This window comes from Nocardia sp. NPDC050435, from assembly GCF_040655395.1.
In the GTDB taxonomy this organism is placed as follows: Bacteria; Actinomycetota; Actinomycetes; order Mycobacteriales; family Mycobacteriaceae; genus Nocardia.
The window spans coordinates 706,193-818,487 of the sequence record NZ_JBFAJW010000002.1; the positions used below are offsets into that span (position 1 = coordinate 706,193).

The 112,295-nt window shown below is 68.7% G+C and carries 110 protein-coding genes (2 of these 110 running past the window's edge); 63 read left to right on the forward strand and 47 right to left on the reverse strand.

All coding sequences use genetic code 11. The annotated features are described in order from the left end of the window. The 4 genes from AB0I43_RS07620 to AB0I43_RS07635 form a co-directional block, all read right to left on the reverse strand. Positions 1–301 carry the beginning of a CHAT domain-containing protein gene (locus tag AB0I43_RS07620; protein ID WP_357431553.1) on the reverse strand. 962 nt of this gene lie to the left of the window's left edge, so 301 of the gene's 1,263 nt are visible here — the first part of the coding sequence; the start codon lies at positions 299–301; the stop codon falls past the left edge of the window. After that, a complete protein-coding gene (locus AB0I43_RS07625) occupies positions 298–2,304 on the reverse strand; it encodes a tetratricopeptide repeat protein (protein WP_357431555.1) in 2,007 nt (668 codons plus the stop codon). The genes AB0I43_RS07620 and AB0I43_RS07625 overlap by 4 nt, the downstream gene beginning before the upstream one ends. A 1,003-nt stretch (positions 2,305–3,307) precedes the next feature. Continuing rightward, positions 3,308–4,309 (reverse strand): hypothetical protein, encoded by a 1,002-nt coding sequence (locus AB0I43_RS07630; RefSeq protein ID WP_357431557.1) that lies wholly within the window; start codon positions 4,307–4,309, stop codon positions 3,308–3,310. Then, entirely contained in the window at positions 4,309–5,646 is a 1,338-nt protein-coding gene (locus AB0I43_RS07635) for a hypothetical protein (protein ID WP_356972267.1), read from the reverse strand. Before AB0I43_RS07635 ends, AB0I43_RS07630 begins: the two co-directional genes overlap by 1 nt. 150 nt (positions 5,647–5,796) lie before the next feature. Here AB0I43_RS07635 and AB0I43_RS07640 point away from each other — a divergent pair, with 150 nt between their 5' ends. The 3 genes from AB0I43_RS07640 to AB0I43_RS07650 all read left to right on the forward strand — a co-directional run bounded on the left by AB0I43_RS07640 (position 5,797) and on the right by AB0I43_RS07650 (position 9,479). After that, on the forward strand, positions 5,797–6,324 hold the full coding sequence (locus tag AB0I43_RS07640; RefSeq protein WP_356972067.1) for a lipoprotein LpqH: 528 nt from the start codon (positions 5,797–5,799) through the stop codon (positions 6,322–6,324). Positions 6,325–6,402: 78 nt separating this feature from the next. After that, positions 6,403–7,197 (forward strand): hypothetical protein, encoded by a 795-nt coding sequence (locus tag AB0I43_RS07645; RefSeq protein WP_356972068.1) that lies wholly within the window; start codon positions 6,403–6,405, stop codon positions 7,195–7,197. 230 nt (positions 7,198–7,427) lie between these two features. Beyond that, a complete protein-coding gene (locus tag AB0I43_RS07650) occupies positions 7,428–9,479 on the forward strand; it encodes a PhoX family phosphatase (RefSeq protein WP_357431559.1) in 2,052 nt (683 codons plus the stop codon). A gap of 3 nt (positions 9,480–9,482) precedes the next feature. On the opposite strand, the gene AB0I43_RS07655 is transcribed toward AB0I43_RS07650, so the two are convergent. Genes AB0I43_RS07655 through AB0I43_RS07665 form a run of 3 tightly spaced genes read right to left on the reverse strand, consistent with a single transcriptional unit; the run spans position 9,483 to position 12,426 of the window. Then, positions 9,483–10,163 (reverse strand): glycoside hydrolase family 25 protein, encoded by a 681-nt coding sequence (locus AB0I43_RS07655; protein ID WP_356972268.1) that lies wholly within the window; start codon positions 10,161–10,163, stop codon positions 9,483–9,485. A 48-nt stretch (positions 10,164–10,211) separates the two neighbouring features. After that, positions 10,212–11,042: a G1 family glutamic endopeptidase gene (locus AB0I43_RS07660; RefSeq protein WP_356972070.1), complete on the reverse strand. Its 831-nt coding sequence runs from the start codon at positions 11,040–11,042 to the stop codon at positions 10,212–10,214. A gap of 46 nt (positions 11,043–11,088) precedes the next feature. Beyond that, complete coding sequence (locus AB0I43_RS07665; protein WP_356972071.1) at positions 11,089–12,426, reverse strand: glycogen debranching protein; 1,338 nt, start codon at positions 12,424–12,426, stop codon at positions 11,089–11,091. Positions 12,427–12,593: 167 nt separating this feature from the next. Between AB0I43_RS07665 and AB0I43_RS07670 the strand changes: the two genes are divergently transcribed. Further along, positions 12,594–13,292, forward strand: a complete 699-nt coding sequence (locus tag AB0I43_RS07670; RefSeq protein ID WP_356972072.1) for an SDR family oxidoreductase — start codon at positions 12,594–12,596, stop codon at positions 13,290–13,292. 105 nt (positions 13,293–13,397) lie between these two features. After that, positions 13,398–14,210 carry a polysaccharide deacetylase family protein gene (locus tag AB0I43_RS07675; RefSeq protein WP_356972073.1) on the forward strand — a complete coding sequence of 271 codons (813 nt, stop codon included), beginning with the start codon at positions 13,398–13,400 and terminating at the stop codon, positions 14,208–14,210. A gap of 96 nt (positions 14,211–14,306) precedes the next feature. On the opposite strand, the gene leuS is transcribed toward AB0I43_RS07675, so the two are convergent. Next, a complete protein-coding gene (gene leuS, locus AB0I43_RS07680; protein WP_357431561.1) occupies positions 14,307–17,135 on the reverse strand; it encodes a leucine--tRNA ligase in 2,829 nt (942 codons plus the stop codon). A 116-nt stretch (positions 17,136–17,251) separates the two neighbouring features. Here leuS and AB0I43_RS07685 point away from each other — a divergent pair, with 116 nt between their 5' ends. From AB0I43_RS07685 to AB0I43_RS07715, 7 genes are all read left to right on the forward strand, one after another. Then, the gene (locus AB0I43_RS07685) at positions 17,252–17,653 is read left to right on the forward strand and encodes an SdpI family protein (protein ID WP_356972075.1); all 402 of its coding nucleotides are present in this window, start codon (positions 17,252–17,254) and stop codon (positions 17,651–17,653) included. A 91-nt stretch (positions 17,654–17,744) separates the two neighbouring features. Then, positions 17,745–18,050, forward strand: a complete 306-nt coding sequence (locus AB0I43_RS07690; protein WP_357431563.1) for a hypothetical protein — start codon at positions 17,745–17,747, stop codon at positions 18,048–18,050. Between the two features lie 72 nt (positions 18,051–18,122). Then, positions 18,123–18,419, forward strand: a complete 297-nt coding sequence (locus AB0I43_RS07695) for a hypothetical protein (protein WP_357431565.1) — start codon at positions 18,123–18,125, stop codon at positions 18,417–18,419. Between the two features lie 53 nt (positions 18,420–18,472). Continuing rightward, positions 18,473–18,790: a hypothetical protein gene (locus AB0I43_RS07700; RefSeq protein ID WP_357431569.1), complete on the forward strand. Its 318-nt coding sequence runs from the start codon at positions 18,473–18,475 to the stop codon at positions 18,788–18,790. Between the two features lie 80 nt (positions 18,791–18,870). Beyond that, entirely contained in the window at positions 18,871–19,392 is a 522-nt protein-coding gene (locus AB0I43_RS07705) for an EXLDI protein (RefSeq protein WP_356972078.1), read from the forward strand. Positions 19,393–19,502: 110 nt separating this feature from the next. Next, positions 19,503–20,474, forward strand: coding sequence for an ATP-binding cassette domain-containing protein (locus AB0I43_RS07710; RefSeq protein WP_357431571.1), 972 nt, complete (start codon positions 19,503–19,505; stop codon positions 20,472–20,474). Then, positions 20,471–21,265, forward strand: coding sequence for an ABC transporter permease (locus AB0I43_RS07715; protein ID WP_356972080.1), 795 nt, complete (start codon positions 20,471–20,473; stop codon positions 21,263–21,265). The genes AB0I43_RS07710 and AB0I43_RS07715 overlap by 4 nt, the downstream gene beginning before the upstream one ends. Positions 21,266–21,312: 47 nt before the next feature. On the opposite strand, the gene AB0I43_RS07720 is transcribed toward AB0I43_RS07715, so the two are convergent. Continuing rightward, on the reverse strand, positions 21,313–21,957 hold the full coding sequence (locus AB0I43_RS07720; RefSeq protein ID WP_356972081.1) for a YqgE/AlgH family protein: 645 nt from the start codon (positions 21,955–21,957) through the stop codon (positions 21,313–21,315). A 121-nt stretch (positions 21,958–22,078) separates the two neighbouring features. On the opposite strand from AB0I43_RS07720, the gene AB0I43_RS07725 reads away from it, so the two are divergent. After that, positions 22,079–22,840, forward strand: a complete 762-nt coding sequence (locus AB0I43_RS07725; protein WP_357431573.1) for a 1-acyl-sn-glycerol-3-phosphate acyltransferase — start codon at positions 22,079–22,081, stop codon at positions 22,838–22,840. Here the strand turns inward: AB0I43_RS07725 and AB0I43_RS07730 are convergent. Further along, positions 22,834–23,196 carry a GNAT family N-acetyltransferase gene (locus tag AB0I43_RS07730; protein ID WP_356972083.1) on the reverse strand — a complete coding sequence of 121 codons (363 nt, stop codon included), beginning with the start codon at positions 23,194–23,196 and terminating at the stop codon, positions 22,834–22,836. The genes AB0I43_RS07725 and AB0I43_RS07730 overlap by 7 nt on opposite strands. Positions 23,197–23,367: 171 nt before the next feature. On the opposite strand from AB0I43_RS07730, the gene AB0I43_RS07735 reads away from it, so the two are divergent. Together AB0I43_RS07735 and AB0I43_RS07740 are read left to right on the forward strand one after the other, a co-directional pair. After that, positions 23,368–24,963 carry an alpha/beta fold hydrolase gene (locus AB0I43_RS07735; RefSeq protein WP_356972084.1) on the forward strand — a complete coding sequence of 532 codons (1,596 nt, stop codon included), beginning with the start codon at positions 23,368–23,370 and terminating at the stop codon, positions 24,961–24,963. A gap of 81 nt (positions 24,964–25,044) precedes the next feature. Beyond that, complete coding sequence (locus tag AB0I43_RS07740; RefSeq protein WP_356972085.1) at positions 25,045–26,172, forward strand: glycerate kinase; 1,128 nt, start codon at positions 25,045–25,047, stop codon at positions 26,170–26,172. Here the strand turns inward: AB0I43_RS07740 and AB0I43_RS07745 are convergent. Together AB0I43_RS07745 and AB0I43_RS07750 are read right to left on the reverse strand one after the other, a co-directional pair. Then, entirely contained in the window at positions 26,169–26,546 is a 378-nt protein-coding gene (locus AB0I43_RS07745) for a VOC family protein (protein WP_357431575.1), read from the reverse strand. The genes AB0I43_RS07740 and AB0I43_RS07745 overlap by 4 nt on opposite strands. A 46-nt stretch (positions 26,547–26,592) precedes the next feature. Beyond that, a complete protein-coding gene (locus tag AB0I43_RS07750) occupies positions 26,593–26,943 on the reverse strand; it encodes a helix-turn-helix domain-containing protein (RefSeq protein ID WP_356972270.1) in 351 nt (116 codons plus the stop codon). Between the two features lie 135 nt (positions 26,944–27,078). Here AB0I43_RS07750 and AB0I43_RS07755 point away from each other — a divergent pair, with 135 nt between their 5' ends. Beyond that, complete coding sequence (locus AB0I43_RS07755; protein WP_356972087.1) at positions 27,079–27,960, forward strand: NAD(P)-binding domain-containing protein; 882 nt, start codon at positions 27,079–27,081, stop codon at positions 27,958–27,960. Positions 27,961–27,966: 6 nt separating this feature from the next. Here the strand turns inward: AB0I43_RS07755 and AB0I43_RS07760 are convergent, their stop codons facing one another. Next, positions 27,967–28,209: a helix-turn-helix transcriptional regulator gene (locus AB0I43_RS07760; protein WP_356972088.1), complete on the reverse strand. Its 243-nt coding sequence runs from the start codon at positions 28,207–28,209 to the stop codon at positions 27,967–27,969. Between the two features lie 200 nt (positions 28,210–28,409). Between AB0I43_RS07760 and AB0I43_RS07765 the strand changes: the two genes are divergently transcribed. Beyond that, positions 28,410–28,856 carry a nitroreductase/quinone reductase family protein gene (locus AB0I43_RS07765; RefSeq protein WP_356972089.1) on the forward strand — a complete coding sequence of 149 codons (447 nt, stop codon included), beginning with the start codon at positions 28,410–28,412 and terminating at the stop codon, positions 28,854–28,856. Here the strand turns inward: AB0I43_RS07765 and aroQ are convergent, their stop codons facing one another. Beyond that, on the reverse strand, positions 28,857–29,297 hold the full coding sequence (gene aroQ / locus AB0I43_RS07770; RefSeq protein WP_356972090.1) for a type II 3-dehydroquinate dehydratase: 441 nt from the start codon (positions 29,295–29,297) through the stop codon (positions 28,857–28,859). 14 nt (positions 29,298–29,311) lie between these two features. Continuing rightward, positions 29,312–29,929 (reverse strand): hypothetical protein, encoded by a 618-nt coding sequence (locus tag AB0I43_RS07775; protein ID WP_356972091.1) that lies wholly within the window; start codon positions 29,927–29,929, stop codon positions 29,312–29,314. 384 nt (positions 29,930–30,313) lie between these two features. On the opposite strand from AB0I43_RS07775, the gene AB0I43_RS07780 reads away from it, so the two are divergent. Beyond that, complete coding sequence (locus tag AB0I43_RS07780; RefSeq protein ID WP_356972092.1) at positions 30,314–31,993, forward strand: NTF2-like N-terminal transpeptidase domain-containing protein; 1,680 nt, start codon at positions 30,314–30,316, stop codon at positions 31,991–31,993. Position 31,994: 1 nt separating this feature from the next. Here the strand turns inward: AB0I43_RS07780 and AB0I43_RS07785 are convergent, their stop codons facing one another. The 3 genes from AB0I43_RS07785 to AB0I43_RS07795 are packed head-to-tail and all read right to left on the reverse strand — an operon-like array spanning position 31,995 to position 34,979. Continuing rightward, positions 31,995–32,363 (reverse strand): DUF3054 domain-containing protein, encoded by a 369-nt coding sequence (locus tag AB0I43_RS07785; protein ID WP_356972093.1) that lies wholly within the window; start codon positions 32,361–32,363, stop codon positions 31,995–31,997. A 41-nt stretch (positions 32,364–32,404) separates the two neighbouring features. Further along, the gene (locus tag AB0I43_RS07790) at positions 32,405–33,454 is read right to left on the reverse strand and encodes a YbhN family protein (RefSeq protein WP_356972094.1); all 1,050 of its coding nucleotides are present in this window, start codon (positions 33,452–33,454) and stop codon (positions 32,405–32,407) included. A gap of 4 nt (positions 33,455–33,458) precedes the next feature. Continuing rightward, positions 33,459–34,979, reverse strand: coding sequence for an adenylate/guanylate cyclase domain-containing protein (locus AB0I43_RS07795; protein WP_356972271.1), 1,521 nt, complete (start codon positions 34,977–34,979; stop codon positions 33,459–33,461). Between the two features lie 102 nt (positions 34,980–35,081). On the opposite strand from AB0I43_RS07795, the gene AB0I43_RS07800 reads away from it, so the two are divergent. Genes AB0I43_RS07800 through AB0I43_RS07815 form a run of 4 tightly spaced genes read left to right on the forward strand, consistent with a single transcriptional unit; the run spans position 35,082 to position 38,901 of the window. Continuing rightward, positions 35,082–36,338, forward strand: a complete 1,257-nt coding sequence (locus AB0I43_RS07800) for an AI-2E family transporter (protein WP_356972095.1) — start codon at positions 35,082–35,084, stop codon at positions 36,336–36,338. Then, the gene (locus AB0I43_RS07805) at positions 36,316–37,515 is read left to right on the forward strand and encodes a DUF5931 domain-containing protein (RefSeq protein ID WP_356972096.1); all 1,200 of its coding nucleotides are present in this window, start codon (positions 36,316–36,318) and stop codon (positions 37,513–37,515) included. Before AB0I43_RS07800 ends, AB0I43_RS07805 begins: the two co-directional genes overlap by 23 nt. Continuing rightward, positions 37,512–38,171 (forward strand): response regulator transcription factor, encoded by a 660-nt coding sequence (locus AB0I43_RS07810; RefSeq protein ID WP_356972097.1) that lies wholly within the window; start codon positions 37,512–37,514, stop codon positions 38,169–38,171. The genes AB0I43_RS07805 and AB0I43_RS07810 overlap by 4 nt, the downstream gene beginning before the upstream one ends. Before the next feature lie 55 nt (positions 38,172–38,226). Next, positions 38,227–38,901, forward strand: coding sequence for a DUF1707 domain-containing protein (locus AB0I43_RS07815; protein ID WP_356972098.1), 675 nt, complete (start codon positions 38,227–38,229; stop codon positions 38,899–38,901). Between the two features lie 3 nt (positions 38,902–38,904). Here AB0I43_RS07815 and AB0I43_RS07820 read toward each other — a convergent pair whose 3' ends face one another. Further along, complete coding sequence (locus AB0I43_RS07820) at positions 38,905–40,095, reverse strand: helix-turn-helix transcriptional regulator (protein WP_356972099.1); 1,191 nt, start codon at positions 40,093–40,095, stop codon at positions 38,905–38,907. A gap of 286 nt (positions 40,096–40,381) precedes the next feature. On the opposite strand from AB0I43_RS07820, the gene AB0I43_RS07825 reads away from it, so the two are divergent. Both AB0I43_RS07825 and AB0I43_RS07830 read left to right on the forward strand, forming a co-directional pair. Continuing rightward, complete coding sequence (locus tag AB0I43_RS07825; RefSeq protein ID WP_356972100.1) at positions 40,382–40,840, forward strand: hypothetical protein; 459 nt, start codon at positions 40,382–40,384, stop codon at positions 40,838–40,840. A 1,148-nt stretch (positions 40,841–41,988) separates the two neighbouring features. After that, a complete protein-coding gene (locus tag AB0I43_RS07830) occupies positions 41,989–43,551 on the forward strand; it encodes a DUF2339 domain-containing protein (protein ID WP_356972101.1) in 1,563 nt (520 codons plus the stop codon). A gap of 620 nt (positions 43,552–44,171) precedes the next feature. Here AB0I43_RS07830 and AB0I43_RS07835 read toward each other — a convergent pair. The 4 genes from AB0I43_RS07835 to AB0I43_RS07850 are packed head-to-tail and all read right to left on the reverse strand — an operon-like array spanning position 44,172 to position 50,607. After that, positions 44,172–47,525 carry an MMPL family transporter gene (locus AB0I43_RS07835; RefSeq protein WP_356972102.1) on the reverse strand — a complete coding sequence of 1,118 codons (3,354 nt, stop codon included), beginning with the start codon at positions 47,523–47,525 and terminating at the stop codon, positions 44,172–44,174. Continuing rightward, the gene (locus AB0I43_RS07840; protein ID WP_356972103.1) at positions 47,525–48,247 is read right to left on the reverse strand and encodes an NYN domain-containing protein; all 723 of its coding nucleotides are present in this window, start codon (positions 48,245–48,247) and stop codon (positions 47,525–47,527) included. Before AB0I43_RS07840 ends, AB0I43_RS07835 begins: the two co-directional genes overlap by 1 nt. Then, positions 48,247–49,095: a tRNA (guanosine(46)-N7)-methyltransferase TrmB gene (gene trmB, locus AB0I43_RS07845; protein WP_356972104.1), complete on the reverse strand. Its 849-nt coding sequence runs from the start codon at positions 49,093–49,095 to the stop codon at positions 48,247–48,249. Before trmB ends, AB0I43_RS07840 begins: the two co-directional genes overlap by 1 nt. Before the next feature lie 51 nt (positions 49,096–49,146). After that, entirely contained in the window at positions 49,147–50,607 is a 1,461-nt protein-coding gene (locus AB0I43_RS07850) for a lipase family protein (RefSeq protein WP_357431577.1), read from the reverse strand. 211 nt (positions 50,608–50,818) lie between these two features. On the opposite strand from AB0I43_RS07850, the gene AB0I43_RS07855 reads away from it, so the two are divergent. The 5 genes from AB0I43_RS07855 to AB0I43_RS07875 all read left to right on the forward strand — a co-directional run bounded on the left by AB0I43_RS07855 (position 50,819) and on the right by AB0I43_RS07875 (position 56,824). Next, on the forward strand, positions 50,819–51,601 hold the full coding sequence (locus AB0I43_RS07855; RefSeq protein ID WP_356972106.1) for an SDR family oxidoreductase: 783 nt from the start codon (positions 50,819–50,821) through the stop codon (positions 51,599–51,601). Positions 51,602–51,721: 120 nt separating this feature from the next. After that, entirely contained in the window at positions 51,722–52,813 is a 1,092-nt protein-coding gene (locus tag AB0I43_RS07860; protein WP_357431579.1) for a hypothetical protein, read from the forward strand. Beyond that, positions 52,800–54,332 carry a hypothetical protein gene (locus AB0I43_RS07865; RefSeq protein WP_356972108.1) on the forward strand — a complete coding sequence of 511 codons (1,533 nt, stop codon included), beginning with the start codon at positions 52,800–52,802 and terminating at the stop codon, positions 54,330–54,332. The genes AB0I43_RS07860 and AB0I43_RS07865 overlap by 14 nt, the downstream gene beginning before the upstream one ends. A 235-nt stretch (positions 54,333–54,567) precedes the next feature. After that, positions 54,568–56,394: a phosphoenolpyruvate carboxykinase (GTP) gene (locus tag AB0I43_RS07870; RefSeq protein ID WP_356972109.1), complete on the forward strand. Its 1,827-nt coding sequence runs from the start codon at positions 54,568–54,570 to the stop codon at positions 56,392–56,394. 238 nt (positions 56,395–56,632) lie between these two features. Then, on the forward strand, positions 56,633–56,824 hold the full coding sequence (locus AB0I43_RS07875; RefSeq protein ID WP_356972110.1) for a hypothetical protein: 192 nt from the start codon (positions 56,633–56,635) through the stop codon (positions 56,822–56,824). Here AB0I43_RS07875 and AB0I43_RS07880 read toward each other — a convergent pair whose 3' ends face one another. Continuing rightward, the gene (locus tag AB0I43_RS07880; protein WP_356972111.1) at positions 56,825–58,270 is read right to left on the reverse strand and encodes an aldehyde dehydrogenase; all 1,446 of its coding nucleotides are present in this window, start codon (positions 58,268–58,270) and stop codon (positions 56,825–56,827) included. A 239-nt stretch (positions 58,271–58,509) separates the two neighbouring features. Here AB0I43_RS07880 and AB0I43_RS07885 point away from each other — a divergent pair, with 239 nt between their 5' ends. Beyond that, entirely contained in the window at positions 58,510–58,815 is a 306-nt protein-coding gene (locus tag AB0I43_RS07885) for a hypothetical protein (protein ID WP_356972112.1), read from the forward strand. A gap of 4 nt (positions 58,816–58,819) precedes the next feature. Here AB0I43_RS07885 and AB0I43_RS07890 read toward each other — a convergent pair whose 3' ends face one another. After that, positions 58,820–59,584 carry a class I SAM-dependent methyltransferase gene (locus tag AB0I43_RS07890; protein ID WP_356972272.1) on the reverse strand — a complete coding sequence of 255 codons (765 nt, stop codon included), beginning with the start codon at positions 59,582–59,584 and terminating at the stop codon, positions 58,820–58,822. Positions 59,585–59,718: 134 nt separating this feature from the next. Beyond that, positions 59,719–59,865, reverse strand: coding sequence for a hypothetical protein (locus AB0I43_RS07895; protein ID WP_356972113.1), 147 nt, complete (start codon positions 59,863–59,865; stop codon positions 59,719–59,721). A 265-nt stretch (positions 59,866–60,130) separates the two neighbouring features. Between AB0I43_RS07895 and AB0I43_RS07900 the strand changes: the two genes are divergently transcribed. Further along, positions 60,131–61,306 (forward strand): glycosyltransferase family 4 protein, encoded by a 1,176-nt coding sequence (locus AB0I43_RS07900; protein WP_356972114.1) that lies wholly within the window; start codon positions 60,131–60,133, stop codon positions 61,304–61,306. Between the two features lie 191 nt (positions 61,307–61,497). On the opposite strand, the gene AB0I43_RS07905 is transcribed toward AB0I43_RS07900, so the two are convergent. The 3 genes from AB0I43_RS07905 to AB0I43_RS07915 form a co-directional block, all read right to left on the reverse strand. Next, the gene (locus tag AB0I43_RS07905; protein ID WP_356972273.1) at positions 61,498–63,411 is read right to left on the reverse strand and encodes a hypothetical protein; all 1,914 of its coding nucleotides are present in this window, start codon (positions 63,409–63,411) and stop codon (positions 61,498–61,500) included. Between the two features lie 104 nt (positions 63,412–63,515). Further along, positions 63,516–64,058, reverse strand: a complete 543-nt coding sequence (locus AB0I43_RS07910) for a hypothetical protein (RefSeq protein ID WP_356972115.1) — start codon at positions 64,056–64,058, stop codon at positions 63,516–63,518. A 43-nt stretch (positions 64,059–64,101) separates the two neighbouring features. Beyond that, positions 64,102–64,653 (reverse strand): 1,4-alpha-glucan branching protein, encoded by a 552-nt coding sequence (locus AB0I43_RS07915; protein ID WP_356972116.1) that lies wholly within the window; start codon positions 64,651–64,653, stop codon positions 64,102–64,104. 147 nt (positions 64,654–64,800) lie between these two features. Between AB0I43_RS07915 and AB0I43_RS07920 the strand changes: the two genes are divergently transcribed. Beyond that, positions 64,801–66,264, forward strand: a complete 1,464-nt coding sequence (locus AB0I43_RS07920; protein ID WP_356972117.1) for a polysaccharide biosynthesis protein — start codon at positions 64,801–64,803, stop codon at positions 66,262–66,264. Between the two features lie 361 nt (positions 66,265–66,625). Here the strand turns inward: AB0I43_RS07920 and AB0I43_RS07925 are convergent, their stop codons facing one another. Together AB0I43_RS07925 and AB0I43_RS07930 are read right to left on the reverse strand one after the other, a co-directional pair. After that, positions 66,626–67,561: an FAD-dependent oxidoreductase gene (locus AB0I43_RS07925; protein ID WP_356972118.1), complete on the reverse strand. Its 936-nt coding sequence runs from the start codon at positions 67,559–67,561 to the stop codon at positions 66,626–66,628. A 97-nt stretch (positions 67,562–67,658) separates the two neighbouring features. Beyond that, positions 67,659–68,768, reverse strand: coding sequence for a DUF3068 domain-containing protein (locus AB0I43_RS07930; protein WP_356972119.1), 1,110 nt, complete (start codon positions 68,766–68,768; stop codon positions 67,659–67,661). A 204-nt stretch (positions 68,769–68,972) separates the two neighbouring features. Here AB0I43_RS07930 and AB0I43_RS07935 point away from each other — a divergent pair, with 204 nt between their 5' ends. Next, positions 68,973–70,151 carry an acyltransferase gene (locus tag AB0I43_RS07935; RefSeq protein WP_356972120.1) on the forward strand — a complete coding sequence of 393 codons (1,179 nt, stop codon included), beginning with the start codon at positions 68,973–68,975 and terminating at the stop codon, positions 70,149–70,151. 6 nt (positions 70,152–70,157) lie between these two features. On the opposite strand, the gene AB0I43_RS07940 is transcribed toward AB0I43_RS07935, so the two are convergent. The 3 genes from AB0I43_RS07940 to AB0I43_RS07950 form a co-directional block, all read right to left on the reverse strand. Then, a complete protein-coding gene (locus tag AB0I43_RS07940) occupies positions 70,158–74,372 on the reverse strand; it encodes an alpha-(1->3)-arabinofuranosyltransferase family protein (RefSeq protein ID WP_356972121.1) in 4,215 nt (1,404 codons plus the stop codon). 133 nt (positions 74,373–74,505) lie between these two features. Beyond that, a complete protein-coding gene (locus AB0I43_RS07945; protein ID WP_356972122.1) occupies positions 74,506–74,673 on the reverse strand; it encodes a DUF2613 domain-containing protein in 168 nt (55 codons plus the stop codon). 262 nt (positions 74,674–74,935) lie between these two features. Beyond that, a complete protein-coding gene (locus AB0I43_RS07950; RefSeq protein ID WP_356972123.1) occupies positions 74,936–76,030 on the reverse strand; it encodes an isochorismate synthase in 1,095 nt (364 codons plus the stop codon). Positions 76,031–76,138: 108 nt separating this feature from the next. Here AB0I43_RS07950 and AB0I43_RS07955 point away from each other — a divergent pair, with 108 nt between their 5' ends. Together AB0I43_RS07955 and AB0I43_RS07960 are read left to right on the forward strand one after the other, a co-directional pair. Continuing rightward, positions 76,139–76,993, forward strand: a complete 855-nt coding sequence (locus AB0I43_RS07955; RefSeq protein WP_356972124.1) for a LysR family transcriptional regulator — start codon at positions 76,139–76,141, stop codon at positions 76,991–76,993. A gap of 85 nt (positions 76,994–77,078) precedes the next feature. Continuing rightward, on the forward strand, positions 77,079–77,378 hold the full coding sequence (locus tag AB0I43_RS07960) for a DUF6506 family protein (RefSeq protein ID WP_356972125.1): 300 nt from the start codon (positions 77,079–77,081) through the stop codon (positions 77,376–77,378). Here AB0I43_RS07960 and AB0I43_RS07965 read toward each other — a convergent pair. Beyond that, the gene (locus AB0I43_RS07965; RefSeq protein WP_356972126.1) at positions 77,375–77,854 is read right to left on the reverse strand and encodes a universal stress protein; all 480 of its coding nucleotides are present in this window, start codon (positions 77,852–77,854) and stop codon (positions 77,375–77,377) included. The genes AB0I43_RS07960 and AB0I43_RS07965 overlap by 4 nt on opposite strands. 121 nt (positions 77,855–77,975) lie before the next feature. On the opposite strand from AB0I43_RS07965, the gene AB0I43_RS07970 reads away from it, so the two are divergent. From AB0I43_RS07970 to AB0I43_RS07980, 3 genes are all read left to right on the forward strand, one after another. Continuing rightward, positions 77,976–79,127, forward strand: coding sequence for a glycoside hydrolase family 3 N-terminal domain-containing protein (locus tag AB0I43_RS07970; protein WP_356972127.1), 1,152 nt, complete (start codon positions 77,976–77,978; stop codon positions 79,125–79,127). A gap of 145 nt (positions 79,128–79,272) precedes the next feature. Continuing rightward, positions 79,273–79,872: a TetR/AcrR family transcriptional regulator gene (locus AB0I43_RS07975; RefSeq protein WP_356972128.1), complete on the forward strand. Its 600-nt coding sequence runs from the start codon at positions 79,273–79,275 to the stop codon at positions 79,870–79,872. Between the two features lie 132 nt (positions 79,873–80,004). Further along, entirely contained in the window at positions 80,005–81,174 is a 1,170-nt protein-coding gene (locus tag AB0I43_RS07980) for a DUF5685 family protein (protein WP_356972129.1), read from the forward strand. Between the two features lie 54 nt (positions 81,175–81,228). Here AB0I43_RS07980 and AB0I43_RS07985 read toward each other — a convergent pair whose 3' ends face one another. Both AB0I43_RS07985 and AB0I43_RS07990 read right to left on the reverse strand, forming a co-directional pair. Then, positions 81,229–82,095: a MaoC/PaaZ C-terminal domain-containing protein gene (locus tag AB0I43_RS07985; RefSeq protein ID WP_356972274.1), complete on the reverse strand. Its 867-nt coding sequence runs from the start codon at positions 82,093–82,095 to the stop codon at positions 81,229–81,231. Next, positions 82,095–83,447, reverse strand: a complete 1,353-nt coding sequence (locus tag AB0I43_RS07990; RefSeq protein WP_356972130.1) for a 3-oxoacyl-ACP reductase — start codon at positions 83,445–83,447, stop codon at positions 82,095–82,097. The genes AB0I43_RS07985 and AB0I43_RS07990 overlap by 1 nt, the downstream gene beginning before the upstream one ends. Positions 83,448–83,901: 454 nt before the next feature. On the opposite strand from AB0I43_RS07990, the gene AB0I43_RS07995 reads away from it, so the two are divergent. Next, on the forward strand, positions 83,902–84,366 hold the full coding sequence (locus tag AB0I43_RS07995; RefSeq protein WP_356972131.1) for an NUDIX domain-containing protein: 465 nt from the start codon (positions 83,902–83,904) through the stop codon (positions 84,364–84,366). Between the two features lie 462 nt (positions 84,367–84,828). Here AB0I43_RS07995 and AB0I43_RS08000 read toward each other — a convergent pair whose 3' ends face one another. From AB0I43_RS08000 to AB0I43_RS08020, 5 genes are read right to left on the reverse strand one after another with little or no spacing between them, the layout of a single operon-like run. After that, positions 84,829–85,698 carry a hypothetical protein gene (locus tag AB0I43_RS08000; RefSeq protein ID WP_356972132.1) on the reverse strand — a complete coding sequence of 290 codons (870 nt, stop codon included), beginning with the start codon at positions 85,696–85,698 and terminating at the stop codon, positions 84,829–84,831. Then, positions 85,695–86,024, reverse strand: coding sequence for a hypothetical protein (locus AB0I43_RS08005; RefSeq protein WP_356972133.1), 330 nt, complete (start codon positions 86,022–86,024; stop codon positions 85,695–85,697). Before AB0I43_RS08005 ends, AB0I43_RS08000 begins: the two co-directional genes overlap by 4 nt. Before the next feature lie 40 nt (positions 86,025–86,064). Continuing rightward, positions 86,065–86,340: a hypothetical protein gene (locus tag AB0I43_RS08010; protein ID WP_356972134.1), complete on the reverse strand. Its 276-nt coding sequence runs from the start codon at positions 86,338–86,340 to the stop codon at positions 86,065–86,067. Then, entirely contained in the window at positions 86,337–86,528 is a 192-nt protein-coding gene (locus AB0I43_RS08015; RefSeq protein WP_356972135.1) for a hypothetical protein, read from the reverse strand. Before AB0I43_RS08015 ends, AB0I43_RS08010 begins: the two co-directional genes overlap by 4 nt. Beyond that, positions 86,525–87,004, reverse strand: a complete 480-nt coding sequence (locus AB0I43_RS08020; protein WP_356972136.1) for a DNA-directed RNA polymerase subunit beta — start codon at positions 87,002–87,004, stop codon at positions 86,525–86,527. Before AB0I43_RS08020 ends, AB0I43_RS08015 begins: the two co-directional genes overlap by 4 nt. A 242-nt stretch (positions 87,005–87,246) precedes the next feature. Between AB0I43_RS08020 and AB0I43_RS08025 the strand changes: the two genes are divergently transcribed. From AB0I43_RS08025 to AB0I43_RS08035, 3 genes are all read left to right on the forward strand, one after another. Further along, complete coding sequence (locus AB0I43_RS08025) at positions 87,247–88,137, forward strand: helix-turn-helix transcriptional regulator (RefSeq protein WP_356972137.1); 891 nt, start codon at positions 87,247–87,249, stop codon at positions 88,135–88,137. Further along, the gene (locus tag AB0I43_RS08030; RefSeq protein ID WP_356972138.1) at positions 88,134–88,346 is read left to right on the forward strand and encodes a DUF397 domain-containing protein; all 213 of its coding nucleotides are present in this window, start codon (positions 88,134–88,136) and stop codon (positions 88,344–88,346) included. Before AB0I43_RS08025 ends, AB0I43_RS08030 begins: the two co-directional genes overlap by 4 nt. A 593-nt stretch (positions 88,347–88,939) precedes the next feature. After that, positions 88,940–90,253 (forward strand): acetyl-CoA C-acetyltransferase, encoded by a 1,314-nt coding sequence (locus tag AB0I43_RS08035; RefSeq protein ID WP_356972139.1) that lies wholly within the window; start codon positions 88,940–88,942, stop codon positions 90,251–90,253. Positions 90,254–90,311: 58 nt separating this feature from the next. Here the strand turns inward: AB0I43_RS08035 and AB0I43_RS08040 are convergent, their stop codons facing one another. From AB0I43_RS08040 to gnd, 3 genes are all read right to left on the reverse strand, one after another. Beyond that, the gene (locus tag AB0I43_RS08040) at positions 90,312–90,512 is read right to left on the reverse strand and encodes a helix-turn-helix domain-containing protein (protein WP_356972140.1); all 201 of its coding nucleotides are present in this window, start codon (positions 90,510–90,512) and stop codon (positions 90,312–90,314) included. A 224-nt stretch (positions 90,513–90,736) separates the two neighbouring features. Continuing rightward, positions 90,737–92,491, reverse strand: coding sequence for an SDR family oxidoreductase (locus AB0I43_RS08045; RefSeq protein WP_356972141.1), 1,755 nt, complete (start codon positions 92,489–92,491; stop codon positions 90,737–90,739). 139 nt (positions 92,492–92,630) lie between these two features. Beyond that, the gene (gene gnd, locus AB0I43_RS08050) at positions 92,631–93,659 is read right to left on the reverse strand and encodes a phosphogluconate dehydrogenase (NAD(+)-dependent, decarboxylating) (protein ID WP_356972142.1); all 1,029 of its coding nucleotides are present in this window, start codon (positions 93,657–93,659) and stop codon (positions 92,631–92,633) included. A 297-nt stretch (positions 93,660–93,956) separates the two neighbouring features. Here gnd and AB0I43_RS08055 point away from each other — a divergent pair, with 297 nt between their 5' ends. Further along, the gene (locus AB0I43_RS08055) at positions 93,957–95,900 is read left to right on the forward strand and encodes a VanW family protein (RefSeq protein ID WP_356972143.1); all 1,944 of its coding nucleotides are present in this window, start codon (positions 93,957–93,959) and stop codon (positions 95,898–95,900) included. Positions 95,901–95,907: 7 nt separating this feature from the next. Here the strand turns inward: AB0I43_RS08055 and AB0I43_RS08060 are convergent, their stop codons facing one another. Continuing rightward, positions 95,908–96,270 carry a hypothetical protein gene (locus AB0I43_RS08060; RefSeq protein ID WP_356972144.1) on the reverse strand — a complete coding sequence of 121 codons (363 nt, stop codon included), beginning with the start codon at positions 96,268–96,270 and terminating at the stop codon, positions 95,908–95,910. Positions 96,271–96,521: 251 nt separating this feature from the next. On the opposite strand from AB0I43_RS08060, the gene AB0I43_RS08065 reads away from it, so the two are divergent. The 3 genes from AB0I43_RS08065 (at position 96,522) to AB0I43_RS08075 (ending at position 97,710) form a co-directional block, all read left to right on the forward strand. Beyond that, positions 96,522–96,833 carry a hypothetical protein gene (locus AB0I43_RS08065; protein ID WP_356972145.1) on the forward strand — a complete coding sequence of 104 codons (312 nt, stop codon included), beginning with the start codon at positions 96,522–96,524 and terminating at the stop codon, positions 96,831–96,833. A 52-nt stretch (positions 96,834–96,885) separates the two neighbouring features. After that, the gene (locus AB0I43_RS08070) at positions 96,886–97,269 is read left to right on the forward strand and encodes a DUF4234 domain-containing protein (RefSeq protein WP_356972146.1); all 384 of its coding nucleotides are present in this window, start codon (positions 96,886–96,888) and stop codon (positions 97,267–97,269) included. Between the two features lie 267 nt (positions 97,270–97,536). After that, positions 97,537–97,710 (forward strand): hypothetical protein, encoded by a 174-nt coding sequence (locus tag AB0I43_RS08075; RefSeq protein WP_356972147.1) that lies wholly within the window; start codon positions 97,537–97,539, stop codon positions 97,708–97,710. Positions 97,711–97,720: 10 nt separating this feature from the next. On the opposite strand, the gene AB0I43_RS08080 is transcribed toward AB0I43_RS08075, so the two are convergent. Then, on the reverse strand, positions 97,721–97,978 hold the full coding sequence (locus AB0I43_RS08080) for a helix-turn-helix transcriptional regulator (RefSeq protein WP_356972148.1): 258 nt from the start codon (positions 97,976–97,978) through the stop codon (positions 97,721–97,723). A 381-nt stretch (positions 97,979–98,359) separates the two neighbouring features. Between AB0I43_RS08080 and AB0I43_RS08085 the strand changes: the two genes are divergently transcribed. The 17 genes from AB0I43_RS08085 to AB0I43_RS08165 form a co-directional block, all read left to right on the forward strand. Further along, entirely contained in the window at positions 98,360–99,157 is a 798-nt protein-coding gene (locus tag AB0I43_RS08085) for a PE-PPE domain-containing protein (protein WP_356972149.1), read from the forward strand. Further along, on the forward strand, positions 99,154–99,831 hold the full coding sequence (locus AB0I43_RS08090) for a hypothetical protein (RefSeq protein WP_356972150.1): 678 nt from the start codon (positions 99,154–99,156) through the stop codon (positions 99,829–99,831). Before AB0I43_RS08085 ends, AB0I43_RS08090 begins: the two co-directional genes overlap by 4 nt. Before the next feature lie 471 nt (positions 99,832–100,302). Next, positions 100,303–100,500, forward strand: a complete 198-nt coding sequence (locus AB0I43_RS08095; protein WP_356972151.1) for a hypothetical protein — start codon at positions 100,303–100,305, stop codon at positions 100,498–100,500. A gap of 412 nt (positions 100,501–100,912) precedes the next feature. Further along, complete coding sequence (locus tag AB0I43_RS08100; RefSeq protein ID WP_356972152.1) at positions 100,913–101,074, forward strand: hypothetical protein; 162 nt, start codon at positions 100,913–100,915, stop codon at positions 101,072–101,074. A gap of 72 nt (positions 101,075–101,146) precedes the next feature. Continuing rightward, the gene (locus tag AB0I43_RS08105; protein WP_356972153.1) at positions 101,147–101,449 is read left to right on the forward strand and encodes a hypothetical protein; all 303 of its coding nucleotides are present in this window, start codon (positions 101,147–101,149) and stop codon (positions 101,447–101,449) included. Between the two features lie 37 nt (positions 101,450–101,486). Then, on the forward strand, positions 101,487–102,095 hold the full coding sequence (locus tag AB0I43_RS08110; RefSeq protein WP_356972154.1) for a hypothetical protein: 609 nt from the start codon (positions 101,487–101,489) through the stop codon (positions 102,093–102,095). A 5-nt stretch (positions 102,096–102,100) separates the two neighbouring features. Further along, positions 102,101–102,538 carry a hypothetical protein gene (locus AB0I43_RS08115; RefSeq protein ID WP_356972155.1) on the forward strand — a complete coding sequence of 146 codons (438 nt, stop codon included), beginning with the start codon at positions 102,101–102,103 and terminating at the stop codon, positions 102,536–102,538. A 156-nt stretch (positions 102,539–102,694) separates the two neighbouring features. Further along, the gene (locus AB0I43_RS08120; protein WP_356972156.1) at positions 102,695–104,644 is read left to right on the forward strand and encodes a hypothetical protein; all 1,950 of its coding nucleotides are present in this window, start codon (positions 102,695–102,697) and stop codon (positions 104,642–104,644) included. A 20-nt stretch (positions 104,645–104,664) separates the two neighbouring features. Then, positions 104,665–105,201 carry a hypothetical protein gene (locus tag AB0I43_RS08125; protein ID WP_356972157.1) on the forward strand — a complete coding sequence of 179 codons (537 nt, stop codon included), beginning with the start codon at positions 104,665–104,667 and terminating at the stop codon, positions 105,199–105,201. Between the two features lie 569 nt (positions 105,202–105,770). Next, the gene (locus tag AB0I43_RS08130; protein ID WP_356972158.1) at positions 105,771–107,537 is read left to right on the forward strand and encodes a hypothetical protein; all 1,767 of its coding nucleotides are present in this window, start codon (positions 105,771–105,773) and stop codon (positions 107,535–107,537) included. Positions 107,538–107,557: 20 nt separating this feature from the next. Then, complete coding sequence (locus tag AB0I43_RS08135) at positions 107,558–108,049, forward strand: hypothetical protein (protein ID WP_356972159.1); 492 nt, start codon at positions 107,558–107,560, stop codon at positions 108,047–108,049. Between the two features lie 103 nt (positions 108,050–108,152). After that, complete coding sequence (locus AB0I43_RS08140) at positions 108,153–108,740, forward strand: hypothetical protein (protein WP_356972160.1); 588 nt, start codon at positions 108,153–108,155, stop codon at positions 108,738–108,740. A gap of 98 nt (positions 108,741–108,838) precedes the next feature. Continuing rightward, positions 108,839–109,138, forward strand: coding sequence for a hypothetical protein (locus AB0I43_RS08145; RefSeq protein WP_356972161.1), 300 nt, complete (start codon positions 108,839–108,841; stop codon positions 109,136–109,138). A gap of 53 nt (positions 109,139–109,191) precedes the next feature. Continuing rightward, positions 109,192–109,515, forward strand: a complete 324-nt coding sequence (locus tag AB0I43_RS08150; RefSeq protein WP_356972275.1) for a DUF5361 domain-containing protein — start codon at positions 109,192–109,194, stop codon at positions 109,513–109,515. A 15-nt stretch (positions 109,516–109,530) separates the two neighbouring features. Next, positions 109,531–110,928: a hypothetical protein gene (locus AB0I43_RS08155; RefSeq protein WP_356972162.1), complete on the forward strand. Its 1,398-nt coding sequence runs from the start codon at positions 109,531–109,533 to the stop codon at positions 110,926–110,928. Beyond that, positions 110,925–111,818 carry a phage tail protein gene (locus AB0I43_RS08160; RefSeq protein ID WP_356972163.1) on the forward strand — a complete coding sequence of 298 codons (894 nt, stop codon included), beginning with the start codon at positions 110,925–110,927 and terminating at the stop codon, positions 111,816–111,818. The genes AB0I43_RS08155 and AB0I43_RS08160 overlap by 4 nt, the downstream gene beginning before the upstream one ends. Before the next feature lie 154 nt (positions 111,819–111,972). Continuing rightward, positions 111,973–112,295, forward strand: partial view of a phage tail protein gene (locus AB0I43_RS08165; RefSeq protein WP_356972164.1) — the start only. Its footprint extends 1,294 nt past the window's final position; 323 of the gene's 1,617 nt are visible here — the first part of the coding sequence; the start codon lies at positions 111,973–111,975; its stop codon lies beyond the right edge, outside the window.

A 112,295-nucleotide genomic window follows, 5' to 3' on the forward strand; every position in this document is an offset into this window, starting at 1 on the left:
GATGTGCCAGCTGCTCGGCCAACCCCGCGGGGAACAGTGCCCGCGAAAGATCCCGCGCCAGCACATATTCCGTCTCGAGCGTGGCGAAATCGCCGCTGGTCAACGCCCGCTCCAGCCCGCCGGCCGCCCCCGGTTCCGGCAGCGCCGCAGCCAGCCGTGCGACCACCTCATCGATCGCGGCACCGGGCAGCATGCTCACCCCACCCGGCCCGACATCCCCCTCCCACCGCCACGACATGTACAGATCACCCGCATCGGCCATCCGCACCACCACAACCGGTTGCGCCGCAGTCCGCGTCATGCCGTAACCACCCGATCGTCGCGCACCGGCCGGCCATACCGCTGCTCCGCGGCCGCGATGTAGTCGGCGAGCGCGATGCGGCCATCGGCCCGCACGAGTAGCCGAGGTGGTAGTGCGACCGGAAGGCCCTCGCCCGCAGCGACATCCGCCAGCGCCGAGGCCAGTCGGAGCGTGGCGACCGGTGCGCTCGGTCCGCCCGCGGCCAGCGGTCCCGCCTGCACTTTGGGGCCGTTCGAGACGGCCGTGAGTTCGCGATCGGATGCATCGTCTGCCGGCGGCAGTGCCGCGTCCGGCTCGATCTGCGGCTCACCGCTCGCGGAGTCCGACACAAGCTCCGCTGTGTCCGCACCCGGGTCGAAGGCATCCGCTGCCGCACTCGGTTCGCTCGCTGCAGCACTATTGGGCTCGGCCGCTGGAGGACTCGGCCTGTCTGTCGCAGGACTTGCTGCGCTCGCTGCGGGATTCGGTCCGTCTGGCGCATCCGCCGCAGCGCCCGGCTTGTCCGCCCCAGGAATCTGCGCGCCGGCTTCCGCGCCGAGCCCGTCCGCCACAGCGTCGAGTCCGGCCGCTGCTATGTCGAGCCTGTCCGACACTGTGCCGAGTCCGCCCGCCGCGAGTGGTTCCGTCTGCCCAACTGTTGTGGCGTCGGAGACGCTCTCGTCGATTGCCAGCGCGTCGGTTCCTGGGGTGGGTGGTGGTGGGGGATCGAGCATTTCGATCGGGAATTGCCTGGTACCAGTGGTGTCGGTGGGGTTGAGTTGCAAAGTCGCACCGGCGCACTGGGTTTCGATGAGGTCGGACAGTAGGCGGCCGTCGTTGGAGAGGTAGGCGAGGTGGAAGGCCAGGCGCATGGCGGGGTCGGCGATTTGGCTGTTCCACTGCTGACGCTGGTTGCCGTTGGGGAAGGTGTGGCGTACTGCGTCGATGGCGAGGGCGGAGGTGATGGCCAGGTCGGTGGCGGCGGTCAGGACCGAGGCCGGGTCGAGGGCGTACTCGCGGATCGATTCGAGTAGTTGGGCGTGCCAGTAATCGATTTGGGCGCAATGTAATCCGAGGCCACGTTCGGCGTAGGCGGTGTAGGCCTCGGCCAGGAGGGTTTCGCCCTCGTCGATCCGGCCGGTGGCGTAGGCGACGGTGGCCAGGCGGACCTGCACGTCGGCGGCGTCCAGGACGGCGCCGGAGTCGCGGAAGTGAGTCAGGGCGCGGCCGTAGAGATCCAGGGCCTGGGCCAGGTCGTCGCGGCCCTCGGCGAGGAAGCCCAGGGTTTTCCAGCCGATGCCCGCGCGATGGGCGAGGCCGGACTGCTCGAAATACTCCTGACTGGCGCGCAGTAGTCCCTCGGCCTCGTCCGGCTGGTTCAGGCGGATATACATCGTGGCCAGGTTCTGACGGGTTTCGGCGACGGCGTTGATGTCGCCCGCGGAATCGAACGCGGCCAGCGCCTGGCGGGCGAAATCGAGGGCGAGATCGCGGCGGCCGGTTTCGAAGTAGGCCCCGGCCAGGGTGGACATCGGGTGACCGGCCAGGTGCGGCGCGAAACCGACTGCCGTGTCCAGGGTTTCGGTGGCGATCTCGATGGTGCGGGTCCACTGGCCGCGATGGAAGGCGACCGCGCTCAGCGACAGCAGGCAGGCGACCCGCAGCATGCCGAGCTCCTCGCCGCTCCCGGCGAGCAACGTGCGCGCCTGCTCCAGCGCGTCTTGCGCCTGATCCAGCTCGCCGAGATGCTGCAGCGCCTGCGAGACGTTCACCAGTGCGCTGCAACGCTTTTCGATCGCATCGTCCGGGATCTCGGCCAGCGCCTCCCGGTACCAGCCGAGCGCGGTCGCGTGATCGCCGAGTTCGTCGGCCATGCTCGCGGCATTGATCAGCGCACTCACCCGCAGCGGCCCGGTGCTGGTGCGCACCGCCTCGGAGAAGATCCGCAGCGCCTCCGCCACCTCACCGCGCTGGTACGCCTCCGCCCCGGCCAGCAACACCGCGCGCCCGTCGTCCACCACCATCACACTCTCCCAACAAGATCCGGCACCGCCGCGCGCGAAACCCCGCGAAACACGGACGCACCGTGCTGCCGCGCGGCTTGCTGCGACCAGCGGCACTCAGCGTCCGAGCAGCATCCCGCGGCGATCCGCCGAGGCCGGCTTTCGACGGTTGCTGAATCACCTCGAGCGGCAAGCTGGGGACTCCTGTGAACAACTGCCGAATCGCACCGAGCTGCCCGCGAGCTGCTGCTGTGGACAGCCGCTGAATCGCCTCGAGCGGCGAGTGAGAGGTCGCTGCGAACGGTTGCCGAATTACCCTGAGCGGCAGGCTGGGGACCGCTGTGGATAGTTGCCGAGTCGCCCTGAGCGGCCCGCTGTGGAGTGCTGTGATCCGTCGCCGAATCGCCTCGAGCGGCTCCCGAGAGGCCGTCGCGAACGGTCGCCGAGTCACCTAGAGCGACCCGCTGGAAGCTGCTGCCGACAGTCGCTGAGACTCGCGGGAGGTCGCTGCGCACGGTTGCCGAATCACCCTGAGCGGCAAGCTGGGGACCGCTGTGGATACTTGCCGAGTCGCCCTGAGCGGCCCACCGGAGAGTGCTCTGAACCGTCGCCGAATCGGCTCGAGCAGCACGCAGGGGAACACCTCGAGCAGCACGCTGGGGAACACTGTGGACAGTTGCCGAATCGCACCGAGCGACCCGCGAGGTGCTGCTGTGGACGGTTGCTGAATAGCCTCGAGCGGCTTGCAAGAGATCGCCGCGAGCGGCTGCCGAGTCGCCCCGAGCGTCCGACGAGTCGCCGTAAGCAACCCACTGGGGAGTGCCGTGGTCCGTCGCAGAACCACCTCGAGCGGCCCGCGAGCGGTCGTCGCGGACAGCCGTCGAATCGCCCCGAGCGACTCGCGGGAGGCCCCTGTGGACAAGCGCAGAGCTCCGACCGAGCACCGACTGGGGATCGCTGTGGACAAACCGCGCGCCGATCCACACCAGCCCGGATCGAAAGACGGCGAGCCCGCGCGCTCTCATCAGAAGTCCGAGTCCTCGGCGGCCGCGGCGATCTCGGCGCGCAACGGCGCGTCGAACGCCCCGGTTTCGGGCTGTGCCGCGCGACGCAGCCGTTGCGCGGCGAATTCTCTGATCCGCGTGCGGATTTCCAGCCCGTTCCGTTCGTCACCGCCGGGTGTTGCGACGCCGGGCACATAGACCTCGACCGTGACGGACTCCTCGCCCGCGACCGGCGTCTGCCCGACCCAGGCGTCTCCGGTGAGCTCGAGTTCGATCTCCGCGGCCTCGGCGATCCGGGCTCGGGGGCGCAGGTGCGCGGGCACCGGGCCGGTCAGGCCGGGTGCGGCGACGACGGTGACCCGGGCGATCGTGAGCCCGGCGTCGCGGGCCAGCTCCCAGGTGACGGCGTGCTCGGAGGCGTCGAGCAGCCCGGGCGGGCAGTCGCGCCAATCCCAGCCCGCGACGCCGCGGTCCAGGGTGAGGACGGCGCCGCGCCCGTCCCCGCCGGCGGCGAGCGCGTAATCGGATTGCCGGACGGCGGTATTCGCGGTGCGCGGCGGCTCGAAGGGGTCGTCGGCTCCGTCGACGAGCATCTCGCACTGCTCGGTGAGTTCGGCGATGTCCTGCTCGAGTGCCGCACCGTCGAGCGCGGCGATCCCGTCGAGGGTGGAGGCGGGCCACCAGCGGGCCGCCCAGTGCGCGTACCCGAGCCGCCAGGCCTGGCCGATCAGGCGCGGCAGCTCCGGCCGCGCCGGGAGTTCGACCCGCCCGCCGCGATAGTCGGCCACCGCCAGCGCGACGGGTTCGCCGTAGATCGCCCAGATCCATTCCTGGGCGGCGTCGAGATCGTCGATGATCGCGGCCGGAATCGCCTGCCCGGACAGCACACTCCAACTCAGGTGCCCGCCGACGACCTCGAGCACCATGACGTCGTGTTCGGGTGCGTCGTCGAGCACGGTGGGCGCGCCCGGCGGCACGATGCCGAGCAGATCGTCGCTGCGGAACAGGGTGACCTCGGTCATCAGCTCACCCTCGATTCCACAGCGGCGGCGAAGCTATCCGCGCTGAGCGCCTTCTTGACCCGGGCGCGGTGATCCAGGATGACCGAACGGGCCACGCCGTCCAGCAGATCCCACAGCTCATCCGGATCGAAGATCGGGTATTCCCGCACATCCCGGCCGTGCAGCCGCACCCACAGCCGCCGCAGATACGGCTGCCAGGGCGTGCGGAGTTCGGCGGCGATGGCGGCCAGCGGGTTCGAGGCGGCCAGGTCGGCGGCCGGATCTATCACGAGGCGGCGGGCCTGTAATACATAGGACTCCCGCCGCCAGCGCCCGTTGATCAAGCGCAAGGGCGTCGACTCCGTCGTCTCCGGCGCGGTGCCCAATCGCCGCAGCGCTCCGCCGCCGGTGTGAATGGGCGAAAATCCCACGGCGAGAGCCGCTCCCGCCGCGGCCGTCACCCGCAGCGATTCGTCCAGCAGCGCCCACGGCGCACAGCTGCGCGTCACCTCGGAGGTGACCAGCTCGGGGATCTCGGGCAGCTCGGCCCGCTCGGTGGAGGCCTGCAACACGGTGAAGACGCGTTCGTAGATGGTCCGGTCCAGCGGCAGGCCGAGGGTGGCCTTCGACGCCGACGCGCCGATCGTGGGTGCGTGCGGCACCGCATGCGTGGTGAGTCCGTAGCGATGAGCCCGAGTTTCCCGGTGCCACAGCGTGATTCCGGAGTGTGCCCCGGCGTGCGCGGCGATCAGGCTGTCGAACAGATACTGCCCCTTGCCGTTTCCCGCGCCGACTCGCGCCGCGGCGGCCTCCTCGAGCAGCGCCTCGAACGAGCGCCCGTGGTCGACGGCGGGCGCGGCGCTCGAAGGTCTGCGCCCCCACGCGACCTCGACCAGCTGCGCCAGCTCGCTCGCCCGCGCCGGATCGCCGAGGTGGGCCTTCAGCGCCTGCGTCGTGCGCCCCGCCGTGAACTCGTGGATCTCGCGCAACGCGGCCTCGGCGATACCCCTGTCGCGCAGCGGATTCGGCGGGCCGGCGGTGGTCGCCAACTCGAAACACCGCTGGAAGTACAGGTCCTGGGGATGCCCCTCGGTGATCCGCATCGCCCGGCGCACCTGTTTGAGCACGGTGAACCAGGCCGCCGTGGCGCGCAGCACATCGGCGCTCGCGTGCACCCGGGTGGCCAGCAAGGTCGCGCCGTCGGCGGTGACCAGCGGCCCCGCGCAGCCCGGATGCTGCACCGGCCGGATCACCAGCGGATCCAGCAGCAGCTTCACGGTGCGCCGCAGCGGCCCACCCTGTGGCCCGCTGAGCGCTTCGACACCGTCGAGCTCGCGCCACACCTCGTCCAGCACCATGGCGCGCGGTCGTCGCATTCGACCAGGTTAACGGACTTTTCGGGAATCCGGACCGGCCAAACCTGGGATCGGTAGGGCGGGAATCGTTTCTACCTTTCTCTCAACGGCACCGACAAGGGCCGGACCACACGAAAGACAAAGGAAGACCTCATGAACATCAAGACCGCCGCCGCCGTCATCGCCGCCACCTCCGCCCTGGCCCTGGGCCTGACCGCCTGCGGGGACGACGCCAAGAGCAGCAACCCCGCCCCGGCCGACAAGCCCGCCACCTCCGCGGCCCCGGCACCCGCCGGCGGCAAGTCCTCGGCCTCGGTCGACGGCAAGGCGCTGGCCGCCACCTTCGACACCACCTGCGCCAAGCAGGGCGGCATCCTGGCCCTCGCGCTGACCGACAACAACAACGCCGCGCACGGCCAGCTCACCGTGAGCGCCACCATCAGCGGTGACACCGTGCAGGCCGTCGGCATCGCCGGCGCCAAGGGCGGCGCGAACGGCCTGCCCTACGCGGTCGGCTTCGGCAACGGCCAGCCGGGCGGCTCGGCGAAGCTGGTCAAGGACGGCAACACCTACAAGGTGACCGGTGAGGGCGTCGGCACGCCCGACATGACCAACCCGATGGCCGGTGCGCCCGCCGCGAAGTTCGACATCACCTTCGCGTGCACCGCCATCGTCGGCTGATCCCCACCCCCACCATCCCGAAACCCGCGCTCCCGCACCACCTGCGGGAGCGCGGGGTAACACCCCAAGGAGCCACCCATGCGCACCAAAGCCCGCACCGCCGCCCTCGTCTTCGGCGCTCTCGCCCTCGGCTACTACTTCTTCCACGGCCTCACCGCCGACACCTCCGACCCGTTCGCGATGCCGTGGATCGGGCCGCAGATGGCGCTGCCGATCATGGCCTTCGTCCTGATCACCGTGGTCTTCGCCTTCACCGGCGACGGCATCCTGCAGGCCCTGACCGGCAGCAACAGCTCCGAATTCCGCAACGGACTGATCGGCATCGGCACGGTGCGCTCGTTCCACCACACCGGCGTCACCCTCAACGATCAGCCGCAGGTGCGGATCGACTTCAGCGTGGAGGGCGCCGACGGCAAGGTCTTCCGCTCCACCGCCCGCATGGTGGTGCCGCTCACCGAGCTGGCGCTGCTGCGGCCGGGCGTCGTGCTGCCGGTGCGGTACCTGCCCGAGCGCACCGACAAGGTCGAGGTCGACATGTCCGGCAATACCGCCGCGGCGCAGCGGGCGATGAACGAGTCGATGATCCGCAAGGGCTTCACCACCCCGGCGAAACTGGACATCGCCGCGCGCGGCATCCAGGCCCAGGCCGTGGTGCAGTCGCTGTCGGTGCCGGGCGAGATCCGCGACGGCCACTCCCGCATCGACCTGGGACTGGTGGTCACCCGCCCCGACGGCAGCACCTTCGCCACGCACGCCGAGAAGTTCCTGCCGCCGGCGCTGGTCGGCGGCGTGCAGGTCGGCCGGATCGTCCAGGTGCACTATCTGCCCGGCAACGAGCGGGAGGTGGTGCTGTCGCTGCCGGTCAACGCGTGAGGACGGCATGCGAGCGCCGAATACTCCCCAGTTCTCCCCGATGATCCCGGCCCGCCCGCGCGGTGGCCGGGATTATTGCTGTGCGGTCGCGGATTCGCGGTGCGCCGGACGCCCAGCGAGGTTCCGGCAAACTGAGGGTTACCTAATTGGTTCGCCGTTAACCCAGGCGTTTCCCGTGGCTGGTTTCCGCGGTTTACCGTGCGCCCGACAGCCCGAGTTCAGGAGTTACCGTGAAACCGCTCGCCCTTTTCGTCAAGCACGACGGTCAGTCCTCGCGTGCCGCCGTGACCTGTGAATACAAGTGCGGCAACGCCTGCTTCCACGAGGTGCCCAATACCTCCGGCGGCGAATACTTCGGTGACATCGTCGCCGGCCTGAACCGGCGCGGCCTGATCAAGGGCGGCGCGGCCGCCGTCCTCGCCGTCGGCGCGGGTAGCGCCCTGGTCGCCTGCGGTGACGACAAGCCCGCCGACGCGCCCACCCCCGTCGCCAAGGCCGCGGGCACGCCCGGCACCGGCACCGCCTACACCGCCGTCGCCCCCAACAAGGAAGACGCGGTCGTCATCCCCGAGGGCTACGAGCAGGGCGTCGTGATCCGCTGGGGCGACCCGATCTTCGCCGACGCGCCCGCCTTCGACTTCGACAAGCAGACCGCCGCCGCGCAGGCCAAGCAGTTCGGCTACAACAACGATTTCGCCGCCCTGCTGCCGATCGAAGGCCAGGCCAACTCCTACCTGCTGGTGGTCAACCACGAGTACACCACCGGCCCGCACATGTTCCGCGGCTACAACAAGGACGCTCCGACCCCCGAGCAGATCGCCATCACGATGGCGGCGCACGGCCTGTCGGTCGTCGAGGTCAAGGGCGAATCCGGTTCCGGCAAGCTGACTCCGGTGTTCGGCAAGTACAACCGCCGCATCACCGCCACCACCGAATTCAAGCTGACCGGTCCCGCCGCGGGCAGCGCCTACGTCACCACCTCGGCCGACCCCACCGGCACCAAGATCCTGGGCACCTTCGCCAACTGCGCCGGCGGCGTGACCCCCTGGGGCACCGTGCTTTCCGGCGAGGAGAACTTCAACGGCTACTTCGCCAACGGCGACAAGATCGGCAACACCCGGACCAAGCGCTACGGCTTCGCCGCGGGCAAGACCGCCAACGGCTGGGAGGCCGCCGACAAGCGCTTCGACCTGGAGAAGGAGCCGTTCGAGGCGAACCGCTTCGGCTACGTCGTCGAGGTGGATCCGTGGGATCCGAACTCGGTGCCGGTCAAGCACTCCGCGCTGGGCCGCCTCAAGCACGAGGGCGCGACCATCTACGTCACCCCGAACGGCGACGTCGTCTCCTACACCGGCGACGACGAGAAGTTCGACTACATGTACAAGTTCATCTCCAAGCGCAAGATCCAGTCCGGCACCGGCGCGGCCAGCCGTCGCGAGAACATGAAGATCCTCACCGAGGGCACGCTCTACGTCGCCAAGCTCACCGGCGATCACGCCGACAAGGTCGACGGCAGCGGCACCGTGCCCTCCGCGCAGGGCTTCACCGGCAAGGGCACCTGGATCCCGCTGCTCGAGTCCACCGCGGACGGCAAGGGCAAGTCGCTGGTCGAGGGCATGTCGGCGGCCGAGGTCGCGGTGTTCACCCGCCTGGCCGCGGACAAGGTGGGCGCCACCAAGATGGACCGCCCCGAGGATTTCGAGGCCAATCCCTTCACCGGCAAGGTGTACGTCGCGCTGACCAACAACGACAACCGCGGCGCCGAGGGCAAAGCCGGTGTGGACGAGGCGAATCCGCGCAAGCTGAACAAGAACGGCCAGGTGCTCGAGATCGACGACAAGCACACCGGGACCGAGTTCACCTGGTCGCTGCTGCTGGTCTGCGGTGATCCGGCCGCCGCCGACACCTACTTCGCCGGTTTCGACAAGACCAAGGTCAGCCCGATCTCCTGCCCGGACAACCTGGCCTTCGACCCGTACGGCAACCTGTGGATCTCCACCGACGGCAACGCGCTCAAGTCCAACGACGGCTTGTTCTCGGTGGTGCTCGAGGGCCCGAATCGCGGTGAGACCAAACAGTTCCTGACGGTGCCGCGCGGCGGCGAGACCTGCGGGCCGATCGTCACCGAGCAGCGCGCGATGGTGTGCGTGCAGCATCCGGGCGAGGCCGACGACGCCACCCCGGACAACCCGCTCTCGCACTGGCCCGACGGCGGCACCGCCCAGCCGCGCGCGTCGGTGGTCGCGGTGTGGAAGAAGGGCGGCGGCCGGATCGGCGTCTAGGGCTCACATATTGGCGAACCGGGCGAAATCGCCCTGGGCCCCGCTGTAGACGTTGAGGTCGACCCGCGCCGGAATGCCGGGAATGGAGCCGCTGTCGGTGGTCTGCCAGAAGGTCCACGCAGGCCACCCGCCGGGCACCTCGGGCGCCGGGTTGCCGCGGTAGTCGGCGATCCACAGCGGGTACCGGGTGAACTGGTTCGTGTTCGCCATGGCCGTTTTCCAGAAGTTCGGATAGGTGTAGATGATCGGCACCCGGCCGGTCAGCGACTGCACCGTGTTCAGGTAGCGCTGGGTCCAGTCGATGAGCGCCTCGGGCGGCAGGCCGCCGGAGGTCTCGAGGTCGAGGACCGGCGGCAGGTCCAGCGCGCCGTTCTGGCCCAGCACCACCGTCGAATACAGCGCGGCCTGCGCCTCCGGCGCCAGCTCCGGGCGCGCGTAGTGGTAGGTGCCGCGCGCGACGCCGGCCATCCGCATGATCACGCTGTCGGTGACGTAGTGCGGATTGACGTAGTGCAGGCCCTCGGTCGCCTTGACCATCGCGAACTCGTAGCCCGCGTGCCGGACCGCGAACCAATCGATCAGCGCCTTGTCGGGATGCTGCCAGGACGACACGTCCGGCCCCTGCGGCTCCGCCGCGGCCGCGGGCGCGGTGAGCAGGCCCGCCGCCGCCATCATTACCACCATCCGCCTGGAGCGCTTGATACCCATGGCGCCCGATGATAGCGACTTGCTCTAATTTTCCTGGGGATGGGTGTGACTCAACACACCGTCGGGCTGGGTGATGGTGAACGATCCGTCATGCAGCGGGCTCGGGGCGATCGCGCCGCACGGGCGGACGCTCCAGCTGCGAACCTCGAACTCGCCGAACGGTTTACCGTCCGCGCTGACCTCGGTGAATTCCACCGGCGTGAAATCCGGCGCGTTGCACGGGATGGTCTCGCCGACGGCCAGCGCCAGTTTCGGCTCGATGCCGGGCAACTGCTTGGTGGTCTCGCGGGTCCAGCCCGCCGTGCTGTTGGTCAGGGCCAGGCGGAAGGTGTCGCCGTCCCAGCTGACGGTGGCCTGCATCGTGTCGCCCGGCTCCACCGGCGGGTCCACCCAGGCCTCCGGTGATTTCTGCTCGCGCAGCGACGGCACCTCGAAGAAGCCACCGTGTTCGACCGCGCCCAGCACGCAGACGGTGGAGGTGCCGGTCTGGATCAGCGTGGTGTCGTGGCCCGTGCCGCCGACCAGGCCCACCCAGAAACTCATGTGCGGCACGAACTGGGTGACCGCCAGGCCCAGCGGATTGGCCAGCATCCCCGGCGTCTTGATCAGGGCGGACCCGGTGCCGATGATGTTCCGCAGGCCGCCGCCGAGGCTGGTGACGGGGTTGCACGAGACCCGCGGCTCGGTCCAGCGGGCGGTGACCGAGCGGATCGGCGCGCCCTCGGCGCCGGTGGCCGAATAGCCGCTGTACACCTCGACGATCGCCGGATTCGCGGCGGCGGACGGTATCTGCAGCAGGCCGAGGGCCGCCACCAAGGGCACGGACAGGAAGAACCGTCTCGAGCGCTTGTCCATGGCGGCAGTGTATGACCGAAATGTCCGGTCGCCGGGGATTCGCCTGTCAGCCCAGCCAGTCCAGCACCGAGGCTGCCGTCCAGGACTGCTGCATGCTGCCCAGCGGTTCGCCGGTGAACGGCTCGTAGTACTCGGCGAAGCTGCCGTCGCTGGCCTGGCGCAACCCCTCCGCGCGCAGCATGAACGCGCGCTCGGCCCAGCCGCGGCGGGCGAAAGCCCAGGAGAACAGCCAGCTCATCACCGGCCACACCGGGCCGCGCCAGTACTCGCGCGGACGGAAATCCTTCGACACCGGCGAGGTCGAGGGCGGCAGCGCGTACCGCAGATCCGGGTGGCCGCAGTAACTCGGACCCTCGAACAGGCGCAGCAGCGCGCGCTCGGCGTCGCGCGGCAGGCCGCCGCTGAGCAGCGGCGCGAAGACCGCCAGCGTCTCGGTGTGGATCGGGCGGCGCAGGCGCACGTCGAAATCGTGGGCCGCCCCGGTCCGCGCGTCGGCGGTGGCCACCACGCCCGCGCGGAATCGGTCCGCCCAGCCGTGCAATTCGCGCACGTCGGCGTGGGGCTGCTTGTACTCCTCGCCGATATTGGCCAGCACCTCACAGGCCAGCGCGAAGATCGCGGTGACGAACACGTCCTGCACCGCGAAACTCATCGTCGAATCCAGCTGGAAATCGTCGTAGCCCGCGCGGCGCATCTGCTCGACCAGCCACAGATAGCGGTCGTACTCGCGATCGCTCGGGCGCTGGGTGGGATCGGCGACGATCGCGGTGTCGGCCCGCTGATACGGCGGCAGGTCGCCGGGAATCACGTTCGCGTAAGCGCGATCCCAGCGCGGCGAATTATCCATCCCGGATTCCCAGCCGTGATACAGCGTGATCCGGCCGCTCTCCTTGGGATCGCGGGCGTGCGCCAGCCAGCGATGCCAGCGCACCAGGTCCGGCCAGCGCCGATTCAGGAATTCCTCGGCTACCGCGCGGGTGCTGCGGCCGTGCCGGCGCGAATGATCCAGGATTCGCTGCACCGCGATGGCGTGCACGGGCGGCTGGGTGATGCCGGAGGTGTCCGGGCCGTCCGGTGCGTTCGCCGCGAGCTCGCGGCACTCCCACCGGGCCGGACCGGGGAAGTAGCCGTCGACGCCGTTGGCGAAGACGATGTGCGGGATCATGCCGTTCTTCCACTGCGCCGACAGCAGCGTATCCAGCTCGATCACCGCGCGCTCCACGCTCAACGGCGCCAACCCGACCGCGACGAAGGCGGCGTCCCAGCTCCACATGTGCGGATAGAGGCGGGGCGCGGCGCTGGTCATGGTGCCCAGATCATTGCCACGCAGCAGGTAGGCGGCGCGAGCCGCGAGCTGGGTGGGGGTGAAACCCGGGTGCGCCATCCCTCTATTCTGCGGTGCGACCCGCAGATACGCCCGGCCGGAGTTGGTCTTCGGGCCCCGAGCGGCCGGCACCTGTGCGGCTGATGTCACATGCGTGCATCGACGGCGGCGGCCCGAGTGCTACGGGTTACCACCCGGTTTGTGCACAGCCACTACGGTGGGGCCCCATGACCACTGCCGTGACCAGCCTTCCGAAGCCGTCCGCCTTGATCACCGGCGCCAGCCGCGGGCTCGGCGCCGCCATCGCCCGGGAACTCGCTCCCGGCTACGAACTGCTGCTCGGCGCGCGGACCGCCGAGGCGCTGCGGCCGATCCTGAGCGAATTGCCCGGCGCGCGCGGCTGGCCCGTCCAGCTCACCGACTACGACGCGGTGGCCGCGGCCGTCGCCGAGATCGACCGGCTCGATGTGCTTGTTCACAACGCGGGCGTCGCCGATCTCGGCACCGTCGCCGAGTCCTCGGTCGATCAGTGGCGGAATACGTTGGAAGCCAATGTGATTGCGGTCGCCGAATTGACCCGGCTGCTGTTGCCCGCGCTGCGGCGGGCGGAGGGCCATGTGGTGCTGATCAATTCGGGCGCCGGGCTGCGCGCCAACGCGGGCTGGGCGTCCTACGCGGCGAGCAAGTTCGCGCTCAAGGCCTTCGGCGACGCGCTGCGCCTCGAGGAGCCGAAGCTGCGCGTCACCTCGATCCATCCCGGGCGCATCGACACCGACATGCAGCGGGCGATCATCGCGGGCGAAGGCCGCGAGTACCGGCCCGAGGAATTCCTCACGCCGCAGACCGTCGCGTGGACGGTGCGCAACGCCGTCGACACCCCGCGCGACGCGCACCCCACCGAGATCATGCTGCGCCCCAACAGCTGATCACCGGACGTTCATCTCGGTTTGCGCACCGGGCCGCGTGGATCCATCCGCGCGACACCCGCCCTGACTACAGTGCCGACGATCGACGACGAGCCGAGGTGAAACGTGGACCGACGACAGTTGCTGGCCCTGCTCGCGGCGGGGACAGCGGTGGCGCTGACCGGCTGCACCCGGGCCGAGGGCGAAACCCTGGAGGCCGGATCGGGCGGTGGATCGCCGATCCAGACCCCGCCGCCGCCCCGGGCCGCCCCGCCGCTGCTGCCCCCGCCGCCCGGCGGGCCCAAGACCGCCATCCCGGCGCAGACCATCACGGCGCTGCCCGGAGCGGGGACCAGCCTGGCGCTCACCGTCGACGACGGCGCCAGCCCCGAAGTCGTCGGCGCCTACATCCAGTTCGCCAAGGACACCGGCGCCCGCTTCACCTTCTTCGTCACCGCCCACTACGACTCCTGGTCGATCCACCGGGACGCGCTGCGCCCCCTGGTCGAATCCGGCCAGATCCAGCTGGCCAACCACACCTGGAGCCACGCCGACCTCACCGCCGTCTCCGCCGGTACCGTCGCCGGTCAGCTCGACGACGCGAAAACCTTCCTGCGCAACACCTTCGGCACCGACGGCACCCCGTACTACCGTCCCCCCTTCGGCCGCCACAACGGCACCGTCGACCGGATCGCCGCCGATCTCGGCTACACCGTCCCCACAATGTGGTACGGCTCGCTCTCCGACTCCGGCGTGATCACCGAGCAGTACCTCATCGAATGCGCCCACAAATACTTCAACCCGCAAACCATCATCATCGGCCACGCCAACGCCCCCGCCGTCACCCACTGCTACGGCCAGCTCGTGGACATCATCCGCGCACGCAACCTCTCGATGGTCACCCTCGACGACGTCCTGCTCCCGCCGAACCAGATGTAGTCGATCCGCATACCGCGGGATTTCGGCGGGGCACGCTGATCGCCGCATACACGCAGCGCCCACGCCGTTCGGCGTGGGCGCTGAAGTTTTCCGAGCCTAGGCGACGATGTTGATCAGGCGGCCCGGGACGACGATCAGTTTGCGGGGGGCGGCACCGTTCAGGAGGGCGACGATCTTGTCGTCGGCCAGGGCCGCGGCCTCGATCGCGGCGTTGTCGGCGCCGGCCGGGACCTGGATCTTGCTGCGGACCTTGCCGTTCACCTGGATCGGGTACTCGACGGTGTCGTCGACCAGCATGGCCGGGTCGGCGACGGGGAAGGGGCCGTGGGCCAGGGATTCGGTGTGGCCCAGGCGTTCCCAGAGTTCCTCGGCGATGTGCGGGGACAGCGGAGCCAGCATCAGGACCAGCGACTCGACCACGTGGCGCGGGGCGCCGCCGGGGTAGTTCTTGGTCAGATGGTTGGTCAGCTCGATCAGCTTGGCGCCCGCGGTGTTGTCGCGCAGCGCCGCGTAATCCTCGTCCACGCCGGCGATGGTCTTGTGCAGCAGCCGGGCGGTCGCGTCGGACGGGTCGTCCTCGGTGACGCGGATCGCGCCGGACTCCTCGTCCACCACCAGCCGCCAGACCCGCTGCAGGAAGCGGTGCGCGCCGACGACGTCCTTGGTGGCCCAGGGCCGCGAGGTGTCCAGCGGGCCCATCGACATCTCGTAGAAGCGGAAGGTGTCGGCGCCGTACAGATCGCACATCTCGTCGGGGGAGATGGCGTTCTTCAGCGACTTGCCGATCTTGCCGTACTCCTGGAACACCTCGTCCGCGCCCAGGAAGAACTTGCCGTCCCGCTCGACCACGTCGGCGGCGGGCACGTACGCTCCGCGCGTGTCGGTGTAGGCGAAAGCCTGGATGTAGCCCTGATTGAACAGGCGGCGGTAGGGCTCGCGGCTGCTGACCTCACCCAGATCGAACAGCACCTTCTGCCAGAACCGCGCGTACAGCAGATGCAGCACCGCGTGCTCGACGCCGCCGACGTACAGGTCGACGCCGCCCGGATCGGTCGGGCCGTGCTCGGCCGGGCGCGGGCCCAGCCAGTAGGCCTCGTTCTCCTTGGCGCAGAACACTTCCGGGTTCGTCGGGTCGGTGTAGCGCAGCTGGTACCAGGAGCTGCCCGCCCAGTTCGGCATGACGTTGGTGTCGCGCCGGTACCGTTTGGGCCCGTCGCCCAGATCCAGTTCCACGTGCACCCAGTCGGTGGCCTTGGCCAGCGGCGGCGACGGCTCGGAGTTCGCGTCGTCGGCGTCGAAGGTGACCGGGGCGAAATCGTCCATCTCCGGCAGCTCGACGGGCAGCATGGATTCCGGCAGCGCGTGCGCGGCCCCGCTCTCGTCGTAGACGATCGGGAACGGCTCACCCCAGTAGCGCTGGCGGGCGAACAGCCAGTCGCGCAGCTTGTACTGCACGGTGCCCTGACCGTGGCCTTCGCTCTCCAGCCGGGCGATGATCGTGGCCTTGGCCTCCTCGACCGAAAGCCCGTCCAGATAGCCGGAATTCACCAGTTCGCCGGCCCCGGACCACGCCGCCTCGTGCACGTCGCCGCCGGAGATCACCTCGACGATCGGCAGGCCGAACGCCGTCGCGAAATCCCAGTCGCGCTGATCGTGGCCGGGCACCGCCATGATGGCGCCGGTGCCGTAGCCGCTCAGCACGTAGTCGGCGATGAATACCGGCACCTGGCGGCCGTCGGCCGGGTTGACCGCGTACGCGCCCAGGAAGACGCCGGTCTTCTCCTTGTTCTCCTGGCGCTCCAGATCCGACTTGGCGGCGATCGACTTCCGGTACGCCGCAACGGCGTCCGCGGGCGTCGCGCTCGCGTTGGTCCAGCGCGGGTCGGTGTCGGCCGGGTAGGCGGCGGCGACCAGCTGGTCGACCAGCTCGTGTTCCGGCGCCAGCACCAGGTAGGTCGCGCCGAACAGGGTGTCGGGGCGGGTGGTGAACACCTCCAGCGGCCCGGCCGGCGAATCGAAGCGCACCTGCGCGCCCCGGGAACGCCCGATCCAGTTGCGCTGCATGGACTTCACGTTGTCCGGCCAGTCCAGCAGGTCCAGATCGTCGACCAGGCGGTCGGAGTAGGCGGTGATCCGCATCATCCACTGCCACAGGCGCTTACGGAACACCGGGAAGTTGCCGCGCTCGCTGCGGCCGTCGGCGGTGACCTCCTCGTTCGACAGCACCGTGCCCAGGCCCGGGCACCAGTTGACCACCGAATCGGTCTGGTACACCAGGCGATAGGAATCGATCAGTGCGGCGCGCTCGGCGGGCGTCAGGGTGGCCCACTCCTGCCCCTCGGGGGCGGGCCGGGCGCCGGAGGCGAACTGCGCCTCCAATTCGGCGATCGGGCGGGCACGGCCGGCCTCCTGGTCGTACCAGGCGTTGTAGATGCGCAGGAAGATCCACTGCGTCCACCGGTAGTACTCGGGATCGGTGGTCGCGAAGGAGCGGCGGCGGTCGTGGCCCAGGCCCAGCCGGTCCAGCTGGCGCTGCATGGTGGCGATATTGGACATGGTGGTGTCGCGCGGGTGCGCGCCTGTCTGCACCGCGTACTGCTCGGCGGGCAGGCCGAACGCGTCGTACCCCAGCGCGTGCAGCACGTTGCGGCCCTGCATGCGGTGGTAGCGCGCGAACACGTCGGTGGCGATGTACCCCAGCGGATGGCCGACGTGCAGGCCCGCGCCGGAGGGGTAGGGGAACATGTCCTGGACGAACAGCTTGTCCGACGGGGTTTCGCCGGACAGCGGACCGGTCGGGTTCGGGGCGTGGAAGGTGCCGCGCTCTACCCAGTTCTGCTGCCACCGGCGTTCGATGCGGCCCGCGAGATCGGCGCTGTACCGGTGCTCGGGTACATCGCTCTCATTGACACGGTTGTCCTGCACGGGCCTGCCTTCTCGTTCTCGCCGATCACCGACAAACTAAATGCCTACCAGGGTAAAGCGTCCGCCCCGCAGGACCGAAAAACGGGGTCGCCGACCCCGTGCGATACCCTGGCCGGGTGTTCGTCGTAGCTCTCGCCCTGTTCGTGCTGGCCCTCGTCGCCATCACAACCGGCGTGCTCGGACTGACCGGCCGGCTGCCCCGCAACCACTTCGTCGGTGTGCATACCGAGTCCGCCCTCGCCACCGAGGAAACCTTCCGCATCGCGAACCGCGTCGCCGCGCCGACTTCGGTCGCGGCCGGTGCGCTCCTGTTCGCGGGCGGTCTGGTGGCCTCCCAGGCCGGCGTCGTGGTCGGCCTGATCGTCGCCGCGGTCAGCGCGGTCGTCGCCCTGTTCACCCTGGGTGGCGGCGCCATCGCCGCCGACAAGGCGATCGCGAACCTGGTGCCGGTGCAGTCCGGTTGCGGTTCGTCCTGCGGTTCGTGCTCGCTGCGCGACACCTGCGCGCCGTCGAACTGACAAGGTTTTCTTCAGCGACTCGCAGGGCCGCCGCCCTAGCGTTCTTCCCAAGCCTCCGCTCCTGGAGCGGAACGGTCTCAGGGAGGAAACCATGGCAACTGTCGCGATCTTCGTCTTGCTGTTCTTCTTCGGCGCGATGTCGGCCTTCATCGCAGGGGAGGCCGTAGCCGGTATCGGCCTGCTGTTGCTGGCCTTGTTCGTCCTGATCGTGGGCCGCAGCGCCCGTCGCGCGAGCCTGAGCGGAGGTCGACGCGGGCGGTCCCGGGCCTGGAGCTCAGGTGCCGGCGGCTCGGGCGGCGGGTTCTTCGATTTCGGGGGTGATTCCGGCAGCGGCAGCAGCTGCGGCGGCGGTGGGGGCTGCGGTGGCGGCGGCGGGGGTTGCGGCGGCGGCAGCTGACCCGCGGCCGCCGGGCGTACCCTGGCAGCAGAAGACCCTGAATACGGGTCCGCGTTCCGGGGGAGGAACTCCATGTCCGTCCTGCTGATCCTGGTCGGCCTCTGCGCCGCCGCGGCGGTCGCCTTCTTCGTCACCGCCTATCCGGGCGCCGCGGTGCTCTGCCTGCTGGTGGCGCTGTTCTTCGCGTGCGCCGCGTTCTTCGAGTACGGCGCCCGGCGCTGGGGCTGGGGCGGCCGCCGCCGGGCGCGCGCCACGCGCCGGCCGGGAACGCGGGACGCGGGCTCGCGCGGCTTCGCGGGCTGGACCACCGGCGGCGCCGACAAGGGCAGCGGCGGCGACGGTGGCGGCGGGGGTTGCGGCGGCGGGTAGCTGATCAGCTGCCGGGCAGCTCGGCCACAACGAATTCCCGGTGGGGGGAAATCATGAAGGCACTCTGGATAACGTTCGGCATCTGCGCGGTCTCGGCGACCGTGGCGACGCTGAACTCGCACTGGGAGTCGGGACTCTCGATCATGCTGTTCGGCTCGACGTTCGGGTTCGTCGCGTTGCTGGATCTGGGCGAGCGCCGGTGGGGCTGGGGAGCCGAGCGCCGTAAGCGACAGCGGCTCGCGGCACGTGCCCGTCCGCGCGCGCGGCGCACCCGGCGCAAGCGAAAGCGGTCGTGGGCGAACGCGGGCGGTATCTTGCCCTTCGAAGGGGGCGACGGCGGTGGCTGCGGCGGGGGTTGTGGCGGAGCCTGAACGCCCCGCTCGGAGCCTGATTCCGCGCCGGTTCCCTACTCCCTCTTGCGTGTACGTATACATCTACGTATAGTCGTGTCATGCCCAACAAGACGATCTACGTTTCCGACGACGATCTGCCCCTGTTCCAGCGGGCGCAGGAATTGGTCGGCGGGAACCTCTCGGGTGCGGTGACCACGGCGCTGCGCCGATTCATCGAGCTCGAGGAAGGCCGGCAAGAGGGCTATGAGGAAGTAGTGCTCAAGGTCGGCCACAACGGCGTCCGGCAGGTGCGGTTCTCCGGCGTGCTGCTCGGGGAACTGCGGGACTGGAACGAGAACCTGCAGGAGCACCATCGGGTGTATCGCAGCCGCAAAGGCAAGTATGTGATGCACGCCCAGATCTCCGACTACGCCGACTATCCGGTCGACCAGTCGGGCAACTGGGTCAAAGACCTCACCAACTGGCGTCGCATGCTGGGCGTCGGTGATCAGGACTGGGGCGATTTCATCCTGGTCATCGTCGACACGGTCGAGGAATTGAAGGACCACCTCCCGGAGAAGCTGTACCAGCGGATCGCCGATATCGCCGAGCGCCCCGCGATCGAGGAACTCGATATCTGAGGGCCCCGGCCCGACTCCGAAACGACAACGCCGCACCGCAGGACGGGAGCGGTGCGGCTGAAGCATGCGTGTATTCGCATGCACTAATGAAATTCTCGGAAGGAACCACCATGACGAACGGTCATCGCCTCCCCGCGATTTCCGCGCAGGGTCTGCGAAAGTCGTACGGCGACAAGCTGGTGCTCGACGGCATCGACATCGTCGTCCCCGAAGGCACCATCTACTCGCTGCTCGGCCCGAACGGCGCCGGCAAGACCACCACCGTGCAGATCCTGAGCACGCTGATCGGCCGCGACGGCGGCGAAGTGCGGGTCGCCGGCCACGATCTGAGCGCCGAAGCCAACGCGGTCCGGCAGGCGATCGGCGTCACCGGACAGTTCGCCGCCGTGGACGAACTGCTCACCGGGCGCGAAAACCTGCTGCTCATGGCGGATCTGCACCACCTGCCGCGCAAGGCCGGCCGCGGGCTGGCCACCGAACTGCTGGAGCGCTTCGATCTGGTGGAAGCGGCCGACAAGCCGGCCTCCACCTATTCCGGCGGCATGACGCGCCGCCTGGATCTGGCCATGACCCTGGTCGGCGATCCGCGCATCATCTTCCTCGACGAGCCGACCACCGGCCTGGACCCGCGCAGCCGCCGGTCCATGTGGGAGATCATCCGCGGCCTGGTCGACGAGTACAGCGTCACGGTCTTCCTCACCACCCAGTACCTGGAGGAGGCCGACCAGCTGGCCGACCGCATCGCGGTGCTCGACCACGGCCGCATCGTCGCCGAGGGCACCGCGGCCGAACTCAAGCGGCTGGTGCCCGGCGGGCACATCCGCCTGGAGTTCACCGACCGCGACGCCCTGGTCGCCGCGGCCGCCGCGCTCGGCACCGGCACCGAGGTGCACGACAGCGAGGACGACCTCACCCTCGCCGTGCCCAGCGACGGCGGCGTGCAATCGCTGCGCGCGGTCCTGGACCGCCTCGACTACGAGCAGATCGAAGTCGCGGGCCTGTCCGTGCAGACCCCCACCCTCGACGACGTATTCCTCACGCTCACCGGACATTCCACTGCTGACAAGGAGACTGTGCGATGAGCACGATCACCGCACCGCGCACCGCGGGCCCCTCGGTATTCGCCGACTCGCTGACCATGCTGCGCCGGAACCTGCTGCACGCGAAGCGCTATCCGTCCATGACGTTCAGCGTCGTGATCATGCCGGTGGTGCTGCTGCTGATCTTCAACTTCGTCTTCGGCGGCGCGCTGGAGGCGGGCACCGGCGGCGGCGAGTACATCGACTATCTGACGCCGGGAATGCTGCTCCTGCTCCCGGCGTATCTGACCGCCTCGATCGCGGTGTCGGTCAACACCGACACCACCAAGGGCATCGTGAATCGTTTTCGCACCATGGCGATTTCGCACTCGTCGGTGCTGACGGGGCACGTGGTGGGCTCGATGATCCAGGCGGTGTTCGGCCTCGCGGCCATGGTCGGGGTGGCATTCCTGATCGGCTTCCGCCCCGACGCCAACCCGCTGGAATGGGTCGCCGCGGTGGGCCTGATCGCCATGATCGTCTTCGCGCTCGGCTGGCTGTCGGTCGCGTTCGGTCTGCTCGCCCCGAATCCGGAGGGCGCCAGCAATCTGCCCTTCCCGATCATCATGATGCCGTTCCTCGGCAGTGGCCTGGTGCCCACCGACACCATGCCGATCGGCCTGCGCCAGTTCGCCGAATACCAGCCGTTCACGCCGTTCACCGAGACCATTCGCGGTCTGCTGATGGGCAGCGAGATCGGCGCCAGCGGCTTCGTCTCGATCGCCTGGTGCGTCGCCATCGCGGTCGGCGGCTACCTGTGGTCGAAGTCGTTGTTCGCCAAGCAAGGACGCTGAGGTCCGAGACGACGGTCCCGCCGGGCACGCTCCTGGCGGGATCGTCGTCAGTTGCGTTCCAGCTCGATCGGATGCGTCGCCAGCAGCGCCAACGGCAGCGGCTGGCGGCGCAGCACGTGCGCCCAGAGATCGGGGCGGCCGGTGCTGATCGGGTCGGAGGGCAAGGCGGACAACACGATCCAGTCCTGGTTCTGCAGCTCGCCCTCCAGCTGCCCGAACGTCCAGCCCGCGTAGCCGGCGAAGATGCGCACCCCCTCGAGCAGCGGCGCGACCAGGCGTGGATCGGAATCCAGGTCGACGAGCACCACGCGGCCGTCGACACGGCGCAGGCCCGGCACCCCGGCGGTGGACGCGCCGACTCTGAGCGTGCCGAGGCATAGCGCGGCATCGCGTTTCACGGGGCCGCCGATGAATAATCGGTGCGGTGCGGCTGTCGCCGCCGCCCAATTCGGCAGCACGTCGCGCACCGCGGTCTCGCTCGGCCGGTTCAGCACCACACCCAGACTGCCGCCATCGTTGTGCTCGATGATGTAGACGACGGTGCGCCGGAATGTGGGCTCGACCAGATCGGTCGCGGACACCAGCAAGGTGCCCGCTCTCACCAACTGCTCGCTGTGCCGGGAATCGCGCCGACGGCGGTCATCGTGTCCGCCGTGCGTTCTCCGCTCGTCCGGGTCGTCTCCGCGTGCCACTCGCACATTCTCGCAGTTGTGTCCCCGATCCGCACTGGTCTGGATCCCCGGCGTTTCGGTGTTGAACTGCGGTGTTCCCGGGGCCCGAGCCGACCCCGCGGCGGAGAAGTAGAGTCGCGCTATGGAACCGCCCGAGGTCATGCTCGAGAATAGCGACGCTGTTTATGACTTCTATCTGCGACATCGGCAGAATCGGCTGAAAGCCAAAGCGGCGTACGCCCTACTCGGGCGGCGCTGGCATCCGCGGATCGGATACGCGCCGCAGGCGCGCGAGCAGGTGCGGGCGCTGGTGCGTTCGGGGCGGCCGATGCTCATCGCGATCAACCATCTCTCGCAGCACGATCCGTACACCGTCGCGGCGGCGGCGTGGCGCAGCGTGCTGCGCCCGATCATCGGCGTGGTGCGGGTGCTCGCCAAGGACGAGCTGTTCCTGGAGCCCGAGCAGCGGCGCAAGGTCGACATGATGGGCGGCATTCCGGTCTTCCGCGGCAAGGACCACGGTCTGCGCGCGGTCAACGCGGCCGGTCAGCAGATGATGGACACCTGCGCGCAGCGGCTGGCGCGCTCCGAGCATCTGGCGATCTTCCCCGAGGGCACCTGCAACGAGGTCGATCCGACGCAGGTGCAGGCGGTCGGCAGCGGGGTCGGGCACATCGCCTTCCGCGCACACAAGCTCGGCGCGGAGCCGGTCCTGCTCAGCCTCGGCCTCAGCTACGGGCCACGACCGGATCCGGCGGTGGAGCCGACCGCGGAGGAGGCGAAGTCGGCGAGTTTCTATTTCGGCAATCCGATCTACGACCTGCCCGCCAAACCCGCCGAAATCGCGCGGCTGGTGCGGACGGATCTGCAGCGAGCGCTCGACGGTGCGGTAGCCGCCTACTGAGGTAGCCCCATTCTCGGGCGCGCCCACGCGGGTACCGCGGCGACGTGCTCGGGGTGGGTCTCCACGTGGCGCCGGACCAGCGCGCACAGCGGCAGGATGCCGAAACCCTCGGCGCGACTGGTCCGCAAGGCCGCCTCCACCAGGAGCGTCCCGTAGCCGTGCCCTTCGTAGCGCGGCTCGATCTCGGTGTGCACGAAGGCGCGTTCGGCGGCGGTGTCCTGATATTCCGCCCAGCCGGCGAGTGCGCCGTCGACCGAGAGCTCGAAACGGTCCAGCTGGGTGTTGTCGCGCACCTGGAATTGCGGTATCGCGGGGCGATTCGAAGCGGAATGGTGGTCGGACGGCGGGAGGGCCATAGTGCGACGCTACTCCGTGGGAGTGGAATCACGATGGTTCGCACTACAGATCGTGACCGGATGTGTGAAATGTCCGTCTCGACTTGTCTCCCGCCGCCCACAGTGCGCAGAATGCTCTTGGTCGCGCCCCACGCTTCAACAGCGGCGGCGGCCCGGTGGAGGTACGAGATCATGCGGAAATCAGCGGTGCGCGAGACCACGCGGCTCGTCGGTCTGGCGGCCGTGGCCGGCCTGGTCGGCGCGACGATCGCCGGCGCCGTGGCGCAGGCCGCGCCCGGGCTCGAATTCGGTTCCTGCCCAGCGGGTTCGGTAACCTCCGAGCAGGGCGTGCAGTGCGCGGTGCTCAGTGTCCCGATGAATTACGCCGACCCGGACGGCCCGCGCATCGACCTCACCGTGAGCCGCCTGCCCGCCACCGGCACCCGCCGCGGCGTCCTGTTCGCCAACCCGGGCGGCCCGGGCGCGGACACCCTGGACTACTGGGGCAAGCGCGTGCAGACCTTGCCCGCCGCCCTGGCCACCGACTACGACCGGATCGCCGTGCAGCCGCGCGGATTGCGCTGGGCGACACCGCTGACCTGCCAGACCGCCGGGGAAATCGCCGAGGGCGAGCAGGTTTCGCTGAGCGGCGGCAGTCGGGACGAGGTGAAGAAAGCCTGCGATGCCGCGCAGCCGGGCTATCTGGACGCCATCACCACCGAGAACACCGCACGCGACCTGGAATCGGTGCGCGCGGCCCTGGGGTTCGAGACGATCAACTACCTGGGCGTCTCCTACGGGACCTACCTGGGCGCGGTCTACGCCTCGCTGTTCCCGCAGCGGGTGGACCGGATGATCCTGGATTCCAACGTCAATCCGGACTGGGTGTGGACCGAGGAGTTCGCCCAGCAGCAGGTCGCCGGCAAGCAGCGGATGGACGACCTGTTCACCTGGATCGCCGAACACGACCGGGAATACCACCTCGGCGCGACGCCGTTGCAGGTCTACCAGAACTGGGCGCGGCTGGTCGCCGCGCAGGGCGGCGGCTGGTACGCCAACCTGACCCCGCCGCCCGCCGGCGCCGCCGACCTGCCGCGCGAGCTGCCCGCGCCGCTCGCCGAGATCGCCCGTGACGGCGTGAACCTGACGATGGAGCAGGCGGCCAAGGTGCAGAACCTGGTGCGCACCATGCTCTCCGGCGGTGCGTCCGCGCAGACGCCGATGGTGGGGGCCACCGCCGTCGCCACCTACACCCGGTCGTTCTGGCCCAGCTTCGCCCGCGCCATGTCCGAGGCGCACGCCGACCCCGCGAACGTGGCCCGCCTGCTGGCGCTGGAGGGCGTCACCGCGACCGACCCCACCGGGCGCTTCGTCTTCGCCGCCATCACCTGCAACGAGAACGCGATCCCGGGCAAGCCCGAACTGCTCGCCGCCGCGGTCGGCACCATCGCCACCGGCGGCAACGCCATGGACGCCCGCGCCGACATGGTCCGCTCCGGCGCGGCCTGCGGTTCCTGGGAGCCGGTGACCAAGCCGGTGGCGTTGACCGGCGCGACCCTGCGCACCCGGCCGCTGCTGCTGCAGAGCCGCCACGACGCGCTCACCAAGTACGAGGGCGGCCCCGCGCTCGCGCGGGCAGTGAACGGAACGCTGATCACCGTCGAGGGCGGCGATCACGGCACCTTCGGGCGCGGCAACGTGGTCCTGGACGACGCCGTCGTGGCCTACCTGCGCACCGGTCAGGCCGGCATCACCGCCGCCGATCAGGCACCGCTGCCCAAACCCTGAGCGCCGCGCACCCGGAAAGAAGTGGACTTTTCTGCGTCCGCGGGTGGTCGGAAACGGGCCGCCGGCGGCCAGAATGTGGGCATGGCGCGTGAAATCTCTCCCCGGGTCGTCGTGGCACCGGACAAGTTCAAGGGCTCGCTGACCGCCCGCGGGGCGGCCGCGGCCCTGGCCGCGGGCATCGCCGAGGTGCGCCCGGACGCCGAGCTGATCGAGCTGCCGGTCGCCGACGGCGGCGACGGCACGGTGGACGCGTTCGTCGCCGCCGGCTGGGAGCGCGTCGAGCTGACCGCGCCGGGCCCGACCGGCGCGCCCGGGCCCACGGCCTACGCCATGCGCGAGTCGATCGCCGTGGTGGAGCTGGCCGCCGTGGTCGGGTTGGTGCAGTTGCCCGAGGACAAGCCGGATCCGCTCGGCGCGAGCACCTACGGGCTGGGCGTCGTCATCGCGCACGCCTTGGCGCGCGGCGCCGCCGAGGTCATCATCGGGCTGGGCGGCAGCGCGTCCACCGACGGCGGCGCGGGCATGCTGCAGGCGCTCGGCGCCCGCGTGCTGGACGGCGCGGGACGCGAACTACCGCTCGGCGGAGCGGCGCTGGCGGAGGCGGCCGAGTTCGACCGTTCCGGCCTGGACGCCCGGGTCGCCGGCACCCGGTTCACCCTGGCCTGCGATGTGGACAATCCGCTGCTCGGGCCGACCGGCGCGGGCGCGGTCTACGGCCCGCAGAAGGGCGCCACCGACGACGATCTGGTGATTCTGGAAGCGGCGCTGGCGAACTGGGCCCGCCTGGTCGGCCCGGACAGCGCCGAGCTGCCGGGCGCGGGCGCCGCGGGCGGCACCGGATTCGGCGCGCTGGCGGTGCTCGGCGCGCGGGTGCGCAGCGGCATCGAGGTGATCCTGGACCTGCTCGACTTCCGTGGCAAGGTCGAGGGTGCGGCGCTGGCGCTCACCGGCGAGGGCTCCCTGGACGCCCAGAGCCTGCACGGCAAGGCGCCGATCGGCGTCTGCGAGGTGGCGCGCGCCGCCGGTGTGCCGGTGGTCGCCGCGGCGGGCCGCACCACCCTGGATCCGGCGGAGATCCAGGCGGCGGGCTTCGCCGGCTGCTACACGCTGGCCGAGCTGGAACCCGACACCGCGCGGTCGATGGCCGAGGCGGAGCCGCTGCTGCGGCGGGTCGGCGCGCGCATCGCCGCCGAGCACCTCGCGGACTAGGCGGGGATCCGGGCCCGCAGCAGGCAGAACTCGTTGCCCTCGGGATCGGCCAGGACGTGCCAGGATTCGGCGCCCGTCTGGCCGACCTCGACCCGGCGGGCGCCGAGCCCGAGCAGCTGCTCGAGCTCCGCGGCCTGATCGCCGTCGGTCGGGTTCACGTCGAAGTGCAGCCGCAGTTTGCCCCGCTTGGGTTCGCTGGACGGGCTGAGGATGATGGTCGGCTGCGGACCGCCGAATCCGGCCTCCGGCCCGATCTCGATGCTGCCGTCCGAATCCCGGTCGAGGACGCGGAAATCGAGCACGGCACACCAGAATCGGGCGAGCTCCTCCGGATCGGCGCAGTCCAGCACCAATTCACTGATACGACATCCCATGCGGGTGGATACCTCCGGCGCATGCTGGGTGAACCTGTGGGGGCGGTCAGCTCGCGGAGGCGAGCAGATTGCCGAGCAGCTCGCGGCGGTGCTTGTCGCCCCACGCTTCCAACGGCAGCAGGGCCACGCGCAATTCCTCGCCGAGCGGAGTGAGCGAATACTCCACGCGCGGCGGCACTTCGGGGAAGATCTCGCGGTGCAGCACCCCCGACGCCTCGAGCTGGCGCAGATTCTCCGCGAGCACCTTCTCGCTGACGCCCTCGAGCAGCCGCCGGATCTGGCCGAACCGCTGCGGGCCCTGGCCCAGCACCCACATCAGGTGCAGCTTCCACTTCCCCCCGACGACGTCGATGGCGACGCTCATGCCGCACACGTCGTGATCCACATCACCGTTCATCGCCATCGCGTCCTCCTGACCAGATTGCCTACCCCGAGGTTAGTAGCCCCACCTCGATGTGCGGTCTTGTCGACTCTACCTGCGCGGATAACCATCGGTTCCAGCATCTACCGAACAGAACCGAAGGGACACACAATGTCCGAGCAGTCCAGCCCTCGCTCCGTCTCCGTCGTCGGCCTCGGCCCGATGGGCCAGGCCATGGTCCGGGCCTTCCTGCGGGACGGCGTCGAGGTCACGGTGTGGAACCGCAGCACCGACAAGGTCGACGCCATGGTCGAGTTGGGCGCCAAGCGGGCGGCCACCGTCGCCGAAGCCGTGGCCGCCAACGAGGTGACCGTGCTCAGCCTCACCCACTACGCCGCCATGTACGACGTCCTCGGCCAAGCCCTGGATCAGTTGCCGGGCAAGGTGATCGCCAACCTCTCCTCGGATTCTCCGCAGAAGGCGCGAGAAGGCGCGGCCTGGGTGCGCGAGCACGGCGCGCAGTTCCTCTCCGGCGGCGTCATGTCGGCGGGCGACAATATCGAGCACCCGGCGTCCTACATCTTCTACAGCGGGCCGAAGGAGGTGTTCGACACGCACGCCGAGCTGCTGCGCCCGCTCAGCCCGCAGGAGTACCTGGGCGCCGACGACGGTCTGGCCCAGGTGTTCTACCAGGGCCTGCTCACCACGTTCCATCCGTGGCTGCTGGCCTTCGACCAGGCGACGGCGATGATCGCGAACGCCGGGCACGACATCGCCCAGTTCGTGCCGTTCGCCATCCGCTCCGCCGCGGCCTACCCGTATTTCATGGAGGAGTTCTCGGAGGCCAATCAGAACGGCGGCTGGGCGTCGCTGGCCAGCCTGAAGATGATGGACGCCGGCGCGCAGCACATCATCGACGCCAGCACCGAGGTCGGTGTCGACCCGGCGTTCTCGCGGCTGTCCCAGGACTACTGGCGCAAGGCGGTCGCGGCCAGCGAGGCGAGCGGTACCCCGGTCTCCACCTTCGAGTTGCTGCGCAACCCGCGCGACTGAGCGTGCTCAGACGGATTCGCTGGCGGATCCGAGGCGAGGGAAGGGGGCGGTGGAGAAGATGACCTCCACCGCCACCTCGAAGTAGTTCGCGATGCGCAGCGCCAGGTGCAGGCTCGGGCTGTATTCGCCGCGTTCCAGATAGCCGACGGTCTGATAGTGCACGCCCAGGGCGTCGGCCAGCTCGCGGCGGGAGATCCCGCGCTCGGCGCGCAGCATCGCGATCCGGTTGTAGATGACCTCAGTGGTCACGCTGCATCGCTTTCTCCCGGCGGGCACCTACACCCATCGTGGGCTGGTGATGTTTCGTAGCATAACTACTACATTCCAGCGCGACAATTCGCCGGTCGGCACCGTCCTCCGCAAAAAGAGAGCACTGCTCTTGACTTTCTGTCACGCACCGTTGAGTATTGGTGACAACAGAGAGCAGTGCTCACAAGTAGGAGAGAACGATGACCGCCAACACCCGCTACATCGCCCCCGCCGGTTTCGAACCGATGATGAACCGGTTCTTCAACCTGCTGCCGAAACTGGGCATCAGCGTGCTGAACTCGCGCCTGCTGGCGGTGCGCGGCCGCAAGAGTGGCGAATGGCGGACCACGATGGTCAACCTGATGGTCGACGCCGACGGCGCCCGCTACCTGGTCGCCCCGCGCGGCCAGACCCAGTGGGTGAAGAACCTGCGCGTCACCGGCGGCGGCGAACTGCGCCTGGGCCGCAAGGCCGAAGTCTTCACCGCGACCGAGGTCGCCGACGCCGACAAGGTGCCGCTGCTGCGGCTGTACCTGAAGAAGTGGGGCTGGGAGGTCGGCAAGTTCTTCGAGGGCGTCACCAAGAACGCCACCGACGCCGAGCTGGCCGCGATCGCCCCCGGCTTCCCGGTCTTCCGGATCTCCTGATCAGGGCCGGGTGGCGAGGAATTCGATCGCGGCCGCGTAGCCCTGGATGCCCATCCCGGCGATCACGGCGGTCGCGATGGGGGAGACGAAGGAGTGGTGCCGGAACTCCTCGCGCGCGTGCACATTGCTGATGTGCACCTCCACGATCGGCACCTCCGGGATGACCAGCGCGTCGCGCAGCGCGACCGAGGTGTGGGTGAGCCCGCCGGGATTGATCACGATCGCCGATTCGGCGCCGCTAGCCGCGTGGATCCGATCGATCAGCGCACCTTCGGAATTCGACTGGAACGCCACGATCCGCCGGTCGAACCGGGCCGCGGTGCGCTCGCACAGTGCGACCACGTCGTCGAGCGTGGCCGCACCGTACACCTCGGGCTGGCGGGTACCGAGCATGTTCAGGTTCGGGCCGTTGAGCACCAGGATCGGACCGTCGGAAGACATGCGGTCAGACTAGTTCAGAGCCCCTGCGGGCCCTCCGCGCGCAGGTCGTCGACCTTGCGCATGGCCGAGCGCAGCTCTTCGAGCCATTCCTCGGCATGCTTGCCGGCCAGCTTCACCGTCCAGGCCAGCGCGTCGGACCGCGATCTGGCCACGCCGGAATCCACCAGGGTGTCGAGCACTTTGCGTTCGGGCTGACGCAGGCGCGTCATCACGGGAACCGACATGTTGGTGAACATGATCCGCTCGCCGTCCACCGCGACGCCCCAGGCCACATTGCGCCCGTAGCGGTGCTGCGCCTCGCCGGCGATCTGCATCCGGGCGGGCCGGGTGCTCTCCCGGAAGCGCGCGACCGCGCCCTCCTTCGTGGCCTTCGGGATCTCGGTCTTCTCGGTGGGGCCGTCGGCGTCCGCGACCGCGTCCGTCTCCGCCGCGGGTTTTTCCGGCGGGTCGAAGGGCAACTCGCCGATGACCACGATCTCGTCGCGGTCGATCTCGATGACGGGCTGGCCGCTGAACCACTCGCTTGGCAAACGCCCGGCGAACCAATCCGGCACGTCCGCCGGATCGGGGAGATCGGCCTGCTGCCAACCGCCGGGCCTACCGAAACCGCGTCCCCGGTGTTCGTGCCGCATGGGGAGTCACCTCTTCTGACTGGGCGCTGCCGGAAGGCCTTCAGCGCTGTTCTGTTTCACTGATTACAACATTACGTCGCAATCTAAAGCTCGAGTTCTGCTTTAGGTGAACAGGTTTGGGGCCGGGTATTCGAAGGGCGTCCACGTCGAAACGCCGAGCCTTACCCGAATCGCGACCCTCGGGTTCCGGCCGGTACGGTGGCGGCGCCAGTTATCGCCTTGTGACTGGACACCGTTCATGATCGGCCCATCGGAGCCCGCTTATCGGGCACAATTGGATGCTGAGCGTGGGTAACGTCCGGCGGTCGGCGGGCGGCGCAAGGCACGGTTCGGTCAGGTACGGTGATCTTGTTACTGGAGTGACAAGAGTGAAAAGTGGGCGACATGGATGGTTGGGGATCCCGCCGCTTTCGCGTCCGCGGCGCATTGGCACTCGCGGGGGTGGCGGCGATAGTGCTGGGCACGGTTTCGTGCGCCGAAGAAAAGGCGCCGAATGAACCCGAGGCGGTTGTCGACCGCTTCACCGATCTGCTCGACGATCGGAATTACACCAAGGCAGCGGAACTTACGTCCTACCCGACGGCCGCTTCGGCAACGCTGAAGCAAATGTTCGAGGGGCTGGATCCGGGCAAGGGCGACTACGAGAAGTCCCAGTTCATCAACCTGGGTGCCTCCGAAGGTCTGTTCAGCCTGGACGCGCACTGGAACTTCGGTGACAAGAAAGACTGGAAGTACAGCCTGCAGGGCACCGTCCGCAAGCTCGCCATCGGCTGGCGGATCTCCTGGGAACCCAACCTGGTGATGCCGCAGCTGCAGAACAACCGCACCGTGAAGCTGGTGCGCACCACCCCGACGCCGGCGCCCAGAGTGGTCGACCTGGTCGGTGCGCCACTCATGCACGAGCAGCCGATCAACGTCATCAAGCTGGACCCGGGCAAGATGACCGACCCGCCCGCCTCGGCGAACGCGCTGGCCGCGGCCATCGAACCGGTCGCGCCGCTGATCACCGGTGACGAACTGCTCAAGCAGCTCTCCACCTCGCAGGGCAAGCCCATCGTCGCGGTCAACCTGCGCGAGCCCGACTTCGAGATCCTGGAACCGCGCATGGCGCCCATCCCCGGCGTGGTGATGGAAAAGCAGCAGCGGCTCATCTCCTCCGACCGCCGCGTCTGGTCGCCCATGCTCGACGCCCTGCGCAAGGTGCAGCAGGACAGCCAGGAACAGCATTCCGGCTGGGGCGTGCAGATCTTCGAACCCGACGGCAGATTCGTGACCCAGGTGGCCGGCGAGCAGGGCCCGCCCGGCCCGGACATCGGCGCCACCATGGACCAGCGGTTGCAGCGCGCCGCCGAGGACGCCGTCGTCAGCGTCGGCACGCCCGCCTCGATCGTGGCCATCCAGCCCTCCAGCGGCGCGGTCGTCGCGGTCGCGCAGAACAGCCAGGCCAGCGCGCACGGCCCGGTCGCCTTCACCGGGCTCTACCCGGCCGGCGGCAACATCGAACTCTTCCGCAATATCGCCGCGGTGGCGAAGAACAAGCCGCCGCAGGACATCACGGTGCCCGAGGCCGCCGAGGCGGCCGGACGGCTCGGCATCGGCATCGATTACCAGGTGCCCGGCCTGGACGAGGTCACCGGCCGCCTGGCCATCGCCGGCCGCAGCGCCGAACAGGTCAAGCAGGGCGGCGGCTCGGACGCGGTGCTGGCCAGCCCGTTCGGCATGGCCATCGCGGCGGCCGCGATCGCGCGCGGTGACGTGCCCGCCCCGATGATCGAGGCCGGCAAGCCCAGCGTCACCGACGCGAAACTGGAACCGCTGCACGGCCCGATCGCCGACCGCCTGCGCACCATGCTGCGCGACGGCGCCGGCGCGCCGGAGATGGCGAGCCTGCGGCCCTATCGCGACATCACCGGTTACGCGGCGCGTGCGGGTTCGGACGGCTGGCTCATCGCCACCATGGGCGATCTGGCCTTCGCCGTCCACATCAACGGGGTGGACAGCGGCGACATGGCCGCGAAGGTGGCGGCGCGCATGCTGCAGTCGCTGGCCTCGCCCGACGCGTGAGCTAGTTCAACGCGCGGACGGCGGCCCGCCAGCCGAGCAGGAACAGGGCGAGCACCGTGGCCGCCACGAGAACGAAGCTGAACGCCGTGCCCTGGCCGGCCACGACCCGCAGCAGCATGCCGCCGCCGAGCGTGCCCAGCCAGACCAGAATTCCGGTGGGCCACAGGGCGGTTCCGTCGAAGCGGGCGCCGTCGAGGATGCGGCCGGCCACGACATAGGCCACGGCCCAGCCGAGCGCCAGCCCGATCGCGAACGGCCACAACGTTTTCAGCAGGCCGGTCAGCACCGCTTCGTCGTGACTGCGCCGGCCGATGACGCAGAACAGGATGACCAGCAGTAGATCCACCACCAATGGCACCAGTCTCTTCACCCGAGTCAGGGTAGTGGACGGCGCGCCCCGCTTCGGCGGCATCACAGCCTGCGCTGCTCGAACTCCTTCTCGAACTCCGCGTCCTCGGCCTGCGGTGTGCGGAACAGGAACGCGAACACGATCCAGCCGACGATCGCCACCAGGATGAAGCTGACCAGCCGGTAGACGAACGCAGCGGCCACCGCCTGCGCGGCGGGCAGCCCGGCGAAGGCGGTGAGACTGTAGATCAGGGTGGCGTCGACGTAGACGATGCCGCCGGGCGCGAACGGGATCGAGCCCACCGCCTTGCCCGCGGTGAACGCGAGCAGCAGGCCCGCCCAGCGCGGGTCGGCGCCGATGGCGTAGCAGGCCGCGCCGAGACAGGCCACGTCGGCGACCCGGTGCATGACCGCCCACAGCGTGACCATGAGCCCGTCGCGCTTGCGCAGGTCCACCGATTCGAGCTGGCCGAGCACCTCGCTCACCTTGGCCATGCCCTGCTCGGGCGGGCGCTTGCGCAGCCGGTTGGCGAAGCCGAGCAGCCGGCGCAGCACCGCCCCCAGCCCGCCGGGATGCTTCGCGACGTAGTTGCCGGCCCAGATCGCCAGCACCACGCCGGCCAGGGTGAGGATGAGTTTGAACGGGCCGACGGAGTTGCCGGCCAGCAGCGCGCCGCCCACGCCGAGCAGCGCCAGCCCCGCGGCCGCGACGACGCCGGAGATCACCAGCTGCCAGGACGCGACCATCGGGCTCGCGCCCCAGCGGCGGGTCTGGCGGTAGGTGAAGGCGGTGGAAAAGACCTGGCCGGCGGGCAATGTCACCGACATGGCGGTGGCGCCGTAGACGACGGCGACCGAGCGGCGCTGCGTGACTTCCACCCCGCCGGCGCGCATGAGCTGTTTCTGCACCCGGCCGAAACCGCTCATGGAAATTGCCTGGAATGCGATACAGAGGGCGAACCAGCCCCAATGAATTTCGCTGAGACTTTGCCACGATTCATGTAATCGCGGCCATAGATAGATACCTTCGCCGACCAGCAAAGCGACCAGCAGAACTCCGAGCAGCCATTTCAGCCAGCGGAATCTGGCACGTCTGGCCGAGGTGGTGGTCACGTGTTCAGCCTAACGAACCGGCCTTTTCGTCGTCGGTATCGACGTGCGGCGGAGAAGATTGCTTCGGCCAGGCGAGACGCGTTTTCCGGCGTCGTCCGCGCAGCTGGACCTCGTCGCCGGATATCCAAAACTCCTGCTCGCTTTCGTCGGCGAAATACAGCGCGCTGCCCGAGGCGAGCACGCGGCCGGGTTGATCTTTGGCCAGTTCGGTCAATCGTGAAGCCTCATTGACCGGGTCGCCGATGACGGTGTATTCGAAACGATTCGCGGCGCCGATATTGCCGGCCACCGCCAGGCCGGCGGACACACCGATTCCGATATCCAGGCCCGGAACCTCGCGCAGCGCCTCGCGCAGCTCGCGGCCCGCGGCCAGGGCGGCGGTGGGCGCGTCCGGACGATCCAGCGGCGCGCCGAAGATCGCCAGCGCGGCATCGCCGACGAACTTGTTGACGAAGCCGTGATGGCGGTCGATCACGTCGACCACGATCCGGAAGAACTCGTTGAGCAGGCTGACCACCTCGGTCGGCGGGCGCTCGGCGGCGGTCGCGGTGGAACCGACCATGTCGACGAAAAGCACCGCCACGAAGCGGGTCTCACCGCCGAGCTCGGTGCCGTAATCCAGCGCGCGCTGGGCGACCTCCTCGCCCACGTGCTGACCGAACAGCTCCTGCAGCTGCCTGCGCTTGGCGGCTTCCTCCATCATGCGGTTGAACCCGACCTGCAGCAGGCCGATCTCGGAGCCGTCGAAGACCTCGACCTGCACGTCGCGCGAGCCCTCCTGCACCCGGTTGATGGCCTGGGACAGCTGGCGGATCGGGTCGGTGATGCTGGAACCGGTCAGCATGGACAGCGCCAGCGCCTGCATGATCACCACGCCGGAGAGCAGCAGGATCGAGATCGCCAGCGACTGCGCCGAGAACTTCACGTCCGAGGTGATCTGGGTGACGCAGAGCAGCACGATCGCGATGGTCGGGGCGAAGGTGCCCATGCCCCAGGTCATCGCCATCCGGGTGCCGACACCCGGGGTCAGCGTGTGATCGAAGGTGCCCTCGGTCAGCGCCTGCGCCGCGACCGGGCGCAGGATGCGTTCGCCGAGAATGTAGGTGAAGCCGAAGACGATGGTGGCGGCCATGCACTCGGTGACGATCACCGCGCCCGCCAGCTCCGGCGTCCGCGAGATGATCAGCGTGGCCAGCACCGCGCCGCCGATCAGCCACAATGCCAGGTGCACGATCGACTGCCGCAGCGGCGCGTGCAGCGCCGCCATCTGCTCCTGGCGGCTGGGCGGGCCGCCGCGCACCTGCCAGCGCATCACCGGGCGCAGCATCAGGGCCGAGGCGAGCAGGCTGAGCAGCCCGCCGATGATGAACACCACGGCGGGCACGAGCAGGCCGGTGCGCCTGGCCCCGGTCGGCTCGCCTTCGGGAACTGGCAGACCGTACTCGATGAACGCCCACACCAGCACGGCGCCGAAGGCATTCGCCAACAGTGTCGAGGCCAGGTACAGCGGCCAGCGCGTTCGCATGGTCTGTTTGACCGCTTCCAGAGGCGCTGACACGCCACCAATCTATCGTTTCGATCATGTGGACACCCGCTCGAGCCCGTGGGCCCCATTAGGCTCGGTGCGGTGACCGAGCAGAAGCAGAGACCGGCTCCCTCGCCGCGCGCGGGCGCCGCCGAAGCGGTGCATCCGCTGGTCCGGCAGTCGGCCGAGTGGGCCTGGCGGTTGCTGGTCATCGCGGCGGCGCTGTGGGTGCTGGCCGCCGTCGTGCAGCGCCTGGCGACGGTGGTGATCCCGCTGGCGATCGCCCTGCTCGCGGCGGGACTGCTCGCGCCGCTGGTGGATTGGCTGCAGCGGCTGGGGGTGCCGCGGGCGGTGGGCGTGTTCGTCGCGCTGATCGGTTCGATCGGCGTGGTCGCCGGGATCATGACCTTCGTCGTCGAACAGTTCGTCGCGGGTCTGCCCAAACTGACCGACGAATTCACCGACAGCGTCAAGAAGGTGCAGGAGTGGCTGATCACCGGGCCGCCGCACCTGAGCAACGAGCAGATCCGCAACGCCGGCGACACCATCGTCAAGACGATCCAATCCAATCAGGACAGCCTGACCAGCGGCGCGCTCACCACGGCCACGGTGATCGGGCACATCCTGACCGGGACGTTCCTGACCCTGTTCATCCTCATCTTCTTCCTCTACGGCGGCGACCAGATCTGGAACTTCGTCACCCGGATCGTGCCGCGGGTGCACCGGGAGCGGGTGCGCGTCGCCGGGCAGCTCGGATTCGGCACGCTGGTCGGTTTCGTGCGCGCCACCGTTGTGGTGGCCGCGGTCGACGCCATCGGTATCGGCGCCGGCCTGGCCATCCTGGGCGTGCCGCTGGCGCTGCCGCTGGCCTCGCTGGTGTTCATCAGCGCGTTCGTGCCGATCATCGGCGCGTTCCTGGCCGGGTTCGTCGCGGTGTTCATCGCCCTGATGACCAAGGGGCTGGTGACGGCGCTGATCGTGCTCGGCATCATCATCGCGGTGATGCAGCTGGAAGGCCATGTGCTGCAACCGCTGCTGCTCGGGCGGGCGGTGAGCATCCATCCGCTGGCGGTGGTGCTGGCGATCACGGCGGGCGTCGTGGTCGGCGGCGTCGCGGGCGGTCTGCTGGCGGTGCCGTTCGTGGCGGTGATGAACACCGCGATCCGATCCCTGCTGGCCGACAGTCCGGAGGAGGCGTTCCAGGACATCCGGCCCGATTCCGGTCGCCTGTATTCGGCCGCGCCCGACCGGCCCGACCCGGACCGGTTCGACGTGACCGCGACCCTGATGCACGAGGAGCAGCGGCCCGACAGCCCGCTGCGGAGCGGGGACGGCGATGACCTGGAACGCGACCGCTGAGCAGACCGCCGCCGAGCTGAATCCGGCGGAGGCGGCCACCGCGCCGCTGTGGCGCGCCGTGCAGGCGTTCCGGCTGGTCACCCTGCTCTACGCGATCGGGCAGCAGGTCGCGTCGGTGCAGTACTACGACAATCAGCGACTGAGCTGGGTGTTCATCGCGCTGATGGCGGTGTGGTCGGGCGCCTCGGCGTTCCTGCTCTCGCACTGGTGGGTCGCGACGGTGGCCCGGGTCCGGTTGTGGGTGGTGCTGGGCGATCACGTCGTGGTGATCCTGCTCATCGCCGCGACCCGCCTGGTCGCCGACTACGACTGGTACCACGGCCATCAGACCCTGCCCACCACGCTGTGGGCCGCGAACGCGGTGATCTCGGCGGCGCTGCTGCGCGGTCCCGTGCTCGGAATCGCCTCCGGCGTCCTGATCTCCATGGTGATCATCACCGTGCGCCAGCAGTGGGGGCAGGACGTGTGGACCGACGCGACCCTGCCGGTACTGGTCTCGACGGGGCTGGCGCTGGGGCTCGCGGCGAATACCGCGCGGCGGGCGCAGGAGCAGTTGCGGCAGGCCGTGCGGTTGACCGCCGCCGCCGAGGAACGCGAGCGGCTGGCCCGCGAGGTGCACGACGGCGTGCTGCAGGTGCTCAGCTACATCAAGCGCCGCGGCACCCAGATCGGCGGTCCCACCGAGGAATTGGCGCAGCGGGCCGGCGAGCAGGAGGTGGCGCTGCGCGTGCTGATCTCCGAGCAGGGGGTGCGCGGCGACGCGGGCGGGGCGGAGGTGGATCTGCGGCCGCTGCTCACCGTGCACGCGACGCCGCGCGTCTTCGTCTCCACCCCCGGCGATCCGGTGCCGGTGGGCCGGTGGGCGGCCACCGAGCTGGCGGCGGTGGTGGCCAACGCGCTGTCCAATGTGGAACTGCACGCCGGGCCCGGCGCGAAAGCCTATGTGCTGCTGGAGGACACCGGCGACGAGCTGATCGTCAGCGTGCGCGACGACGGCGTCGGCATCGCGCCCGGGCGGCTGGCCGAGGCGGAGGCCGAGGGCCGGATGGGCGTCTCGCGCTCCATGGTCGGGCGGATCGCCACGCTGGGCGGCACCGCCGAACTGCTGACCGCCGACGACGGCACCGAATGGGAGTTCCGCGTCCCGCGCAGCACCGGAGAACAGGAGAAACCATGACGGACAGTGCGGCGATCTCGGTGATGGTGGTGGACGACCATCCGATGTGGCGCGACGGAGTCTCCCGCGACCTCACCGAGGCCGGGTTCGACGTCGCGGCCACCGCCGACGGGGTGGGTTCGGCGACCCGCCGCGCGGCGGCGGTGCAGCCTGCGGTGGTGCTGATGGACATGCAGCTCACCGACGGAAACGGGGCCCAGGCCACCGCCGAGGTGCTGCGGGTGTCGCCGCAGAGCCGGGTGCTGGTGCTCTCGGCCTCGGCCGAACGCGACGACGTGCTCGACGCGATCAAGGCCGGCGCCTCGGGATACCTGGTGAAGAGCGCGTCCTCGGCCGAGCTGATCGAGGCGGTCCGCGCGACCGCCGCCGGACAGCCGGTGTTCACGCCGGGCCTGGCCGGGCTGGTGCTCGGCGAATACCGCCGGATGGCGACCACGCCGGCCGCGCCGGACGAACCGCACCGGCCCGCGCTCACCGAACGCGAGACCGAGGTGCTGCGGATGGTCGCGAAGGGGCTGTCCGCCAAGCAGATCGCCTCCCGGCTCGGTCTCAGCCATCGCACCGTGGAGAACCACGTGCAGGCCACACTGCGGAAGCTGCAACTGGCGAACCGGGTCGAACTCACCAGGTACGCGATCGAGCAGGGCCTGGAATGAGGATTCCGGGTTTACCCGGATGTCGGGCGCGGCGCTGATCGCTACCCTCGATGACATGGGTGGCCCGGAAGCAGTCAACGGTGCGGGTGGCACGGTCGGCGACCGCGAACTGCGCGTCTCCGACGCCGAACGCGAACATGTCGGTGAGTTGCTGCAGCGCGCCGTGGGGCTCGGCATGCTCTCGCTCGGTGAGTTCACCGAGCGCATGGACACGGCCCTGGCCGCCAAGACACGCGGCGAGCTCAACGCCGTGCTCATCGATCTGCCCGGGGTCCGGCTGATCGGTCAGCCCGCCGCGCCGCGCACCCGCTTCGTCAACGCCGCACCGGGTTTCGTCAAGCCCGCGGGGCTGGAGCCGGTGCCGGGGAATGTGATCCGCAGCCGCATGTCGGGGGTCACCCGCAAGGGCCCCTGGCAGGTGCCGCCGGTGCTGCGCCTGAACAACTGGTTCTCCGGGGTCACCCTCGATTTCACCGAGGCGATCATGTCCACCCAGGTCGTCGAGCTGCACGTCGACGATTACTTCGGCTCGCTGAACCTGATCGTGCCCGCCGCCGCCACCGTCGACATGAACGGTCTCGACCTGATCGGCTCGGGCATCAACAACAAGGTGCGCACCGGGCCGCCGCCGGGGCCGCTGCACCTGGTCGTCCGGGGGCAGCTGCGGTTCGGCTCGGTCACCGCCAAGCATCCGTTCATCGCGCACTGGCGCAAACTGCTCGGGCAGTAGCGCTCAGCTGTGCACGCCCAGGCGATGGGCGAAGGCGCGCAACGGGGTGCGGCGGTCGTGATCGAGCAGCTCGGAGACGATGTGGCGGGGCAGTGACTGGTATTTGATCCAGTCCGGTCCGCCGACGCGTTCGGCGCGCAGCAGCGCGTCCAGGGCGCGGGCGTGCCGGCCGGTGCGGGTCCAGGCGACGGCGGTGTCGGCGAGGTGGCGGGCGCGAGAGGCCTGCGGCAGGCCGATGGTCTCCGGCATCCGGCCCGCGGCCGCGAGGGCCTCGGCATAGCGCTCGGAGGAGACGTTCACATCCACCGTCTGCATGACGACCTGCGAAGGGCCGAAATAGGTTTCGTAATCCCGGCGGTCGCCGCCGATCCGCAGCGCCACCTCGCCCGCGGTGTCGATCAGCGACAGGGCCTCGGGGACGTTCTGCGCGCGTCCGGCCGCCGTCGCCCCCTGGAGCACCAGGGAACCGTAGGAGGACAGGTGCGCCGGACCGGCCTCGCCGGTCGGTTCCAGTTCCGCGGCGGCGTGCAGCGCGACCCGGCGGGACTCGTCGTAGCGGCCCTGCACCAGCAGCTGCCAGGCCACCGAGCCCCGAATCGTGGCCAGCAGCAACGGATCCGCGCCCTGTTCGGCGGCCGCCAGGGCCTGGCGGACGGCCAGGAACGCGGGATCGGTCTGGCCGAGATGGACCAGGGTGCAGCCGGTGACCCAGTACAGGCGGGCCAGCAGTTCGTGTGCGGGCGCGACCGCGCCGTTGCGGGCCGCGTGCGCCGTGGCGCGCAGTTGGACCAGGCTGGACGGGAGAATCGTGGTGAGCAGCTCGTAGCGGCCGACCCAGTAGGCGCCCCAGGCGTAATCGACTGCGCGCGAGCCCGCTTCGAGGGTGATCGCCTCCTCCTCGGGCGGTTCGCCGAGCAGGTCGTCGACGGGGGTGAGGGCGCGGCGGATCGCCACGATGCCCGCGTCGGGATTGCCCGAGGGCACGCCGTGGCGTTTTCCGATCAGATCGGCGATGTCGACGTCCAGGGCGCGCGCCAGCTTCTGCAGGCTGGCGATGGAGGCGGTCTGCCGGCCGCCCTGTTCCAGTTTGCGCACCAGGTCGACGCTGACCCCGGCCTGGTCGGCGAGCTGACGTTGCGTGAGCGCCTTGCCGCGGAAGCGCCGGATCCGCACGCCGATCGACGAATCGTCCATCTACCCAATTCCTTTGTTACATCCACGTTTCAGAGTACGACGCTAAGTGGTTGCGCTGGTGAAAAGTGGGACATTGCGTACGACTTCCTCCGCGCTGTTCGGAATATCGTTGTGTTTCTGCAACTTTGAGAAAGCAAAGGGCGGCGGCAATGACCACAACGATGCCGATGACCATTCTCCGCGCCGACCGCGCGGCCGGTGCACTGCTCACGGGCGATATCCAGCGCCTACAGAAATCGGCGGCCTTATCGGAGGGGGACAGCACGATCGGCCGGAGGTGAGCGTCATGTTCGAAAGCTGTCACAATCCGCACGAGGTCGCGCACCTGCTGCGCCGCCGCTTCGGGCTGCCGGTGCAGTTGCTCGCGGGCCGGCCCATGATCACCACGGGCTCGATCATCGGCGCGCTGGTCATGCCGCCGAACCTGGGCTGTGAAGTGCTGGGCGCGCTCGACTCCGAGCTCCAGACCCCCGTGGTCGCCGACCCCGGTGGCCGCACCTGGACCTTCCTGGTCGCGCCGCCGAGCCCGGGCAAGCCGGTGGACATCGCCACCCGCAGCCACCTGGCCGCGCACGAGGTCACCGTCGTCCCCAGCGGCCGCTACGTCCTGCTACCCACCACCGACTCCCTGCTCGGCTGGCACTGGGCCGCCGAACCGGCCCCCGGCGTGCTGCGCATGCCGCCCCGCAACGCGGTCATCGACGCGGTCCACCGCGTGATCGCGTTACACGCGGCCACCCCCTGATCCCGGCGATCCCACCCGGCCACCCCGGGTGGGATCAGCCACCGACCAGCGGAAATCACGTAGAACCCGGCACCGCCCCGAGTGTTTCTACTCATGTTCGACGCCCCCGCGCGGCCCACCATCGAACCATGACTACAGCAATCGACCCGGTGCTGCTCACCCGGCTGTCGGGCGAATTCACCGCGCTGGGCACACAAATGGGCGACCTGGGCCGCGACCTCGCCCTCCTCCGCACCCAGATCGCCGCCGGCACCACCGCCACCCAGGCGGTCACCGAGGCCGCCGCAACCCTCCCACCCGCCCCGGAACGTCCGCCGGGGGATACGGCCGGGACGGCGCGAATGCCCGGAGTGGATCAGCCGCCGCACGAAATCTATACGCGCGCAGCGACGGAACCCGCGCAGGCGGGTGGCTCAGCCGGAGATGCCCGGCGCTCCGTGCGGCCGCAGGAATGGGCGATTCCTGAGGTTGGAGACATTCCCCCGGCCGAGACTCCGCTTCCCGCGCAGCCTGATCCGGCCGCGCCACGGTCTCGCTCACCACGCGCTGGCGATGCCCGGGGTGTCGAGGTTCCGCACGGGCAGGTCTCACCGTGGTCGCGCGAAACCGCAGAGTCGCAGAGCGCAGATACTCCTGCAACCGCCCCCGATCAGAGCCGGGCGCAGTCCGCGCAAGCCGGCCCGGACGAGGCAGCGCCGCCGAATGTGGCTGTGCCGCTTTCGCACTCGCCTGCTCTTGTACCAACCAGTGGACCGCACAGCGTGGTCGCCCCGGGCGCCAGCGGCCTACAAGGTGTCGCAAGTGGCGTGCCGCAGGAGGGCGCTGCTCCGCCGAGTGGCGGGGGTGTCGCTGGCCCGGGTGGGGATCGGCAGTGGAATGTTGCTGGGCCGGAGAGTGGTGCGCAGCAACGGGTGTCTGCGCAGACGGGGGTGCCGCAGGCAGGCGCGGCGTGGTCGGGCGGGGTGGGGCACGGTGGTCCTGGGGTGGGGTGGGCGGCGCAGGGGGTGCCGTATGGGCCGCAGGGGGTGCCCGTCGGGTGGGGTCCGCCGCAGGGGGGTTGGGGGGCGGTTCCGCCGGTGGGGCGGCCGCCGGTTGGGCCGCGGGCGGGTGGGACGCCGTGGTGGCAGCGGGAAGGGGTGATCAGTCGGGTGCTCGCTGTGGCCGGGGTGGGGGTGACGTTGGTCGGGGTGGTGATGTTGCTGGTGCTGGCGGCGCAGGCCGGGGTGTTCGGGCCGGTGCCGAGAGTGGTTGCCGGGGCGGTGTTCTCGGGTGTGCTCGTGGGGGCGGGGATGCGGGTGTTCGGGCGGGCCGGTGGGCGGGTCGGGGGGATTGCGCTGGCGGCCACGGGGTTCGCGGGGGCGTACCTCGATGTGGTGGCGGTTACCGCGATCTACGAATGGGTGCCGCGGGTCGGGGGATTGGGGCTGGCGCTGGCTGTGGCCGCTGGCGGGGTCGCGTTGGCGGTGCGGTGGAACGCGCAGGGGCTGGCCGTGCTGGTGGTGGCCGGGGCGGCGGTGCTGGCGCCGGTGGTCACGGCGGAGTTGGTGTTGCTCGGGTTCCTGATCGTGTTGCAGGTGACCTGTCTGCCGGTGCAATTGATCAAGGATTGGGCTGCGCTGCATATTGTCCGGACACTGCCGGCGGTGCTGGCGACGCTGCTGTACGTGGTGATCGCCGGGTTCGATTCGGGGCGGCGGGATCAGGCGCACTGGGTGCTCGCGGCCGCGGTCGTGATCGCGGTGGCCGGGCTGGCGGGGACGCTGCTGGTGGTGCGGAAGCGGCCGGGCGATGTCACCGCCACGGTGGCTTTCGCGATTTCGGCGGTGCCGTTGCTGGCGGTGGTCGCGCTCTTCGATCGCCTGCCCGGCATAGTCGTCGCGGGTGTGACCGCCGCCGTGCTGACAGCGGTCGCGGTGGCCGCGATGCTGCCGAATCTCCGTGCCGTGACTCGGATCCCGGTGCACACGGGGATCGCCGCGGCCGTCGCGGGCGGCTTCGCGCTCCTCGAGGTCTGCATTCAGGCGACTCGGGTGCAGACCGCGCCGATCGCCCTGTTCCTGATCGCGCTCGGGTATCTCGGTGTCGCCGGGCAGCAACGCAACCGCGTCGCGGCGGCCATCGGCGGTGTGTTCGCGCTGCTGGGCGCGCTCACCTTCGTGGACCGCGTCGATCCGGAAACCCTTGCGGTGCAACGGCTGGCGGAGCGCACGCTGGATCTGCCGTCCGCTCTCGCCGCACTCCTGGGCGTGGCGGTGCTGGCGGTCGCCGTGTGGGGTCTGCGCCGGACGCCCGCGTTCACCGCCGACGAAACCGTCCGCTCGATGCTCTGGATCTTCGCCAGCGGCGCGGCCCTCTACGCCGTCACCGCCGCGACGGTCGCCCTCGGCGTCGCCAGCGGCGCGACCGACGGGTTCGTCATCGGCCACAGCGTCGCCACCATTCTGTGGATGGCCGCCGCCACTGCCGCCCTGCTCAACGGCCTGCGCCACCTGTCCCGCTCGACGGCGGTCGCGAAAGTCGCCCTGGGCTCGGGCTTGCTGGTCACCGCGGCGGCCCTGACCAAACTGTTCCTCTTCGACCTCGCGACACTCGACGGCCTGATCCGCGTCGCCGCCTTCCTCATCGTCGGCGTCCTCCTGCTCCTGGCCGGCACCCGCTACGCCCGCGCCTTCGCGGAAGCCGGCGACCCGCCCGATCGCGACGCACGTTGAACGATCCGACACCCAGCGGTGCTACTCCGGGCAGCCCACTATCCACGGGCCGATGTCTTGGCCGCGATCGACCCGGGGTGGCGACTACTACGCCGGGATCGGCCGTGAGATTCGCAACCTGGCGGTGCTATCCGGGGTAGCCCCACGAGCTGCGGGACGATGTCTGGCCGCGATCGACCTGGGCGGCGGCGACTACCACGCCGGGATCGGCCGTGAGATTCGCAACCCGGCGGTGCTGCCCGGGGTAGCCCACCGTCTGCGGGCTGATGTGATGGCTGCGATCGATCTGGGGGTGGCGACTACTACGCCGGGATCGGCCGTGAGATTCGCAACCCGGCGGTGCTGCCCGGAGTAGCCCCACCGTCCGCGGGCCGATGTGATGGCTGCGATCGACCTGGGGGTGGCGACTACTACGCCGAGATCGGCCGTGAGATTCGCAACCCGGCGGCGCTATCCGGAGCAGCCCCATGATCTGCGGGCCGACGTCCTGGCCGCGATCGACCTGAGCGGCGGCGAATGCGGCGCCGACATCGGAGGTGTGATCCGCACCCGGGGGTTGCCTGCACGAGATAGCAAGAGGGCCCGTCCGATTCGATCGGACGGGCCCTCTGATGTCGGTGTTATTCCTCTTCGCGGCGGCGCAGCAATTCGTTGACGCTGACCGTGCGCCCGTCGGCGCCGCTGTGGCGTCCGGGCTCGGCGCCGGCGATCCGGCGGCGCGAGGAGCGCAGTTCGGCCATCCAGTTCTCGATGCTGCTGCGGCTGTCGTCCGGTGTCGCGTCGGGCTCTTCGGCCGCGTGATGATGCGTCGGCTGGGCCTGCGGTTCCGGGGTGAAGGGCTCGGTGTTGGCCGGCTCGGGTTCGGGGGCGGGCGGAACTCGGCGCGCCAGCTCGGGGGAGGGGACCGGTGGAGCCACGCGCGGCCGTGTCGGATCCGGCGCCGCGGGCATCGGGGTGGGTTGGGTCGGCCCCGGTCTAGGCGGCTCGGCCGGACCCTGCGGCGGACGCACCCGCGCGGAATCCTGCGGCGGCAGCACGCGTGCTGAATCCTGCGGCGGCAGTACCCGTGCCGAATCCTGGGGCGGCAGTACGCGTGCGGAGTCGGGTCGTCCCTGGGGCGGCACCGCTCGCACCGAATCGGGCTGTCCCTGCGGCGGCAGCACGCGGGCCGAATCCGGTTGGCTCTGCGGCGAAGCCCCCCGCGCCGAATCCGGACGCGGCGAGACACGAGGGGAGTCAGTGTGGTCTTGGGGCGCGGACCCGCGAGTGGCGTCCGGTTGCCCGTGCGGCGGTGTCAGCCGAGCTGAGTCGGGCTGTCCCTGCGGAGGCGTCGCGCGGGCCGAGTCGGGCTGTCCCTGGGCAGGCGTCGCGCGGGCCGAGTCCGGTTGTCCATGCGAAGGTGACACGCGAGCCGAGTCCGCTGGCCCGTGCGGCAAGGACACGCGAGCAGAGTCCGTCTGCCCATGCTGCGGAGATACGCGAGTCGAGTCCGACTGACCCTGTGGCGAAATGTGCGCGGCGTCGGACTGCCCCGGAGCAACCCGGGCCGAATCCGTCTGCCCCTGCGGCGGCAGCACGCGCGGCGAATCCTTGGGCGGCAGCACCTGGGGTGTGCGCGGCGGGGTCGGCTGGGTGACCGGCGGCACCTTGTCCAGGCGCTGCGTCGGCGCCTCGGCCTCGATTTCGGCGACGGTGCGCGGGCGGCGCGGTGAGCGCGGGCGGTCGCCGTCGGCGACGGCGGGCATCACCATGGTGACGGGGTCGGTGACCGGCGTGGTCTTCACCAGGTCGACGAGTTCGCCGCCGCCGGGGCGCTCGTCGTCGAGGATCGGCTCGCCGAGCCCGATCTTCTGCTGCACCTTCTTCATCCACTTCGGCGCCCACCAGCAGTCGTCGCCGAGCAGCTTCATGGTGGCGGGGACGAGCAGCATGCGCAGGATGGTGGCGTCGATGAGCAGCGCGGCGACCATGCCGTAGGCCAGGTACTGCATCATCACCAGGTCGGAGAACGCGAACGCGCCGACGACGACGAGCAGGATGAGGGCCGCGGCGGTGATGATCCGGCCGGTCTGCGCGGTGCCGATGCGCACCGCCTCGGTGGTGGACGCGCCTTGCGCGCGCGCCTCCACCATGCGGGAGAGCAGGAAGACCTCGTAGTCGACCGACAGACCGTAGACCACGGCGATGATCAGCACCAGGATCGGCGACATGATCGGCTGCGGCGTGAAATTCAACAGCCCGGACCCGTGACCGTCGATGAAGATCCAGGTCAGGATGCCCAGCGTGGAGCCGAGGCCGAGCGCGCTCATCAGCGCGGCCTTGATCGGCAGCACCAGCGACCCGAAGGTCAGGAACATCAGCAGCATGGTGACGCCGAGCACCAGCGCGATCATCATCGGCATCCGGTCGACCAGGGCGTCGATGCTGTCCTTGGTCATCGCGGGTGTGCCGCCGACGTACATCTGCACGTCGTCGGGCACGTCGAGATCGCGCAGGTACTCGATGGTCGGGTCGTAGTTCTCCGAGTCCGCCAGGGTGGCGGTGGTGCGGTAGATGGTGGAGTCCTTGGTGGAACGCGAGGGCACCTCGAACGGGCCGGCCAGGCCGGGCGCCGCGTTCGCTTCCTTCCACACCTTGCCGACGCTGCCGCTGTTCGGCGAGACGAAGATGAGCATGATCGGGTCGGTCTTGCGCAGCGGGAAGATCTCGTCGAAGTGCTGCTGCGCCAGGCGGGTCGAATTGTCCGGCGGCAGATAGCGTTCGTTGATGCCGCCGAAGGCCAGGTTCTTCACCGGGATGATCAGCAGCAGCAGGATGATGGTGATCGGAACGGCGATCTTGAGCGGGTGCTGCATCACCCAGCGGGTGGAGCGCCCCCAGAAGCCGTTCTCCACCTCTTCGGCGGTCTTGGTCTTGCGGAAAGCCTTGAGCCCGAGCCAGTCCACGCGCTTGCCGAGCACCGCGAGCATGGCGGGCAGGATGGTGATGGAGGTCAGCGCGGCCAGGGTGACCGTCGCGATCGCGCCGTAGGCGATGGACTTCAGGAAGCCCTGCGGGAACAGCAGCAGGCCGGCGAGGCTGGCCACGATCATGGTCGCGGAGAAGACGACGGTGCGGCCCGCGGTCATCACGGTGCGGCGCACGGCGGCCTTGGTGTCGTAGCCCTCGGCGAGTTCCTCACGGAATCGGCTGACTATGAACAGGCCGTAGTCGATGGCCAGGCCGAGGCCGATCATCGAGACGATATTGCCGACGAAGTTGTTCACCTCGGTGAACCGCGTCAGCAGCATCACGATGCCGTTGGCGCCGATGATCGTCAGACCACCGACGATCAGCGGTAATCCGGCCGCGACGATGCCGCCGAAGATGAAGAACAGCAGCACGGCCACCGCCGGGAAGGCGATGACCTCCATGCGCTTGGAGTCGTGGGCGATGGTGTCGTTGAGCGTGCCCGCCACCGGTTGCAGACCCGCGACCTCGGTGGTGATGCCCGGAACGCCGAAGACGTCTTTGACCGCGCGATAGTTGCGCACCATGTCGGTGTCGTTGTCACCGACGATCGCGAGCGAGGCGAAGGTGTACTTCTTGTCCTTGGAGCCGAACAGCGAGGGCTGCGCCGGGCCGGTCTTGGTCTGCCAGTAGGCGCCGTTGACCTTGGCGATCTGGTCCGGGTACTGCTCGGGCAGCCGGTTCAGGCTTTCCAGGACCTTGGCTTTGAACTCCGGATCATCGATCGTCTTGCCCTCGGGCGCCGCATAGAGCACCAGGACATCGCTGTTGTGGTCGCGCCCGTAGGAGGCGTCCGAGATCCGCGCAGCCTGAGTGGATTGCGACGTGGGATCGTCGAAGCCGCTGGAGCTGAGATGGTCATTGACGCCGAGGCCGTAGTAGCCCAGCGCGAGAAGAGCGGCCGCGACCACGCCGATGACGGCGAAGCGCAGCTTGTGGACCAGATCGCCCCAGCGTGTGAACACTAAGCGACTCCTTGGGCGGGGCGAGAGGTGAGCAGTGCCGACAGCGGCCGGAACGGCTGCAGCCAAGCACCCTCGTCGGGCAGCGAGTCGAGGCTGACCCGGGGCAGTGGTTCACGGAACACACCCGGGATGTCCTCGAGATCGATGAACTCGAGACTATCCGATGTGACGGCCCAACTCGCGTGCTCGCGGAAGCCTAATACTTGTACGGGGATTCCGTGCGCGGCAAGTTTTTCCAGGGGTTCGCGAAAGGCCTGGCCGTCGGCGGAGGCGACCATGATTCCGGCGAGACCGGCGCCGCGGCTGCGCAGCTCGATATGGCCCAGCATGTCGGCGTCGACATCGGAGTCCTCGTCGACCTTCGGCTTGGCGAAGACCGCGTAACCCACATTGCGCAGCGCCTCCACCCACGGCCGCACCACGTCGGCGGTGCCGGGCGCGATATTCGTGAAGACCGTCGCCTCGGGCTCCACCCGGCTCTGGCTGCCGACCGAGAGTTCCGCGGTGCGGGCCAGCAGCCAGCGGCCGAGCGCGTCGAAGCGCGGCCGGTAGGCGGCGGTCGGCCGGCCGCCGAGGATGGCGCCGAGGCCCATGTCGAGGTTCGGCGCGTCCCAGACGAGCAGGACCCGGCGCACGTCCGGTGTGGAGACACTCAGACTTTCGGGGCCCCGCACCTCTCCGGCAACATCCGGAACCTCGGCGGCCATCTCACTGGCGATCATCATTCGATCTTGCCCCATATGAACTCTGTGATCGCGCTTCCGGCGCGATGCGCCTTGCCTTCGAATTTCGTGACGGGACGGTCGAACCCGATCGGCGCGGTGTCGCGATGCTCCGCGCTGACGCCGCCCGTCGTTTCGTTCAGGCCGATGAGCTGCGGTTCTTCGGCACCGACGGCGGCGATCCACTCGGCGTAGTCGGCATGGTCGGTGGCGACGTGCAGCACGCCGCCGGGTCGCAGGCGGCTGGCGATCAGCGCCAGCGTGGCGGGCTGCAGCAGCCGGCGCTTGTGGTGGCGGGCCTTGGGCCACGGATCCGGAAAGAACACTCGGACGCCCGTGAGCGAATTTTTGGCAACCATATTCTCGAGGACATCGACGGCGTCGCCGCGCAGCAGCCTGATGTTGCCGATGTGCTCGCGCTCGATGCGCTGCACCAGCTGGGCCAGCCCCGGCTGGTACACCTCGATCCCGATCAGGTTCAGGTGCGGCTCGGCCTGGGCCATTTCGGCGGTCGCGGTGCCGGTGCCGCAGCCGATCTCGATGACCAGCGGCGCGGAGCGGCCGAACCAGGCGTCGGCGTCCAGCGGCTCGTCGCCGACCGGGCGGCCGATGCTCGGCCACATGCGATCCCAGGACGCCTGCTGATTCGGCGTCAGCGCGCCGCGCCGGGAGCGGAAGCTGGTGACCCGCGGGTAGAGGCGGGACCCGGTCGTCGATCGGCGGCCGGCTTCGAGGGGAACCTCCGAGTTCACCCACCCCGCCAGCTCCGCCGGCTGTCGTTCCCCGGGGGTGGACGGCCCCGGAACCGACTCGTCAGTTTGGTTGGCGGCGTCGTTCACGGGCTCCATTGTGCCTGCCAGTCCGGTTACCCCGATATTCAGGCCGGACCGAGGCGCGGGTCAGGCGGCGCGTTCGCTGCGTAGCCGTGGTGCGGGGGTGGTCTCCGGGCGCAGCGGCTGACCCAGCACGCAACGCGCCGCCGTCGCCGCCATCTCCAGCACGCCGCGCAGCCCGGCCGGGGACGCGAGCACCGACCAGACGGTGGCGTCGGCGCCGGCGGGCACCGGCTGCCCGGCCAGCCGATCGGCCAGCCAGGCCAGGCTGATCGGCGTGTGCAGCACCAGCATGGAGAAGTGCTCGCTGAGCCGGTCGCGCACATAGGTGACGTGCGCGCCGCCGTCGCGATAGCGGGCCACCTGGCCGTCCACGCCGTCCATGTGGATGACCTGGTCGTGCACCGGCTGCACGACCAGCAGCGGACAGTCCGGGGTGGAATTGCCCAGGCGCAGATCGTCGAACATGGCCTTGAACTCAGGCGTGTCGAGCACCTGCTCCAGCGGTTCGCCGGTGAGGTAGTCGCCGAGTTTGCGGTTGGCCAGCCCGACGATCGAGCCGACGGGAGTGGAGCTCTGCGCGTGCGCGACGAACTTCTGCCCGTCGGCGGTCAGGCCCTCGCGCACCACCGCGCCGAGGGCGGGGTAGAGCCGGTGCAGCGCGGCGATCACCACGGCGGGCAGCCCGGCGTAGGGGGTGCCGTTGAGCCGCAGGAAGACCTGCCCGGGGTCGCCGACGGGCGCGCCCAGCACCGCGCCGACCAGATCCAGCTCCGGCGCGTAGGTGGGCGCCATCTCGACCAGCCAGGAACTGGCCATGCCGCCGCCGGAATAGCCCCAGGCCGCGACCTGGGTGCGCGGGTGCAGGCCGAGCGGCGCGAAGCTCAGCGCGGCGCGCACGCCGTCGAGCGCGCGATATCCGGGTTCGCGCGGCGCGCCGAAATTGCCCTGCGGACCCTCGTGATCGGCGATCGACACCGCCCAGCCGCGGCGCAGCGCGTTGGCCACGAGCAGCCACTCGAACTGGGTGACCGCGCCGATGGCGCGGGCGCCGCGGCGCAGAGCGTAAGAGGGGGCGCACTTCTCGGCGACCGCGTCCATCGCGGTCTGGAACGCGAGCAGCGGCCGCTCCTCCTCCGGATCCGCGCCCGCGGGCAGCAGGACGGTGGTGACGGCGACCTCGGGCGTGCCGTGCAGATCGTTGCTGCGGTAGAGCAGCTGCCAGGCCGAAACCTGCTGCGGCACCAGGCCGAACAGCGCCGGCTCGATCCTGCGGCTGCGCAGCACCGTGCCCGGGGCGCGATTCGCGAAACCCCTGGGCGGCCGGTGGAACGGATCGGCGCTGGGCAGCGGCGGGGTCTTGCCGGAGAGCAGCTGGGCCGAATTCAGCAGGATCTGGGCGGAATTGACCGCGATCCGGGCCGAATTCCGCAGGATCTGGGCGGCGGTGCCGCGAGTGTCCTGTGCGCTGATCCGCTGGTCGCGAACCGGCTCCGGTGTGGTGTCGGCAATGGCTTCGATGCCCATCACAACCCCTCCCGCCCACCCCGGTGGGTGGACTCCTCGGTATATCGGCACAGCTTCGATGTCCGTTCCGCGGATCGGCAGGAATTGTGCATATATTTCGAAAATTGCTGCTGCGCACCGTCACTCATGCTGATCTCCTTGGAGGGTAAGGGAGTGCGAGGTGCCTGTGAACCCTGGTTATAGGACCGGGGCCCGGCACTAGACTGCGGCCATGAACTCACCGACGGTGTTCATCACCGGTGCGGCCGCGGGCATCGGCCGGGCCACCGCACTGCTTTTCGCTGCGCAGGGCTATCGGGTCGGCGCCTACGACATCGACGAACTCGGCCTCTCCCGCCTCGCCGCGGACATCACCGCGGCCGGCGGCACCGTGCAGACCGGCGTCCTGGATGTGACGAAGGACACGCAGTGGTCCGAGCGTCTCGCCGAATTCCACGCCGCCACCGGGCGGCTCGACATCCTGATCAACAACGCGGGCATCCTGCGCTCGGGTGCCTTCGAGGACATCGAGATCGCCGTGCACCGCGCCATCATCGAGGTCAACGTGGTCGGACTGCTGGCGGGCACGCACGCCGCGTTCCCCTACCTACGCGACACTCCCGGCGCGCAGGTGGTCAACCTGTGCTCGGGCTCGGCGATCTACGGCCAGCCCGATCTGGCCAGCTACGGCGCCTCCAAGTCCGCGGTGAAAAGCCTCACCGAGGCGCTGGACCTGGAGTGGGAGCGCCACGACATCCGGGTGATCGCGGTCTGGCCGATGTTCGTGGCCACCGGCATGGTCGAGGGGATGGACATCGGCACCACGCAGTCGATGGGCGTCCACCTCACCGCCGCCGACGTGGCCACCGGCATCTGGAACGCGGTCCGCAAGCGGAGCCGGTTGCCCAAGGTGCACTACGAGATCGGCGCGCAGGCCAGGCTGCTGGTCGCCGCGGGCAAGATCGCCCCGGCCTGGGCCACCCGCATGACCAACAAATACCTCGCCAAACGCTGAACCGAAGGACGTGGTCGGCGCGTGCGCCGGGGCCGCGTCTGACAGAATTGCGCAGCGAGAAGGGGGTATGGAGCCTTGCCGACAGCTACCGAATTCAATGGGCAACCGCGGGAGCGTGGAGTGCCGACCCGGGAACAGGATCAGCTGGATCAGCTGCTCGTCCAATTGCAGTCGTCCGGGGCGGATCCCCAGATCGGCTATCGCGCGGGGGTGGCGGTGAATTCCTGGCGGCGGCCGCCGCGCATCCAGGTCACCGGGCGCGCGCACACCGGCCGCACCACGGTGCTGCACGCGCTGGCGCTGATGTCGGCCGCGGAGACCGGCCCGGTGGACGAGCCGGGGCAGCCCGATCCGGTGATCGACGCCGATCTCGTGGTCTACGTGCTGTCCGGCTCGCCGCTGCCCGCCGACCGCCGGATCCTGGACGACCTGCCGCGCGAACGCACGGTGGTGGTGCTGAACAAGGCCGACGCCATCGGCACCCGCTGGGCCGACGCGGTGATCGCCGCCGATCAGTACAGCCGGGAACTGGGGGTCGTGGTGCTGCCCGTGGTCGCCTCGCTGGCGGTGCGCACCCGCGCCGGCGCGGTGACCGACGAAGAGATGGCGACGCTGCGCCGGTTGGCCGAGACGGGTGATCCGTCGCTGACGCTGTCCTCGGACCTGTTCACCTCGCCCACTCTCGGCCCGGATGTCGCCGAACGCGAACAGCTGCTGGAGCGCTGGGATTTCTACGGCCTCACCTGCGCGCTGAGCGCGCTGCGCCGCGAACCGGGCCTGTCCGGGCACCAGGTGGTGCAGATCCTGCACGCGGTCAGCGGCGTCGACCCGCTGCACCGGCTGCTGCACCGTCGCTACGAGCAGGTCACCGCGCTGCGCGGCGGCGAACTGCTCGACGATCTCGCGCGCCTGGCGGCCCGCGCCGTGCCGGGCGTGCACGGGCGCGCCCGCGACCTGATCGAGGGCTACCTCGACAGCGACGACGCGATGTGGACGGCGCTGTGCGCGGGCGTGGCCCACCCGGCCGTCGCCCATCTCGCGGCCGGCTACCCCTCGCCCGCCCCCGACCACGCCGACGACGCGCTGCACCGCGCCGCGCGCTGGCGCGCGGTGGTCTCCAGCGACATGTCCCCGCCGGCTCGCCGGGCGGCGTTGCGCGTGCACAACGGGTACGTCCGGCTATGGGAGCGAATGAGCAGTGCCGGACTCTGACGGGCCGGATCCGGAGCAGCGGGCGCCGGAGCCCGCCGCGCCGCTGCCGCCCGAGCTCGAGAAGGTGGTGTCGCGCTGGAATCCGCAGGGCGCCGCGCTGCTGACCGCGATGCGCGGCGGCGCCGGGGCCGCGACGGTCACCCTGATCGGTCCCGACGACGCCAACACCACGCTGCTGCGCACCGAACTGGCCCGCTTCGAACCGCACATCGATCTCACCGACCCGATGCCCGATCCCGGTGCGGCGGTGGAGCACACCTCCCCGGCGGGCGCGGCGCCCAATCTGACCGCGCTGGTGCTGCTGGACGCGGGCAACACCCTCGGCACCGGCACCCTGGAGCTGCTGCGCCGCCTGCGCGCCGACGACATCCGGATCCTGCTGGCCATGAACGCCATCCACGCCTACGGCGACTGGCGTTCGGTGCGCGAGCACAACCTCGAGCTGCTCGCCGCGCACGGCTACGGCGACCTCGACATCCTGCCCGTGTCTGCGAAACTCGCGGCGGCCGCGCGCGGCGGCAACGACGCCAGCCTGCTGGACCGCTCCGGGCTGACGGCCCTGCACGCCGAATTGACCGCCGCCTCCGCGGGCGGCCCGAGTGACGGCCGCTTCGCCGCCGTCACCGCGCGCGTCCTCGGTGAAACCCGCAGGCGCATCGTCGAACAGGTCGAGAAGCTGCGCGCCGCCACCGAGGTGGATCGCTGGCGTGAGGAGCGCGCGACGCTGCTGGCCGGGCGCGACGGCGGCCGCGCGAGCGTGATGGCGGCGCTGCGCGGTCAGCTGCACCTGGCCCGGGTCGATCTCATGACCGAGGTCGGCTCCCAGGTCCGTTCACTGCACGTCACCGCGCGCGCCGAGCTGGATCGGCTGCGCCCCAAGCAGCTGGGCGGGTACCCGGAGCGGTTGCAGCAGTCGGTGCTCGAGCTGACCGGTGGCCTGGATCAGCAGATCGATCGCCGGCTGCTCACCCTGGTCGGCCGGCTGGACGGGGCGACCGGATTGCCGCACCGGCGGCGCGATCCGGCCCCGCGGGTCGGGCCGGACCCCGAACCCCGGCACCGAGGTGTCGAAGATCACTTGATGGTCGCCCTGGGCGCCTCGGCGGGCGTGGGTCTGGGCCGGCTGCTGGTAGCTCCGCTGGCCCTGGTGCCGGCGCTGGATTTCGCGAGCATTCCGGTAACGCTGCTGCTCGGCGGGCTGGTCGCCTGGTGGGTGGTGCGGGCCCGCCGCCAGGTCGCCGACCGGGCGCACGTGCGGCAGTGGGTGGCCGACGCCCTGGTCAACGTCAAGGCGCAGCTGGAGCAGCGGGTCGCCACCGCCCTGGTGGAGTCGGAGACCGAACTGGCCGACCAGATGGTGCGTGCCAGTGCCGCTCGAATCCTGGAAACCGACCGTAGAGTGGCGGATTTGGAGTCCCGGATCCGCCGCGCGGCCGCCGAGCAGCCGGGGCAACTCGCCGCGTGCAAACGCGATGTCGACACTCTGGATCAGCACCTTCGCCCTTTTGATCCGGCCTAAGAGTGGGTAATAGAACACCACCCGATTCCGTACTGGTCGTCATATCGCGTTAACCTCTAAGCAGGAACCTGGGCGTCCGCTTCGTCCTTGTACGCCGCTCAGCCAGGGCGCGCTTTACGACTGGTCGTAGCGGGAGCCTTCACCGCCAATGGTGGCGCTTGGTGTGTTCGCGCTGGTCAAGGGCCTAGGCCGGGGCGGCGGCACACCGTAGACCGCCCATTTCAGGAGAGTTTTCATGACCTCAGCGACCATTCCTGGTCTGTCCGACGGCAACGCGCCCACCGCGCACCGCGAACTGCTCGCCTGGGTACAGGAAGTCGCAGAACTCACTCAGCCCGAGCGAGTGGTCTGGGCGGACGGTTCCGACGAGGAGTGGGATCGACTAACTGCTCAACTCGTCGCGGCCGGCACTTTCAAGAAGCTGGACGAGAAGAAGAAGCCGAATTCGTTCCTGGCGCTCTCCGATCCCTCCGATGTGGCGCGTGTGGAGTCCCGCACCTACATCTGTTCCAAGACCGAGGCCGACGCCGGCCCCACCAACAACTGGGTCGATCCCGCCGAGATGCGGGCCACCATGACCGAGCTGTACAAGGGCTCGATGAAGGGCCGCACCATGTACGTGGTGCCGTTCTGCATGGGCCCGCTCGGCGCGGAGGACCCGAAGCTCGGCGTGGAGATCACCGATTCCGAGTACGTCGTGGTCTCGATGCGCGTGATGACCCGCATGGGCGCCGCCGCGCTGGAGAAATTAGGCACCGATCGCCCGTTCGTGAAGGCGCTGCACTCCGTGGGCGCGCCGCTGGCCGAGGGCCAGGCCGACGTACCGTGGCCGTGCAACGACACCAAGTACATCACCCACTTCCCGGAGGATCGCGAGATCTGGTCCTACGGTTCCGGTTACGGCGGCAACGCGCTGCTCGGCAAGAAGTGCTACTCGCTGCGCATCGCCTCGGCGATGGCGCACGACGAGGGCTGGCTGGCCGAGCACATGCTCATCCTCAAGCTGATCTCGCCGGAGAACAAGGCCTACTACATCGCGGCGGCGTTCCCGTCGGCCTGCGGTAAGACCAACCTCGCGATGCTGCAGCCGACGGTTCCCGGCTGGCGCGCGGAGACCCTGGGCGACGACATCGCCTGGATGCGGTTCGGCAAGGACGGGCGCCTGTACGCGGTCAACCCGGAGTTCGGCTTCTTCGGCGTCGCGCCGGGCACCAACCACTCCTCGAACCCGAACGCGATGGCCACCATCGACGCGGGCAACACCGTCTACACCAATGTCGCGCTGACCGACAACGGCGATGTCTGGTGGGAGGGCCTGGAGGGCGAGCCCGATCACCTGATCGACTGGAAGGGCAACGACTGGTACCTGCGCGAAACCGAAACCCTCGCCGCGCACCCGAACTCGCGCTACTGCACCCCGATGTCGCAGTGCCCGACGCTGGCCCCGGAGTGGGATGATCCGCAGGGCGTGCCGATCTCGGCGATCCTGTTCGGCGGTCGCCGCAAGACCACCATCCCGCTGGTGACCGAGTCCTTCGACTGGGAGCACGGCGTGTTCATGGGCGCCACCATGTCCTCGGAGCAGACGGCCGCGGCCGAGGGCAAGGTCGGCACCGTGCGCCGCGACCCGATGGCCATGCTGCCGTTCCTGGGCTACCACGTCGGCGATTACATGAACCACTGGATCTCGCTCGGCAAGAACGCCGACGCGAACAAGCTGCCGAAGATCTTCTACGTGAACTGGTTCCGCCGCGGTGGCGACGGCCGCTTCCTGTGGCCCGGATTCGGTGAGAACTCCCGCGTGCTGGAGTGGATCGTCGGCCGCATCGACGGCTCGGCCGAGGGTGCGCCGACCGCCATCGGCACCGTGCCGCACGCCGCCAACCTCGACCTGGAGGGCCTGGATGTCGATCCGGCCGACGTCGACGAGGCGCTCGCGGTGAACGTCGAGGAATGGCGCAAGGAAATCCCGATGATCGAGGAGTGGTTCGAGTTCGTCGGCGACAAGCTGCCCTCGGGCGTGCGCGACCAGTTCGAGGCGCTCAAGGAGCGTCTGGGCTGATCTTCGCCTGAAACGCCGACCGCCCGCACCGTTTCCGAACGGGGCGGGCGGTTTTTGTTGCCGGCCAACGGCATTGCCCGGGAAAAATCCGGCCCGGACCGGGGCGGATTGCCCGATGGACGAGGTTTGCGGGACCGTGTCCTATGCTGGCGCCGACCAGTCGACGATGACTGTCCAGTCCGGATGCTGAAGATTAGCTATCGGGCCTGAACTGCTTCAGAAAAGAGGTGGTTTGCGCATGACCGATCTGGAGTTCGGCGGACCGCGGATTCCGATGGTGACCGGGCTGGAACTCGCGGGAACGAGCACGCCGCTACGCCGGGCGGCGGGCCGGCTCGAGGCGGTGCTGCCGCCCGGGTGGCGCGTCGAGGTCGTCGACGCGCCCGCCCCGGACGGTCAGCCCGTCCTGCGCGTGGTGATGCCGGGCTAGCTAGCCGGTCCAGCCGAGGGGCATCAGCAGCGACTTCTGCTCGCAGAACGCGTCGATGCCCTCCGGCCCGTTCTCCCGGCCGAGGCCGGAATTCTTGTAGCCGCCGAAGGGCGAGCTCGGGTCGAAGGCGTACCAGTTGATCGCGTAGGTGCCGGTGCGCACCTTGGCGGCGATCTCGGCGCCGTGCTCGATGTCGGTGGTCCACACCGAGCCCGCCAGGCCGTACTGCGAATCGTTGGCGATCGCGACGGCCTCCTCCTCGGTGTCGTACGGAATCACCGCCAGCACCGGGCCGAAGATCTCCTCCTGCGCGATCGTGGACTTGTTGTCCACGTCGGCGAAGATCGTCGGTTCCACGAACCAGCCGCGCTCGACGCCCTCGGGCCGGCCGCCGCCGAGCACCAGGCGCGCGCCCTCGGCCTTGCCCTTGGCGATGTAGCCCTCGACGCGGTCGCGCTGGGTCTCCGAGATCAGCGGGCCCAGGGTCACGCTCGGGTCCGCGGGGTCGCCCATCTTCATCGTCTGCACGTGCTCGACGAGCGCGGTCAGGATCTCGTCGTAGCGGCTGCGCGGGGCCAGGATCCGGGTCTGGGCGACGCAGCCCTGGCCGGAGTTCATCAGGCCCGAGAAGGCCAGCTGCGGGATGGCCGCCGCGAGATCGGCGTCCTCCAGAATGATCGCCGCGGATTTGCCACCGAGTTCCAGCGACACCGTCTTCAGTTGCCCGGTCGCGATTGCTCCGATTTTGCGGCCGACCGCGGTGCTGCCGGTGAAGGTCACCTTGTCGACATCCGGGTGCGAGACCAGGTACTCCGCCACCTCGGCCTCGGCGGGCAGCACCGAGAGCACGCCCTCGGGCAGGCCGGCGTCGGTGAAGATGTCGGCGACCATGTTGGCGGTGATCGGCGTCAGGGGCGCGGGCTTGAGTACCACGGTGCACCCCGCGAGCAGCGCCGGGGCGAGCTTGTTGACGGCCAGGAACAGCGGGACATTCCACGCGGTGACCGCGGCGACGACGCCGCGCGGCTCGCGCGTGACCCGGGTGGTGCCGAACATGCCGGTGCGAGTTTCGCTCCAGGGGAACGACTTCGCGAGTCCGGCGTAGGTATCCAGGGCGGCGGTCGCCGGAATCTGGTTGAGCATCTGGGCGAACAGTTGCGGTGCGCCCATCTCCGCGGTGAGCGCGGCCACCAGTTCGGCCGAGCGCTCCTCGATGAGCCGGGCGGCGCGGGTGAGAACCTGTGCGCGTTCCTCCGGCGGGGTCTGGGGCCAGGGGCCGGAATCGAAGGCGTGCCGGGCGGCGGCAACCGCGGCGTCGACGTCGGCGCGTTCGACGACCGGGACGCTGCCCACCGGCTCCACCGTGGCCGGCGAGATGACCTGAAGGCGCTCGGAGCTGGCGGGCGCGGTCCATTTGCCGCCGATGAACAAGCTGTCGTAATGCATGAGAACACGTTACAGTTTGAGCCCCCCGCTTGTCTGTAACATGTTCCAGTTTTCTTGTCCGCCCGCGACCGGTCCGCGCGGCCGGAAAGCGCCGGTCCGGACGCTGAGCTGCGTGAATTCCAACCTGTCGGTTCGCTTCTCGGAGAACGCACTATTGCGTTCTGTTGTTGGAGGGAGGATGCTGATAGCTACTGATCAGCTCGCTCGATTCTCGGAACCGAATGCAGGGGAGACGAGTTATGGCGGTGCAAGTTGTCGACCGGTCGGTGATGACCAGCGACCAGACGGAGCATCAAGCTAGAAGCGTGGGCAGCGGCGGCTGGGTGGTCTCTTTCTTACCGGGCCGCACTCTGACGATCGAGCAGGCCACGGCCGCAATGCAACTCGCGGAATTCACCGCGACGGTCGGTCCGCTGGCGGATCTGGTCGGGCTCACCACACTCGAGTCGGTCGGGCTGGCGATGCAGGAATCGCCCTGGCGCGAAACGCTTTCCGGCAACGCCTGCGCCAGACGCAGCTGGCGCCGCGGCTGGCTGGAGAAATAGGGAGCTACTTCGTCGCCACCACGACGAGATTGCTCACCAATAACTCCCGGATCAGTGGCACGCGCACCAGCCACCAGGCCCACCTCGGGTGATAGCGCGGGAAAAGGACGCGGACATCGGCGGAAGTGTCCGCGGCCCACCGCAATCCGTCGGCCGCGCGGACGGCGAACAAGGATTTCCCGAAGCGGTTCTTCGGCTCCCGGCCCTGTTTCCGGCGGTACCGGCGGGCGGCGTATTCGCCGCCGAGGTAATGCCAGGGTCCGGTCTCGTGGCCGCCGAACGGGCCGTGCCACACGGTATAGGAGAGCACGATCAGGCCGCCGGGCCTGGTCACCCGCACCATCTCGTCGGCCATCAGCCACGGGTCCGGGACGTGCTCGGCGACATTCGAGGAGAAGCAGATATCCACGGCGTCGTCGCGGAACGGCAGTGCCATGCCGGATCCGCGCACCGCGCCCGCGATCGACAGTCCGGCGGCGTGCATTTCCGAGGGGTCCGGTTCGACGGGGATATACCGCGCACCGGTGCGCGCGAATTCGTCGGCGAAATAGCCGGGGCCGCCGCCCACGTCCAGGACGACGGCGCCGGTGAGATCGCGGCCGGTGAGGTCGCGGTAGAAATCGGCGAGCATCGCGGCGCTGTCGGTGGCGATGCCGCCGTAGAACAGGGCCGGGTCGGTCTGCTCGAACCGGAAGCTGGTGAGCAGTCGCCAGGATCGGCGCAGGGTCGCCCGTCGCGCGAACCGGGAGGAAGGGCGCCACCCGGGCAGCGGGCTCGTCGCTGCGGCGGGCGTGAGGTCAGCTCTCGGCACGACGGGGAGTCTCGCATAACCGGCGGCGGCCACCGGCGACCCGGGGCGGTGGAGCGGGCCCGGCCGCCGCGCGCGACCGGGCCCGCGGGCGATCAGCCGACGCCGCTGCTGGCGCCGCTGCCGGTGGACGTGGACGACGTGATGAGGGCGAGGATGATGCCCAGCAGGCCGTCCATGTCGCCGCCCACACCGCTGCCGGTGCCGGTGTTGCCGCCGGTTCTGGTCTGTACTGCCTTCATTGTTTCCTCCTCATCGGTGTCGAGTTCGGTACCCGACCAAAGCCCGCCGAGTTCGGCGGGTGGCGGGAGGTTATCGAAGTCGCACTGTGAAATGTCGCTGTTTCAACAAATTCGCCGTGACGCATTCGCGCCATTGTTTTCCCCGACAGAGCAGGTGGGAGGGTTGCGGGACGGATGCGCCGCGTTATGGTGTAGCGCGATATCGTGATCGTGATCCCCGGCCGTGTGCGCGGCCTGCACCCTGACGACCGAGAGAAGCTCCACCGTGCGCGAAGTCCTCCTGCTCTGCTGGCGTGACACCGGGCACCCGCAGGGCGGCGGCAGCGAGCGGTACCTGGAGCAGGTCGGCGCCCAGCTCGCGGCGCGCGGCGTCAAAGTCCACCTGCGCACCGCCCGCTACCCCGGCGCGGCCAAGCGTGAACGCGTCGACGGCATCGACATCAGCCGCGCGGGCGGGCGCTACACCGTCTATCCGCGCGCTCTCGCCGCGATCGCCCTCGGCCGGATCGGCCTCGGCCCGCTGCGCGGGGTGCGGCCCGACGCGGTGATCGACACCCAGAACGGCATCCCCTTCTTCGCGGCCGTCGCCGCCGACGCGCCCTCCGTCGTGCTGGTGCACCACGGGCACCGCGAGCAGTGGCCGGTCGCCGGGCGCCTGGTCGGGCGGATCGGCTGGTGGATCGAATCCCGGCTGTCCCCGCGCGTGCACCGCGGCAACCAGTACCTGACCGTCTCGCTGCCCTCGGCCGAGGAACTCGCCACGCTCGGCGTGCAGCGCGAACGCATCGCGGTGGTGCGCAACGGCGCCGAACCGGTCCCCGTCGGCGCGCCCACCGGCGCTGCGCAGACACGGACCCCGCAGCCGCGGGTGGTCGTGCTGTCCCGGCTGGTTCCGCACAAGCAGATCGAAGACGCGCTGCAAGCCGTCGCCCGGCTGCGCGGGCGCATCCCGGGCCTGCACCTGGACGTCATCGGCGGCGGCTGGTGGGCCGAGAACCTGGCGGCCGACGCCGCCGCGCTCGGCATCGCCGACGCCGTCACCTTCCACGGACACGTCGACGAGCGGCGCAAACATGAACTGCTCGCCCACGCCTGGGTGCACGTGCTGCCCTCGCGCAAGGAGGGCTGGGGGCTGGCCGTCATCGAAGCCGCCCAGCACGGCGTGCCCACCGTCGGCTACCGCAGCTCCCGCGGCCTGACCGATTCCATCGTCGACGGGGTCACCGGGCTGCTCGTGGACGACGTCGCGCACCTGACCGACGCGGTCGGCGAGCTGCTCGAGGACGCGGAGGGCCGCACCGTGATGGGCGAGAAGGCACGCGCCCGGGCTCGCGAATTCTCCTGGGAGCAAACCGGAAACGGCGTCTACGAGGTGCTGGCGGCTGCCGCGCGGGGCGAACAGGTTTCCGGCCTGGTCGCTGCGCCCGAGTCGCAGCTCTGAGACGGTCGCAGGGCGACCCGAGTTGCCGAACCGGGGTCGCAGGCCGACCCGAGTTGCCGAACCAGGGGCGCAGGCCAACCTGAGCTGCGGCCGAATCGTACGGAACGTAGGCCGACTCGACGCACAGCTCTGAAACGGTGAGGGGCGCAGCCTGATTCAGGCGACCGCACAGGTTCCGGATGCCGCGGCGTTCAGGCGGCCGTAGGCCGTGTGGCCGGGCGAGTCGCGGCGAGCAGCCCGCCGCCGATCAGCAGCAGCGCCCACACCAGGTGCGCGGCACCGGCGAGCAGGCGATGGCCCGGCTCGGATTCGGAGATTCGGACGCCCGGAACGCGGAACAGCGCGAGTTGCTCGTCGGAGTACACGGGTTCCAGCCCTGCGAGGGTCTGCTGCGCGGCCCCGAGCGGTCCCGGCGTGCTGCGCTCGACCACGACCCAGCCGACGCCCAGTTCGGCCAGTCCGCGCGGTGAACCGCCTTGCAGCAGCAGGGTTTCCACCTGCTGAGCGCGCCGGCCCTCGCCCGCCACGACCGCACCGCGCACCGGCAGCGCACCGGTCTGCAGGACATCGTTCGGGAGCAGGCGCGGTGCGGGATCGAGCACGGGCGCTTTCCCGCTGTACGGGAACTTCCGGAACATGCCGCCCGGCAGCACGGCCACGTCACCGGGACCATCGATCCCCGCGACGACCTGTGCCCAGCCGCCCGGATAGTGCACCGGCCGCAGCGCGCCGCCGACGCCCCAGGCCAGGTCGAACAGCGGCAGCAGCAACAGGGCCACGAACAGCGCCGCGACCAGCCCGGTTCCCGGCCGAGCGTGGCCGCCGACCATGTTTTCCACAGGTTGGGATTGATCCACAGTCATCCCGGGCCTGTGCACAGTTGTGGACGATCCGGCATCACCCGTTTCCGGCCGACCCTCGGCCACTGGGGAATTCCCCACTGGAGGCGGTGCGGACTCCGTTGCGGCGCTGACGCCTTCGCCGCTGCGCAAGTCCGCTGCCGCGCCTTCTGCGGCGGTGCCGCCGGTTCCAGCATCGGCGACGGCCTGATCGCCTGAGCGGCTGACGTTTTCGCCGGATGCCTGGCCCGCGAATCGGACGGCGATCGCCTGACACCCCGCGGCGGCGCACAGTGCGTAGGCCGGCATCGCCAATGCCACGTACTTCTGGGTGTCGCGCAGGAGCCCGGCGCCGGGAACCTGCACCACCAGCCATTCCATGACCTCGCGGCCCCAAGGGGTCGCGGCCAGCGCGGGCAACAGCACGGCCGCGGCCGCGAGCCACAGCAGCGCACGCGGACCTCGCCTGGCGACAACACGGACGCCACTGGCGACGATCGCCAGCAACACGACGGTCCCGAGCAGAGCCAAAGGCGTTGTGCGGGAGTCGGGGACAGCGTCGGCGTTCCAGATGCCGCCCAGGCCCGCCAGGCTGCCGAGTGTGCCGAGACCGGGTTCGGCACGGGCGGCGAAGGCGGCGATGCCCGCCGGATCGGAGGGTTCGGCCCCCGCCCCGGAGAGCGCGGTCGCGGTGAGCCACGGGGCACTCGCCACGACGAGCAGCGCCAGGGTGCCGGGTATCCGGCGCGGGCCGACCAGCACCAGCGCGGTCACCCCGGCCAGGATCGCGCCGGTCGGCGTCAGTCCCGCGGCGGCGAAACACGCTGCCAGCGCACCCCACAGCGGGCGGGTCTTCGTGGTGCGGCGCAGGCGGTGCGCGGCGAGCGCGGTCCAGGGGAGGGCTGCGTACCAGGTGAGCAGGCTCCAATGGCCTTGCAGCAGCCGCTCGGCGACGTAGGGATTCCACAGGGCCACGGTGGTGGCGACCAGCTGCGGGCCGAGTCCGGCGCGCAATACTTCGCGCGCCAGCACGGCCGCGCCGTACCCCGCCGCCCACAGCGCGAGCAGCAGAATCGCCTTGACCAGCACTCCGCCGTCGACGATCGGAGAGAGAGCCGCGAGCAGCGCGTCCTGCGGCACCGCTCGGGGCGCGGCGTCGCCGAGGCCGAGCGCGGAATCGGTCGGGTACGACCGCGGCGTGCTGACCGCGTCCCGCAGCAGCAGGTAGCCGGGCCCGAGTAGCGGTCCGGCGATGAGCGCCGTCAACCCGGCGCTGTAGCCGGCCGGAACGAGTCCGCGCCATCCGCTCCTGTCACCCACGGCTCGCACCCTACGTGCCCACGGTGCCGCCGCGACCCGGTGGGATTCGGTCAGCGCGTCAGGCCGGCCAGGAAGGCGTCGGCGTCCCGGTGCGAGCGCAGCCGGACGAAAACGATGTGCCGGTAGGCCGGGTCGGACTGGGCGTTCGCGTAGCGGGCGCGGTTCCTGGCGTGGGTGGTCCAGGCCCATCGGATGATCGAGCGCTCGGGGTCGCGCGCGAACAGGTCGAGCGGCCGTTCCCGGTTGCCGTTCCAGAGTTCGCGGGCGGTCACCGCGCGCAGGAGGGTGCGCTTGGTGATCTGGAACATGACCCGGGGGCGGGGGAGATCGAACCAGACGACGGTGTCGGCCTGCCGCCAGACCAGGTCACCGAGTTTGCCGTGGTAGTTGCCGTCGACGACCCAGGCGGGGCGGGCGAGTTGCGCGGTGACCGCGGCACGGAATTCCTCGCGCGGCATCGGCGTCCAGTTCGCCTGATGGTGGATGGCGTCGAGTTCGATGTGCGCGATGCCGAGCCGGCGCGCGATCTTGCCGGCCAGGGTGCTCTTGCCCGAGCCCGAGGTGCCCACGACGGCGATACGGCGGTTGGTCACCCGCGCATTCTTCCCGCGGGGCGGCCTCGGGCGCGATCGATTTTCAGGCCAGCGCTTCCAGGACCACCCCGCGCGGGCTGCCGTCGGCCTGCCACGGCGCGCTGGCGTGCCCAAGGGCCTCGGCCGCCGCCTCGGGTGCCGGCACGCGCGTGATCCGGAGTGTGAACGGCTCTGCGACGGGCGTGACCTCGACCGTCGGGTCGGGGGCGTCGCTGTCGTTCTGCGCCTGTGCGTGCGTCCGGCCCGCGAGCAGCGCCGCGGCCTGGGCGGTCAGCACCGGATCGGCGGTGCCGTCGTAGATCCAGCGAGTACCGAGCACGCCGTGCTCGGAGGTGCCGATCAGGGCGGCGCCGAGTTCGGCCACCGGAGCGCCGCGATAGGCCATGGGGACGTGATAGGCCACCGGCGGTCGCACGGACTCGTCGACGACGATCATGAACTCCAAACCGACCTCGCCCGCCGGATCGTCGAGCCGGAACCCGCCGGCCTTGCGCAGCACCGGCGCCGTACCGCCGAACCACTCCTGCCGCGGCAACCACGCGGTGAGCAGCTCGAGTTTGGTGGGTTCCATCGTGGTGTTGTGAACGACAGCCATGCGCCGACCCTAGGCGTTCCGCCGGGAAAAGCGACCGCCCGGTGGGCTGGCGTGCGGCGCCGGGGTGGTGAGGTGCGACGATGGGGTGTGCCCGCAGTTCGTCGTCTCCCAGTTGTCGCGGATCTGACGTTGGTGACGGCGGGCGCGATGACCGCGAACGTCGCGGGCTACCTGCTGCAGGTGCTGGCCAGCCGCTGGCTGGGCGTGGCCGGGTTCAGCGAGTTCGCCAGCCTGCTGGCGGTGCAGCTGCTGTGCGCGGTGCCCGCGCTGGCCCTGCAGAACGTGGTCGCCCGGGAACTGGTGCGCGGTGCGAGCGTGCGCACCCTGCGCGGCCTGCAATGGCGCTGCGCGGTGATCGTGGCGGCTTTGGCGGCGCTGCTGGTCCCCCTGGTGACACTCGCCCTCGACGTGGACGTCCGCGCCTGCGCCGCCGCCCTCGGCGCGGCCCCCGCCCTCGTGCTGCTCTCCGGCGAGCAGGGAATCCTGCAGGGCAGCAACCGCTTCCGGCAACTCGCCGTCGTCCTCGGCTGCGCCGGCGTCGCCCGCGTCGCCCCCGCCCTGATCGTCCTGATCCTCGGCGGCGGCACCGCGGCCGCCCTCCTCGCCGCCGCCCTCGGCCTGGCCGCCGCAGCCGCCCTCGCCCGCCGGATCGCGGGCGCACCCGATCGCTCGGCCACCGCCACGGTGAACGGATTGCCGAACGAGTCGGCGAAGGTCGAGGCCGGATCGGCTGTGCCGACCGGGTCGGTGCCCGCCGCGCCGCAGGTCGAGCACGTGCCGGTCGGGCCCGAGGTGGCTGCGCCGACTGGCTCTGCGGCCGGTGCGGCGCAGGTCGGGCACGTGCCGGTTGAGCCCGGGGCGGAGGTGCCGAGTCAGTCGGCAACTAGTGTCCCGCAGGTCGGGCAGGCGCCGGTTGAGCCCGGGGCGGCTGTGCCGAGTGAGCCCGTGGCCGGTGTGTCGAAGGGGCCGGCTGGTAAGAGTTTGCGGGAGCGCACCGCGGGGGTGCTGCCGGTGTTGCGGGCGGCGCAGGTGCAGGCGGCGCTGATGGCATTGTCGTCGGCCGACCTGATCGTGGTGCGCATGGTGCTCGGGGACACCGATGACGCCAGCCGGTACGCCCTGGGCACTGTCGCCGCGAAGATCGCGTTCTGGCTGCCGCAGGCGGTGGGTGTCGTGCTCTATCCGCGGATGGCGCAGCCCACCCAGTCGGCGCGCGCGATCCGCGACGCGCTCGCTGTGCTGTCGGGCATCGGCATCGTGGCGGTGCTCGGCGCGGCCGCCGCAGCGCCGCTGGCTCCGCTGTTCGCGGGCTCGGACTACGCGCCGATCCAGGGCCTGCTCTGGCTGTTCGCCCTGCACGGTGCGATTCTCGCGGTGCTGCAAGGCGCGGTCCTGTCGGCGATCGCCTTGGACCGCACCGCCTTGGCGGCCCTGGCGTGGGTCGGCCTGATCGTCGAGGTGACGCTCACCCTGCTGTTCGCCCACTCGATCACCACCCTGATCACCCTGTGCGTCTGCGTCGCCGCCACCACCACGGCCGTCGTCGCGGCCATCGTCCTGCGCACCGCCGACCGCACCCGAGCCGCCGCCCGCCCGCACGCCGCTACCTGATGCGCCGCGCCCGCACGGGCTACCGCCCCGACGCCTGCGCCGCCGTATACGCGTACGCGAAATAGGTCGCCGCGTCGCGCCCGAATCGCGCACCGCCCTGCGCCCGTGCCGCCGTGCACGCGCACGCGATATTGGTTGCTGCCTCGCCCGAATCGCCTACCGCCCTGACGCCCGTGCCGCCGTGCCCGCGTCCGCGAAATTGGTTGCCGCGTCGTGCCCGAATCGCCTACCACCCTGACGCCCGTGCCGCCGTGCCCGCGTCCGCGCAATAGGTTGCCGCCTCCGCGCCCGGATCGGCCACCGTCCCGACGCCCGTGCCGCGGTATACGCGTCCGCGAAATAGGTTGTCGCGCCGGGCCGTTCAGAGCAGGTCGGCCGCGGCTTCCGCGCAACCCCAGGCCACGGTGACGCCCGCGCCGCCGTGGCCGTAGTTGTGTACCAGCAGCGCCCCGTCCAGTTGCTCGCGTTCGATCCGCACGGTCGGCCGCACCGGTCGCAGTCCGACCCGGTGCTCGAGCACTCGGGCCTCGGCCAGCGCCGGATGGACGCGCGCGCAGCGGGCGACGATGGCGCGCGCCGTCGCCGGATCCGGGATCAGATTCCAGGAGCCGGTTTGCGATGTGCCGCCGAGGATGACGTAACCCGGCCGAGGTAGCAGATAGGTGAGCTCGCCCGCCGCGCCGACGAACCAGTCGGTGACGCCGGGGTTCTCGACGACCACGAGCTGGCCGCGCACCGGCCGCACCGACAGATCCGGCACCAGGGTCCGCGCGCCGAGGCCGGTGCAGTTGACGATCGCCGGCGCCACCCGCGCGGCCGCGCCGAAACTCGCGACGGCGCGTTCCTCGATCCGCCCGCCGGCCGCGGCCAGCCGCCGGGCCAGATAGTCCAGGTGCGCCCGCATATCGAGCAGCGGCACGGTGGCGCGCAGACCCTGGGCGAAGCCGTCGGGCAGTTCGGCGGCGGTGGCTTCCCGCGCGTCGTCGAGCGCGGCGGTCCAGACCGGCATGAAGTCGACCGGCGTATCGGCCTGGATGCCCGGAACCAGACGCACCCCGGACGCGGGATCGTCGACGAGGCTTCGATATTCGCGCAGCGACCGCACCGCCCACCCGCCGACCAGTTCCGCCGGCTGCACGTGATACGGCCAGATCAGCGCGCCCGCCACCGCCGAAGTCGTCCACGCGGCAAGCTCTTTCGCCCACACCCGCACCCGCGCGCCCCGCTCCGCGAGGACGATCGCGGTGGTCAACCCGGTGACCCCGCCCCCCAGCACGACCACATCCGCGTCACTCATACCGAGAAACCTTAACAACGCACGAGAAGCCATGTGCGCAAATAAAATTCGGCCCCCCGGCGAAAGCCGGAGGGCCGAATTCGAGAACCTGACGGAGTCAGAGTTTCCGGGTGTCGATCACCTGGGTCGGCGAATCGTCACCGCGGACCGGGCCACCCGGCGCGAGCCGGTTGCCGGCGGCCGGAGCCGAACCGCCGCGGATGCCGATGAGCACGCCGACGATCAGCAGGATCGCACCGAGCACGCCCAGCACGATCGGCATGATCCGGCCGTACAGCGACAGCTTGTCGATGTTCTCCTTGGCGACCGCGATCTGCGACTCGATGGTGCCCTCGTCGAAGACGATGTTGGCCTTGAGGGCGGTCACCTCGGGCTTGTCGGCGGTGCGCGAGTAGTACATGTGGATCTGCTCGCCGCCCTTGATGACGGTGCCCGTCTCCGGCTCCACCCACACGTCGCGGGTGTTGGTGTAGTAGCGGGTCATGCTGACCGGGCCGTCGCCCTCGACGCCCCACTTGGCGGCCGGGAGCTCCAGCTTGTTGGTCGGCGCCTTGACGACGTCCCACATGCTGGTCGCCGGGATCGACTGCGTGAAGTGGTAGACCTTCATGTTGTTGATCTCGGTCTCTTCGACGAAGTTGATGTCGAAGGTCTTGCGGGCGTTGAGGTCGAAGTACGGGTACGTCTTCTTCTCGGTGCCGATCGGGAAGCGGTACTGCAGGCCGACGTGCTGCACCGGCTCGGCGACGCTCTTCATCTGCTTGTCGACGCCGACGGCGATGGAGCCGTTGGGCTCCTTGGCGACCGGCTCACCGGTGACGCGGTCGATGGTGACGCGGTCGATCGACGCGGTGAGCAGGCCGGTGTCGCCCTGCTTGTCGATGCGGCGCAGCGTCTGACCGGCCTGGACGGTCAGCTCGTCGGCGTCGGACGGCTCCTCGACGGTGAGGAAGCGCTGCGAGACCAGCGGCACGTTGCTGTCGACCTTGGCAGAACCTTCCGGCGAGGTGAGCGACTTGGAGTCGAGCACCTGGCTTTCGGAGCCGGGGGCATTCTTGGCGATGGTCGTGATCTCGAGATCGAGAGGAGTCTTCGCCAGTTTGCCGACGGTGTACGCCGGGATCATCAACGCCATCACGATGAGCAACGCGCCGAGACCCACGAGCAGGCAGGCCACCGTCCTTCTGGTTCCGGCACTCAGTGCCATGCAAACTCTCCTCGTCCTTAGAACACACAGGTCGTTCCGCGTACTGCGGGCAGCCCGCGGCACTCGTGAGCCCCGACACTAACAGGACTGAGCAGTAGCATGCCGTGCCGAGGCCGGTTTCCGACCAAAATCGCGCTGAGTGTAGCGCGAATAGTGAAACGATGGGTTCTCACCTGGGCAATCGATAGGGCAGACTGGAGCGCGATGACCGCCACCACACCTGTGTCCGCCGCCACGCCGCCTACTCCGGTCCGATCGCGGGGTTTCGTTCCCGCCCTCGAAGGCATGCGCGGTATGGCCGCCCTCGGCGTTCTGGTGACGCACGTGGCATTCCAGACCGGCGGCAGCGCGATGCCCGTTCTCGGCCGGGTGTGGGAACGATTCGACATGGCGGTCGCGGTCTTCTTCGCGCTGTCGGGTTTCCTGCTCTGGCGCCCGCACGCCGCGGCGGCCCGCGGGCTCGGCGCCGCGCCCGCGGTCGGCTACTACTTCCGTCATCGCGCGGCCCGGATCCTCCCCGCCTACTGGGCGGTGGTGATCGCGGTGCTGCTGCTGTTGCCGAGCGCGGCCGACACCGCGGGCTGGCGAGTGTGGTTCTCCAATCTCGCACTGCTGCAGGTGTTCATCCCGCTCACCCTCACCGACGGGCTGACCCAGATGTGGAGCCTTTCGGTGGAGGTGGCCTTCTATCTGGTGCTGCCGCTGCTGGCTTTCGCGCTGGCGCGGCTGCGCGGCGAACGCGCCCGGCTGCGGGTACCGGTGCTGGTGGCCGCCGGGCTGATCTGCCTGAGCTGGAACTTCATTCCGGTGCCGACCCCGGACGCGATCCACGCCGACAACTGGCTGCCCGCCTACCTGCCGTGGTTCGCCGCCGGCATGGTGCTGGCCGAACTGGTCGACGTGCGGCTCACCGCGGGCCCGGCCCGCTGGGTGCGGGTGCTGGGCAACCAGCCGCTGATGTGGGCCCTCGCCCTCCTGGCCTTCCTCTGCTCCACCACCGAACTCGCCGGCCCCGCCGGGCTGACCAGGGCCGAGCCCTGGCAGTACGCGACCAAGATGGCGCTCGGCCTGATCATCGGGTTCGCGCTGCTCGCCCCGCTGGTGCTCGGCGAACGTCGGCATCGCTGGCTGGAATCCCGGCCGGCCGCCACCATCGGCCGCTGGTCCTACGGCATCTTCCTCTGGCACCTCGCGGTGCTCACGGTGGTCTTCCCGGTCTTCGGCATCCTGCCCTTCCAGGGCGATTTCGCGTGGGTGCTGCTGCTGACCGTCGCGATCACGCTGCCGGTCGCGGCCGCGAGCTACGCGCTGATCGAAGAACCGGCGCGCCGCTTCGCGCGCAGCCGGGACCGTGCGAAAGGTGAAGCGCCCGCCTCGGTCTGATCGAGGCTAAGGCCGGTCCCGGGGGACGAGCGCCGCGATACCCACCGCGATCACCGCGATCAACGCGGGCAACTGCACCCACAGCGAGCCACCCATATAACCGCCCTGCGCCCGCCACGGTCCGGTGGACAGCGCCGCCGCGGACAGCGTCGTGCTCAGACCCGCCACCAGGGCGAGGTACTTCCCGGTCCGCTCGGCGGCGAAGCGCGCGGCCGCGACACCGGCCGCGGTGAGTACCGCGCCGACCGGTCCGGCGATGACGGTCGCGACCGCGCCGAGCCCGACGATCCCGGCCAGGCGATTACCCCAGGTCACCGGACTCGGATCGGTCGGTTCCGGGCTCCGGCGGCGGCGCGGGACGGCAAGCAGGGCAAGGGGAATCAACAGCAGCAGGCCACCGAAGATGCCGAGCCGGTACCAGCGATCAGCCGGGAACGAGACGGTGACCGGGCCCGCGTCCGGGGGCAGCAGCCACCCCTGCTGCCAGCCGTTGACGACGATCGGGGTGAGTGCGCGGCCGTCGGCGGTGTGCGCCTCCCAGCCGACGTTGGTGCTCAACGGCAGCACCAGCAATTGGTCCCGGGCGGCCGGGGCGCTCGCCTCGAAACCGGTGCGGCGCAGGATGAGCCGGTCCACCGAGAACAGCTCGGTCGGCCCGACCGAGACGTCGGCGCGGCCGGTGGACAGGGGAAGATCCCCGGTTGCCTCCTCGGCGCAGACCCGCGCGGGAACCGGTGCGCCGGACAGCAATTCCGCCGCCGTCGCGGTGACCTCGGTGCGCACGACGCGCCCGTCCACATTGACGGTCGGGCCCAGTGCGCACGGAATGGTGAGCTGCCGCTCCGGGGGAGCGGGCGCGGGATAGCCGGGGCCGAGCACCTCCACCTCGGCCAGGCCCGGCGGCTGGGTCTGCGCGAAACCGAGCGCGGTCTTGTCCAGCACCGGCTGCCAGGACTGGATGCTGATCTCGATCTTGTCCGTCACCCGCGGGTGCAGTTCGATCCGGGACGCCACGCCGGGCGCGGCGTCGGCGTCCAGGGCGCGGACCTGCGGCCCGTCCCCGAGATTCACCGCGACCTCGGTGGGCGCGGCGGGCAGGCCGCCCAGCGACGGCGTGAGATCGAGCCCGGTCACCAGGGCCGGCTGCGGCAGTTCGATGGTGAAGGTCGGCTTGGGGCCCAGGATGTCGCGGATCGAATCCTCCGGCGCGGTCCAGCTGGTGCGCACGTCGCCGTCGGTGGCGGCGAACGCCGCGCCGCGCAGGTCGCCGACGTCGGCCTGACCGCGCGCCACCGGCCGGTCCGGGTCGGTGAGCAGCGCCGCCAGCGCCGGGCCCTGCCGGGTGCGCACGGTCAGCTCCGGCGCGACCGACATCGGCTCCGGCACCTGCACGGTCCGCTGGAAGGTGCCGGGCTCCTCGGGCGCCAGACCCAGGCTGCGGCTGCACCGCACCCGGTCGGGGCCGTCGAAACAGGCGCTGCGGCCGGGGAATTCCTGGCCCAGATCCCAGCCGAGCACCGGCGTGCCGCTCGCCAGCGGCGGCAGCACCGTCCGGTGCCGGATATCCACCGGTACCGGCGTCTCGCGCACGCTGTAGTCGTCGAGAGTCAGGTCGCTGATGCCGAATTGGCCGCCGCCGGTGCCGTTCTCGGTGCGGATGGCGGTGATGGTGAGCCAGGTGGTGCGGCCCGCGGGCAGCGAGAGCGATACCGGCTCACCGGGTTCGCCGATCCGGGTGGAGACGCTGCCGTTGTCGGTGCGCACCTCCACCCATTTGACCGGGGTGCCGATGGCGGCGGGGCTGGTGGCCAGGGTCAGCAGCCCGGCCGACTTGATCGGCTGGTCCAGATCCAGGCGCAACCACTGGCCGATCGCGCTGTCGATGCCGCTGCTGATCCAGGAGGTCGCCGGGTCGCCGTCCACGACGGCCGCCGTGGAACTGCCCGGCGCCGCACCGCCGAGCTGGGTGGCGTCGGCCGCGGAACTGGAGGCGGTGATCGTGGCCCCGGACCATTCGCCGCGCACCAGCTCCGCACCGGGCACCGGATAGTCGGGCACGAGATTGTGGGTGCGGCGCGGATCGTCGGGCGCGCGCAGCGCGGAGTTGTGGTTGTCCACCTTGCCGAAGTCGGTCTCCCGATCCATCGGGGTGTCGGTGACCGTCAGCGGCGCGGGCGGCAGCCCGGCGCGCGCCGCGTCGGCGGCGAGCAGGGCGGGCGCGCCGGTGGCGCCGGAGCGGCGCAGCCGTTCCAGGACCTCGGGTCCGCCCTGCACCCGCGGCACCTCGCTCAGCCCCACGGTGTACGCGCCGGGGAACGCACTCGGCGCGCCGGTGCCGCTGCGGACCTGCGCGGGAGTTCCGGGCGGGGGCGTCTGGACCCGGTAGATCTCGACCGCCGGATAGGCGGGCCGCAGGTCGCCGTCGGCGACCAGGCCCTCGGCGATCACCGACACCTCGATGGGCGGGCCGAATTCGGCCACCTTGGTCAGGCCCGGCGAGCCCTCGATCGCGCGGTGCGCCAGCAGCGGACGGGTCGACCGCGAGGTCTCCGGATCGAGATCGTTGCGCAGCACCACGACCCCGATGCCCTGGTCGGCCAGCGTCGCCGCCAGCCCGGCCGAGGGCCGGCCGTCGGCGATCAGGCGCTGCACCGAGTCCATCGCGCGGATGGTGCCGGGCGGGTTCAACGGCACCGAATCCCGGATCGCCCACGGCGTGCTCGCCAGCGCCTGCAACGGTTCGTCGCGGGTCAGGCCCCACACCTGGCTGCCGAAGGGCGCACCCGGGACCACCAGCGCGCGGGTGTCGGCGGCGTTGCCGGACAACCAGTCCGCGGTCTGCTGCCAGTAGGCGGGCACGCGATCGTAGGCGCCGCGCGGCGCCAGCTTGCCGGTCCAGGCCAGCGAGGTCGACAGCGCCAGCGCGGTCAGGATGAGCGCGGCCACCGCGACCCGGCGATCCCGTTCGGGGTGGGCGAACGCGCTGCGCCACACCCGCAGCGGGGACGACGCGGGCAGCGGGATCCGGGCCAGCAGATGCGCCAGGCCCAGCACCAGCGGTAAGCGGATCAGCGGTTCGAGCTTGTGCACGTTGCGCAGCGGAGCACCGCCGGAGTCCAGGAAGACCCGCACCGATTCCGCGAACGGCCCGCTGAGTTCGCCGACGAAACCCGCGCAGATACCCGCCAATCCGACCAGCAGGATCAGCGTGAGCCGGCCCCGGTACGGCATCGTCCGCAGCGCCAGCCCGGCCATGCCCGCCGCGGCGAGCAGCCCGGTGGCCAGGACGGCGGCGGGCTGGGTGACCAGCACCGCGCCCGCGATGCGTTCCGGCGAGACGAACGGCGTCCAGCTGTCGGTGCCGCGCAGCACCTCGCCCAGCGACGCCCACTGCGTCGTCACGCCGGAGGATTCGATGTAGTCCAGGAACGGCGGCGAAACCTTGCCGAGCAGCAGCAGCGGCACCGCCCACCAGAACGTCGCCAGCACCAGCAGCGGCACCCAGGCCAGCGTGAATCGCCACCAGCGTTTGTTCGGCCGGTAGGCGCCCCACCACAGCAGCGCGGGCAGGAACGCGGCGACGGTGGCGACGGCGTTGACCGAGCCCATCAGCGCCAGCGCCAGCGCGCTGCCCGCCGGACTGCGCGCCCCGCCCAGTTTCCGGTTCCGGTAGGCGGTGCCCAGCGCGGCGGGCGCGAGCAGCACCCACGGCGCGAGCATCATCGGCAGCGTCTCGGAGGAGATCGAGCCGAGCGTGGTCAGGACCCGCGGCGAGAGCGCGAACGCGGTGGCCGCGAGCACCCGCGAGCCGCGGCTGCCGATGCCCAGCGTCTCGCAGAGCCGGACGATGCCCCAGAACCCGGCGAGCAGCAGCAGCGCCCACCAGATCCGCTGGGTCGCCCACGCGGGCAGGCCGAGCGCGTGCCCGGCGGAGAAGAACGCGCCGTGCGGGAAGAAGTAGCCGTAGGCCTGGTTCTGCACCTGGCCCATCGGGGCTTGACTGCTCCACAGATGGGCGGCGCGCTCCAGGAACCCGAACGGGTTCTGGGCCAGGTCGTATTTGGTGTCGGCGACGGTGCTGCCGGGGGCCTGCGCGAAGGTGAGCAGGAACGCCACGACGACGGTTCCGGCGAACCAGCGGGTGCCCAGGGGCGCGGCGTCGGGCGCACCCGGCGCCGCGCTGTCGACCCGGGTCGGATCGGCGGGAGGCGCGGAGGTCACTGGCATACGAGGTCAGGCCCGGGGCAGCGGTGCGGCGTGCGCACGCGTGGCCCCGGGCCTGCCGGGTCAGCTACGGGCATGCGGGGTCAGGCCTGCGCGGCGGAGCCGCGAGCATGCCGGGTGGGAAACGAGGTCAGCGTGCGCCGTACTCAACGTTGTTGAGCAGCGAGGAGTCCGGGTCGCCCTTGTCCAGCTCGGGGCGGGTGTTCTGCTGCACCGCCGCGGTGATCGCGAACACGGCGATCACGCCCAACACGGCGCCGGCGACCGCACTCGCAACCCCAGGAACAGCAAACTTCATCGCGGCACTCCAATACATTGATGCAGGCACATTCCGGAGCAACTTAGCAGTAGTCCAGGTCACTTCCTACCCTCAGGCCGCGGACCCGCCGTTCGACCTGGGCGAACGTCCGGTATGGGGAGGACCTCCGGTCCGCGAGACGCGAACCTGGGCGAGGGCGCCGGACTCAGCAGGATCGGCCCTCCCTAGCCACCACGGCCGCCGACCGGGACCGCGTCGTCGGGGTGAACCTGATGGGGGTGGTTGCGTGTTCGCGCCCGCGTCAGTGCCGGGGGAGTTCGCAGTCCAGCCCGCCGAGCAGGGTGCGCAGTTTGGCGGTGGTTTCGTCGAGTTCGGCGCGCGGGTCCGAGGCGGCGACGATGCCGCCGCCCGCGAACGCGCGCACCGAGCGGCCGTCGGCGGACAGTTCCGCGCTGCGGATCGCGACCACCCACTCGCCGTCACCGTCGGCCCCGCACCAGCCGACCGCGCCGCCGTAGAAACCGCGATCCTCCTCGATCGAGGTGATCGCTTCCAGCGCCAGGTCGGTCGGGGTGCCGCAGACGGCGGGCGTGGGGTGCAGCAGGACCGCGAGGTCGAGCGCGGTCAGGGCCGGATCGCGCAGGGTGCCCGTGATCGGGGTGGCCAGGTGCCAGACCTCGTGCGTGCGCAGCAGTTCGGGCTCGGCGGGGATGTGCAGTTCCGCGCAGACGGGGGCGAGCAGCTCCCGGATCCACTCGATGACGAACGCGTGCTCGGCCCGGTTCTTGGTGCTGGACAGCAGCTCCCGGGCCTGGGCGGCGTCGGCGTCCGGATCGGCCAGGCGCGGCGCGGTGCCCGCCAGCGGCCGCAGTGTCACGGTGCCGCCGTGCCGGGCGACCAGCACCTCCGGCGTCGCGCCGAACAGCGTCGCCCCCGCGCGCCCGGCGGGGGAGAGGTCGACCGCGAACACGTTGGCGTGCGGATGCCGGGCCAGCAGGTGCCCGGCCACCGTCTCCGGATCCAGCGCGCTCTCGGCTTCGGCGAGCACCGATCGGGCCGCGACCACCTTGCGCAGCGGCTGCCCGGGGTCGTTCAATTGCTCGACCAGTTTCGCGACGCGCGCGATATGCTCTGCCGGGCTCGGCATCTCGGCGACCACCCGCACCGCGGGCAGTTCGGGCAGCGCCGCGGGCCGCCACGGCCCGGCGGTGTGCTCGGCCCGCCGCGGCACCGTCAACGCCGCCGGGCGGCCCGGGTCGAACGGCAGCGCCCCGACGATCAGTTCCGCCGCGCCGCCGCGCAGTGCCGCCGCCGCGGCGCTCGCCTCGTCGAAGGTCGCGCGACTGCCGGAGGTGCGCAGCACACCCCCGGGCTGGGCAAGCAGGAATCCGTCCATGATCCTTCGACCCTAACCCCGCACCCGGCCCCCATCCCGCTCCAGCGATACACGTCTCACCGGCCGCCGGTACCCTCCGCTGCGGATGCCGTGCGAAGGGTGGATGCGATGGAGCTGCGTCAGCTGCGATATTTCGCCGAGGTGGCCGACACCGAGCATCTCACCCGCGCGGCCGAGCGCCTCGGCATCCGGCCGACCTCGCTCAGCCAGCAGCTCATCGCCCTCGAAGCCGAGCTCGGGGCAACACTTTTCGACCGCACGCCGCGCGGCATGGCACCGACTGCGGCCGCGCACGCACTGCTGCCCTACGCGCGACGCACCCTCGACGCCGTCGCCGCGGGCGTCCGCGCGGTCGCCGCGACCACGGGTGCGGCCCGGCCGTGGCGGATCGGCGTGACACCCGGCGCGCCCGCCGCCGTGGTCGCCGCCCTGCACGACGCGCCCGCCGGGACCGACGCCCGCGACCTCTCGACCGAGGAGCAACTGCGCGAACTGCGCCGCGGGGAACTCGACGCCGCCCTGGTGGCCGAGCCCGTTCCGCTGGAGACGCTGACCGCGCGGCGGGTCAGCGATGTAGCGCTCGGGGTCCTGCTCTCCGCCGCTAATCCGCTGGCGGCCCGCACCGCGCTCGACTGGTCCGATCTCGACGGCCTGGACCTGCTGTGGTTCGACCGGGACCTCGCCCCGGGCTATCACGACGCCACGCTGACCGCGATCCGCCGGGCGGGCTGGCGGCCGCGCCGGATCCGCCGGGGACCGCCCCGGCGGGCGCTGTTCCTGGCCGCACTGCGCCGCGGCGATGTCGTGGCGCTGCGCCCCCGCTGGGACGCGGCGCTCGACGGGACGGTCTGGCGGGAGCTGCCCGCACCCCCGCGGCTGCGACACGCGCTGGTGTGGGACCCCGCCCATCCCGATGCCGCCCGGCTGGCCGATCTGGCCGCCGGCCTGGCCGATGAGGCATAGCCGCACACCGGTGCGGAACTGCCTCGTGGACGCCGAACACGGTGCCCCGCTTGACTGGTCGGACACCAGCGAGAAGGAGGCCATCGTGGCACTCGAACAGTGGGGATTCATCTACGTCGCCGACGGCTGCGATCCGGACCGGGACACCACGGTCGTCGACACCGGCCGCAGCCGCACGGTCCTGGTCGGCTGCGGCACGCACGAGCAGGCACCGGCGGTAGCGCGCCGGCTCGTCGCGGAGGGTGCGCAGCTGATCGAGCTGTGTGGGGGCTTCGGCCCGGTGCAGACCGCCGCCGTGATCCAGGCGATCGACGAGGCGGTGCCCGTGGGCACGGTCAGCTACGGCCCCGAGGCGATCGGCGGCCTGCACGCGCTGTTCGGCTAGCGCGCGGGTTCCCGCCCGGGCGGCACCATCAGGACCGGCCGGTGGCAGTGCTTGAGCACCGCGTCGGCGACGCTGCTGTGCAGCAGGGCGCGCACCCCGGTGGCGCCGCGGGTGCCGGCGACGATGATGTCGACGTCGAGTTCGTCGGCGCATTCGACGATCGTGTTCCAGATCGTGGTGCTGCACTCGGCGGTGCGGGCCTCGGCGTTCAGGCCCGCGAGCTTGGCCAGCCGCACGCCCTCGGTGTTGATGGTGCGGGCGTCGACGTAGGCGATGTCCTCGATCTCCTCGTCGGGCATCCACTCCGGTTGCATCACCCCGGACAGCCCGGACAGTTTCGCCGCCTGCCGCACCATCGGCTCCCATGCGGTGAGAACCACCGCGCGATTCGCCGAGAGGAACCGCCCGGCGTATTCGATGGCGCGCTTGGCGTTCTCGGATCCGTCGTACGCGATGAGCATCAGATCGCAGGGCACGGCGACCTCCCGGTGCGGGGTTCGGCTACGCCACCGAGGTTACTCCCGACACGCCCGGCTTCGGCCGCGCCGCGCCACCCGGGAGTGCCGGGTGCGGGGCCGCGCACTAGCGTGAATCCTCATGCGGAAGACGCCTCTCGTCCTGCTCGCGGTTCTCGCCTCGGTCGTCACCGGCTGCTCCGGCGGCGGCTCCTCCGACTCGGCTGTGCCGTCCTCGGGCAGCGCGGCTCCGGCCAGCGCCCCCGTCACCACACCGCAGCGCGATTGCAAGGCGGAGTTCCTCGCACAGTTCACGCCCCGGCAGAAGCTGGCGCAGTTGCTCACCGTCGGCGTCAGCAGCGCGGCCGACGCCGAGAACGTGGTGCGCGGCGAGCAGATCGGCGGCATCTTCGTCGGCAGTTTCACCGACAAGGCGCTGCTGGCGAGCGGCCAGATCGACCAGGTGATGGCCGCGGCCAAGGTCCCGCTGATGGTGACCATCGACGAGGAGGGCGGCCGGGTCTCGCGGGTCAAGGATCTGATCGGGGCCGCGCCCTCGGCCCGCGCCACCGCGGAGACGATGACCCCGGACCAGTTCTACGAGGCGACGCTGGTGCGAGCGCGCAAGCTCAAGGATCTCGGCATCACGGTCGATTTCGCGCCCGATGTGGACGTGAGCAGCGAACCGGACGACGACGTGATCGGCGACCGCTCCTTCTCCGACGATCCCGAGATCGTCACCCAGTACGCGCGCGCCTACATCCGCGCGATGAACGAGGTCGGCCTGGGCAGCGTCATGAAGCATTTCCCGGGCCACGGCAGCGCCTCGGGGGACTCCCATCAGGGCGCGGTCCGCACGCCGCCGCTGACCGAGCTGGTCGGTTCGGACCTGATGCCCTATCGCGAACTGAACGGCATGGGCGCGGCGGTCATGGTGGGTCATCTGGATGTGCCCGGCCTGACCGCGCCGGACGTGCCCGCCTCGATCAGCCCGGAAGCGATGGCGTTGCTGCGCACCGGCACCGGCTACGGCGCGGCACCGTTCGACGGCGTCATCTTCACCGACGACCTGAGCGGTATGAAGGCCATCACCGCGCGGATGGATATCGCGGACGCGGTGCAGGCCGCGCTGGCCGCCGGCGCCGACAACGCGCTGTGGATCAACACCAGCGCGGTGCCGGAGGTGCTGGACCAGCTGGAACAGGCCGTGGCGAGCGGAAAGCTGCCGAGCGGGCAGGTGGACGCGTCGGTGCTGCGGATGGCGAAGTACAAGGGCATCTCAACGCAGTGTTAAGGACGCCGCGGCCCGCCGCGCGCGGGTCGTAGGATCGCTGTCTACCCCGGCTCCCAGATAAGACAGGCGATCGGTGAGCAAATCGTGCCCACCGAACTTACCTTGGAGTAATATAGGGGCTTCACCTTGTGGTAGGAGACTGTGGATGGCGGGCGGAACGAAGCGACTTCCCCGGGCGGTTCGGGAGCAGCAGATGCTCGACGCCGCCGTCGAGGTGTTCTCGCGCAAGGGCTTCCACGACACCTCGATGGACGCGATCGCGGCCGAGGCGAAGATCTCCAAGCCGATGCTGTACCTGTACTACGGCTCCAAGGACGAGCTGTTCCGCGCCTGCATCCAGCGCGAGGGTCTGCGCTTCATCGAGTCCGTGGCGCCGGCGGGCAACCCGCTGCTGTCCCCGCACGAGCAGGTGCGGGTGGCGCTGGAGGGTTTCCTCGGTTTCGTCGACGCCAACCGCCGCTCCTGGCAGGTGCTCTACCGTCAGGCGATCGGCCAGCAAGCGTTCGCCTCGGAGATCGAGAACGCCCGCGACCGGATCATCGAACTCACCGCCAAGCTGCTGGAGTCCAGCGCCAAGCACGCTGATCCGGGCACCAACTTCGACGTCGTCGCCGCGGCGGTGATCGGCGCGGGCGAGGCCATCGCCGACCGCGTGGCCAGCGGCCGCGTCGAGGTCGCCGAGGCGGTCGATCTGCTCGACGATCTGGCCTGGAGCGGTCTGAAGGGCCGCAAGAAGGCCGAATAGTCTCGCCCGCAGCCGATTCGGCGCGGGACCGGATACGGGTTGCCAGAGCGGTGCCACTCTGCCAAGGTTCGGTGATCCAGTAGCACGGACCGGCCATGCGCGCCGGAAGAGTACGGGGCGGAATTGTTCGGAATGCTGAAGCCGTGTTCGCACGGTGCCGAGAAGTATGGAATCGATCCGGCGCAGTGGCGGGCGCACATGTGCGGCCTGTGCCTCGGATTGCGGGACGGGCAGGGGCAGGTGGCCCGCACCGCGACCAATACCGACGCGATCGTGCTCAGCGTCCTCACCGAGGCCCAGCTGGACGCGCCGATGCGGCGCACCACGGCGGGCCGCTGCGCGCTGCGGGGTATGCAGCGTGCCGAGGTCGCGGCCGCGGATTCGCCCGGCGTGCTGCTCGCCTCGACCGCCGCACTGCTTCTGGGCTCGGCCAAGCTCCGCGATCATGTCGCCGACCGTGACGGGTCGGTGCTGACCCGGCGTCCGATGGGCCGGGTGTCGACCCGCTGGGCGAACGGCGCGCGAGTCCAGGCCGGCCGGATCGGCTTGGACGTGGAACCGCTTGTGGCCGCGATCGCTTCGCAGTCGGCAGTCGAAGCCGAAGCCACTTCGCTGGACGAGCTCACCGCCCCGACGCAGCTCTGCGCCGCCGAATTCTTCGCCCACACCGCCGTGCTCGCCGATCGGCCGGACAATATCGAGCCGCTGCGCACCGCCGGCCGGCACTTCGGGCGCATCGCCCACCTCGCGGACGCCGTCGAGGACTTCGACGACGATCGCGCCCACGGCAGATTCAATCCGCTCGCCGCCACCGGCACCGCGCTGCCGGACGCGTACGACCTGCTCCGCGAGTCGGATTCGGCGCTGCGCCGGGCGGTCGCCACGGCCGAGCTGCGCGATGTGCCCGTGGTCCGCTGGATTCTGCTCGACCCGCTGAGCGCCCTGCTGCGCCGTCTCGGCTCCGGCGTCGGCGCACCGATCGTGCACGCCTGCAAGACTTCGCACGCCTCGGCGCAGCAGCAACCCGGCGGCCCGATCCACCTGCCGCCGCACCGGCGCCCGCCGCGGCGCGGCCCGCGCCGGCCGGGCATCGGCGAATCCTTGGCGCTGGTCCTCGGCGTCTACTGCACCGGCTACGCCTGCTGCGCCGACCATCGCAGCCCGTGCTCCGGCGAGGAGCAACCCGCCTGGTACAAGCAGGACCCCTGCGGTTGCGCCGACTGCTGCTCCTCGTGCGGTGAGTGCTGTAGCTGCGGGGACGGCTGCTGCTGTGACGGCTGCGGTTGCGGCTGCGACTGCTAGAAACGCGACCGCGCCCCGAGTCGGTGACTCGGGGCGCGGTGTTCGTCATCCGGCTCAGCGCAGGGTGGCCGTCAGATGCGGGTACCCCTTCTTCGGGTTCCGCAGCGCCAGATCCCACCCGCCCTCGACCTGATCGGCGTAGACGTTCACCGTGGACGGCAGGAAGATCGGCTTGCCGAACTTGACCGCGTAGGTGGCCTGCTCGGGCACCCGGCCCTCGATATTGGCCAGGATGTTGGCCGCCGACCACATGCCGTGCGCGATCGGCTTGGGGAAGCCGAAGGCCTTGGCGCCCAATCCGGAGGTGTGGATCGGGTTGTGGTCGCCGGAGGCGTTCGCGTACCGGGTGATGATCTTCTGATCGACCCGGAACTGCCGCATCGGCGGCGGCGGGACCTCGTCCGGCTTGGGCTCGGGCTTGGGCCCGCCCGACAGCGAGGTGCGCTGCTGGTGCAGGAACGTGGTGACCTGCCGCCACACCAGTTCGCGCCCGACGTTCACCTCGGTGACGGCGTCGACGAGCAGCCCCTTGGGGTGCTCACGCAGGTTCTCGATGTGGGTCTGGAAATCCAGCGGCTCGGCCACCGAGATCTCGCGGGTGCGCTCGATCCGGTTCTCCGCGTGCACCGCGCCGACCGCCACGAACGGGAAGTCGCGCGCCACCACCAGTTGCATGGCCAGCGGGAAGCTGAGCACGAACGGGTAGGTCAGCGGCAGCGCGTCGCCGAAGCGCAGGCCGGTGGCCCGGCAGTAAGCGGCCAGGTGATCGGGATCGACCCGGAAGCCCTCCAGCCGCACCACCCGGTCGGGCAGCTTGCTGGGCCGCGCCGAGAGCAGCGGCACCGGAACGGCGCCGAGCGCGGCCTTGACGAACAGGCCGCTGTTCTTCGGCGGTGCGGTGAGCGTGATCGTCTGCGTCATCATGCTCCGATCAGGGACTGACCGCAGACGCGAACCACGTTGCCGCTCACGGCGTTCGAGGCCGGGCTGGCGAAGTAGGCGATGGTCTCGGCCACGTCGACGGTCTGGCCGCCCTGCAGCAGCGAGCTCATCAGGCGGCCGGCCTCGCGGGTGCCGAGCGGGATGGCGGCGGTCATCGCGGTCTCGATGAAGCCCGGCGCCACGGCGTTGATGGTGATGCCCTTCTCGGCCAGCTTCGGCGCCTCGGCGTTGACCATGCCGATGACGCCGGCCTTGGAGGCGCCGTAGTTGGTCTGGCCGCGGTTGCCGGCGATGCCCGCGATGGAGGACACGTCGATGACGCGGCCGCCTTCCTTGAGCGCGCCGCGGGCGACCAGGCCCTCGGTGATCCGGTGCGGGGCAGCCAGATTCACGTTGAGGACGGCGTTCCAGCGGCCCTCGTCCATGTTGGCGAGCAGCTTGTCGCGGGTGATGCCGGCGTTGTGCACGATGATGTCGATGCCGCCGAAGCGCTCGGTGGCGAACTCGGCCAGCTTCTCCGCGGCGTCGGCGGCGGTGACGTCCAGCGCGAGCGCGGTGCCGCCGACCTTGTTGGCGGTCTCGGAGAGCGCCTCGCCGGCGGCCGGGATGTCGGCCACGATGACGGTGGCGCCGTCACGGGCGAAGACCTCGGCGATGGTGGCGCCGATGCCGCGCGCCGCGCCGGTGACCACCGCGACCTTGCCGGCCAGCGGCTTGTCCCAGCTGGCGGGCGCCACGGAATCGGCGGCGCCGACGCGGAAGACCTGGCCGTCGACGAAGGCCGACTTGGCCGACAGCAGGAAGCGCAGCGTGGATTCCAGGCCGGTGGCGGCGGCCGAGGCGTCGGGGGCGAGGTAGACCAGCTGGGCGGTGGAGCCGCGCAGCAGTTCCTTGGCGACCGAGCGGGTGAAGCCCTCGAGCGCGCGCTGGGCGATCTGCTCGTCGACGCTGCCGGTGAGTTCGGGGGTGGTGCCGATGACCACGATGCGGCCGGACGCGCCGAGGCTGCGCATGGCCGGCTGGAAGAATTCGTAGAGCTGGGACAGATCCTCGATGGACCCGATGCCGGTGGCGTCGAAGACGAGCGCGCCGTACTTGGTGCCCTGGCTCAGCGAATCGGCGAAGGTGTAGTCGGACAGCAGGTTCCGGACCGGCTCGGCCACGCGGCCCTTGCCGCCGATCAGCACGGGCCCGGCCAGGGCGGGCTCGCCGACCTTGTAGCGGCGCAGGTTCTCCGGCTGCGGCAGCCCGAGCTTGCTGGCCAGGAACTGCCCGGGCGCGGAGTGTACGAACGATCCGTAGAGGTTGGGGGCACCCTTACTCTTGGCCACTGTTCCTACCTTTTCTGTCGTGTTTTGTCTCGTCCCCAGGCGGGCTGGGCCTATTCGAAGAATCGCGCACGTCACGGGGTACGGTGTCGACCCTTAACTTACTCCAGAGTAAGTCCGGGGGCTACCCAGTGTGGCCCCCGGGTTCCCGGATGTGACCCAGATGCCTGTTGGAAGGCAATTTCGGGTGCCCTTGGCGTCACCGAAAATCCCTCCGATGCCCGTGAAAGCAACGGTCGAAATGACGGTCCCACGACTCCCGTGCCTACCTCTGGACGGCAATGCTGGCTTGCGGGCTGGACCGGGTCCCATGTGGCATGCAACACATTCATGAAGGCTGGCAGCCGCGCAGCATTGCGTCGCCCACGTCTACGTTTTTGGAACGACGGCAGGACGTGTTCGGCGAGGATCACATCGACGGCATCGCACATACGCGTTGCTCTTGAAGGGAGTGGTTGTGGATACAGCACTTCAGCCGAGTCAGGCAGTCGAGCCGCAGCGTCACAAGGTCACCGGGGATGTGCACCTACTGCTTCGGCGCGGCGACCGCGTGTTGTTCGGTCAGCGGCAGAACACGGGATACGAGGATGGAGCGTGGCACCTCCCGTCGGGGCATCTCGAGGCCGGCGAAACGGTGGTCGCCGCAGCTGTGCGCGAAGCTCTCGAAGAGGTCGCGGTCCGGATTCGTCCTGAAGAGGTCCGTTTCGCCCACGTCATGCACAACTCGTCCTCGGGTGGACGCATGGCCTTCTTCTTCATCGTCGACGAGTGGGAAGGCGAGGTTGTCAACCTCGAACCGGACAAATGCAGTGCCTTGGAGTGGTTTTCGCTCGACTCGATGCCCGGCCACACCATTCCGTACTGCCGGACAGCGCTTGCCCACATCGCTGCCAACGAACCGTTCTCGGTCTACGGCTGGTAATTCGTACGACCACGCGCTCATCGGTTCGCGTCGGCACACCCACACCGTTATCGCCACATGGTGCCCCGACGCAGGCCGTGACAACGACCAACCCGACAGCGTCCGCCGCCTCAACAGTCTCGCTGAAATCGACTGGGCACCCGAACATTACGACCTCGTCCACGAGGGGATCGAGAACCTGCGCCGGAGGACCGAGACCGCGAAAGCCCTCCTCGAACCCGCGCACCGATGGGAACTAGTAGCCGCCTGAACGGCCTGCGGCACCCGAACCGTCTACCGGCCCGACGCCGCCGGTGAACATGTCCGTCAAGCCGCACTACAGATCACGGTCGACGGCTGCCTCTGCCAATCCTGCCGTACGCGCTGGGCGCCCACCCCCTACCGGCTCCTCGCCGCTGCCCTCGGATGCGAATTGCCCCCGGGTGTGTGACTCCTCGCGATGACGTTCTGTGACAGGACTTTTCAATGTTCGGAGGAGTGGCCTTCGAGGTCTTCGGGCGGCACCCAGCCCACCTGTTCCCACTCGGAGCGGTCCGGGCAGCCGAACTTGCGCCACTGTCGCAGATAGCCCAGGTAATCGTCCCACAGCCCGGCCCAGCTGTCCCCGGCGTGGTCGGTGACGGCGACATCCACGGCATCGCGTACCTCGGTGATCAGATTCGTGAACGGGAAACGGATGGTGGGTCCGATCTCGTCGCCCCACTCGGGCAGGCCCGGCATGTTGACCCACTCTCCCCGGAAGTTTCTGCGCAGCACCTCACCGACGTACATGCACAGCTGATCAGCGAGTTCGCGGCGTTCGGGCACCCACAATGCCCGCCGGGTCGGGAAGTAGCGCAGCGCCACCAGCTCGGCGTGCACCAAGCCGTCTCGGCACCAGGGATCGTTCCGGAACATCACCGGCATTTCTGCGGCGAGGAAAGTCTTGACCTCGGTGTCGATGAGGTCACGCCAGACCAGCCAGTCCGCGGCGGTCTGGTCGGTGTCGAATTGCTCGGCGCTGCGATTCATCACGGGTTCCCCTGTAGTGGTGGGACGATAGTTGCGGGCGGTGGCCGGATCGGGATTCGCGATCTGGGAGTAGGGCAGAGGTTTTCCCGGAGAGAGCGGCAGAGCGCGCCGCGCGGCCTCGCGGGTGGTGCATTCGGCGGGGTGGCACGCGTGGTGCAGGTCTTCGGCGCTGGCGGCGTCGCCGCCTTCGAAGAGGGTCGGGTCGGTGGTGTCGTGGCGGACGACCGCGAGTAGCCGCCGCAGGCCCGCTTCCAGGTCGAACCACGGGGCGGGATTGGTGGGGATCGACTGGAGGAAGGCATCCTCGGGTGACAGGCTCATGCGGCCCAGCCCCTGACCTCGCCCGCCTCGGGGTCGTCGAGGTCGTCGGTGATCCACACGACCGGTTCGGCGATGTGTTTGTCGCCGATGATCGCGAACAGTGTCGGGCGGCTGACCCTGTGGAGCGCGCACATCTGGCGCACTCCCAGGTAGTCCACAGTCTCGGGCCGCTCGAAGGGCTCACCCTTCGGGATCCACAGCTGTCCACAGGCTTTGGAGAAGCCCAGGCGGTTACCGATTCTGATATCGGGCCTGGGCACCCAGACCGTCTTATCGCTACGCCACTGGCACAACAGGTAGTAGTCGGTCTCCACAGCGGCGGCCAAGCCCCGCAAGCTCATGAACCGCGGGCCTGCCTCTTCGTCTTCAGAGGGATGCACAGCGTCGGGCCTCCATTTCGATTTTGATCTGTGCGGCGATCTTGGTTGCGCAGCTCATGTCCGGGCACTTGCTGTGCAGCTTCCGGGCCGTTCGGGCGGCGTGAATGCCGCTCATCGGCCAGTGCGGGTTGCAGTGGTCGGTCCAGCTCAGCGTCCGCGCGAGAACCGTGGTGTCGTAACAGGGTTCGTCGCGCTCCGGTGTCGGCACGGGTGCCGGGCCGGGGTCTTCCAGTAGGGTCGGTAGGTGCCGGGCGGCGTTCATAGTCGCTCGTCCTCTGTGGTGGGTGAGGGGTCGGTGCTCGCCAGGTCGGTGTCCAGGCCGGCCAGTCCCTCGACGATGCGGTGCAGCAAATCCGCTGTTCCGGCGTCGGGCAGGTACACATCGAGGGCCATGGAGCCGAACTCGCCCAGGTGGACGCCGGGGACACGGTGGCTGAGATCGGGGGTCATAGCCGGACGGCCTTCCTGCGGCGGCCTGTCCCGACACAGGCGCGGATGGCGTTGATCACGACCATGCCCGAGGGGCGGAAGCTGTCGGTCGGTCGTTCGATCCACTGCCGGATCTCGCGGGAGGTCTCGGTGGGTGAGGGCAGCGCGATCGGCGCGTTGTCGCGGGTCACGGACACGCTGTTGCGGAACATCTCCGCGAAAAGCTCTGCCTCGTCGGGGATGTCGGGACGAACCAGGAACGTCCACCGGGCCGAGCGCAGCTGCGCGACCACCGGGCCGACTGCCGTGTTCGCTTTGCGCATCTGGTAGCTGACATCGCGTCCGAGCACGGCGGGCATCGTCAATCCCCAGACCTGCGAGGCGTTCACGACGATGCGCCCCAGCTCGGGCGGGTCGATCCTGGCGGCCAGGTCACAGACCTGCCGGTAATAGGTGCATTGGGACCGCGGGGTGTCCCGTCCGATCGGTTGGTCCATGCGGAGACCTCTGCTCGTGTTGGCTGACGAGGGCGCGCCCGGGTGCCCCAACTCCTCGGGTGTTATCGGGTAACCAGATCGATCGGTCCGGGCGCGCTCTCAGCACACCACCTACCAGCGCAAACATCTCGACAGATTTGAAGATTCAAAAGAATCTCTTCAAAGATCGAGGACCACATTCGCCGCTGCTGTACAAAGGATTCATATTCGGGCGCAAAGGGATTCACTTTTGGGAGTAGTCGATGCCAAACGAAGTGTCACCAACGCTGCTCCGCCGCCAGCTGGGGCGATTCCTACGCGAGTGCCGCGAGGCCAAGGGATTCACCATCCTCCAAGCTGCGACTGCCGTCCAGCTGAGCGAGGCGGCGCTACAGCGCTTAGAGACCGGACGGACGAAGAACACTCGAAGACAGGACGTCCGCGAGCTGTGTTTGCTCTACGAAGTCGCCGCTGAAGAGACGGAGAAGGCCGTTGACCTGGCCGGCCGGGCTGCGGTGAAGAGTGACGACGGAATCACTTCGATCGGCGGGCTGTTCAGCGATGCGTTCAACATGTACGTAGGCATGGAGCAGAGCGCCGCCAAGGTCGTGTCCTACCAGGAACAGATTCCCGGACTGCTACAGACTGCCGACTATGCACGTGGCCTGATCAACGCCTTCTATCGCACAGGTAGCGCGGAGGACATCGAACGCCGAGTGCAGATCCGGCTGAATCGCCAGGTGATTGTTACGCGGAAGTCCGCACCATTGGAGCTAGAGGTCTTGCTCCACGAGTCCGCGCTTCACCGCGTGATCGGTGGCCCGCAGGTGATGGCGAGACAACTCCGCGAGCTCGCCGAGATGAGTAAACAGCCAAATATCACGCTGCGAGTGCACCCGTTCTCCGCGGGGTGCACGTGGGGCATCCTGCACGGGCCGTTTGTCATGCTGGACTTCGGCACAGACGGCAAGGGCAAACCGATCGAGCCGCCGGTGGTCTATGTGGAGGGCCGCTTGACCAGCGACCTGTACCTCGAGAAGCCCGAAGATGTGCAGCGCTACCATGAGTTAGCCGAGGCCGTTCGACGGACCGCGTTGGACGACATGCAAACGCGAAAGCTATTGCGCGATGTAGCAAGGGAGTACGCAGCGTGAACGTTGACCTGGACCTTTCGGGCGCGAAGTGGCGGAAGAGCAGCTACAGCGAAACCGGGGGTCAGTGCGTGGAGGTCGCATTCCTAGACAGCGGCGCAGTCGGCGTGCGTGATTCCAAGAACCCGACCGGCCCGGCGCTGGTCTTCACCGCTGGAGAGTGGAGCGTGTTCCTGGCGGGCGCGCGGGACGGCGAGTTCAACAGCCCCTAGGTCTGAACATGGCAATGCCCCGGCATCCGTTGCTGAACGGATGCCGGGGCATTGCGCTGTCTGGTCTGCGGGCTGAAATCGATCGAGTGGACTCTCGGCGGACCAGGTGGTTGCACTCGCGAATTGTGGACAGCTAGCGTCGATTTCGCGCCAGTAGTGTGTCCAAACCCTTTCCACTACAGACGCGTTCACGCGGAACCCCCGATGCCTGTACCCCCTTACAGCGATAGCCCGGCCGTGGAGCAACGGAAGGCGAGATTGGTCTTGGCGTCGCCGAAGTCCGGCGTGGGCCACAGATACGGCCATCCCTGATGTCCCCGCGCCAGTGTGGGCAGTGTCGTCTGCGAACGGGCAACGGTCGTCACGAAGCATTACGTAGACCAGGACGGGTATCGACGGCTGGCTGTAGACAGCTCCGAGGCGTGTTCCCTCGATCCGACGGAAATCTCACGGTATTGGCTGGTATGCCGGAGATCGCAGCCGCCTGACCAGCTACGTCACTTGCCGATGAACTTACTCCAGAGTAAGTTTAAAGTAAACCAATCGACGGGGCGCATTACCCCCGGCCATCCGACGAGACCGTGGAGACTCGAGTGACTAGCAAAGCCCGTTCGGCCAAGAAGCCCGTGAAGCAGCCGAAGCCCGTCGCGATCGTGGGCGGCAACCGGATTCCGTTCGCGCGCTCGGACAAGGCCTATGCGCACGCGTCCAACCAGGACATGTTCACCGCCGCGCTGGATGGTCTGGTCAGCCGGTTCAACCTGCAGGGCGAGCGCCTGGGCATGGTGGTCGGCGGCGCGGTGCTCAAGCGCGTCGGCGAGCACGGCATGATCCGCGAGAGCGTGCTCGGCTCCAAGCTCAGCCCCTACACCCCGGCCCACGACCTGCAGCTGGCCTGTGGCACCGGCCTGCAGTCCATCGTCACCGTGGGTGACGCGATCGCCGCGGGCCGCATCGACGCCGGCATCGGCGGCGGCACCGACACCACCTCGGATGCCCCGATCGGCGTCAGCGACTCCATGCGCGAGTGGATGCTGGACGCGAACCGCGCCAAGACCGGCAAGGACCGCCTCAAGCTGGTCGGCCAGCTGCGCCCGTCCATGGTCGGCATCGAGATCCCGCGCAACGCCGAGCCGCGCACCGGCCTGTCGATGGGCGAGCACGCCGCCATCACCGCCAAGGAATTCGGCGTGGCGCGCGAGGCCCAGGACGAGCTGGCCTACCTGTCGCACAAGAACATGGCCGCCGCCTACGACCGCGGCTTCTTCGACGACCTGATCACCCCGTTCCTCGGCCTGACCCGCGACGACAACCTGCGCCCGGGCTCCACCATCGAGAAGCTGTCCACCCTGAAGCCGGTCTTCGGCGTCAAGGCCGGTGACGCGACCATGACGGCGGGCAACTCCACCCCGCTCACCGACGGCGCGTCCGCGGTGCTGCTGTCCACCGACGAGTGGGCCGCCGAGCGCAACCTGCCGACCCTGGCCTACCTGGTCGATTCCGAGGTCGCCGCCGTCGATTACATCCACGGCCCCGACGGCCTGCTGATGGCCCCCACCTACGCGGTGCCGCGCCTGCTGGCCCGCAACGGCCTGACCCTGCAGGATTTCGACTACTACGAGATCCACGAGGCCTTCGCCTCCGTGGTGCTGGCCACCCTGCAGGCCTGGGAATCCGACCAGTACTGCAAGGAGCGCCTGGGCCTGGACGGCGCCCTCGGCTCGATCGACCGCTCCAAGCTCAATGTCAACGGCTCCTCCCTCGCCGCGGGCCACCCGTTCGCCGCCACCGGCGGCCGCATCGTCGCCTCCACCGCGAAGATGCTGGCGGAAAAGGGTTCCGGCCGCGCCCTGATCTCCATCTGCGCCGCCGGCGGCCAGGGCGTCGTCGCCATCCTGGAGCGCTGACCCCACCCGCGCCCCGGGACCCCTTCCCGGGGCGCGCTTTTCGCGCCTCAGCCCTCGATCATCGCTGCACCCCGAGCCGGAGGCCGACGGCATTCGCCACCGAATCGACCGTCGCGATGCTGGTGGTTCCGGTTCCGTGCTCGATATCGCGGACCGTCCGGGTGGAGGTTCCGGCGAGTTCGGCGAGCTGTTCCTGGGTCAGGCGATGGCGGCGTCGTTCGGTGCGGATGGCTTGCCCGATGCTGCTCGGTGCTGACACGCCTTGCCTCCAATAGCGGCGAGATCTTGCCGATCGGCCAGTGGTGGCCTGGAGTTTACCGGAGGTCGACCGGGAATCGGCAGAATTCCGCCGGTTGGCAGCTGTTCGGGGTCGGGGCGGACCGTTTCTCATCAGATCGGCAGTATTCTGCCGATTTCATCGGATTGGGGGTAGCGAAGACGTTGGATTGGGGTGATTCGGCAGTATTCTGCCGATCGGACTGATCAGCGGATGAGGGTTGTGCGCTCGGTGGCGAAGCGGACCAGGGCGGGGGCGAAGCGCCAAAGGTAGTACTGGGCACGGGATTCCGGGGTGACAGGCACGATCTTCTTGTTCTTCTGCACCGCTCGCACGATCTGCGCGGCGACCCGGTCCGGGGTGTAGCCGCGCCTGCGGTAGAGCCGGTCGTAGCGCTCCTGCATCCGGGCCTCCTTTTCGGGGGAGACGCCCGACATGCGCGTGGTACGAACGATATTGGTGTGCACGATCCCGGGGCAGATGGTGCTGACCCCGATCCCGCACCCCGCCAGCTCGGTGCGCAGGCAGTCCGAGAACACGAACACCGCCGCCTTGCTTGTGGCGTAGGCGGTGAACCCCTGCTGCGGCGCATAGGCCGCCATGCTGGACAGATTGACGATGTGCCCGCCCAGCCCGCGCTCGGCCATCGCGCCCGCGAACGCCCGGCACCCGTTGACCACCCCGCTGAGATTCACGTCGAGCACCCGCTGGAAATCCGCGGCGGGGGTGTCGAGGAAGCGTCCCGCCTGCCCGATCCCCGCATTGTTGATCAGCACGTCGGGCACCCCGTGCTCGCGGATCACCGCGTCGGCGTGCTTGCGCACGGCGTCCTCGTCGGAGACGTCGAGCGCGTAGGCGTAACCGCTGCCACCCGCCTGCCCGATCAACGCGACCGTCTCCTCGGCCGCGCCGAGATCGATATCGGAGACGACGATCTCCGCGCCGTCCCGTGCGAAGGCGAGCGCGGTCTCCCGCCCGATCCCGCTACCACCGCCGGTGATCACCACCAGCTGATCCTCGAAGGGCCTGCGCCGCAGCCCCATTCGCGCCCGGCGCAGGCTCCGCGCGGGCGGCGCCCCGGCGGTCGCGTCGATCAGCTCCAGGGTGGCCGAGGCGAGCAGCTCCGGATGCGAGAACGGCAGCCAGTGCCCGCCTTTCACCACCCGCACCCACACATCCTCGGCCCACCGATCCTCATCGGCGTAGGCCGACTGACGCACGGCCGGATCCCGGGTGCCGATGATGATCTGGACCGGCACCTCGGTGCGGGCGTCGCGGGCGCGTAGCGGATTCGCGAACCAGGTGGCCCGGTAGATGCGCAGGCCACTGGCCATGTCCTGCTTGAAGGTCGGCGCCAGGTGGATCCGGTCCGGTCGCGCGCCCTCGCTGTTGGCGAGCATGGCGCGCCAGCGTTCTTCGCTCATGCCCAGCCGGATCGCCGCGTGCGGCAGGGCCGGCAGCGCCAGGAAGGTCGAATAGGCGAAGGACCCGAGCTGGGCCAGCGGCAACGCGATATTGCGCGGGGTCGGGCGCGCGAGCCGGCTGCGGGCCCACTGGGCGGTGTGCGCCAGGCTCGGCCCGGAGACCGAGGTGAACGAGGCGACCAGCCGCCGGGCGTCCGGGCGGCACACCACCTCCCACATCGCGACGCTGCCCCAGTCGTGCGCGAGCACGTGCACCGGTTCGTCGGGGCTCAGCTCCTCGATCACCGCGACGTAGTCCTGGGCCAGCAGCTCCACCGAGATGTCCAGGGAGCCCGGGGGATTGGTGGATTCGCCGTGGCCGCGATTGTCCACGCTCAGCACCCGGAAGCGGTCCAGGAACTCGGGCGCGACGTTGTCCCACAGGTGGTGGGTGTCGGGCCAGCCGTGCAGCAGCAGCAATGCCGGCCCGTCCGGCGTCCCCTGTTCGTAGACGGCGATGTCGACCTCGCCGTTGCGCACCAGGTGCTTGACGACCATGGACTCACCCCATATCCGGACCGCCGTTGGCCCTCGGACGATGTTCCCTCGCATCCATTCTGTCCCAGACGCGCCCGCGCGGGAAGCCCCGCGTGGCGCACGGGGCCCGGCCGGTCGAAATGCCGGGCCCCGCAGCGTGTTACGAGCCCGGCAACTCGATGTGCCCGCCGAAGGCCTTGCGCATCGCCGAGAGCGCCTTGTCCGCGTACAGCGCCTCGCCCCGCGAGGAGAACCGCTGGAACAGCGCCGCCGCCAGCACCGGCGCGGGCACTCCCGTGTCGATCGCGGCATCCAGAGTCCAGCGCCCCTCGCCGGAATCGGAGACCCGCCCGCTGTAGCTCTCCAGTGCCGGATCCGCGTAGAGCGCGCCCGCGGTGAGATCCAGCAGCCAGGAGGCGACCACCGAGCCGCGCCGCCACACCTCGGTGACCTCGGGAATGTCGATGTCGTACAGGTAGTGCTCGGGATGGTCCAGCGGCGTCTCCTCGGCGGAGTACTTGCCGGTGTGCTCGGCGCCGATATTGGCCTTGTGCAGGATGTTCAGACCCTCGGCGTAGGCCGCCATGGCGCCGTATTCGATGCCGTTGTGCACCATCTTCACGAAATGGCCCGCCCCGGCGGGCCCGCAGTGCAGGTAGCCCTGCTCGGCGGCCGACGGCTCGCCGGTGCGCCCGGGCGTGCGCTCGGCCGCCGCGACGCCGGGCGCGATCGATTTCAACAGCGGATCGAGGTATTTCACCTGCTCGGCCTCGCCGCCGATCATCAGGCAGAAGCCGCGTTCCAACCCGAAGACTCCGCCCGAGGTGCCGATGTCCACGTAGTGGATCCCCTTGGGCCGCAGTGCTTTCGACCGCTCGATATCCTCGTGGTAGCGGCTGTTGCCGCCGTCGATGACGATGTCGCCGGGCTCGAGCAGTTCGGCGAGCTGATCGATCATCGCGCCCGTCGCGCCCGCCGGGATCATCACCCACACCACCCGCGGCGTGTCCAGCATCGCCACGAACGCGGGCAGCTCGGTGGTCCCGTCGAAACTGTTATCTAGCTCACTTCGTAGCAGGTCGATGTTCTCGGTGTGCCGGTCGAGTCCGACGGCGGTGTGCCCGTCCCTGGCGATGCGGCGCACGATGTTGGCGCCCATCCGGCCCAGGCCGATCATTCCCAGCTGCATGCCCGTCCCTCTCCGTGTTTTCGCGCCGCTCCCTGTCGATTTCCGATTGTCCCGCGCGAGCGCCCGGAAACCCGGTGAGGCGGGATGTAACACGCGTAGCGGGTCGCCGATAAACAGATCGGCTCCGCGTAGTTGCCAGACCCCCGACCCGGCAACTGCGCGGAGCCTTTCCGTATGTTCCGTGCGTCGGCTCCCGCTCGTCCGTGCTGTGCGGACGCTGTCGGAGCGGCCCACTATCGTGGGCGGAGACTCGCACTGGGCGAGTGCCTTTCACCAAGAAAGCGGGGAGGACGGTTCGTGACGAACGAGTCGAGCACCGGACGCCACGACCGCGGTCGAGGGCAGGGCGAGGTGACGCTGCGTCAGCTGCTGGAGGCCAAGCGCACCGCCGCACAGTCGCCCGGGTCACCCGACGATTCGGCGACCGTGCCCATCCAGACGGTGACGCGCACCGACCGCCGAGCCTTCGCGAACCAGCAGCGCGTCGAAGACCCGCCCACCGAGAAGCTGCGCCCCGTCCGCCCCGGCGGCGCCCCGCCTGCCGCGCCGGTGTGGTGGAAGTCTCCCTCCGCCCGGCGCATCGGCATCGCGGCGGGCGCGCTGCTGGCCGTCGGCGTCATCGGCTACGGCATCGATCTGGTGCGCTCCGCGGGTGAGGTGCCGCGCGGCACCGTGGTCGCCGGGGTGGATATCGGCGGCATGGACACTTCGGCCGCCGACACGAAACTGCGCGCGGCCCTGGCCGGCCGCTCCGGTCAGGAACTCCCGATCCGCATCGGCGACGTGCAGACAAAGCTGCTGCCCAGCGCCGCCGGCCTGGAGATCGATTGGGATGGCACCTGGGACAGTATCGGCGGCCAGCCCCTGAACCCCTTCACCCGTTTCGCCTCGATGTTCACCTCGCGCACCGTCCCGGTCGTCAGCCGCGTCGACGAGACGGCCCTGGGCCAGCAGCTCACGGCGCTGCGCGTGCACGACCGCCCGACGGTCGAGGGCACGATCCAGTTCCAGGACGCGAAGCCGGTCGCGGTGCCGCCGGTGCCCGGCCGCGAGCTCGACGGCCCGGCCGCCCGCACCACCCTGATCGACAACTGGGTGCTGGGGGCCGCCCTGGAACTGCCGGTCCATCCGGCCCCGGTGACGGTGCAGCCCGAGGCGCTCACACGGGCCCTCACCGAGATCGCCACCCCGGCCGTCGCCAATGCCGTGGTGCTCACCGGAAAAGACAGCACCGGCAAGGAAGCCACCGCCAAGCTCGACCCGGCCCAGATCGCGACCATCCTGTCCTTCGCGCCCGACAGCCAGGGCGGCCTGGCCGCGAAGTACGACCAGAACATCGCCGTCGGCCTGCTCGCACCGCAGCTCGCGCCGACCGAGGTGGAGCCCAAAGACGCCACCTTCGCCGTCGGCGGCGGCGCGGCCCGCGTCGTTCCCGCCGTGGTCGGCAACAAGGTGAATTGGCAGAAGACGCTGGAACAGCTTCCGGCCCTGCTGATTTCGCCCAACCAGCGCACCGCCGCAGCGATCTACGAGAAGGTCGAGCCCAAGCTCACCACCGAGGTCGCGCAGAGCTTGAAGATCGTCGAGCCGATGGGCTCGTTCACCACCGGCGGCTTCAGCGGCCCCTCGGGCGTCAATATCCGCACGGTCGCCACGAAGGTGAACGGTGCGGTGATCAAGCCGGGAGAGGTGTTCTCCCTCAACGATTTCACCGGCCCGCGCGGTGTCGCCGAGGGCTATGTGGAGTCCGGCATCATCGATCACGGCCGCCCCAGCACCGCGGTCGGCGGCGGCATCAGCCAGTTCGCCACCACGCTCTACAACGCCGCCTATTTCGCCGGCCTCGAGGACGCGGGGCACACCGAGCACAGCTACTACATCTCCCGCTATCCCGCCGCCCGCGAAGCCACCGTCTTCGACGGCGCGATCGATCTCAAGTTCCGCAACAACACCGAGAACGGCGTCTACATCGAGGCGGTGGCCACCGGCTCCGACATCACGGTGCGCCTGTGGGGCACCAAGAACGTCGAGGTCGAATCCATCACCGGGGAGAAGAGCAAGCCCACCGAGCCCACCGAGATCAAACTCCCGAAGGGCAAGGACTGCATCGCCTCCGAGGGCGCGCCCGGCTTCACCATCTCCGACACCCGGGTGATCAAGGACCGCAAGTCCGGCAAGGAAGTCTCGCGGCACACCCGCACCGTGAAGTACGACCCCATCCCCGTCGTGAAGTGCGAGTAACGCGGTCTCACTCGAACCCGAGCCAGTGCCGCCAGCCCCGCTGGGGTTCGGCGTGGAAGTGCGGCTCGGGTTCGCCGTACTGATAGTGCTGCCCCATGTCCCAGCTGCCGTCGGGATTCTTCTCGAAATGGTAGGTGGCCCCCAGTAGCCCGCTGCCGGTCCGCCGATGCAGTCCGATCACCCGGACGATCGCCGTGTACAGCTCTGCCGAGCATTCCAGCTGCATCTGGGTGTCCGACCCGAAGCCCAGCTGGAGGCTGTCGTCGGCGAGCTGGAAAAGCAGCTCCGCCTCGGTAGCGCGCTCGTCGAAGAGATCGACCGCGAGCTCGCCGATCATCTGGTCGAAAGCGCGTTGCTGGATCAGGTTCATCTGTGCCGCCTTGTATCTCGGTGTCCTTGTCACCCGTGGCTCGTATCGGAGTCCGGAAGATGGTGAACCGGAGTACCTTTCCCGATCCGCACGGCGGGCGCAAATCCTTTCGGAGCTCCTGGAACGAGGATTGCGGAATGCGAGCGTCGATTTCGCAAACTCTAAATCCACTGTGGGACAAGACATGTAGGAAAATTCATGTAATGTCTTCCGGTTCCGGCCAGGTCGGCCGGACACGAAAGGATCTGTTCATGAACCGCGTCATCGCCCTGGGCATGCTCGCCGCCGCGATCACCGCCGCCGGAATGACCACCGCGAACGCCAAGACCATCGAAGCGGGCACCTACAGCAGCCGGTCCGCGTGTGAACAGGCGGGCAAAGCCCAGCTGCACGGCGAGGTGAAGAGCTACCGGTGCAGCGCCACCTCACCCAACCAGGCCACCGGCGACTACAACTACGTCCTCCGCCTGGAAACCGCCGATCCGAACCGCCCGTGTCCCTCCGGCGGCACCGGATCCGCGTCCGCGTCCTCCGAGCTGTTCTGCCTGTTCGGCACGCAATAACGACCCGCCGCCCGCGGACCGAGCTCAATTCTTCACGATGACAGGATCGACAATGACCACCACGCAAACCATCTCGCCGATTCAGCGCCGCAGCCCGCTGTTGACGTGGCTGGTGTTCCCGCTGATCACGCTGGGAATCTACTTCTTCGTCTGGTACTACAAGATTCACCGCGAAATGGCCGAGCTGAAGCGGGATCACAACGCCCCGGTCACCGGCCCGCTGCTGGTGATCATCTTCCTCGGCTGGACCGGCATCGGCGCGCTGATCAGCTTCTGGCGCACCGGTTCCCGGATCGCCGAGGCGCAGGAGGTCGCGGGTCTGGAGCCGATCTGCAAGCCCGTCGTCGGCTTCCTGCTGAACCTGGTGTTCGGCCTCGGAATTCTCTACTACCAGCTGGAACTGAACAAGATCGCCGACCGGATCGATCCGCAGTAGTACTTTCGGCAGCTACGAAGAGCAAGAACCAAGCGGTTGTGCACTGTGCGCAACCGCTTCTTTGTGCGCCAAGCTCCAGGACTGCCACATCTGTTGGATGGTTGGAGCGGAATGCCACGAAGCGGCTGTTAGGCTCTTTCCGACGCTGCGCGAAATCGTCGTTGAATGACGAATCACTGTGCAGCCCAGTACTTTTCGACAGAGTTCGTTGTCGGATGGGTGACGAAACCCGACCGGCGAGGGATCATCACGGGGGAGCGTAGCGATATGGTGTCGGCGCACAACAAGCGCGGCGTGGTAGCCGAGGACGTCACCGTGCGCATCCTCGCCGGCATCGGCACCGTGTGCGACGTAGTGCTGCTCGCTTTGGCGAACGGCACCGATCCGGCCCGCGCGGTCGCCGAATACGCGGGTGCGCTACCCGGCCGGTGCTGCGCGTAGGAGTCTGAGCTCAGTCCTGGGTGAGGTCGATGTTGCGCAGCGCCAGGTCGACGAACGACTGCACCGACACCTCGAACGCGGTGCACAGCGCGAGCAGTTGAGGCATGTCCGGCGACCGTTCGCCGTTCTCGAACCGCTGGATCGTGCTCACCGCCAGACCGGTCTGATCTGCCAGTTGCTGTCGGGTCAGGTCCCGGCGTGCGCGTGCCGCTCGAAGCTCGTTACCGACCGCGCGATTGATAGCAATCGCTGCTTCTTTCGAACCCATACGGACCATTCTGAGGTCCGAACGGATTTATAGCAAACGGTTCTCTGCGTGCGGCGTCCGGTGTGATCCTAGTTGCGGTCCCTCTCGGAAAGTTCCGTTAGGGGTTGATGGAGGTCCGAACGGACTATATGGTGTGCCATATGGAACATTAGATTCGAGCATTGCCCAGGATGTGCGGGGTGCGCTGCGGCAGCGTTGCGCGCGCCATCCCTGTCATCGCCGCGACCGCCGGCTTCCGGCCGCTTCGGCATCTTCGAGTCTTCTGTGACTTGCATCACCAACTACTTGTTCGGGTCGATCAGCCCGCACGGGGCGATCGATCAGCAAACCCCGGCATTCGGCCCGAGCATCCGCATCGGAACCATCGAAGGTGGAACAGTCATGCCCGGCCCTGTCTCGAATCAGGTACGTAGCCTGTGGAATTCGCGCGCCACTCGGGAGGTCGTCGACGTCCTGGTCGTCGGCGGCACCTGGAACCCTAACGGGGAGGCCGTATCCGGCGCCTTCATCGACGCCCTCGACCGCACGCGGTACCTCCCGCGGATGGTCCCCTACCCGGCGGACTACGGGAAGCGAGTCGCCTACGCGGACAGTCTGGCCGCCGGCCGCAGCGCGCTGATCCATGCCGTCGAGTCGACCCCGAATCGGGTCGTTCTCGCGGGATACTCCCAGGGCGCGGCGATCGCGGGAAACCTGGCGGCCGAGATCGGCCGCGGCGAACTCCCGCATCTCGAGGTGCTGGCCTGTGCCCTGATCGCCGATCCGCTGCGCCCCGCTGGCCACTGTCTCGGTGCGGATCCGGGTGGCTACGGTGTGGCCGGGCAGCGCCTGATCGAAGGCGTTCCCACCTACTGGGCGGCCGCGCCGGGTGACCCGATCACGGCGCTGCCCGCCGGCAACCCGCTGCGCACGATCGCCGATCTGAGTGCGTACTTCAGCCTGTCCGGTTCCGAAGCCGCGCTGCGCTGGGGGCAGAGCCTGATCGACGTCGCCGCGCGCCGGCAGGTGCAGCGCTGGTGGTCGGTGGACAACTGGCGCAACTGGGCGGGCGCGATCGCCTACGCGCGCGGGTATCTGTTCGACGGCCGTCACACCGACGACTACATCCGCGGCGGCCATTCTCGTCGCCTGGCCGAGACCTTGAACGAGATGACCTTCACCCCGGCGGGCGCACGGTGAGCGACGATTTCCGTGACCTGTTCCTCGACCGCACGGAACTGCGCGCCCTCGCCGGGCTGCTGCGCGAAATCCCGGATCTGGCCGAAGATCTCACCATCTCGATGACCAAACAGGCGCGCACCGGCGTGCGGGTCCGCACGCGCGGCCGCTCGACCCATCAGGCGCTGCCGTACGACCCCGCCGCCGCCGAGGCCGCCGCGGCCCTGCACGCCACGCTTGTCTCCTGGGTCCGCCTGGTGTGCGAACAACGCGACCTCGAGTACTCGGGCTCGACCACCACCGCCGGCTTGGCGCGCTGGCTGGACCGAAACCTGGTCGCACTGGCAATGACCGACGGTGTCCAAGCCGCGCCCGCGGGAATCCGTGCGGTGGTCGAGCGCGCACAGCGCATCGTCTGCCCGTCCCGGGAGCCGATCGTCCTCGATGCCTCGACGCTCGAGCGCGCCCGTGCGCACCGTCTCAATGCGTCCGGAATCGCGGCGCTGGCAAAGGAACTGGGCGACGAGTATCGCACCTTGACGGTCCGGCGTGTGCAGACGCTGAGGGACGCGGGCAGGATCGCTCCGCTGCCCGGTCCGTGGGCTCCGGATTGGCCCGAGCAGTTCGTTGTCGGGCGGGTGCTCGACGAACATCGGTGCCATCCCACACGCCGTCGCCGCGCTGAGGCGAGCTGATTCCCGAACCCCCGGTGCCCCGTTCTCGAAAGAGGCCGGGGCACTTTCGTGTTGCACCACATGGGGGCGAAAAATGCTGTCTCAGCTGCGGTTTCGAAGAAAGTTTGATTCCGGGTGTTGACATCCGATCTTGAATAGGTGAAGCTTTGTGCAGCGCCACAGTTGCGCCTCCACCCCGGAATCAACCCCGGGCACTCTACGAACGGCCTCGCAGCGTCCATCGGATGCGCGGGGCCGCAGTCGATTTCACACCGGAACCGCGGATCGGTCCGGTGTCATCCATGCGGCACGCCCCCGATGAAACCTCGGTGACAGAGCGGGCTGAGCCTGCCGCATAACGCCCCGGACCGGTCACCGTTTCCCGCCATGTCAGCGCGGTCGCAGACGATGCCGCACACCGGGGCGGCCCGCCTCGCTCCCGGCCACCCCCTCGGCCGGGAGCGAGGCGCACAGTGCGACCCGGGAGGATCCATGACCGACCAAATGTGGGAGTTGCTCGAACCGGCCGCGCATAGCAACCCGGCCGCACCGCTGTCGGTCGACGAGGCGCATCGGCTGATGCGTGTGCATCGCGACTGTGCTCTCGACAGCTGCGGGAGCAAGCGCACGGCCTTCCGATACCTGGTCGCCGCGGGGCGCATCGTGCCCGACTCCTCGCGACGTCACTGACCGGCGGCTTCGGCCGTGCTCAACCACCCCGGCTCGGCTCCCGTCGCAGGCAGTTGCGGTCCGGATGCTGTTGATTGTCGAACACGTGTTCGAGTATCCTCTGCGGACGGAGCGCGTGGCTCCGCGGTGTGGTGGTCAGAGGAAGGCTGGAACGGTGCGTAGATCGAGGCTCGATGCCTGGCTGGACCCTCGAGGTGCTCTTCCACCGCTGGATCGCGACTGGTGATTGATGTGAAACCGCTGTCCTGCAGCGGTTTACAGGGCTCGGGCCGCGACGGCCCGAAGTCCGTACGCGTCGTGGCCGACGGTCGGCCCCGGCGACGAGTTGAACGTGCGCCGATGGTGTCGCGTAATCGAGTGTGGTCGGGGATGGCTTAAGGGGACAGTAGCCGTGGATCGGGAGTGCCAGTCGTTGTCGTTTGCCCATGTGTTCGACGCCGAGTCGATCACTTTGGTGCGCAACGAACTCGGGCCGATGGTGGCCGGGCGAATAGCCCGTGACAAACCCACCCTCTGCGATCTCATCCGCGTCGCCCACCTGCTCGGCTGGGACCCGCGCGACCTGTTCCGCTGAGCCGCGAATTCCCCCGCAGCCCCGTCCATCGTCATCGGCCGGGGCTGTCCCTTCTGTACAGAAAGGCAGGCCGTGACTACCCAAACATGGCTCAACGCCGAGCTGGTCCAGGCCCTCGGCGTGGCACTCGCGACGGTCATCGGCGCGGTCACGGCCTGGCAGGCGCGCGAAGTCTCCAAACTCCGCGAACGCGTAGAGCAACTGGAAGCCCAAGCGGCCGACGACAAAACTCGCTTCCGCGACGCCATCCGACTCATCCGCGCACTGCAGCTGCACATCGACGAACTCCGCTCGTTCCTGCGCCTGCACGTCCCCGGCCAGGAACCGCCGGCGGTCCGCTACGTGGTACCGGACTCGCTCAAAGAAGAGATCTGACCCACCTCCCACACCCCGGAAAGGCCTGCGCACCCTCATGTCCGACAAAGAAATCGTCGAATCGGTCAACTTCGGCAATCACCAACCCCCACCGGAGTACGTGAAAACCGACTCCGGCCAACTGGTCACCCCGGAGTTCCTGCACCTGCTCCAGCAGACCCTCTCCGGCAAACTCGCCGACGCCCAGCCCGACGAGGAACTGGACCCCCAGGTCCGCGCCCTAGCCGAGGAACTCTCGGTGATCCATCTCCCGGAATGGCGTAGCGCCGTCGGCCGAAAGCTCGCAGACCCAACCGTGACCAGCATCAAACAGGCCACGCGCATCGCGGAATACCTCATCCAGCGTGGCGTGCGGGTGCATTCCGAACTCGAGGAAATCCGTTGGATCCCAACCCCCTCGGGACTCCCGGGCGTCTTCGACCTCGGCATGCACTTCACGAAGGACCAACACGGTCAATGGCCTGCCCCAGACCCGGAAACCTTCTACGACTTCGATGACATCCAGGTCATCCAGGGGGACGACGGGCTTTGGCACGCCACGCACCCCCGCGGCTTAACCGTGGAGGCAGAAACGAAAACCGATGCTTACGCCGGACTTGTCGAAGAGCTCCGCGCCCGCATCGCACAGGCCCGCCAGGAGAACTGATTCACATGACTGAACGTATCGAGTTTCCCGACGTCGAGAAGGCATTGGTCGACTTCCTTACGACCAAACTCGGGGCAGCCTCCGATACCGCGAAGGTGGCGACCAAGGTGCCCGAGCCGAGGCCGGCGCGGATGGTTCGGGTTACCCGCGACGACCGCAGACCGCGGCTGGAGGGCGATGATTCCGAAGTGCGGCGCGGCGCTCGCTTGATCGTAGATCGTGCTCGAATCGCGCTCGAGTGCTCCGATGATGCGGGCAACGGTGCTGCCTTGGCGGCAACTGTCCGCACCCTTGTCAATACTGCCGCCCCTGGCTACATCGGCACCATGTGGTGCGACTACGTCGAGGATGCGGGGATCGAAAACAGCACTGATCCGGCCACCGCCAGCCCGCGCTACGTGATCGTCATCGATCTGATCGTACGAGGAAAAGTTCTCGATTGACCCCGTGACTGCGGGGCCTGGCCACGATCTCCCCAGCGCGCGACGGCGCCTCCGGAAGAACAGCGCCGCCAATTCTCCGGTCCCCGCAGCCGAATACCGCAGTGACAGAGGACGTCTGAGCCGGGGGACCACCGATTGCTTTTGTGAGGTCTCGACGTGACTAACACCATCGCGGAGTTCAACTCGGCAGCCATCTCAACTTTGATGCAACAGGTTCGACCACAGTTGGACAACGCTCTCAACCAGATCGACAACGAAGTCGCACGTGCCGGTCTGGAGCGGGCAACAACAGAAGTGCTTTCAGCGCTGCTCCTTCCGCCCTCTGATCTCGCTGTTTCTACTTCAGTCGGCACAGGTGCCGTGCCGCAGCGCGTCTTCAACTTCAACGGCATGGATCGCGCGCAAGCCTTCCGACTGGTGAAGCGTCTGGATGCACGCCGGTCCCTCGTGGAGTCCCTGGGCAGCGGATTGCCAACAGCGCCCGCAGCACAAGCTCAGCCGATTGCGGCTGCGGTTCCCACGCCCAAACCCGAACAGGTACCGGTCCCAGGCGATGCGCAGATGGCCGGCGTCGGTCCGAGCACTCCACCGACCAGCGACCTTCCAGGTCAGGAAATCGATCCCGGGATCATCGCACCTGGAGATCCGGGACTGCGAACGCCTGCGGGCCCGGGACAGGAATACACCGTTTATCGCACCGGTCCAGACCCGGGATCGACGCTGCCGGGCACTGGCGGCGCGGGACCAGTTCCAAATGCGGGCGGTGGAACCGGGCAGGGCGGGGCTAGCGGGGGCGGCCAGAGCGGCAGCGCTCCAAAGCAGCAACCGGGCACGACCACTCCGGCCCCGCAGATGCGGTATATCGAAAATCCGCCGGGGCGGCACCTGGTCTGGAACAACGACGACCCGATTTGGGACGACGGGACGCCAGTTCACATTTGGCGCGACGAGCAGGGAAGAGTCCACTACGGGTATCCCGTGCCGATTCCCGGCTCCGAAGATGATGCGTACCCGATCCCGACGCCCGGATCTGGTCGATCTGTACCAGAGCAAGGTACGCAGCCGGAGCCAAGTCCAGGGAACGCCGCGCATACCAATCCTGGTGCCGCACGCGACGAGCAGTCGCCGGCACCGCAGCCACAAGCCGGCCCCGGTGGACCAAGCGACGATGCGACAACCTCAACGCCTGCCAGCGGAACCGAACCCGGCATTGACAGCGGTGTTTCGCCGCTGGACCCGCCGCCGGGCGGCCCGCTACTGCGGGTGCCTCCACCACCGGAGCCCGTGGAAGAACCGGAACTCCAGAAGGCCGAACCCGAGGATCCAAGTGCGCTGGAGGAGTTACTACGTTGGCTGGGCGAATACATTTCGAGCGATCCCAGTCTCTTGGAAAGCTTCATCCCGGTTTACGGCGCTTTGCGGCAAGCGATCGCCGACGGGTTGCGTGGAAACTGGGGCGGATTCGCCTTGAATATGGGCTTTCTGATTCTTGACCTAACGGGCATAGGATTTCTCGGGCGCAAAGTCGGCCAGCCGGTGGCTAGATTCTTGGGCCGATTAGTAGATTCATTCGGCAACGCTGCGGCAGAGGCGTACGCCGCAGCAAATCGAACTAAGAGGCAGCTAGCTGAACGCCTGAGGCAGATATTCGATGGCACGAGTACACGGCCGCAGCCGAGGGTGCCCGGCGGTGGTGAGGACTACGTGGCCCCCTTCGGCAAGGGGCCCTTCTCGAATAAGATGAAAAACGAGCTTGAATCTGAGCTCGCCGATGCTGACGCTGCCGGCATATTTCCAATAACACCCGCAGCAGATAGCTTTGATGATCTCATAAATACCGGTGAAAGAATCAAATGGGCGGTGACACTCGATGGCGAGCTACTAGTGATTCCACACGACGTACCGGGATTTGGTGAGGTTCCACACTCTGTATTGGTTAGGGAGGGTAAGGTTATGGCTGCGGGCGAGGCTTCTATCGGAGGCGATAAAGGTATGGGCTACTTCGGGCTGGAAATTACACCGCATTCAGGTCATTTTCAACCCAGTTTGGAGAGTATGGATGTTGGGCGAGAGGCTTTTGCTCGCTATGGCATAATATTCCCCTAAACTACTCTGGATGGAATTACATGGATTACGCGCCCGACCTGTTGAACCAAATTCTCTCGCTGGACTTCGCCACGCTTGAAGCCCGGCTTGGCCGATCCGACATTCCAAAAGACTTCAACTGGAGAGGCTTGGCTGAGATCTCCGGGGCCAAGGCCATGAGAGAGGACTTTGCTACAGGGCTGAAGTGGGCGCGGATCTCTATACTCGCTCGGGAGCGTATTCGCGAGTCGACCCCAGATGAGTTCGAACGCAGAGCTCAAACAGCATCTGTTATGTTGTTGCGGGCTGAAATGATCAATCGGCATGCGTCAATTCCCGGTGACCCGATACTTGACGGGCGAGATATCTTTATGTGGTTCCTGGACCGTCACCGTGGCCAGTTCGAAACGGTAGTCGCCGATGCTTCCCGTTGGCGGGAGCTATCGATCTCTCGAATTCGTGAACTGAGATATATAAAGATGGAGCTCAACAGATGTCGCTATATCAAGAAGTGGGCGACTCCGGATATTCAAGATGAGCTGAACCAATGGATCTCGGTGTGGAACATACTCCCGTGAAAGCTTCTGCTCCTAAGATATCCTGCAACCTGGCGGTGAGATTCATCTGTGACTGGCGATATCCAGAAAAAGATGCGGACTGGGAAAATGGCATCGATTCTGAAATACTTTAAAAGCCTCAAGTTATAGATTCGAATTTCGAGCCACCAAATAATTTCAGGTTCGATCGCCGTCATGCCGACTTGAGCCCATGCGCCGAAGATGGCAAAATGCTGGCCTGCATCCCGATGTAATCGCGGACGACCAGTCGCCACGGACTCGGTTGACATTGCGGCAGAACCCGACGGCAACCTGTCAATTGAATCTTATGTTCCGGGAGAGCTTTAGTCATGCGATGACAATGAGTTTTGAGGAGCTTGACCGGCAACTCGCCATGGGTCTGCCTCTGTAAGTTCGCAAGTTCGAACAATGAAGCCTCGGTCCCTGCTTGGGGACCGAGGCTTTGTTGTCTCCTTCCGCGTGACATCGCCACCCTTCAAGGGTCGGTTCCTCCTTTGCATAAGGATGCTCGTCATCTTTTCGGCCCGGGTTGGGGCGAAGTTATTCTTCTCATCTTTTGAAAGGCCGTGATGTCATCACCGGAAAACTCACACTTCTTCCCGGCACCAGTCAAGATACAAACCTTCCATGGAATGACTCCGGTCTCTGCGGTGCGGATGGTCGAACGCATCTTTGCTGGCGATGTATTGATTCAATCGTCGCTGGCTGAGCTCCGATTCGATGTTGCTTCGCACAATGATCCGGGGATCATTGTGCCGGGGAATGATTCGTCAGACGACAACATGCCGAGAGTCGAACCAAAACTTCCGCCCGGATACCGACATACCCCGGTGGCTCCTAACGAGAACGGCGATCTGCCGGCGCCTTACCGCTATGAGAAGGGGCCGCCGCGGCCTGAAGACCAGAGCGGAGCCAACGATGCCGGGGGCGGGTTCGCGGGCGGTGGTGGCCCCTCTGCCACCGGCAACGCACCAACGAAGCCGTCCGAGCGCGAAGCCCCCTCTTACCCCAGCAACGGCGCGGATGTCGGCCCACCGGGCGTTCAACCCGGTACGGCACAAGGTGCGCCATACATCCATTCCGATCCGGGCGGGGTCTGGGATGAGACGTATCCGCGCGGCAACGATGTTCAGATACCCGCGGAGCACACTCTTCCGGACCCGCTGCTTCCGCCCACTGATCACCGTCAGGCACAACAGAATTCGCCCCAGTCGGATGGCACCGGGGCGTTGGATGCGCCGCGCATCGTTCCAGACCTTCCTCAGACGATGCCAAAGACTGCGGCCCCCGGTGCCGACGCTCCGGACCTGAATATGGCGCCTGACTTGCCGCCGGCTTCAAACCCTGCGAATGAATCGCCGAATAGTCCGGATATCGGTGAGCCCAGCTTCCTTGAGAGCCTTATTCCGTTCTACGGCTCTATGCGCCAAGCGATATATGATTTTCAAAATGGTCGCTGGCTAATGGGTATGCTGAACACGGCATTCGCGATCAGCGATCTATTTCTGATCAAGTCTATCTTCACCGTCGGCGGGAAGCTGCTCTGGAAGCTGGGTCAGATGCTGATCACGGAACCTGCGGCGATCGGAAAAGCGCTGTCTGGCATGATTGCCGGAGTTGGGAGTTCCATCGGTAGCGCAGTAGACAGAACAAAGAAATTCTTTAGCGGAATGTTCGGTGGCGCTAAAGAATCGGCGGATGAGGCGGCAGAGAGGGCTCGGAGAGAGCTCGCTGAAGAGCAGTGGAAAGAGGCACAGCAGCGTTTGCGGCTGGAAGCTGCGGAGCGCAGGGAGCGGGCAGGTAAGCAATTGCCGCCTCGCGGCCGAAGGAAACCGGTGTGGGACAGAGTCAATGACGGATTCGATGATCTCCGCGATGATGTTCAGCGTGCTCAAGACGAAATATCAATCAATGGTTATGCAAGAACGAGGACGCATGCATCGGCTGTCTTCGATGCTGATGATGGCTCGAAAATATCGGCGCGTGCTTCAAGCGGAAAAGATGATTTTCTTGACGACAAGAATCTTCAACTCGACAACGCGGCAAGAGAACCTGTCGGGGACCCGAATCGGTATCCGATCAACGAGGTTGACGGCAAATTTCCTTCCAATGATTCAGAGGTAAAGATTCTCGAAGAATTGCGCAGTAAGCTGCGTCCGGATGCCTCAGGTAAACTACGAATCGTAGTCGATCGTCCGCGAGGAGACGATATGGCAGCTTCGGAAGTCATATGCCCCTCGTGTGTGAATGTCTTGAATTATTTTAAAGAAGAGTTTCCGAATATTGGTATCGAGGTGCGCGATATGTACGGTAGAATCCTTTTCTCGAAGCCGTAGCTGGAAGGTGGTAGTTGGTAATGGACGAATGCGAAATCGCAATTTCAAAAATCGCTGAAAGTTACCGAGAGGTGGTTTCTGGCGGTTTAGACCTGGATCGCATCGAAGGATCCTCGGATTCGGCCATCGATGCGATGGCGGATTCGCAGAATGCTTCAGCGATACCGGCTTCCGCCCGAGAAATCTATCGATTCATTGGTACTCGCTCCGGGACGTTTCTGTCGATTTGCTCGTTTGAGCTTTGGGAGCTTGACGCCGAGGAAAAAGAAGTGGCAATGGAAAGTCTGTCCGATGTGGCTTCTGAGTTGAATCCTATAGTTGATCCGATACACATGTTGGTGATTATGCAGTCAGACGCTGGCTATCATGCCGTCATAGACGGTGTAGATTTGGACGAGCCCGACCCTCCGGTCTGGATTGTTTTCGAAGGTGGGACAATAGAAAGACGAGATTCCGTTACTTCTCTGTTTTCTCAAATCGCCAGGTCGGTGCAGGATGTGCTCGATCTGTAAGAATTTCTTCGATGGCCGTCAGGCCTGACTATATTATCGCCATGGCTACAACTGAATAACCCATCCCGAGGGCCTGCGCAAACGTCCCAAGGGAGAAATAACAATGGCTCTGCCCTCTAGCAAGTTCATCGGCGCTGGCACCCCGAACATCGCCGTTACCGGCGGTGTCCTGGTGGGCCCGCTCAACACTCCGCTGCCCCAGTCCGCCGCGGACACCATCAATCCGCTGCTCAAGCCGCTCGGTTACGTCTCCGAAGATGGCATCGAGTCGAAGGGTGAGCGCAAGGTCGAGACCATCAAGGACTGGAACGCCGATATCATCGCGCAGCTGCAGACCGAGCACTCGGTGCGATTCGGTCTGACGCTGTACGCGGTTTGGGACAAGGACGTGCTGAACGAGATCTTCGGCCCGGATAACGTCACCCCCACCGCTGCGACCGCGACGACCGGCTCCCTGTACAAGGTCAAGGAGACCGGCTCGGTGCTGCCCGCGCGTTCGTGGGTTTTCGACATGAAGAACGAGTCCAAGAAGCTGCGGATCGTGCTGCCCAACGCCAAGATCTCGCAGGTCACCGAGCGGAAGTTCGTCTCGAAGGAATTGGCCGGCTTCACCATCACCGTTGAGGCGTTCAAGGATGACGCCGGCGTGAAGGCGTACCGCTACCTCGACGACGGCGTCTTCACCGCCTGATAAGCCCCCAGCGGCGGCGGGAATCAAACCTATGCGCAGGCCCGCCCGCCGCCGCTGGGCCCTTCATGGTGTCTGCGCACTTCGATACGAAAGGGTCTGTGCACCAGATGAATACATCAAAGCCGCCGGCGTCCGCCGACGATATCGTGAGAGTCAAAAACGACTTCGTCCGGCCAGTTGGCGGTGTCGACGTCCGACTCCCCTCACTGTCTTACCTGAAGCCTGGTCTGGTTCGCCGCATTCGTCGCCTCAACAATGTTGACGCGATGTACACATTGATCGAGCTGAGCGTTTCCCGCGAAGCGCTCGCTGCTCTCGATGACATGGATCCGACCGCGTACCAGGAGTTGCTCGACGAGTGGCGTGAACATTCGGGCGTGAGCCTGGGGGAATCCTGAGCCTCGATGCTCTTCTCGAAGAGCACTGCGAGGCAATCGAATACGACTTGATTGTGCTCGGCCTCCGGCTCTCTCGCCTTGGCGGTGAAGAGCTCAGTTGGCGCGATCTACGTGCGATCGTCATGCACGCGCCCATCGACTCCGCCCTGTCCAGGGCGCTGTACCCGGATGACCATCGCTGGCAACTGAATGAGCACCTGCTCGCTTCTGTAGCGGACTCGCTCCGTTGGCTGGTGTGGTCCAAGACCACTGCTGCCCGGCAGGGTCGCGATATGCCCGAGCCGATTGTGCGCCCGGGTGTCAAGTCCGCGGTCGAAAGGATCGGGACTTCAGCCGCCATCGACGAGATCAACAGCTTCCTCGGCTGGGCGGAATAGGAAAGGAATTCTTGAATGGCTCCCGAGCAATCTGACCGTATGCGCGATCTCTGGCCCGGGTTCAGCTCCGAAGAACGTCGACAGTTGTTGGCGGTGAATGCTTTTGGTAGTGGATCGGGGCTGGACACCGTGCCGGCGCCAGCGTGGAGTCCGCTCGATCCGGCGATGGCGGATCCAGCGCTCGGGCATCCGGGTGCAGAGCTACCGTCCGGCTTCGAGTCACTCGACTCTGTTCTGGGAGGTAACCGGCTGGGCACTCAGCCACAGATCGGCATGCCCACGGCCTTTCCGTCGCTGGTTCCTGCCGATCCGGACGGCGAATACCGGCGCTTCCTGGACCTGTTTCAAAACGTCGTGGGCCGGGGCGTGGCGATAGCGGCGGCTGCGCTTTCACCAGTCCTCAGTGCAGCGATCGCGTCGGCTTCGGTTGCCTCCCCGGCTGGCGGCGGTACCCAGAATCCGGATCCGCTGCGAGTGCGGGTACCCGAAAGCAACTCGGGGTTCGGCGGTCAGATCACTGATCCCGGTGGCGCTCAACGTACGTCGGCGTCCGGAGGCATGCCGATCCTCGACGCGATCACGAGTGGATGGATTCCGTCGCCGGACTTCCTACACGGTTTGGTTCCCGGTTTTTCGGACGCTGTCGATCAAAGTTCGCAGCTTTTGCGGGGATTGGTCGACGACGGTCTGGTCCCACCCGTAGGCCAGCTCTCGCAGCAGGCCTACACAGCGCCCGTGGGGGACCTTCCAGCGCACCTTCCTACCAAAACGGGAGGCTCTGGTTGGGGTGGGGCTTTGGCGTCCGTGCTCGCACCCTTTGTTTCGCACCCGCTCCGGACGCTCGAGGCTCCCGGGCCCACTCCACTGACGGCGGAGACGCTCGAGTTGCCCGGCCTCGCGTTGCCCTCGGTGGCACCGTATTCGCCCGCCGAACAAATTCCCGCCCAGGACAAAGGTCCGCTTGGTATCAGCGGAGCGGACTTGGCCAGCGGCGCTATCGCCGGCGCCATCAACGGTGCTGACGAAGGCATCTTCGGAATGATCAAAGGTGGTGTCTCGGGCCTTGCCTCGACCGCAGGTGGCGCGATCGGCGCGGCGATCGGTACTGCGATCGCGCCTGGAGTGGGAACCGCCATCGGCCAAGCCCTGGGCTCTCTCGCCGGATCGCTGGGGGCAGATCTCGTGCTCAAACCCATTGAGCAGGGCGTCAGCTATGTGGCCGATACGGCGAAGGAATTGGTGGGCTCCGGCTTCGGATTGGTTGATCTCGCGAAAGGCGAGGGTGGGCACACCGCACGACAAGACATTTACAACTTCAACGGCATGGACCCGAAGAGTGTCGCCATCGCGACCGAACGCGTCCACCGGCGCCGCACACTGGCGCAACATCGCGGAGGAGGGCTCGGTCGATGACCCACCAGCTTTTGGAAGTGCACGACACAAAGGTGGTCGTGTGGGATGTCAATGGACGAGTATGGCATCTGGCCGGCGTCAATGCGGGCCGTGAAGGTGTACGGCTGACCAAACAGTCCGGATTCATGTTCGCCCCAGTGCAACTGCTCGTCTCCGAGGGCGCACGACAAGACGGCGCTACCTTCATGCGCTCGGTGCGCTCGAAGAAGGAGTGGGACTTCCTGGTTGTGATCGCGGCCGCGGGCAAGAACGGCGCGACGAACACGGTGCGGGATTTCCATGCTGTGCATGACGCATGGTTCCGCGGCTGGACTACCGACAAACCGGTAACCGTCGGCTACTACACGCGGCACCAGGGTTGGCGTTTTCAGCAGGCGCAACTCGACGCGGCGCCGGAGGCCGTTGGCGATGTCGACCCAGCGCGCAATGCGCTTGCGGTGTACAAGATGTCGGCAGTTGCAATGGACCCGCTCGAGCATCACTTCGAGGAGAGTTCGGTATGGACGAACGCCTCCGGTTTCGGCGAAGGCACTGTCCGGGCGCGTAATGCTGCAGATCAGCCCGCGTGGCCGCGGTACACGATGAATGGCCCGGGCCGGTGGTCCATCCTCGACCCGGTCGATGGCGCTCCGCTACGTCTGGTCCAGACGCCGATGTTGAAGGTGGGCGAGACCTTGCGTATCGATACCCACCCCCGGCATCGCACCGCCCGCGTGTACTCGACCGGGATCCCCCAAGGTCGCAATGTGTGGGCGCAGCTGGCGGGCCGGCGTTGGATGGCGCCGGTCGAGCCGTGGTCTGTGGCTGATATCACCGTCAAGGTGGAGGGCGGGACCACCGACTCTTCCCTGATCGCAACGGTTACGCCCCGCTCCTCGCGACCATTCTGATGCGTCGGCCCATCCCATTCGGGGTGGGCCGTTTCTTTTCTCAAACAACTGAAAGGTAGCGCTCGATGAGCCGTCCAGTTTTGTTTCGTGACAGCGCGTGGTGCGTGGTTTCGGTAGTGGCCATCGAGTGTGCCGTTACGCGCGAGATTGTCCGATGACCAGCGCCTGGGATCCGCGCGTCGAAGCCAGGCGGATGGACAGCGCGCACCAGTCGGATCAAGAGCAGGCACGCAACCCTGAAGTCCTCGTTCGCTATTGGGACAAATATATGCGCGAAGTAGGTGAAGAGCACAGCTATCAGTCGCTCCAGTTCACCTATCCACGCAACGCACCCGGCGGATTGAAGATGATTTGCCCACGGGACATGGTGCACTTCGATCACCTGTTCAATAACCCGGACGGGGAGGATGCCACCATCCCGATCACTGTGAACACCAGAGGTTTCCGGTGGGATGGCTATATCACGAAGGCGTCGAT

What these genes read in the sequence shown, in the direction of transcription:
- AB0I43_RS07625 (WP_357431555.1), bottom strand. Translation starts at nt 2,304, where the DNA reads ATGGTGGTGGACGACGGGCGCGCGGTGTTGCTGGCCGGGGCGGAGGCG.
- AB0I43_RS07630 (WP_357431557.1), bottom strand. Translation starts at nt 4,309, where the DNA reads ATGACCGAGGTCACCCTGTTCCGCAGCGACGATCTGCTCGGCATCGTG.
- AB0I43_RS07635 (WP_356972267.1), bottom strand. Translation starts at nt 5,646, where the DNA reads ATGGTGCTGGACGAGGTGTGGCGCGAGCTCGACGGTGTCGAAGCGCTC.
- AB0I43_RS07640 (WP_356972067.1), top strand. Translation starts at nt 5,797, where the DNA reads ATGAACATCAAGACCGCCGCCGCCGTCATCGCCGCCACCTCCGCCCTG.
- AB0I43_RS07645 (WP_356972068.1), top strand. Translation starts at nt 6,403, where the DNA reads ATGCGCACCAAAGCCCGCACCGCCGCCCTCGTCTTCGGCGCTCTCGCC.
- AB0I43_RS07655 (WP_356972268.1), bottom strand. Translation starts at nt 10,163, where the DNA reads ATGGTGGTAATGATGGCGGCGGCGGGCCTGCTCACCGCGCCCGCGGCC.
- AB0I43_RS07660 (WP_356972070.1), bottom strand. Translation starts at nt 11,042, where the DNA reads ATGGACAAGCGCTCGAGACGGTTCTTCCTGTCCGTGCCCTTGGTGGCG.
- AB0I43_RS07665 (WP_356972071.1), bottom strand. Translation starts at nt 12,426, where the DNA reads ATGGCGCACCCGGGTTTCACCCCCACCCAGCTCGCGGCTCGCGCCGCC.
- AB0I43_RS07670 (WP_356972072.1), top strand. Translation starts at nt 12,594, where the DNA reads ATGACCACTGCCGTGACCAGCCTTCCGAAGCCGTCCGCCTTGATCACC.
- AB0I43_RS07690 (WP_357431563.1), top strand. Translation starts at nt 17,745, where the DNA reads ATGGCAACTGTCGCGATCTTCGTCTTGCTGTTCTTCTTCGGCGCGATG.
- AB0I43_RS07695 (WP_357431565.1), top strand. Translation starts at nt 18,123, where the DNA reads ATGTCCGTCCTGCTGATCCTGGTCGGCCTCTGCGCCGCCGCGGCGGTC.
- AB0I43_RS07700 (WP_357431569.1), top strand. Translation starts at nt 18,473, where the DNA reads ATGAAGGCACTCTGGATAACGTTCGGCATCTGCGCGGTCTCGGCGACC.
- AB0I43_RS07705 (WP_356972078.1), top strand. Translation starts at nt 18,871, where the DNA reads ATGCCCAACAAGACGATCTACGTTTCCGACGACGATCTGCCCCTGTTC.
- AB0I43_RS07710 (WP_357431571.1), top strand. Translation starts at nt 19,503, where the DNA reads ATGACGAACGGTCATCGCCTCCCCGCGATTTCCGCGCAGGGTCTGCGA.
- AB0I43_RS07715 (WP_356972080.1), top strand. Translation starts at nt 20,471, where the DNA reads ATGAGCACGATCACCGCACCGCGCACCGCGGGCCCCTCGGTATTCGCC.
- AB0I43_RS07725 (WP_357431573.1), top strand. Translation starts at nt 22,079, where the DNA reads ATGGAACCGCCCGAGGTCATGCTCGAGAATAGCGACGCTGTTTATGAC.
- AB0I43_RS07730 (WP_356972083.1), bottom strand. Translation starts at nt 23,196, where the DNA reads ATGGCCCTCCCGCCGTCCGACCACCATTCCGCTTCGAATCGCCCCGCG.
- AB0I43_RS07735 (WP_356972084.1), top strand. Translation starts at nt 23,368, where the DNA reads ATGCGGAAATCAGCGGTGCGCGAGACCACGCGGCTCGTCGGTCTGGCG.
- AB0I43_RS07740 (WP_356972085.1), top strand. Translation starts at nt 25,045, where the DNA reads ATGGCGCGTGAAATCTCTCCCCGGGTCGTCGTGGCACCGGACAAGTTC.
- AB0I43_RS07745 (WP_357431575.1), bottom strand. Translation starts at nt 26,546, where the DNA reads ATGGGATGTCGTATCAGTGAATTGGTGCTGGACTGCGCCGATCCGGAG.
- AB0I43_RS07750 (WP_356972270.1), bottom strand. Translation starts at nt 26,943, where the DNA reads ATGAACGGTGATGTGGATCACGACGTGTGCGGCATGAGCGTCGCCATC.
- AB0I43_RS07755 (WP_356972087.1), top strand. Translation starts at nt 27,079, where the DNA reads ATGTCCGAGCAGTCCAGCCCTCGCTCCGTCTCCGTCGTCGGCCTCGGC.
- AB0I43_RS07765 (WP_356972089.1), top strand. Translation starts at nt 28,410, where the DNA reads ATGACCGCCAACACCCGCTACATCGCCCCCGCCGGTTTCGAACCGATG.
- aroQ (WP_356972090.1), bottom strand. Translation starts at nt 29,297, where the DNA reads ATGTCTTCCGACGGTCCGATCCTGGTGCTCAACGGCCCGAACCTGAAC.
- AB0I43_RS07775 (WP_356972091.1), bottom strand. Translation starts at nt 29,929, where the DNA reads ATGCGGCACGAACACCGGGGACGCGGTTTCGGTAGGCCCGGCGGTTGG.
- AB0I43_RS07780 (WP_356972092.1), top strand. Translation starts at nt 30,314, where the DNA reads ATGGATGGTTGGGGATCCCGCCGCTTTCGCGTCCGCGGCGCATTGGCA.
- AB0I43_RS07795 (WP_356972271.1), bottom strand. Translation starts at nt 34,979, where the DNA reads ATGCGAACGCGCTGGCCGCTGTACCTGGCCTCGACACTGTTGGCGAAT.
- AB0I43_RS07805 (WP_356972096.1), top strand. Translation starts at nt 36,316, where the DNA reads ATGACCTGGAACGCGACCGCTGAGCAGACCGCCGCCGAGCTGAATCCG.
- AB0I43_RS07810 (WP_356972097.1), top strand. Translation starts at nt 37,512, where the DNA reads ATGACGGACAGTGCGGCGATCTCGGTGATGGTGGTGGACGACCATCCG.
- AB0I43_RS07815 (WP_356972098.1), top strand. Translation starts at nt 38,227, where the DNA reads ATGGGTGGCCCGGAAGCAGTCAACGGTGCGGGTGGCACGGTCGGCGAC.
- AB0I43_RS07820 (WP_356972099.1), bottom strand. Translation starts at nt 40,095, where the DNA reads ATGGACGATTCGTCGATCGGCGTGCGGATCCGGCGCTTCCGCGGCAAG.
- AB0I43_RS07825 (WP_356972100.1), top strand. Translation starts at nt 40,382, where the DNA reads ATGTTCGAAAGCTGTCACAATCCGCACGAGGTCGCGCACCTGCTGCGC.
- AB0I43_RS07840 (WP_356972103.1), bottom strand. Translation starts at nt 48,247, where the DNA reads ATGATCGCCAGTGAGATGGCCGCCGAGGTTCCGGATGTTGCCGGAGAG.
- trmB (WP_356972104.1), bottom strand. Translation starts at nt 49,095, where the DNA reads ATGGAGCCCGTGAACGACGCCGCCAACCAAACTGACGAGTCGGTTCCG.
- AB0I43_RS07850 (WP_357431577.1), bottom strand. Translation starts at nt 50,607, where the DNA reads ATGGGCATCGAAGCCATTGCCGACACCACACCGGAGCCGGTTCGCGAC.
- AB0I43_RS07855 (WP_356972106.1), top strand. Translation starts at nt 50,819, where the DNA reads ATGAACTCACCGACGGTGTTCATCACCGGTGCGGCCGCGGGCATCGGC.
- AB0I43_RS07870 (WP_356972109.1), top strand. Translation starts at nt 54,568, where the DNA reads ATGACCTCAGCGACCATTCCTGGTCTGTCCGACGGCAACGCGCCCACC.
- AB0I43_RS07875 (WP_356972110.1), top strand. Translation starts at nt 56,633, where the DNA reads ATGACCGATCTGGAGTTCGGCGGACCGCGGATTCCGATGGTGACCGGG.
- AB0I43_RS07880 (WP_356972111.1), bottom strand. Translation starts at nt 58,270, where the DNA reads ATGCATTACGACAGCTTGTTCATCGGCGGCAAATGGACCGCGCCCGCC.
- AB0I43_RS07885 (WP_356972112.1), top strand. Translation starts at nt 58,510, where the DNA reads ATGGCGGTGCAAGTTGTCGACCGGTCGGTGATGACCAGCGACCAGACG.
- AB0I43_RS07895 (WP_356972113.1), bottom strand. Translation starts at nt 59,865, where the DNA reads ATGAAGGCAGTACAGACCAGAACCGGCGGCAACACCGGCACCGGCAGC.
- AB0I43_RS07915 (WP_356972116.1), bottom strand. Translation starts at nt 64,653, where the DNA reads ATGGCTGTCGTTCACAACACCACGATGGAACCCACCAAACTCGAGCTG.
- AB0I43_RS07920 (WP_356972117.1), top strand. Translation starts at nt 64,801, where the DNA reads ATGACCGCGAACGTCGCGGGCTACCTGCTGCAGGTGCTGGCCAGCCGC.
- AB0I43_RS07925 (WP_356972118.1), bottom strand. Translation starts at nt 67,561, where the DNA reads ATGAGTGACGCGGATGTGGTCGTGCTGGGGGGCGGGGTCACCGGGTTG.
- AB0I43_RS07930 (WP_356972119.1), bottom strand. Translation starts at nt 68,768, where the DNA reads ATGGCACTGAGTGCCGGAACCAGAAGGACGGTGGCCTGCCTGCTCGTG.
- AB0I43_RS07935 (WP_356972120.1), top strand. Translation starts at nt 68,973, where the DNA reads ATGACCGCCACCACACCTGTGTCCGCCGCCACGCCGCCTACTCCGGTC.
- AB0I43_RS07945 (WP_356972122.1), bottom strand. Translation starts at nt 74,673, where the DNA reads ATGAAGTTTGCTGTTCCTGGGGTTGCGAGTGCGGTCGCCGGCGCCGTG.
- AB0I43_RS07950 (WP_356972123.1), bottom strand. Translation starts at nt 76,030, where the DNA reads ATGGACGGATTCCTGCTTGCCCAGCCCGGGGGTGTGCTGCGCACCTCC.
- AB0I43_RS07955 (WP_356972124.1), top strand. Translation starts at nt 76,139, where the DNA reads ATGGAGCTGCGTCAGCTGCGATATTTCGCCGAGGTGGCCGACACCGAG.
- AB0I43_RS07970 (WP_356972127.1), top strand. Translation starts at nt 77,976, where the DNA reads ATGCGGAAGACGCCTCTCGTCCTGCTCGCGGTTCTCGCCTCGGTCGTC.
- AB0I43_RS07975 (WP_356972128.1), top strand. Translation starts at nt 79,273, where the DNA reads ATGGCGGGCGGAACGAAGCGACTTCCCCGGGCGGTTCGGGAGCAGCAG.
- AB0I43_RS07980 (WP_356972129.1), top strand. Translation starts at nt 80,005, where the DNA reads ATGCTGAAGCCGTGTTCGCACGGTGCCGAGAAGTATGGAATCGATCCG.
- AB0I43_RS07985 (WP_356972274.1), bottom strand. Translation starts at nt 82,095, where the DNA reads ATGACGCAGACGATCACGCTCACCGCACCGCCGAAGAACAGCGGCCTG.
- AB0I43_RS08000 (WP_356972132.1), bottom strand. Translation starts at nt 85,698, where the DNA reads ATGAGCCTGTCACCCGAGGATGCCTTCCTCCAGTCGATCCCCACCAAT.
- AB0I43_RS08010 (WP_356972134.1), bottom strand. Translation starts at nt 86,340, where the DNA reads ATGAACGCCGCCCGGCACCTACCGACCCTACTGGAAGACCCCGGCCCG.
- AB0I43_RS08015 (WP_356972135.1), bottom strand. Translation starts at nt 86,528, where the DNA reads ATGACCCCCGATCTCAGCCACCGTGTCCCCGGCGTCCACCTGGGCGAG.
- AB0I43_RS08020 (WP_356972136.1), bottom strand. Translation starts at nt 87,004, where the DNA reads ATGGACCAACCGATCGGACGGGACACCCCGCGGTCCCAATGCACCTAT.
- AB0I43_RS08025 (WP_356972137.1), top strand. Translation starts at nt 87,247, where the DNA reads ATGCCAAACGAAGTGTCACCAACGCTGCTCCGCCGCCAGCTGGGGCGA.
- AB0I43_RS08045 (WP_356972141.1), bottom strand. Translation starts at nt 92,491, where the DNA reads ATGGTCGTCAAGCACCTGGTGCGCAACGGCGAGGTCGACATCGCCGTC.
- gnd (WP_356972142.1), bottom strand. Translation starts at nt 93,659, where the DNA reads ATGCAGCTGGGAATGATCGGCCTGGGCCGGATGGGCGCCAACATCGTG.
- AB0I43_RS08060 (WP_356972144.1), bottom strand. Translation starts at nt 96,270, where the DNA reads ATGAACCTGATCCAGCAACGCGCTTTCGACCAGATGATCGGCGAGCTC.
- AB0I43_RS08065 (WP_356972145.1), top strand. Translation starts at nt 96,522, where the DNA reads ATGAACCGCGTCATCGCCCTGGGCATGCTCGCCGCCGCGATCACCGCC.
- AB0I43_RS08070 (WP_356972146.1), top strand. Translation starts at nt 96,886, where the DNA reads ATGACCACCACGCAAACCATCTCGCCGATTCAGCGCCGCAGCCCGCTG.
- AB0I43_RS08075 (WP_356972147.1), top strand. Translation starts at nt 97,537, where the DNA reads ATGGTGTCGGCGCACAACAAGCGCGGCGTGGTAGCCGAGGACGTCACC.
- AB0I43_RS08080 (WP_356972148.1), bottom strand. Translation starts at nt 97,978, where the DNA reads ATGGGTTCGAAAGAAGCAGCGATTGCTATCAATCGCGCGGTCGGTAAC.
- AB0I43_RS08085 (WP_356972149.1), top strand. Translation starts at nt 98,360, where the DNA reads ATGCCCGGCCCTGTCTCGAATCAGGTACGTAGCCTGTGGAATTCGCGC.
- AB0I43_RS08095 (WP_356972151.1), top strand. Translation starts at nt 100,303, where the DNA reads ATGACCGACCAAATGTGGGAGTTGCTCGAACCGGCCGCGCATAGCAAC.
- AB0I43_RS08110 (WP_356972154.1), top strand. Translation starts at nt 101,487, where the DNA reads ATGTCCGACAAAGAAATCGTCGAATCGGTCAACTTCGGCAATCACCAA.
- AB0I43_RS08115 (WP_356972155.1), top strand. Translation starts at nt 102,101, where the DNA reads ATGACTGAACGTATCGAGTTTCCCGACGTCGAGAAGGCATTGGTCGAC.
- AB0I43_RS08125 (WP_356972157.1), top strand. Translation starts at nt 104,665, where the DNA reads ATGGATTACGCGCCCGACCTGTTGAACCAAATTCTCTCGCTGGACTTC.
- AB0I43_RS08130 (WP_356972158.1), top strand. Translation starts at nt 105,771, where the DNA reads ATGTCATCACCGGAAAACTCACACTTCTTCCCGGCACCAGTCAAGATA.
- AB0I43_RS08135 (WP_356972159.1), top strand. Translation starts at nt 107,558, where the DNA reads ATGGACGAATGCGAAATCGCAATTTCAAAAATCGCTGAAAGTTACCGA.
- AB0I43_RS08140 (WP_356972160.1), top strand. Translation starts at nt 108,153, where the DNA reads ATGGCTCTGCCCTCTAGCAAGTTCATCGGCGCTGGCACCCCGAACATC.
- AB0I43_RS08155 (WP_356972162.1), top strand. Translation starts at nt 109,531, where the DNA reads ATGGCTCCCGAGCAATCTGACCGTATGCGCGATCTCTGGCCCGGGTTC.
- AB0I43_RS08160 (WP_356972163.1), top strand. Translation starts at nt 110,925, where the DNA reads ATGACCCACCAGCTTTTGGAAGTGCACGACACAAAGGTGGTCGTGTGG.